The organism is Serratia sp. 121840015-1 (assembly GCF_053627655.1).
Map to the genome: position 1 here is coordinate 399225 of NZ_JBSEYF010000002.1, position 112885 is coordinate 512109.

Annotated in this window: 112 protein-coding genes, 1 pseudogene and 1 riboswitch (2 of these 114 only partly in view); of the genes and pseudogenes, 53 read left to right on the forward strand and 60 right to left on the reverse strand. The window is 59.8% G+C overall.

Annotated features, from left to right (window positions below; all coding sequences use genetic code 11):
* The 22 genes from ACUXAC_RS15290 to ACUXAC_RS15395 all read right to left on the reverse strand — a co-directional run.
* Positions 1-2473, reverse strand: partial view of a phage tail length tape measure family protein gene (locus tag ACUXAC_RS15290; RefSeq protein ID WP_439069124.1) — the 5' portion only. Its footprint begins 800 nt before the window's first position; the window shows 2473 of its 3273 coding nt (coding positions 1-2473); the start codon lies at positions 2471-2473; the stop codon falls past the left edge of the window.
* A 156-nt stretch (positions 2474-2629) separates the two neighbouring features.
* Positions 2630-3121 (reverse strand): DUF6631 family protein, encoded by a 492-nt coding sequence (locus ACUXAC_RS15295; RefSeq protein WP_454266762.1) that lies wholly within the window; start codon positions 3119-3121, stop codon positions 2630-2632.
* Positions 3118-3870, reverse strand: coding sequence for a phage tail tube protein (locus tag ACUXAC_RS15300; protein WP_454266763.1), 753 nt, complete (start codon positions 3868-3870; stop codon positions 3118-3120). Before ACUXAC_RS15300 ends, ACUXAC_RS15295 begins: the two co-directional genes overlap by 4 nt.
* Positions 3857-4057, reverse strand: a complete 201-nt coding sequence (locus ACUXAC_RS15305) for a DUF7210 family protein (protein ID WP_041033402.1) — start codon at positions 4055-4057, stop codon at positions 3857-3859. Before ACUXAC_RS15305 ends, ACUXAC_RS15300 begins: the two co-directional genes overlap by 14 nt.
* On the reverse strand, positions 4045-4491 hold the full coding sequence (locus tag ACUXAC_RS15310) for a phage tail terminator protein (RefSeq protein ID WP_041033404.1): 447 nt from the start codon (positions 4489-4491) through the stop codon (positions 4045-4047). Before ACUXAC_RS15310 ends, ACUXAC_RS15305 begins: the two co-directional genes overlap by 13 nt.
* Complete coding sequence (locus tag ACUXAC_RS15315) at positions 4488-5027, reverse strand: gp436 family protein (protein ID WP_454266764.1); 540 nt, start codon at positions 5025-5027, stop codon at positions 4488-4490. Before ACUXAC_RS15315 ends, ACUXAC_RS15310 begins: the two co-directional genes overlap by 4 nt.
* Positions 5024-5953, reverse strand: coding sequence for a major capsid protein (locus ACUXAC_RS15320; protein ID WP_060446688.1), 930 nt, complete (start codon positions 5951-5953; stop codon positions 5024-5026). Before ACUXAC_RS15320 ends, ACUXAC_RS15315 begins: the two co-directional genes overlap by 4 nt.
* A gap of 67 nt (positions 5954-6020) precedes the next feature.
* Positions 6021-6398 carry a capsid cement protein gene (locus ACUXAC_RS15325; RefSeq protein ID WP_041033410.1) on the reverse strand — a complete coding sequence of 126 codons (378 nt, stop codon included), beginning with the start codon at positions 6396-6398 and terminating at the stop codon, positions 6021-6023.
* Positions 6395-7540 (reverse strand): hypothetical protein, encoded by a 1146-nt coding sequence (locus tag ACUXAC_RS15330; protein ID WP_454266765.1) that lies wholly within the window; start codon positions 7538-7540, stop codon positions 6395-6397. The genes ACUXAC_RS15325 and ACUXAC_RS15330 overlap by 4 nt, the downstream gene beginning before the upstream one ends.
* A gap of 236 nt (positions 7541-7776) precedes the next feature.
* Complete coding sequence (locus tag ACUXAC_RS15335; protein ID WP_223915212.1) at positions 7777-8340, reverse strand: phage virion morphogenesis protein; 564 nt, start codon at positions 8338-8340, stop codon at positions 7777-7779.
* Entirely contained in the window at positions 8340-9557 is a 1218-nt protein-coding gene (locus tag ACUXAC_RS15340) for a PBECR2 nuclease fold domain-containing protein (RefSeq protein ID WP_454266766.1), read from the reverse strand. The genes ACUXAC_RS15335 and ACUXAC_RS15340 overlap by 1 nt, the downstream gene beginning before the upstream one ends.
* Positions 9547-11061: a DUF935 domain-containing protein gene (locus ACUXAC_RS15345; protein WP_454266767.1), complete on the reverse strand. Its 1515-nt coding sequence runs from the start codon at positions 11059-11061 to the stop codon at positions 9547-9549. Before ACUXAC_RS15345 ends, ACUXAC_RS15340 begins: the two co-directional genes overlap by 11 nt.
* A complete protein-coding gene (locus tag ACUXAC_RS15350; protein ID WP_454266768.1) occupies positions 11058-12737 on the reverse strand; it encodes a hypothetical protein in 1680 nt (559 codons plus the stop codon). Before ACUXAC_RS15350 ends, ACUXAC_RS15345 begins: the two co-directional genes overlap by 4 nt.
* Positions 12737-13288 (reverse strand): phage protein Gp27 family protein, encoded by a 552-nt coding sequence (locus ACUXAC_RS15355; RefSeq protein ID WP_454266769.1) that lies wholly within the window; start codon positions 13286-13288, stop codon positions 12737-12739. The genes ACUXAC_RS15350 and ACUXAC_RS15355 overlap by 1 nt, the downstream gene beginning before the upstream one ends.
* A 1-nt stretch (position 13289) precedes the next feature.
* Positions 13290-13586: a VpaChn25_0724 family phage protein gene (locus ACUXAC_RS15360; RefSeq protein ID WP_041033421.1), complete on the reverse strand. Its 297-nt coding sequence runs from the start codon at positions 13584-13586 to the stop codon at positions 13290-13292.
* Positions 13587-13597: 11 nt separating this feature from the next.
* On the reverse strand, positions 13598-13900 hold the full coding sequence (locus ACUXAC_RS15365) for a DUF2730 family protein (protein WP_041033422.1): 303 nt from the start codon (positions 13898-13900) through the stop codon (positions 13598-13600).
* Entirely contained in the window at positions 13890-14084 is a 195-nt protein-coding gene (locus tag ACUXAC_RS15370) for a hypothetical protein (RefSeq protein WP_439305396.1), read from the reverse strand. The genes ACUXAC_RS15365 and ACUXAC_RS15370 overlap by 11 nt, the downstream gene beginning before the upstream one ends.
* Complete coding sequence (locus tag ACUXAC_RS15375; protein WP_454266782.1) at positions 14005-14439, reverse strand: hypothetical protein; 435 nt, start codon at positions 14437-14439, stop codon at positions 14005-14007. Before ACUXAC_RS15375 ends, ACUXAC_RS15370 begins: the two co-directional genes overlap by 80 nt.
* Positions 14426-15046: a transglycosylase SLT domain-containing protein gene (locus ACUXAC_RS15380; RefSeq protein WP_454266770.1), complete on the reverse strand. Its 621-nt coding sequence runs from the start codon at positions 15044-15046 to the stop codon at positions 14426-14428. The genes ACUXAC_RS15375 and ACUXAC_RS15380 overlap by 14 nt, the downstream gene beginning before the upstream one ends.
* Before the next feature lie 2 nt (positions 15047-15048).
* Positions 15049-15417, reverse strand: coding sequence for a putative holin (locus ACUXAC_RS15385; RefSeq protein WP_041033426.1), 369 nt, complete (start codon positions 15415-15417; stop codon positions 15049-15051).
* A 118-nt stretch (positions 15418-15535) separates the two neighbouring features.
* Complete coding sequence (locus ACUXAC_RS15390; RefSeq protein WP_454266771.1) at positions 15536-16735, reverse strand: hypothetical protein; 1200 nt, start codon at positions 16733-16735, stop codon at positions 15536-15538.
* Between the two features lie 2 nt (positions 16736-16737).
* Entirely contained in the window at positions 16738-17745 is a 1008-nt protein-coding gene (locus ACUXAC_RS15395; RefSeq protein WP_041033430.1) for a nucleoid-associated protein, read from the reverse strand.
* Positions 17746-18035: 290 nt separating this feature from the next.
* Here ACUXAC_RS15395 and ACUXAC_RS15400 point away from each other — a divergent pair, with 290 nt between their 5' ends.
* Positions 18036-18803: a DNA adenine methylase gene (locus tag ACUXAC_RS15400; RefSeq protein ID WP_041033432.1), complete on the forward strand. Its 768-nt coding sequence runs from the start codon at positions 18036-18038 to the stop codon at positions 18801-18803.
* A gap of 36 nt (positions 18804-18839) precedes the next feature.
* Here the strand turns inward: ACUXAC_RS15400 and ACUXAC_RS15405 are convergent, their stop codons facing one another.
* Both ACUXAC_RS15405 and ACUXAC_RS15410 read right to left on the reverse strand, forming a co-directional pair.
* Positions 18840-19226 (reverse strand): hypothetical protein, encoded by a 387-nt coding sequence (locus ACUXAC_RS15405; RefSeq protein WP_454266772.1) that lies wholly within the window; start codon positions 19224-19226, stop codon positions 18840-18842.
* 43 nt (positions 19227-19269) lie between these two features.
* A complete protein-coding gene (locus ACUXAC_RS15410) occupies positions 19270-19686 on the reverse strand; it encodes a helix-turn-helix domain-containing protein (RefSeq protein WP_041033434.1) in 417 nt (138 codons plus the stop codon).
* Positions 19687-19776: 90 nt separating this feature from the next.
* Between ACUXAC_RS15410 and ACUXAC_RS15415 the strand changes: the two genes are divergently transcribed.
* From ACUXAC_RS15415 to ACUXAC_RS15470, 12 genes are all read left to right on the forward strand, one after another.
* On the forward strand, positions 19777-20001 hold the full coding sequence (locus ACUXAC_RS15415; RefSeq protein WP_041033437.1) for a hypothetical protein: 225 nt from the start codon (positions 19777-19779) through the stop codon (positions 19999-20001).
* A gap of 3 nt (positions 20002-20004) precedes the next feature.
* The gene (locus ACUXAC_RS15420; RefSeq protein WP_454266773.1) at positions 20005-20313 is read left to right on the forward strand and encodes a helix-turn-helix domain-containing protein; all 309 of its coding nucleotides are present in this window, start codon (positions 20005-20007) and stop codon (positions 20311-20313) included.
* A gap of 13 nt (positions 20314-20326) precedes the next feature.
* Entirely contained in the window at positions 20327-21238 is a 912-nt protein-coding gene (locus ACUXAC_RS15425; protein WP_041033441.1) for a DUF3102 domain-containing protein, read from the forward strand.
* A gap of 1 nt (position 21239) precedes the next feature.
* A complete protein-coding gene (locus tag ACUXAC_RS15430) occupies positions 21240-23012 on the forward strand; it encodes an integrase (protein WP_439069120.1) in 1773 nt (590 codons plus the stop codon).
* Between the two features lie 8 nt (positions 23013-23020).
* A complete protein-coding gene (locus ACUXAC_RS15435) occupies positions 23021-24184 on the forward strand; it encodes an AAA family ATPase (RefSeq protein ID WP_439069119.1) in 1164 nt (387 codons plus the stop codon).
* 27 nt (positions 24185-24211) lie between these two features.
* On the forward strand, positions 24212-24514 hold the full coding sequence (locus ACUXAC_RS15440; protein ID WP_154232791.1) for a hypothetical protein: 303 nt from the start codon (positions 24212-24214) through the stop codon (positions 24512-24514).
* Positions 24507-24731 carry a hypothetical protein gene (locus tag ACUXAC_RS15445; RefSeq protein ID WP_041033448.1) on the forward strand — a complete coding sequence of 75 codons (225 nt, stop codon included), beginning with the start codon at positions 24507-24509 and terminating at the stop codon, positions 24729-24731. The genes ACUXAC_RS15440 and ACUXAC_RS15445 overlap by 8 nt, the downstream gene beginning before the upstream one ends.
* 25 nt (positions 24732-24756) lie before the next feature.
* Positions 24757-25281, forward strand: coding sequence for a host-nuclease inhibitor Gam family protein (locus tag ACUXAC_RS15450; RefSeq protein ID WP_041033450.1), 525 nt, complete (start codon positions 24757-24759; stop codon positions 25279-25281).
* Positions 25282-25474: 193 nt separating this feature from the next.
* A complete protein-coding gene (locus ACUXAC_RS15455) occupies positions 25475-25768 on the forward strand; it encodes a hypothetical protein (protein ID WP_439069118.1) in 294 nt (97 codons plus the stop codon).
* Positions 25752-26474, forward strand: coding sequence for a DUF2786 domain-containing protein (locus ACUXAC_RS15460; protein ID WP_041033456.1), 723 nt, complete (start codon positions 25752-25754; stop codon positions 26472-26474). The genes ACUXAC_RS15455 and ACUXAC_RS15460 overlap by 17 nt, the downstream gene beginning before the upstream one ends.
* A gap of 132 nt (positions 26475-26606) precedes the next feature.
* The gene (locus ACUXAC_RS15465) at positions 26607-27032 is read left to right on the forward strand and encodes a gp16 family protein (RefSeq protein ID WP_439069117.1); all 426 of its coding nucleotides are present in this window, start codon (positions 26607-26609) and stop codon (positions 27030-27032) included.
* A gap of 13 nt (positions 27033-27045) precedes the next feature.
* On the forward strand, positions 27046-27408 hold the full coding sequence (locus ACUXAC_RS15470; RefSeq protein ID WP_041033460.1) for a Mor transcription activator family protein: 363 nt from the start codon (positions 27046-27048) through the stop codon (positions 27406-27408).
* A 154-nt stretch (positions 27409-27562) separates the two neighbouring features.
* Here ACUXAC_RS15470 and ACUXAC_RS15475 read toward each other — a convergent pair.
* Positions 27563-27979: pseudogene (locus tag ACUXAC_RS15475) on the reverse strand (LysE family transporter); the annotation flags it as partial.
* A 126-nt stretch (positions 27980-28105) separates the two neighbouring features.
* Between ACUXAC_RS15475 and ACUXAC_RS15480 the strand changes: the two are divergent.
* The 4 genes from ACUXAC_RS15480 (at position 28106) to ACUXAC_RS15495 (ending at position 32063) form a co-directional block, all read left to right on the forward strand.
* On the forward strand, positions 28106-28906 hold the full coding sequence (locus ACUXAC_RS15480; RefSeq protein ID WP_060426347.1) for a threonine/serine exporter family protein: 801 nt from the start codon (positions 28106-28108) through the stop codon (positions 28904-28906).
* Complete coding sequence (locus ACUXAC_RS15485; RefSeq protein WP_033637072.1) at positions 28903-29367, forward strand: threonine/serine exporter; 465 nt, start codon at positions 28903-28905, stop codon at positions 29365-29367. The genes ACUXAC_RS15480 and ACUXAC_RS15485 overlap by 4 nt, the downstream gene beginning before the upstream one ends.
* Before the next feature lie 143 nt (positions 29368-29510).
* Positions 29511-29993, forward strand: coding sequence for a type 3 dihydrofolate reductase (gene folA / locus ACUXAC_RS15490; RefSeq protein WP_308343197.1), 483 nt, complete (start codon positions 29511-29513; stop codon positions 29991-29993).
* 180 nt (positions 29994-30173) lie between these two features.
* Positions 30174-32063, forward strand: a complete 1890-nt coding sequence (locus ACUXAC_RS15495; protein WP_308343198.1) for a PhoX family protein — start codon at positions 30174-30176, stop codon at positions 32061-32063.
* Between the two features lie 44 nt (positions 32064-32107).
* Here the strand turns inward: ACUXAC_RS15495 and apaH are convergent, their stop codons facing one another.
* The 6 genes from apaH to lptD all read right to left on the reverse strand — a co-directional run bounded on the left by apaH (position 32108) and on the right by lptD (position 38869).
* Complete coding sequence (apaH, locus tag ACUXAC_RS15500; RefSeq protein ID WP_070915014.1) at positions 32108-32959, reverse strand: bis(5'-nucleosyl)-tetraphosphatase (symmetrical) ApaH; 852 nt, start codon at positions 32957-32959, stop codon at positions 32108-32110.
* A 2-nt stretch (positions 32960-32961) separates the two neighbouring features.
* Positions 32962-33339: a Co2+/Mg2+ efflux protein ApaG gene (apaG, locus tag ACUXAC_RS15505; RefSeq protein ID WP_016929119.1), complete on the reverse strand. Its 378-nt coding sequence runs from the start codon at positions 33337-33339 to the stop codon at positions 32962-32964.
* A gap of 12 nt (positions 33340-33351) precedes the next feature.
* Positions 33352-34170 (reverse strand): 16S rRNA (adenine(1518)-N(6)/adenine(1519)-N(6))-dimethyltransferase RsmA, encoded by an 819-nt coding sequence (rsmA, locus tag ACUXAC_RS15510; RefSeq protein ID WP_060422426.1) that lies wholly within the window; start codon positions 34168-34170, stop codon positions 33352-33354.
* The gene (pdxA, locus tag ACUXAC_RS15515) at positions 34163-35155 is read right to left on the reverse strand and encodes a 4-hydroxythreonine-4-phosphate dehydrogenase PdxA (RefSeq protein ID WP_454266781.1); all 993 of its coding nucleotides are present in this window, start codon (positions 35153-35155) and stop codon (positions 34163-34165) included. Before pdxA ends, rsmA begins: the two co-directional genes overlap by 8 nt.
* Positions 35142-36443 carry a peptidylprolyl isomerase SurA gene (gene surA, locus ACUXAC_RS15520; protein WP_048232625.1) on the reverse strand — a complete coding sequence of 434 codons (1302 nt, stop codon included), beginning with the start codon at positions 36441-36443 and terminating at the stop codon, positions 35142-35144. The genes pdxA and surA overlap by 14 nt, the downstream gene beginning before the upstream one ends.
* 65 nt (positions 36444-36508) lie before the next feature.
* Entirely contained in the window at positions 36509-38869 is a 2361-nt protein-coding gene (lptD, locus tag ACUXAC_RS15525) for an LPS assembly protein LptD (protein WP_060422429.1), read from the reverse strand.
* Between the two features lie 228 nt (positions 38870-39097).
* Between lptD and djlA the strand changes: the two genes are divergently transcribed.
* Positions 39098-39919, forward strand: coding sequence for a co-chaperone DjlA (gene djlA, locus ACUXAC_RS15530; protein WP_015376627.1), 822 nt, complete (start codon positions 39098-39100; stop codon positions 39917-39919).
* A 143-nt stretch (positions 39920-40062) separates the two neighbouring features.
* On the opposite strand, the gene rluA is transcribed toward djlA, so the two are convergent.
* The 3 genes from rluA to ACUXAC_RS15545 form a co-directional block, all read right to left on the reverse strand.
* Positions 40063-40713 carry a bifunctional tRNA pseudouridine(32) synthase/23S rRNA pseudouridine(746) synthase RluA gene (gene rluA / locus ACUXAC_RS15535; protein ID WP_004932866.1) on the reverse strand — a complete coding sequence of 217 codons (651 nt, stop codon included), beginning with the start codon at positions 40711-40713 and terminating at the stop codon, positions 40063-40065.
* A gap of 57 nt (positions 40714-40770) precedes the next feature.
* Positions 40771-43677: an RNA polymerase-associated protein RapA gene (gene rapA, locus ACUXAC_RS15540; RefSeq protein ID WP_070915012.1), complete on the reverse strand. Its 2907-nt coding sequence runs from the start codon at positions 43675-43677 to the stop codon at positions 40771-40773.
* 247 nt (positions 43678-43924) lie between these two features.
* A complete protein-coding gene (locus tag ACUXAC_RS15545; RefSeq protein WP_454266774.1) occupies positions 43925-46291 on the reverse strand; it encodes a DNA polymerase II in 2367 nt (788 codons plus the stop codon).
* 214 nt (positions 46292-46505) lie between these two features.
* Here ACUXAC_RS15545 and ACUXAC_RS15550 point away from each other — a divergent pair, with 214 nt between their 5' ends.
* The gene (locus tag ACUXAC_RS15550; protein ID WP_038873425.1) at positions 46506-47282 is read left to right on the forward strand and encodes a DedA family protein; all 777 of its coding nucleotides are present in this window, start codon (positions 46506-46508) and stop codon (positions 47280-47282) included.
* Between the two features lie 29 nt (positions 47283-47311).
* On the opposite strand, the gene ilvN (ACUXAC_RS15555) is transcribed toward ACUXAC_RS15550, so the two are convergent.
* The 7 genes from ilvN (ACUXAC_RS15555) to sgrR all read right to left on the reverse strand — a co-directional run bounded on the left by ilvN (ACUXAC_RS15555) (position 47312) and on the right by sgrR (position 54752).
* Positions 47312-47605 carry an acetolactate synthase small subunit gene (gene ilvN, locus ACUXAC_RS15555; protein WP_016929110.1) on the reverse strand — a complete coding sequence of 98 codons (294 nt, stop codon included), beginning with the start codon at positions 47603-47605 and terminating at the stop codon, positions 47312-47314.
* A 3-nt stretch (positions 47606-47608) separates the two neighbouring features.
* Entirely contained in the window at positions 47609-49303 is a 1695-nt protein-coding gene (ilvB, locus tag ACUXAC_RS15560) for an acetolactate synthase large subunit (RefSeq protein WP_454266775.1), read from the reverse strand.
* Between the two features lie 111 nt (positions 49304-49414).
* Positions 49415-49528: an ilvB operon leader peptide IvbL gene (gene ivbL, locus ACUXAC_RS15565; RefSeq protein WP_154747116.1), complete on the reverse strand. Its 114-nt coding sequence runs from the start codon at positions 49526-49528 to the stop codon at positions 49415-49417.
* Positions 49529-49616: 88 nt separating this feature from the next.
* Positions 49617-50321: a thiamine ABC transporter ATP-binding protein ThiQ gene (gene thiQ / locus ACUXAC_RS15570; protein ID WP_038873430.1), complete on the reverse strand. Its 705-nt coding sequence runs from the start codon at positions 50319-50321 to the stop codon at positions 49617-49619.
* On the reverse strand, positions 50308-51915 hold the full coding sequence (gene thiP, locus ACUXAC_RS15575; protein ID WP_060422444.1) for a thiamine/thiamine pyrophosphate ABC transporter permease ThiP: 1608 nt from the start codon (positions 51913-51915) through the stop codon (positions 50308-50310). Before thiP ends, thiQ begins: the two co-directional genes overlap by 14 nt.
* A complete protein-coding gene (thiB, locus tag ACUXAC_RS15580; RefSeq protein WP_060440784.1) occupies positions 51891-52877 on the reverse strand; it encodes a thiamine ABC transporter substrate binding subunit in 987 nt (328 codons plus the stop codon). The genes thiP and thiB overlap by 25 nt, the downstream gene beginning before the upstream one ends.
* 57 nt (positions 52878-52934) lie before the next feature.
* A riboswitch (TPP riboswitch) is annotated at positions 52935-53053 on the reverse strand.
* A gap of 37 nt (positions 53054-53090) precedes the next feature.
* Positions 53091-54752: an HTH-type transcriptional regulator SgrR gene (gene sgrR, locus ACUXAC_RS15585; RefSeq protein WP_084826858.1), complete on the reverse strand. Its 1662-nt coding sequence runs from the start codon at positions 54750-54752 to the stop codon at positions 53091-53093.
* A 90-nt stretch (positions 54753-54842) separates the two neighbouring features.
* Between sgrR and sgrT the strand changes: the two genes are divergently transcribed.
* The 3 genes from sgrT (at position 54843) to ACUXAC_RS15600 (ending at position 57985) form a co-directional block, all read left to right on the forward strand.
* Positions 54843-55016, forward strand: a complete 174-nt coding sequence (gene sgrT, locus ACUXAC_RS15590) for a glucose uptake inhibitor SgrT (RefSeq protein ID WP_004932838.1) — start codon at positions 54843-54845, stop codon at positions 55014-55016.
* Positions 55017-55170: 154 nt separating this feature from the next.
* Positions 55171-56367, forward strand: coding sequence for an MFS transporter (locus ACUXAC_RS15595; protein WP_060422450.1), 1197 nt, complete (start codon positions 55171-55173; stop codon positions 56365-56367).
* Positions 56368-56512: 145 nt separating this feature from the next.
* Positions 56513-57985 (forward strand): DASS family sodium-coupled anion symporter, encoded by a 1473-nt coding sequence (locus tag ACUXAC_RS15600; protein WP_102985462.1) that lies wholly within the window; start codon positions 56513-56515, stop codon positions 57983-57985.
* A gap of 37 nt (positions 57986-58022) precedes the next feature.
* On the opposite strand, the gene leuD is transcribed toward ACUXAC_RS15600, so the two are convergent.
* From leuD to leuA, 4 genes are read right to left on the reverse strand one after another with little or no spacing between them, the layout of a single operon-like run.
* Entirely contained in the window at positions 58023-58625 is a 603-nt protein-coding gene (gene leuD / locus ACUXAC_RS15605) for a 3-isopropylmalate dehydratase small subunit (protein ID WP_060422456.1), read from the reverse strand.
* Positions 58626-58634: 9 nt separating this feature from the next.
* Positions 58635-60035 (reverse strand): 3-isopropylmalate dehydratase large subunit, encoded by a 1401-nt coding sequence (leuC, locus tag ACUXAC_RS15610; protein WP_197795408.1) that lies wholly within the window; start codon positions 60033-60035, stop codon positions 58635-58637.
* Position 60036: 1 nt separating this feature from the next.
* Positions 60037-61128 (reverse strand): 3-isopropylmalate dehydrogenase, encoded by a 1092-nt coding sequence (leuB, locus tag ACUXAC_RS15615; protein WP_033649192.1) that lies wholly within the window; start codon positions 61126-61128, stop codon positions 60037-60039.
* Between the two features lie 2 nt (positions 61129-61130).
* Positions 61131-62705: a 2-isopropylmalate synthase gene (leuA, locus tag ACUXAC_RS15620; protein WP_004932820.1), complete on the reverse strand. Its 1575-nt coding sequence runs from the start codon at positions 62703-62705 to the stop codon at positions 61131-61133.
* 873 nt (positions 62706-63578) lie between these two features.
* Between leuA and leuO the strand changes: the two genes are divergently transcribed.
* From leuO to cra, 5 genes are all read left to right on the forward strand, one after another.
* Positions 63579-64526 (forward strand): transcriptional regulator LeuO, encoded by a 948-nt coding sequence (gene leuO, locus ACUXAC_RS15625; RefSeq protein ID WP_060422459.1) that lies wholly within the window; start codon positions 63579-63581, stop codon positions 64524-64526.
* A gap of 466 nt (positions 64527-64992) precedes the next feature.
* Positions 64993-66801, forward strand: coding sequence for an AMP-dependent synthetase/ligase (locus ACUXAC_RS15630; protein WP_454266776.1), 1809 nt, complete (start codon positions 64993-64995; stop codon positions 66799-66801).
* A 316-nt stretch (positions 66802-67117) separates the two neighbouring features.
* Positions 67118-68836 carry an acetolactate synthase 3 large subunit gene (gene ilvI, locus ACUXAC_RS15635; RefSeq protein ID WP_041033253.1) on the forward strand — a complete coding sequence of 573 codons (1719 nt, stop codon included), beginning with the start codon at positions 67118-67120 and terminating at the stop codon, positions 68834-68836.
* Between the two features lie 2 nt (positions 68837-68838).
* The gene (gene ilvN / locus ACUXAC_RS15640) at positions 68839-69330 is read left to right on the forward strand and encodes an acetolactate synthase small subunit (protein WP_004932806.1); all 492 of its coding nucleotides are present in this window, start codon (positions 68839-68841) and stop codon (positions 69328-69330) included.
* Positions 69331-69548: 218 nt separating this feature from the next.
* A complete protein-coding gene (cra, locus tag ACUXAC_RS15645; RefSeq protein WP_004932801.1) occupies positions 69549-70553 on the forward strand; it encodes a catabolite repressor/activator in 1005 nt (334 codons plus the stop codon).
* A gap of 37 nt (positions 70554-70590) precedes the next feature.
* Here the strand turns inward: cra and ACUXAC_RS15650 are convergent, their stop codons facing one another.
* On the reverse strand, positions 70591-71031 hold the full coding sequence (locus ACUXAC_RS15650) for an L-alanine exporter AlaE (RefSeq protein ID WP_060422463.1): 441 nt from the start codon (positions 71029-71031) through the stop codon (positions 70591-70593).
* Positions 71032-71893: 862 nt separating this feature from the next.
* On the opposite strand from ACUXAC_RS15650, the gene mraZ reads away from it, so the two are divergent.
* From mraZ to lpxC, 16 genes are all read left to right on the forward strand, one after another.
* The gene (mraZ, locus tag ACUXAC_RS15655; protein ID WP_025159638.1) at positions 71894-72352 is read left to right on the forward strand and encodes a division/cell wall cluster transcriptional repressor MraZ; all 459 of its coding nucleotides are present in this window, start codon (positions 71894-71896) and stop codon (positions 72350-72352) included.
* Between the two features lie 2 nt (positions 72353-72354).
* Positions 72355-73296, forward strand: a complete 942-nt coding sequence (rsmH, locus tag ACUXAC_RS15660; RefSeq protein WP_421115332.1) for a 16S rRNA (cytosine(1402)-N(4))-methyltransferase RsmH — start codon at positions 72355-72357, stop codon at positions 73294-73296.
* Positions 73293-73613 (forward strand): cell division protein FtsL, encoded by a 321-nt coding sequence (gene ftsL / locus ACUXAC_RS15665; RefSeq protein WP_033651674.1) that lies wholly within the window; start codon positions 73293-73295, stop codon positions 73611-73613. The genes rsmH and ftsL overlap by 4 nt, the downstream gene beginning before the upstream one ends.
* A gap of 42 nt (positions 73614-73655) precedes the next feature.
* The gene (locus tag ACUXAC_RS15670) at positions 73656-75419 is read left to right on the forward strand and encodes a peptidoglycan glycosyltransferase FtsI (protein ID WP_004932790.1); all 1764 of its coding nucleotides are present in this window, start codon (positions 73656-73658) and stop codon (positions 75417-75419) included.
* Entirely contained in the window at positions 75406-76893 is a 1488-nt protein-coding gene (murE, locus tag ACUXAC_RS15675) for a UDP-N-acetylmuramoyl-L-alanyl-D-glutamate--2,6-diaminopimelate ligase (protein WP_060440775.1), read from the forward strand. Before ACUXAC_RS15670 ends, murE begins: the two co-directional genes overlap by 14 nt.
* Complete coding sequence (gene murF / locus ACUXAC_RS15680) at positions 76890-78251, forward strand: UDP-N-acetylmuramoyl-tripeptide--D-alanyl-D-alanine ligase (RefSeq protein WP_387443161.1); 1362 nt, start codon at positions 76890-76892, stop codon at positions 78249-78251. Before murE ends, murF begins: the two co-directional genes overlap by 4 nt.
* Positions 78245-79327: a phospho-N-acetylmuramoyl-pentapeptide-transferase gene (gene mraY / locus ACUXAC_RS15685; protein ID WP_004932782.1), complete on the forward strand. Its 1083-nt coding sequence runs from the start codon at positions 78245-78247 to the stop codon at positions 79325-79327. Before murF ends, mraY begins: the two co-directional genes overlap by 7 nt.
* Before the next feature lie 2 nt (positions 79328-79329).
* Positions 79330-80649 carry a UDP-N-acetylmuramoyl-L-alanine--D-glutamate ligase gene (gene murD / locus ACUXAC_RS15690; RefSeq protein WP_159317645.1) on the forward strand — a complete coding sequence of 440 codons (1320 nt, stop codon included), beginning with the start codon at positions 79330-79332 and terminating at the stop codon, positions 80647-80649.
* The gene (gene ftsW / locus ACUXAC_RS15695; RefSeq protein ID WP_038873480.1) at positions 80646-81848 is read left to right on the forward strand and encodes a cell division protein FtsW; all 1203 of its coding nucleotides are present in this window, start codon (positions 80646-80648) and stop codon (positions 81846-81848) included. The genes murD and ftsW overlap by 4 nt, the downstream gene beginning before the upstream one ends.
* A gap of 3 nt (positions 81849-81851) precedes the next feature.
* Entirely contained in the window at positions 81852-82916 is a 1065-nt protein-coding gene (gene murG / locus ACUXAC_RS15700; RefSeq protein WP_454266777.1) for an undecaprenyldiphospho-muramoylpentapeptide beta-N-acetylglucosaminyltransferase, read from the forward strand.
* Between the two features lie 84 nt (positions 82917-83000).
* Positions 83001-84476, forward strand: coding sequence for a UDP-N-acetylmuramate--L-alanine ligase (gene murC, locus ACUXAC_RS15705; RefSeq protein WP_025301571.1), 1476 nt, complete (start codon positions 83001-83003; stop codon positions 84474-84476).
* On the forward strand, positions 84469-85389 hold the full coding sequence (locus ACUXAC_RS15710; protein ID WP_100396051.1) for a D-alanine--D-alanine ligase: 921 nt from the start codon (positions 84469-84471) through the stop codon (positions 85387-85389). Before murC ends, ACUXAC_RS15710 begins: the two co-directional genes overlap by 8 nt.
* Before the next feature lies 1 nt (position 85390).
* Positions 85391-86242, forward strand: a complete 852-nt coding sequence (gene ftsQ, locus ACUXAC_RS15715) for a cell division protein FtsQ (RefSeq protein ID WP_004932761.1) — start codon at positions 85391-85393, stop codon at positions 86240-86242.
* On the forward strand, positions 86239-87495 hold the full coding sequence (ftsA, locus tag ACUXAC_RS15720; RefSeq protein ID WP_004932758.1) for a cell division protein FtsA: 1257 nt from the start codon (positions 86239-86241) through the stop codon (positions 87493-87495). Before ftsQ ends, ftsA begins: the two co-directional genes overlap by 4 nt.
* Positions 87496-87569: 74 nt before the next feature.
* Positions 87570-88724: a cell division protein FtsZ gene (ftsZ, locus tag ACUXAC_RS15725; RefSeq protein ID WP_004932757.1), complete on the forward strand. Its 1155-nt coding sequence runs from the start codon at positions 87570-87572 to the stop codon at positions 88722-88724.
* A gap of 103 nt (positions 88725-88827) precedes the next feature.
* On the forward strand, positions 88828-89745 hold the full coding sequence (gene lpxC, locus ACUXAC_RS15730) for a UDP-3-O-acyl-N-acetylglucosamine deacetylase (protein WP_025159644.1): 918 nt from the start codon (positions 88828-88830) through the stop codon (positions 89743-89745).
* A 104-nt stretch (positions 89746-89849) separates the two neighbouring features.
* Here lpxC and ACUXAC_RS15735 read toward each other — a convergent pair whose 3' ends face one another.
* Positions 89850-90365, reverse strand: a complete 516-nt coding sequence (locus ACUXAC_RS15735; protein WP_033637110.1) for a DUF721 domain-containing protein — start codon at positions 90363-90365, stop codon at positions 89850-89852.
* 26 nt (positions 90366-90391) lie between these two features.
* On the opposite strand from ACUXAC_RS15735, the gene secM reads away from it, so the two are divergent.
* The 3 genes from secM (at position 90392) to mutT (ending at position 94198) form a co-directional block, all read left to right on the forward strand.
* Positions 90392-90922: a secA translation cis-regulator SecM gene (gene secM / locus ACUXAC_RS15740; protein ID WP_387443173.1), complete on the forward strand. Its 531-nt coding sequence runs from the start codon at positions 90392-90394 to the stop codon at positions 90920-90922.
* 82 nt (positions 90923-91004) lie between these two features.
* The gene (gene secA / locus ACUXAC_RS15745; protein WP_038873493.1) at positions 91005-93713 is read left to right on the forward strand and encodes a preprotein translocase subunit SecA; all 2709 of its coding nucleotides are present in this window, start codon (positions 91005-91007) and stop codon (positions 93711-93713) included.
* An 80-nt stretch (positions 93714-93793) separates the two neighbouring features.
* Positions 93794-94198, forward strand: coding sequence for an 8-oxo-dGTP diphosphatase MutT (gene mutT, locus ACUXAC_RS15750; RefSeq protein WP_102985455.1), 405 nt, complete (start codon positions 93794-93796; stop codon positions 94196-94198).
* A 39-nt stretch (positions 94199-94237) separates the two neighbouring features.
* Here mutT and yacG read toward each other — a convergent pair whose 3' ends face one another.
* From yacG to coaE, 3 genes are read right to left on the reverse strand one after another with little or no spacing between them, the layout of a single operon-like run.
* A complete protein-coding gene (yacG, locus tag ACUXAC_RS15755) occupies positions 94238-94429 on the reverse strand; it encodes a DNA gyrase inhibitor YacG (protein ID WP_004932737.1) in 192 nt (63 codons plus the stop codon).
* Between the two features lie 51 nt (positions 94430-94480).
* Positions 94481-95233 (reverse strand): cell division protein ZapD, encoded by a 753-nt coding sequence (gene zapD / locus ACUXAC_RS15760; RefSeq protein WP_038873498.1) that lies wholly within the window; start codon positions 95231-95233, stop codon positions 94481-94483.
* Between the two features lie 5 nt (positions 95234-95238).
* A complete protein-coding gene (gene coaE, locus ACUXAC_RS15765; RefSeq protein WP_187322023.1) occupies positions 95239-95853 on the reverse strand; it encodes a dephospho-CoA kinase in 615 nt (204 codons plus the stop codon).
* A gap of 362 nt (positions 95854-96215) precedes the next feature.
* Here coaE and ACUXAC_RS15770 point away from each other — a divergent pair, with 362 nt between their 5' ends.
* Positions 96216-97259, forward strand: a complete 1044-nt coding sequence (locus ACUXAC_RS15770; protein WP_015376656.1) for a GMP reductase — start codon at positions 96216-96218, stop codon at positions 97257-97259.
* 52 nt (positions 97260-97311) lie between these two features.
* Here the strand turns inward: ACUXAC_RS15770 and hofC are convergent, their stop codons facing one another.
* The 4 genes from hofC to nadC form a co-directional block, all read right to left on the reverse strand.
* Entirely contained in the window at positions 97312-98511 is a 1200-nt protein-coding gene (gene hofC / locus ACUXAC_RS15775) for a protein transport protein HofC (RefSeq protein ID WP_197652729.1), read from the reverse strand.
* Positions 98508-99950: a type II secretion system protein GspE gene (gspE, locus tag ACUXAC_RS15780; protein ID WP_387443180.1), complete on the reverse strand. Its 1443-nt coding sequence runs from the start codon at positions 99948-99950 to the stop codon at positions 98508-98510. Before gspE ends, hofC begins: the two co-directional genes overlap by 4 nt.
* A gap of 5 nt (positions 99951-99955) precedes the next feature.
* On the reverse strand, positions 99956-100393 hold the full coding sequence (ppdD, locus tag ACUXAC_RS15785; RefSeq protein WP_060422496.1) for a prepilin peptidase-dependent pilin: 438 nt from the start codon (positions 100391-100393) through the stop codon (positions 99956-99958).
* A gap of 190 nt (positions 100394-100583) precedes the next feature.
* Positions 100584-101474 carry a carboxylating nicotinate-nucleotide diphosphorylase gene (gene nadC, locus ACUXAC_RS15790; RefSeq protein ID WP_330113277.1) on the reverse strand — a complete coding sequence of 297 codons (891 nt, stop codon included), beginning with the start codon at positions 101472-101474 and terminating at the stop codon, positions 100584-100586.
* An 84-nt stretch (positions 101475-101558) separates the two neighbouring features.
* Between nadC and ampD the strand changes: the two genes are divergently transcribed.
* The gene (ampD, locus tag ACUXAC_RS15795; RefSeq protein WP_387443182.1) at positions 101559-102155 is read left to right on the forward strand and encodes a 1,6-anhydro-N-acetylmuramyl-L-alanine amidase AmpD; all 597 of its coding nucleotides are present in this window, start codon (positions 101559-101561) and stop codon (positions 102153-102155) included.
* Positions 102155-103009 carry a beta-lactamase regulator AmpE gene (gene ampE, locus ACUXAC_RS15800; protein ID WP_033631795.1) on the forward strand — a complete coding sequence of 285 codons (855 nt, stop codon included), beginning with the start codon at positions 102155-102157 and terminating at the stop codon, positions 103007-103009. Before ampD ends, ampE begins: the two co-directional genes overlap by 1 nt.
* 60 nt (positions 103010-103069) lie before the next feature.
* Here ampE and hemL read toward each other — a convergent pair whose 3' ends face one another.
* Positions 103070-104359 carry a glutamate-1-semialdehyde 2,1-aminomutase gene (gene hemL / locus ACUXAC_RS15805; protein ID WP_049272773.1) on the reverse strand — a complete coding sequence of 430 codons (1290 nt, stop codon included), beginning with the start codon at positions 104357-104359 and terminating at the stop codon, positions 103070-103072.
* A gap of 174 nt (positions 104360-104533) precedes the next feature.
* Here hemL and clcA point away from each other — a divergent pair, with 174 nt between their 5' ends.
* Positions 104534-105973 carry a H(+)/Cl(-) exchange transporter ClcA gene (clcA, locus tag ACUXAC_RS15810; protein ID WP_421115331.1) on the forward strand — a complete coding sequence of 480 codons (1440 nt, stop codon included), beginning with the start codon at positions 104534-104536 and terminating at the stop codon, positions 105971-105973.
* Positions 105974-106062: 89 nt separating this feature from the next.
* A complete protein-coding gene (erpA, locus tag ACUXAC_RS15815; RefSeq protein ID WP_033649222.1) occupies positions 106063-106407 on the forward strand; it encodes an iron-sulfur cluster insertion protein ErpA in 345 nt (114 codons plus the stop codon).
* A gap of 56 nt (positions 106408-106463) precedes the next feature.
* Here erpA and ACUXAC_RS15820 read toward each other — a convergent pair whose 3' ends face one another.
* The 4 genes from ACUXAC_RS15820 to mtnN all read right to left on the reverse strand — a co-directional run bounded on the left by ACUXAC_RS15820 (position 106464) and on the right by mtnN (position 109036).
* Positions 106464-106712: a hypothetical protein gene (locus ACUXAC_RS15820; RefSeq protein ID WP_139159353.1), complete on the reverse strand. Its 249-nt coding sequence runs from the start codon at positions 106710-106712 to the stop codon at positions 106464-106466.
* Between the two features lie 200 nt (positions 106713-106912).
* Positions 106913-107527 (reverse strand): TRIC cation channel family protein, encoded by a 615-nt coding sequence (locus tag ACUXAC_RS15825; RefSeq protein WP_038873529.1) that lies wholly within the window; start codon positions 107525-107527, stop codon positions 106913-106915.
* The gene (btuF, locus tag ACUXAC_RS15830) at positions 107527-108312 is read right to left on the reverse strand and encodes a vitamin B12 ABC transporter substrate-binding protein BtuF (protein WP_064290783.1); all 786 of its coding nucleotides are present in this window, start codon (positions 108310-108312) and stop codon (positions 107527-107529) included. Before btuF ends, ACUXAC_RS15825 begins: the two co-directional genes overlap by 1 nt.
* Before the next feature lie 22 nt (positions 108313-108334).
* Positions 108335-109036, reverse strand: a complete 702-nt coding sequence (gene mtnN / locus ACUXAC_RS15835; RefSeq protein WP_049200308.1) for a 5'-methylthioadenosine/S-adenosylhomocysteine nucleosidase — start codon at positions 109034-109036, stop codon at positions 108335-108337.
* Positions 109037-109165: 129 nt separating this feature from the next.
* Between mtnN and dgt the strand changes: the two genes are divergently transcribed.
* Entirely contained in the window at positions 109166-110683 is a 1518-nt protein-coding gene (gene dgt / locus ACUXAC_RS15840; protein WP_025301593.1) for a dGTPase, read from the forward strand.
* 179 nt (positions 110684-110862) lie between these two features.
* A complete protein-coding gene (gene degP / locus ACUXAC_RS15845; protein ID WP_454266778.1) occupies positions 110863-112302 on the forward strand; it encodes a serine endoprotease DegP in 1440 nt (479 codons plus the stop codon).
* Positions 112303-112369: 67 nt separating this feature from the next.
* On the opposite strand, the gene barA is transcribed toward degP, so the two are convergent.
* On the reverse strand, positions 112370-112885 hold the end of the coding sequence (barA, locus tag ACUXAC_RS15850) for a two-component sensor histidine kinase BarA (RefSeq protein WP_038873538.1). Its footprint extends 2211 nt past the window's final position; only the last 516 of its 2727 coding nucleotides appear in the window; its start codon lies beyond the right edge, outside the window; its stop codon occupies positions 112370-112372.

Consider the following 112885-nt stretch of genomic DNA (forward strand, 5'->3'; position numbering starts at 1 on the left):
GTTCGACCAACCGCTGGCGCCCCTGGATTTCATTCAGCAGGCCACCCTGGACTTGCGTCTGGATACTGGTTTCCTGCTGGGCCTGGTAGGCGAACAGATCATCCAGTTGCTTCTTCAGATCATCGACGCGGATTTTGGTCTCGGCCACCGGCAGCAGCTGGTCCAGCAGGCTGAGCCCCTTCGTGTTGCCGCTGGCCTCAAACTCGCGGCGCATATCGGCGAACCGGGATTGGGTCTCCAGTAAGCTGGCTCCGGCCGTATCGCCGGTGTCGCGCATGTACTGCAGCTGGAGCTGCAGGTTCTGGTTTTTGAATTCCTGGGCGGTGATGGCCGCGTTCGCCGCCTCCGCCTGCTTACGCTGTTCGGCGGTCAGATTGCGGGTCGCGATTTCTTGGGCGCGCGTAGCGGCAGCTCCCTCGACACGCTTGGAAGCCTGTTTCTCCAGCTGTTCGACAAAGCGCTGGTTCTCGTTAAAGGATTTTTTCGTCTCGGCGGCGTCTGACTTGGCTGACTTATTGGCAGCCGTCTGAGCGTCAATTTGTTTGGCGAGGGCACGTGCCTTATCTTGCTCGGCCTTGCTGGCATCTTTCAGCGAACCATTGCTGATGTCGGCCTCAACGCGCGCCAATTGAGTGAGCGCCTTTTTCTGGTTCAGCGTCTGCTGCAGTTGCTTGTTGTATTGCTCAGCTTTCTTACCGGACTGATCAAGGGCTTTAACATCGGTATCCCACTGGCCACCGGAAAAATTTTGGCCATCTGAGGAGGATACGCCCAGGTCGCGCAATTTTTCTCGACCACCTGCAGCCGCCCACATATCCGTATAGCGTTTTTTCAGCAAATCCAGTGCATCAGCTTCTTTCTCTACCGCTGTGCGGTTGTTCGCCCAGGTCTTTTCAAGCTCTTTAGAGGCCGCATTGCTCTTGTCTTCTATTTGTTGGCGTTTAGTCGCTTCTGCCGCAATTTTTTGTTGTGCTGCTGCTTCTGACTCCAATGCAGCTAAACGTTTTTTATCGTTACTAACTTGGCGAGCGTAACCCTCACCTCGGGTGGCTATTTCAATTTCACTACCCGCGCTATTTAGGCGTTGTTTAATGTCCTGGATTTCTTTCGCTCGCGCTTCTTCTGGAGAATCAAGATTCAACGCTGAACTGGTGCCGCTTTTCAGGCCCGCATAGGCCTCGGCGGCAGCATCTTTGACGTTCTTCCAGCCGCGGGCGACCCAGTTCAGTTTGGTCTCGATTTCACCCAGGCGCTCAATCGCCGCTTTTTTGTATGCCTGGGACGCCAACTCAATGGCATCCTCTTTGCGCCCCTGGTCTTCCAGGGCGCGGATACGCTGGTAGGTTTCGGAGTCCAGCCAGTGATACTGCTCGCTGCTATTGACCGCCCAGTCTGAGACGCTGTCGGTCATCTTGACGAACTGTGCAACCACCTGATCGGCAGAGTCGCCGGTCAACTGCGCCATCGCCGAGGCTGCCTGCGAAACGGTGTCCAGCGTCTCGCCGGTAAATTTGCCGCTGCTGACCAGGCCATTCAGGATGTCACGCACCTGGCTGTAGTTGCTGCCGAGCTGGCCACCGGCCTGCGTCATCATCTCCAACTGACCTGCGGTCACCCCTGCGTAGTTACCGGTCAGCTGAATGCTGTGATTGAATTCGTCCTGGTCGCGCAGCACGTTGGCTACCACCACACCGGCCCCGGCCACAGCGCCAATTGTGCCGCCGATCGCCAACGTGGTCGCACTGAACAGCGGCGGCAACATGCCGGTGCGGTTCCCCAGGGACAGGATATTATTACTGGCATCGCGCCAGTTCCCATTCACCAACTGATGAGCGAGAACACGCAGTTCTCGGCCAGCAGCCCTGGAATTTAACGAGAGTTTTTCAGTGCCGTCGGAGATGAGATCAATCGCTTCACGCTGTGTACCCAGCTTGCCCAGGTAATCGTTGAACGTACCGTCGTCAATGAGCCCGGCCTTGCGGGACTTGCGCAGCTGCGCCTCCTGAGCATCGAGCTTCCCCAATGCTTTTGCCGTCGGATCAATGCTACCAAGAAGGCTGTCGAGGTCTTTCTTCAACTTCTCGACTTCTTTGCCATGCGCTTCCGCCGCCTTGGCTGCTGCTTCCTGAGCCTGAGCGGCTTTCTGCTCCTGCTGATACAATGCATGGCCGCGCGCGCTTTGCGCGTTCTGCGCAGCGGTCACTTCCTCGGCGCTGCGGGCAGCACGTTGGGCCATGAGGACCGAGTTCTGCAGCTCAGTATTGAGTGATTGTTGGGCCGTAGCATTGTTGCGGGTGGCGTCCGCCGCTGCTCCTTGGGCATCGGTAGTGGCCTGCCATTGTTGATTGCTCGCTTGCGCGGTCGTACCGGCCGTTTTGATATCGTCGGTCAGTGACTCCACTGCCTGTTTGGCTTCGTTGAGGTCAGCGGTGATACGCAGGGCGAGGTTGAGAGATGAGTTTCCGGCAGCCATAACAGCACCCTATATAAAGAAGGAATTGCCCCGATCACTTCAGGGCATTGATACGTGATGTCGCGCTCTGCCCGCCGACGAAACCGGCATTGGCGTCCAATATCCGGGCGATGCTGTCCTGCGCCTGCAGGGCCAGCGCCTCCCTGTAGTAGAGCGTCAGCTGGCGGGCGGTGTAGTATCCGAGCCGGTCTGGGTTATGGCCTGCCCGGATGAGCGTGGCGAAGATGCGGCCGAAAGTGACGGTTTCTCCCTGGCTGCGCGCAGCGTGATTTGACGGACGGCAGCGCTCATAAAAAAACGTCGGTTCACCGTCCACCACCAGTCCATCAGCGCAGTGCCGTCACTGCCCGGCAACGTAGCGACCCATTCGACCGGCTTGTTGATACAACAGGCGATCAACTTCGGCAACGCGTCGGAATGCTCGGCCAGCACGTCTTGCACGGCTTCGAACGAGGGCCATTCGCTTTGCATGACGTCTGCCAGGCTGGCCACCACCGGCTTCAACTCCTCATTCATCGTCAGCGAATCCACCAGGGTGAACTCGCGAACGGTGAGGTGTTGACCTGCGATGGTGATATCGCGGGTGGACAGCAACACGGACAGGTCATCCTCCTGTGGGGTTGCGGCCTGTTGCGGTTCGCGGCTCATTCCACCGGCTCCGCAACATCAATAACACGACCGAATTTACCGATGGTCGGGTCATTCGGTTGTACATTGTCGAACAACACGTTGGCAGTGGTTTCCAGCCCGGCCAGGGAGGTATCGCCCTGGATCAGCGCCAGCGTTGAGACTGGGTCGAACGACAGCTTGTACAGCTCCAGAATTTTTGCCGCACCGCCTTCTGCCAGGTTGATGCCCTCGAATCGCAACGCATAGTTTTCGGGGTGCGAGGTGAACAACGTGGTGTTCACGCCCCCGGCATACTTGTAGTTAATGGACGGTGCAGCAGTCTGGTCCTTCAGGAACGTCACTGCGCCGTAGGTGTAGTCCAACTCGTAATCAGTCCCTTCGACGAGTTCGCCGATCACCGCATCACTGATGCGCTGATGCGCCAGCGCAAAACGTTCACCGGCTTTGATGCCTGCTGGCAACGACTCCGCCGTGACGCTGCCGCCAGGGATAACCACGCGGTCGCCGTACAGCACCAATGCGAGGTTTTCCGCCGACAACTCATGCCAGGTGCTTGTCACTGTGCCATCTTTGCTGGTCGGGAAACTGCGGGCCGTGGTGCGTTGACCGGAGTAAGACTCCTTGTGCGACAACTTCTCCACGGTCAGCGCGAGCGCCAGTGCGGAGACGTCGCCAATCCAGCGATACGCGCCTGGGCGACCGTTCGGTAAACGGCGAGCGAGGAATACCTTGCCCTGACCGTAGTAATAGGTTTCAAGCTGCCCCATTATCTGCCTCCACTTTGCTATTGCGACGGCCGTTCTGGTTGTCGCTGTTCACGACGGGCAAAACAGCCTCGATGATTTTCTGTGCCTTCAGCCATCTGGCTTCGGACTCGGTCACGGTGATGGTTTCACCGGCTGCAACAGCCTTACCCGCGTGGGTATGCTGCTGCAGGAGTTTTACTTCTGGCATCGTCTGCCCCCGATCACATGTTGAACCTGGAACGTGTCCATCCAGAGCAGCGTTCCGCCATCAAAATCCAGGACATCGCCGCGTAACCACTGCAGTCCCGTGGTGCTGGCGAGCGTAGGACGCCAGCCGATCAACTGGTCACGCACCTGCCCGATAAGGGGATTGACCTCATGGGTCAATCCCTCGGCTCCCAACCCGTAGTTGCGTACTGCGATCGCAATCCCGATCACCGCTTCGGCCACCTGGGCGCGGCTACCGTTGCCGGGAACGCCGCGCTCTGGCCCCATCAGCACATAGGCACCGGGCATCGCAAACCCCGACAGGTCGGTGACCTTGCTGTACTCGACAATGGTGCCGATTTGACTGAAGGGCTGTGGGTCGAGCTCCTGCAATCGCGCGACAACCAGATTGATGTCAAACGGTGCGCTGCTCATTTGCCGTAGTCCCGCAGCGAGTCTATGCTGAAGGTGCGGCCCGGCCCGGTAATTTGCGGGGGGCCACCGGCAGCGGGCAGTGAATCACCCAGTCCCAAGCTGAACTTACCGGCCGCAACTTGCTCCAGCAGCTTCAGCGCATCGCGGTAGTCGCGCACAATCGGATCGGTCTTCTCGTCGGAAACGCGATGTGAATGTAGCTTGTACCGGGTGATAGCGCGCGCCCAGCCAGTCAGGATCGACGGCACGTTGGCCAGCGGCAGTTTGTAACCGCGCTTGCGCAGGTAGCCGTCGATAAGCCCCTGAGTTTCCTCCACGGCATCACCGATTTTTTCTACCGCTGCCAGAGCAACCTCGACCTCGGCCGGTGGCCAGGATGAGGTCTCTTCGCCGCGCAACAGCGCATCCAGAATTTCCGGACGCGCCAGCGGCTTACCCATTGCAGCAGTTGACTGAGACAGTTCAACAGCACCGGGGCGCTCAGCCAGCTCGGACAGTGGGACATACCAGGTCACGGCCATAACTCGTTTCCTCACCCCGCGACAGCGTTCTGGAAGAAGTAACCGCAGTCCGGGGCCACAATCAGCTCGCGCACCGACTCACCGACGCGCACCCGCTGACCGCCACGCAGCCCCATGTCCGGATCGGGAATGGATCCCGACACGCGGCTGCCGAACTGCGCAGTCATCCCGAAGGTGACGCCGCCCTGAGTGTCGGCAAGCTTGTTGCGGTAGATAAATGACGCGTGGTTTGCCCAGGCTCGCACCAGAACAGGCTTCTGACCTGGGCGAGAGATATTGACGAACGCGCTGCCGACCAGGATGTCTTCCAGCTCAAGCAGGTCGCGCAGGAACTGCAGCGGCACCAGACCGTCTTCCCCCATCGTGCCGTTATAGGCTTTCACCACCGATGGGTTCTGACGTAAGGCGGTTGCCGTTGTACGTCCCAAAACGGCCACGTTCGGGCGCATGATCATCTTGTCGAGTGCGGTGGTAATTTTCTTGATCGGCTTGCTCTTGTCGTTGTTCCACTGGTCGTCACCGCTCAGGGTTTCTTTGTTGCCGGTGGCATAGTTCGCTGCGCTGAATACTTCACGGCTGGTGCGAACTTCACGATCGAGCAGAATCAGGTCCGAGGTACGCTCTGCAGCTCGTCCCAACGGATCATAGTTCGCCGGCGCATTATCGATATCGGACTGTGGTACCGGTGCATCCAGGCCATAGTCGTTAGTCGATGAGGTTTTTTCTTCCGCGTTAAACTCAACCTGATTGGGTTGAGAGGTACGGCCCACATTGGTGTTCGGCACGGTGAAACCCTGGCCGAGGTCATACTCCCACCATTTAAATTCAGCCTTGCCAACCGGCACACGAGGTAAAACCTCATCGGCGATCATGCTGGTGTTGCGATACGCGATGGCGATGGCCGTCAGGTGCGCGTCAATCGGAAACGGTGCTTTTGACATACTGTCACTCTCCAAAAAAGGGATAGAGCCGGTGTTACCCGGCGAAAAATATTCGGGCTAAGCCGGGTTAACCGCCCGCAGCGGCCGCCGCCAGTTGACCTGGTGCAATCCACACTGAACCGAGGTCGTCTTCCGCACCGGCGTATTCGGCAAAACCGATATAGAAGTTTCCGGCTGCTGCAGGAACGGCACGGCCTTCGGCATCTGCCGTCAGCGGTTGTCCGGCAGTGATGTCAGCGCCATATTTGACCGGAGCCAGACCGTAGCGGATCACGTCTGCGGCTTCACCGATGGCGCTGCCGATGATGGTGGTGACCCCGATGATGAGTTTGCTGCCGTCTGCAGCAGGCACGATTTCATCGGTAACGGTGCCGTGCGTGACGAGCTGGCGAGGCAATACAACCGCTTCAACTTTGTGCGCCGTCGTCAGGACTGGGATATTCATTGCTTCGCTCCTTTCTTAACGTGATTGACTGCATCGGTGATGGAAACGGTGCGCCCCAGCTTGGCCTGCTCGGCGACGTAGACGTTGGCGGCGTCAGCCACGGCACTGACGTCGGCAAAGTCCAGAACGTCGCCTTCTTCGCCGGACTTCTCATTGAAGTCGACCACCCTGGGCTTTTCGTTCAGCACATCACGCAGCAACTCTTCCGGGGTTTTGTTCACCGTAGTGTCACCATCTGCAAACGACAGCGGCGTGCTGTCCAGGCTAAGCAGAACCTCAACCACCCCCGTTTTTTGGCGCGGCAGAATGGAACCGGCTTTCACCAGACCATCGGCATAGCTGACGATCGCTTCTCGACGTGCCTTCGCCTCGCGCTCTTTCGCAGCGGCTTCTTCTTTCCGTAATTTGGCTTCACGCTCTGCCAGTTCTGTCTCGCGCTTGGCGAGCGCCTCCGCCGTAACGGTGTTTTTCTTGTTCGGGTCCACATCGAGCTCCTCGGCATATGCCAGTGGTGAAATGGTTGAGTTGTTTTCAGCATCGGCAGCATTGGCTGCCAGTTCTTCCAAAGAACGAATACGCCACTGCGGCATCAGCAGGTCGGCACGTTCGGCACCGTCTTTTTCAACGATGTAGTCACGCACACCGCGCAGCAGATCAACCAGCAGTTCGGTTTCCCAGGGAATGGCGAATTCCAGTGGCGCATCGTCGGCTCCTTCAGCGAACTCAGTGAACTCGGCATCCGGCAAACCTTTTACGCCTGGTGGAACGGCACCCAGGAAGCCCACGTGGCGTGGATAGAAATGGCCAGGTTTCGGGTTGCCGGGTGAGTTGGGTTGGTAGAACGACAAGGAGCGCTTTTTATAGCTGCCCGCATTGAAGGCCTCGGCAAAGGCCGGGTTGACCTGATGAGGTTCGGCATACAAAAAGCCGTCACGAAACTCAAACCGTTTGGCCCACCCGTAGGAGGGGGCAGTCAGTTTCGGATGGCCGATCACAAAGGGGGATTCCGACAGACTTGGATCATAGCTATTGGCCATATCGATACAGTCTTCGGTAGTGAACGTCATCGTGCGCCCATCCATCGCGGTATGGGTGCCCGGTGCAAAAACGGCAATGGTGGCGGTCGAGGTTTTGGTGGTCATCGTTATCATCCGTAGACGGGAAAGAACGTTACGGAGTGATTTTGGGCGAATGACGCGCGGGGGTAATCTGCCCTCGGACAGATAATTATGAGTTGGAAATGACTATTGGGGGTTAGCGCGGGGGAGGAACTGCGCCGATAGCCGTATTAGAACGTATTATAATACGGCTCGGCAACCGAATTGGGACCATCATGCCGGATAACAGCGCAGAGGCCGTTACAGCGCGTTTGCGGCGGTCACGGTTTTAGCGACCGCTGCAGGTAATTCCGGGCCAGTTCGACCAGGCGTTCGCCTTGTTCGGCAGACACCCCCAGCCAAGGGCGCGCCGGTATCGTCACCTGGTGGGCCGGAATGGTATGCCACTGCGCGAAGTTGGATTTCGACTTGCGGACAAAGCGGTTGTCGATCTCGCCGTTTTTCTTCTGTCGGTAATAGGCCTGTTGGCTTCGGGCTGCTATCTCAATCGTCGCACCGAACTGGTGAACAGCACCATAGATGCGGTCGGTACCGAACAGCAATTCATTGGCGTTGATCTGCCAACGCAGCGTGTTACGCAAATGCCCATCCAGCGTCAGCACCTTGTCTTGATTGCGGCGCTTGCGCTTTTGATAGCGGGCAGACAGGGACTGCCACGGAGTGCCGTCTGGCGACTCCTGCGCGCGAAAGCGTTGCTGGTGAAACTCCAGCAGTTTCTCGCCCATGTCCGCCAGCAAAGGCGCAGGGTCTGCCAGCGCCGCTTGGGTGCGCAGTAGCGTATTGAGCGCATCCTGATAGTCGAATGTCAGCGTGGCTCCGGCCATCACTCATCTCCTCGCGAGTACAGGCGCACGCCCTGGCGAAATGCCTGCAGTGCCTCTCCCGTCAATTCGGTGCTGGCGGCCCAGCCATCGGTACCGGTTTCGAATACCACCGCCACCGGTTCAGCCTGGCCAGTTCGGGTAAAGCGTGCCAGATAACGGCGGCGTACAACCGCGCGCTGCAGTGCCTGTAACCAAACCACCTGCGCCCATATCTCATCAGGTGCCAGGATAGCCTGCGCGAGCAGTTGCATACGTTCTGCAGCTTCAGCCATCTGACCCTCGCCATCGCGAGTGGCGAACATCTCAGGCCCGATCGCAATGCGTTGACCCGCTGCATCACGAAACGCCGCTGGCGTATTGGATCTCGCGCCAAACGCCTGCAGGAAACTCTCAATGGCATTCCCACGCCAGGGCTCTGCTGGCGCGGGTTGAGGCGCTGGCAACGGTATCTCAGCGCTGGCCGTTGCAGCATCCTGCGGCTCCGGTGCCGCTGGTTCACCGCCTCGCGGGGATGGCACCTGGCTGAAAAATTTACTGCGGCCGGGGGTATGCTCAAAACCGGGGTCAATACCCTCGGGCACAAAGACCGTGCGGGGACCGCCAGGGCTGCGCTGCCCGATAGTCCGCTCGATAAACCGCACCGGCGGCGCAGTGTCCGGCCCGTCTTTGCCCATTCGCGTCAGATCATCTTCCGTGCGGGCAATCACGCCGCACTGACACCCCCAGGCGTTGATCGGGAAATGGGTCACCCACCACGGGTCATCCCAGCGCAGCACCATCCCGTTCCAGGCCAGGTGCTCTTCGCGTGGTTCCTCGACGGCGTCGCTGTGGACGTACTCCCAGTAGGGGTGAGAATCTCGCATGGCCATCAGCTGCTGATAGCGACCTGCCATATACGATGACCGGAGATTGGTTTCGTAAATGACGCGGGAGCGCCATTCAAAACCACCGTTATAGCTCCAGCCGTAACGCGCGACGATGCTGGCAAAGTCCTTACGGAAGTCGGCCAGCGTGCGCCCCTCGGCGATGGCGCGTTCAATCGCCTGGCGAAAGTCCGCCAGCAGATCGTCGCGGTTGGCACCGGCCACCATAAACTCGTTGTCATGCTCGGCACCGTAAACATCCGTCCAGGCATCAGTCTTGGTGTTGAGCTTATGTCGGAAAAAGGCAAGCTGCTCGCGGAACGGCAGCGAGCCGTAGGCAACATTACCGGCCATTCATTTCCTCCAGCAGTTCATAGCGTCCCGCCAGCGCGGCAGCAGACATCGCTTGTGCCATCACCTCGGCGTACTGTTCCAGGTCCATGTCCGGCAGCAGTTTATCCAGGCCATCGCGCAGTGCCTCGAGTGACTCGGCATCATCAACCAGTTGCTGCAGCTGTGCCATCCAGGTGTCGGTCACCGGGGTTAACTCACGATTAAGCCGTTCGGCCATTGCGGCCGGAGCGTCCGGGCCATGCGTATGTTCGGCAAACTCGGCACTGGATGGCCTGGCCGCCGGTACCGCCGGGGCAACGGCCGGTTTCGGCTCCCACTCGCCGCCATAGGTTTCCTGGGTGCTCGCCAGCGTTGGACGGAATCCGGTGGTTTCGCTGACGGCTTTGTCACGCTCTGCTCGCGCGGCCAGGTCTTCCGGATCATCAAACACGCGGGAGACCACCGGTACGGCAGCACCGGGGAAATTGAACTCGGTCAGCCATCTGCCCGGACCACGGTTCCACGATTCGCAGATCACATCCGCATCGGATTTGGCGATCGACGTGAGGATTTTGTCCTGCAGAGACTCGTCGCCGCCGATGCCTTTTGACGCGCCGCCGGAGCTGGAAATCTGCCCGACCACTACCCGCCGGATGGCCTCATTCATGGCGTTATACATTGCCTGGTAATCGGCAGCGCCCGAGCGCGACGCGCCCAGCATTTCTATCGCCATGCCCTCCGGCATGATGACGCCACTGTCTGTGGAGATAGCGCGCGTCAGCGCCAACAGGTTACGTTTCTGCTCCGGTGTTGCGCCCTCCGGGTGCTTGCCCGCAACGGTCGGCATACCGAACTTGTCCAGGAAGATCAGCCAGAACTTGATGTCGTTACGTTTGAAGAACGTTGGCCAGTAGAGCCAGTGCGCCAGGCCCATACCGTAGGGTTCGTCGTCGTGGTCAGCGCCGGTCGCGAACGACCAGAAGTACGGTGCCGGGCACGCCTCACCGACTGTCATATTCTGCGGTGTCAGCAACCGCAGCTCGCCTGTCGGGCTGAAGCGGAAGCGCCGACGATCGCGGACCTTGATCTCGTCGAACCACAACAGATTGTCGCGGACCCCGTAAATCAGTTCGGCAACCGCATAGCCGTAAAACACGCCGTAGTGCATCAGACGGGTGATGCGGTCAAAGCCCAGACTATCAATTTGCTGGCGCATTGCTTTGGCGGCTTCGATATCAATCGGCCGTTCACCACCGGCTTCGACCTTAATCTCGCGGGAGATCAACGCATCCTGGCGCTGGGTGAACGCGGACTTTACCTCCTCGTCGCTCAGTACCTCACGGTAAATTTTGAGGTCTGGCGCTCCGCGACTCTGCAGAACGCTGTCCTCTGCGAGCGCCAGCGCACCGACCCACGGGCGGGTAATGTCGCGGCCGTCGCCGGTGGACGCAAACTCCTGACCCAGTTGCGGACGCGGCATGGCAGGCGTTGCCTGGCCTGGACGGCGTCGGTTTTTACGGCTCATATAAATCCTCCAAAATCATTCATGCCACGCACCGTGCCGAAGCCAGTTTCTGTCAGTTCACCGCCGCCACTGGAGCCATAGCCCGACAGCACCTGATAAACCGGTCGTGCGCCGGTAGATTCAAAAGCGATCTCCGCCGCCAGATTGAGCGCAGCATAGTTACCCAGGCAACCGGCAATCGCCGAGTCGCCGTGGCGCACCAGTTCCGGGTCTTTGAGGTCTTTGCGTTCCAGCGAAGTCACCATCTGAATGCCGTCGACGGTCTCAACCGTCCGCAAATCCTGGGCGATGTTCTCGTCGCGCGGCAGCTCGATCATGTTGTCCTCGAACAGCTCGGTGAACTTGGGCATCCATACCCCGTACCATTTGCGGTTCAGCGTGATTTCGGCGATACGCGGGCGGCCGAAATGGTCTGCCGTGTACTCGGCCAGCACCATGCCGGGACCGGTAGCATCCATTGCACCGCCAGACTGGCGCGGCAGGTTTTTGATGAACCAGAACAGGATTTGCTGCTGCAGGCCGGACGGGACATTGTTCAGTTCGATGGCGAACGGTACGACGCGGCGCAGCTGCTCGGTGATTTCAATCGGCCAGATCACCGAGAAGTGGCGGTGGCGGGCAAAGTCCATACCGAACACATGCCGCAGTTGCGGGTTCAGGCACTTGGCCATGACCGGCTGCAGGTACGTTTCAATCCAGGCATTGCCCCACGATTCGCGCTCAACCTCAGTCTTGTTGATGAAATCGTCATCCAGCGCCAGGCGCAGCACTGGCCGCTCGTCGGGCATTGCTCGTTCGATCCAGACGCCGGGAATACATACGCCGTTTCCGTCGCGCGGGATGGCATCGAGCTCCTCGCGCATCGCCGCTTTGCGCGGACCATAGGCGTTGCGTATACGGCTGTACCACGCCTTCTTCCCCTCAATCGTGGCGGTCTCACCTTTCATCGCACAGACACGCTCGTAGAGGCCGTTGGCCACGGCATCATCGAACGTGACGGTAAACACCGCCGCATCATTGCCATAGCGCCCGGCCTCAATGTCGGTACAGAACTGGTTAAACGGGTTATTCTTGCCGTTATGCGAACTGATGATGACGATACGTCCCCCCCAGATCAGCAACGCAGTTGCAGCATCCAGCACGCCCTGAACGTCCTGGTGGAATGCCGCCTCATCGATGACGACCACACCCTGCAGGCCACGGATGTTGGCCGGGCGTGAGGACAGCGCGGCCACCTGAAAACCGCTGGCGAACCGCACGCGGTAGGCCGTTATCATGCGGGTGTTGCCCTTGTCGTCCTGGTCCTCGAACAAGAACTCCTCGATCGCCGATACCTCTTGTGCTTGCTGTGCGGCAATCACGCGGGCGAATTTGGCCACGTAGCCGATAAACTCCAGGCCTTTCTCTTTGGTGTCGCCGATGTAGTAGACGTTATCGCCGCCAGCCGCTTTCTGCGCACCGGCGATCAACGTGGAGTTGAGCCCCCAGGCGAACGTGATGCCGGTTCGACGGCCTTTCGGGATAGCCAGAATGGACACGTCATAACTCAGGCATTCAGCCTGGTGCGCCATCAAAACACCGTCCTCGAACGGGTTGAAGGCAAACGGGATGTCACGGGCGCGGGCGGGTAACTCGTCCCATTCAACGGTACGGACCGTGGAGGCTAACGGTTTCATCACTTGATCCCCAATACGCGCTCACGCCAGAACTGCACCTGGTCTTCGCTCAAGCCCTGGGCGCGGGCGGTTTCCTGCAGGTTCTCTTCCTGCTCTTTCAACAGACGCTCGCGGGCGGCGCGCTCAATTTCTCGACGCTCGTCGAGGCTGGCCTTACGGGACTGCAGAACATCTTTAGCCGCGCGTGCCAGGTGACGCACGGTATCGATATCCGGATCGGCTTCTTGCTGCGCTGTGAATGCGGCATGGGTGGTCAAGGTGGTGACGGCCTGAACCATCAGCGCCCCCGCGCGGTCGTCCGGGTTCTCGCCCAGCTCGCTCACCAGCAGGCGTGCCATCTGGTCCTGCTCGCGCATGCGGCTGACCATCTCGCCGAATGATTGTTTATAGCGGCCCAGCGCGCTGCGACTCGGGGTTTCACCCGTATCAGGGAAATGCTGGCGAATATCCTCCAGCAGCTCATCCAGCGTCAGCTGGTCTTCACGCAAGCGGCGTTCGATATGCGCCCGAACGTCGGTCGGCAACTTGTGAATGGTCGATTTACGGCCCATCTCAGCCTCCCGCGCCAGGGCGTTTGACACCGTGGACAATGGCGCGACCGGCAGCGACATCGGCACCGCGCTCGGTGAGGCGTGCGACCAGCACGGTCTCGATATCGTCGATACGCACCAACCCTTGCTCCTCGAGCCAACGTAACTCGGTCTTGACCTGGTCACGGCTCGGAGCATGGCCATAGCGCGTCAACGCCTGGTAAATCACCGAACTGTTGGAGCTGTAGCTCGGCATCTCGGCCAGAAAGCGCAACATGACCAGGCGCTGGTCTTCGCGCAGAAAGTCGGCAAAACTCATGATGTCCTCCGTTATTTCTTCTGCAACAGATAGGCTTCGATGTTCTCGGTACGACGATAGGTCGCGGCCATCTGCTCCTGCATCCCATGCATCTGCGCCTCAGCGCGGCTCAGCTTGCTGATGAGTTCGGTGATCTGCGACTGGGTCGGTACCTGTTTCACCTGCGCTTCCAGCGTGGTGATGCGGGTGCGCAACTCCAGCAGCTCTTTCTGGCTGGCCGATTGACGGCCAATCAGCCAGGTATATACGCCGACGACGGCCATCACTGCCCATTGCAGAAATGCCCAGTCAAAACGCAGTTCATCAATTGCCACAACTACCCCCTTGAATACATTGAATTATGTTTGCCAGACGCCCTGCGCACAGGCCGTACTGGTCGTAAACCGTTTTCAGCGCGACGACGGCGGCGTCGGCACTGTTATCGTTCGGCAGCACCGGTGGCGGGCACCGTACCGCCAATTCTGCTGGCAATACCGCTGGTTGTGGCGGTAGCAGCACGCTGCTGGGCGGCGGTGAGTTGCTGCATGACGTCAGCGTCAAACTCGCAATTAACGCGACGGTCAGCGGTTTTTTTGAGGGCATCGCGGATCTCCCGAGTAGATTGGTCATCGGCGGCCGCGCGGTCGGCGATCTGCTGCGCCAACTGCTGGCTGGCGGCATTGGCCTGGGCTGTCAGCGCTTTAGTACCGGCAATGAACTGGTTGAGGGCGTTGGCGGCTTGCTGAGTCTGGCCTCGGGAGCACTCCAGACGACCGGCGGCCAGACCGTCGTTGTATGAGTCGTTGCGGATGTACCAGATGGATGCGGCCAACCCGATAAGCAATCCCAGCAGCGACCATTTATTCATCGTCATGGCAGACCCCCGAGCCCCAGCCAGCCCGCTCATAGAGCGGTTGCCACGCGTAAATGATACGAGTCGGGTAGCCCCGATTCTCGCGGAAATTGGCGGCGGAGCGCCCGGCGTTCACGTTCTCGACTACGTTCCAGTAGCGCCCGGCGTCAAGGCCGCGCGAGGCAGCCAGCTTGCGGTCACGCTGCACCCAACCCAGCCCGCCGTTATAGGCGGATAGGACGTAGGCCCAACGGTCGCATTCGGTCGCTGCAGCGATACGGTCATAGTGCCAACGGTCATAGGTCACCAGCGCCCGCATCGCCCAGGACGGGTTCAAGGGCTGATTGTCGCCGAGGCTTTGGGGGTAGATGCCCGCAATCCAGCCCGCTGTCGCAGGCATAAACTGCGCCAAACCGAGTGCCCCAACGGGCGATTTTGCCGTGGCACGCCAGGTCGACTCCTGATGGATTTGACCGGCGAATGTCGCCACCGGCGCATCCAGCCCCCAGACTACGCGGGCGTTGCGGGTCAGTTCGCGCTGATATTGCCGGGCATCCTCAGGGATAGCCGCGGCCACCGGATGACAGGCGCTAAGCAGCAGAAACAGGCAAGAGAGCAGGCATCTCATGCTTATAACCCCATCGTGACGCCGATACAGATGGCGGAGACAATCAGCGCCCGGCGCAGCAATACAGCGGCGAACACCAGCTCGTAGCCGGTCGCGACAGGGAACTCCGGCTCGTTGCGGCCAGAGGGGACCGGCGGTTTACCCTGGGTCTCTTTCCAGTCGTCGATCAGGTAGCTGCCGGGGCTGGCATACGGGAATAGCGCGCGGTCGAGGTGATAACCGAGGATGGCGGCGATAGAGACCAGCGACAGTTTGTACAGCGTGACGCCGAGCTGCATCGGCGAAACGATAGCGATGGCGAGCAGCAGAACAACGGCGAGGATGATCCAGTTGCGCAGGCGCTGGTGACGGACTTTGTGAAGTAGTGACATGTTGTTCTCCTGATATAGGCCAAAAGACCGGATAAATCAGGAGTCAGTGTGAGGTATTCAGATAGGTGGTGTAATTTGCCCCCGGGCAGAATATTTACAAGGGAATGAAGATACGATGTCAACTACCACCGGAAGGGAAAATCTTATCCATAAGAAGCTGTATCCAATCAAGAACGGGTTTTGTGTACCAGCAATAAACCACAAGCGCTGTGATGATACCGATGACCAGTACCCCTCGAATAATCCAGAAGGTGCGCTTCTGTGTTTTAAGCCGCGTTTTAATACTACTAAACACGCCTTCCACATCATCTTTGATGAAAGAGTACTCCTTATTTACCTGCTTTTTTTTGTATTCGATTTCCTCACTCAGGGCCCTCATAGACTGCATCTGGTTAGATAGAGCCAGCCAGATTAGTGTTGCAGCAAAAATACATCCCAGCAGAATTATCGTATTTGTGATTCCCTGGCCTGACCATGTTGAGGCCTCTTTGAATTGGGTGGCGACAACGACTGAAGCCACTGGGATGCCAAGAATATGGTTCTGAATATCCGAAAACGCTTTGTGGATCTTCCCCATCTCCTCAACTTTTGCTGTGCGAAGCTGGTCCATCACCTTGTCGTAAGAGAATCCGGAAGAATAGATTCGATATCCTTTCAGGAACTTTTCATGCAGGCGCTGAATGTTGTCCAGTAAAAATGCAAACATTCTCTGCGAATCAACTCCTTCACAGACTGCCTGAATGCTTTCGATCAGAATGTCTAGCTTCTGGTCCTTGTGGGTATCGTCGTTGAAACAAGCAATAAGGTTGCCGAGACAATCACATTTCAGCTGTTGCACGGTTTCCGCTGAAAAGAGTGGCGATAACTTAATAACTTCTTTTCTCAGAAAGACTAACTGACAGGTGGATACGTCGAAATAAGCTGCAGTTTCTTTAAGCAGGTCAACGAACTTCAGAATAGCTCGGTAGTTACTAATGAAAGTAGGTACCTCAGCATCATCATTGCGAAACTTCGCCTCAAGGATGAAATACTTCGCAGGTTCCTGGCACTGATGCTTTGGTGCGTTTAACAGGATTTTATACGTGGCAAAAACAAGCCCAAGGCCACTTCTTGGTGGGGTTATGCGAAGTGTTATCGTATTACCTGGGGCAACCGTTCCTGTCTCAACAGAAAGTCCGAACTCACGTGGATCGTCAAGCAATGTGTTAATAAGATCACATTCAGGCTGGTCAGAGAGCGACATCGTCCCGACACGGCATTCATCACGGAATTCCATGCGACGGTACAGATCTGTCAGTGCCTCAAACGAAATCGTCACGATTAAACCTCATTCAGCCACATTTCTCTAAACTCTTCAGGCACGTTGCGCAGAGTGATGATATTTGTCTCAGGGTCATAGTCAATATCCCCCGATGTTGTCCCTTCCCGGTCAAATTTGAGTTCCCAGTGTTTTGACTTACCTTTAAAAGATACCAGCGCACGGATGACTCGACCGTCAGGCACAAAACCATCCGACAACTCCAACTCTTCAGAAGCAAGTTTACCAGACAATTCCTCTGGTGCCTGGGGCCAGACAGCATTAACAAAAGTTTCAAGATTGAGTGGTTCACTAGCCTTGCTTAAAGCATTCAAATGCTCGAAAGCTGTCTTAAGAAATGCGTCTTTTTCTGCACCTTCAAGTTTTTTTTCAACTGCAAATGCAGTCAAAGTATCTCGCAGTTTCTCTGATTCACGCTTGGCGATCAGTACATCATTACAACCGAGGAATTGTTTAAAATAGTTTGATACGTTTCCCTGACCTTTAAGAAAACTGATATAGCGTTCCGCGTCACTTTTCCATGCTGTTAAGTCAATACGACCGGCCATACGCAACTTTGCTATATCCAGATAGGTACTGTCTTTAATGATGAGATCGTCATCAACGGTTGACCCAACGGTAGCATTAACGATTGCAATGAGAAGATGCTCGTTTCGTCCTATCATGATGTGAGCGAACAGAACGAACCCACCGGTAGCCATATTCTCTCGCTGTGAGCGTTCTGTCAGGTGATGCATCATCCTGCAGGAACTATGGTAAAAATCATCAGCGCCGTCCAGATAATCACCAGCCATCCGTTCCATCGGGTAGTTATCTGTATCACCTTCAAAATAGCCGTAACCTTTACCTGTGCGACCTGCATATTTTGCACAGATATCGTTAATCAGGCGCTGGGAGGCTTTAGTAACCTGACGCTCTTCAGGGCTCAATTGCTCTGAAGCATCCCCATTCTGTTTTTTTACCAAAACGTGAACTACAACGTGTTTGACTTCAATGGCTTGTTCAGTCATTGGCTATTCATCCTTTTTATTTATTGATAACAAACGGTTATCTCTTCCTGTTTGCTGTGCAAAATTATTCAAATCTACTCATCCCCAGACTTTGTTAGTCCAAGGACAGATTAATTTTCGTTTTCTTAGTGTTAGCGTTTCTGGAGAAAGAGCGGCCTGCAGGGTGGTGGAACACCCAACAGGCCATCAACAACACAGCTGGTACCTGTGAGTCGACCCAAGGCTCAGTCCGTCTCGCGAGACAGATTAAGCCTACTGCATTTTCATCATATGAAAAAGGCTTACAGTTTATGAAATCGACCCCGATCATACCTTGGGTGGGTGGCAAGCGCCGCCTGGCTAAAAAAATCCTGCCTCAGTTCCCCGAGCATACCTGTTACGTTGAGCCGTTCTGCGGTGCAGCGGCACTGTATTTCATGAAATCGCCCAGCAAGGTCGAGGTGATCAACGACATCAATGGCGAACTGGTAAATCTGTATCGGGTGATCCAGCATCATCTGGAAGCGTTCATTCAGCAGTTCAAGTGGGCGTTGGTGAGCAGGCAGATGTTCGAATGGTTGCAGATCACGCCAGAGGTAACGCTTACTGATATTCAGCGTGCTGCACGGTTCTACTACCTGCAGAAGCAGGCGTTCGGCGGCAAAATCGAGGGGCAAACCTTCGGCACGGCAACAACGTCACCGCCGCGTTTCAACCTGTTGCGGATTGAGGAGGATTTATCACAGGCCCATATGCGGCTGGCACGCACCTGTATTGAGCACATGGACTGGGCCAAATGTATCCAACGCTATGACCGGCCGCATACGCTGTTCTACTGCGACCCACCTTACTGGCAGACCGAAGGGTATGGCGTGGACTTTAGGTTTGAGAACTACGTGGTGATGGCTGAATTGTCCAGGTCGATAGCGGGCAATATGTTGATCTCAGTGAACGATATACCTGAAATGCGGGAAGTTTTTGCGGGGCTTCACATGGAGAGCGTTGGTATACATTACACTCTCCAAGGGGCAGGCAGAACGGCCACACAACATAAAGAACTCGTTATCAGAAACTGGTGAAAATCTCGGTGCAGTGAGTACTGCACCGCTTTAAAATTACTCATGTTTATCTTGGCAGTAGGCGTTCCAATACATTTTTTCAAAAATAGTTCCATTGCCATCAGTATCTGGAGATGAGGGCGAACTATCTACTTTTGATGAATAAATAGCATATTCATTATTTTGTTCATTTTTGTACCCTGCTACAACAAAGCGAGCATCACCACTATAAGCCCCAAATGAGTTCTTCGCGTTAACCAGACCGCATACGTTGAAGACGCTACCATCTTCAGAAATTTTCAGCCTTACATCAGAAAACCTTGCTGAATCAGGGTCTTTGAGCTGTTTTTTCACGGATGAAATAGCTAAGTCTTTAATATTGCGTTCTGAAAAATCACATCCAGACAGAATGAGCATCAAGGCGATGAATAAAACTCTATGCATTTTAAAACCTCAATCCTTAAATGATGTTCTTAATGGGAACAGTTCAGCCTGTTTTTTTATTTTCGGCTATTTTTGAAGATAGTTCCTCAATTTTCTTTTCCATCTCTATCATTCGCTGTTTATCCTCAGCGCCTCGCATTAGGTCCCTTCGGACATCAGGATCAAGCTGATTCAAGAGTTCTAATAATGTTAAGTCGCTATGACTAAACGAAGAGTTACTTGCCTGCTGCACATCTATCTTTTTCTCATCCAGGAACATCGAGCCGTTACCGGTAAGAAGCCAATCTATAGATATACCCAAATGGGTTCTCAATGTAACCAGTGCATCAGCATTAGGCTCCCGCTCTCCTCGTAGATAATTTTGCAGAGATCTGTACGGGATAGCACAAAGCTCAGAAAGCTCTTTGATTGTTAATCCTTTCACATCAATGACTTGTCTAAGTCTCTCTTTTATGCTCATTCGGGTGCATTTCTCTCGTTGACATGTTCATTTGGGTGCGTACAATAGACCCAATAGAGTACATGATAACCCAACAGGAACAACCAGACTATGAACAAACGACAGATTCAGGCTCGTCTGATTGAGCGTGGTAGTAACTTTCGCCAGTTCGCGCTGGGTGCAGGTTACGAGCCACGCACTGTCACTCAGGCGGTGAGCCGTTGGGCCGGTAAAAAAGAGCTACCGCGAGGCAGGTTGACGTACAAGATTTTGCGAGACCTGTCTGTCGCAATTGGCGGGGAAGTAACCCCTGGCATCCTTGGAAATGTGGAGTAAAGCATGAGCAAGAAACCCGGCACCTCATCATCAGCAACACGCACGCTGCGAGTACTGATTGCCCTCAAGGGCTACACGATGACAGGCCTGTCAAACGGCGAGCTGGCCAAAGCGTTGAACGTCTCTCCAGCCAACATCAGCCGCGACTTAGCCACTCTGGTTGACGTCGGCCTTGTGATTCAACTCGACAACGGCCGCTACGCGCACAGCATCCAAATGCTGCAGATCGCCACGGCTCACGCCGATCACATGTCCCGCATGCAGGCCCGCATGAATGAAACCACCCAGCGCATCATGGCTGGAACACGTTAGGAGATAGAGACAAATGGCCAGACCTAAAAACGAACCGGCACCAATGGTAGGCGACACCTTTTTACCCGCTGACCTGAGCGAAAATCAGAACCAAATGGCTCTGCACCAGCAGCAGATCATGGAGCAATTTGGCGAAGGCCTGCCGTATGAGCGCTCTCGTATCGTTCATGAGACCAAGTTCTACATGGCGCAAAGCGCTGAAGCCATGCTTGAAGCGGGTAAGCGCTTGGTCATTCTCAAGGAGAACGAACCGCACGGTGATTTCACCGACATTATTGAATCCCAGCTGGCGCTCTCGAAGCGTACAGCGCAGGTCATGATGCAGGCATCCCTCAAATATTTATCGCCAAAACTGGAGTCAAAAGCGCAGGCGCTTGCGCATTTGGGCAAGACCAAACTGTTCGAGTTGATGACCGAAGACGACGACGAGCTGGTAGCGCTCGCCGAAGGCGGCACCATTGCTGGCCTGGATATTGACGATATCGACCGTATGACTAGCCGCGAGCTGAAAGCCGCACTGCGTGAAGCGCGCGAAGATGCCGACGCCCAGCGCCGCGTGTTGTCCGACAAAAACACCAAGATTGACGACCTGACCACCAAGCTGCAGAAACAGTCGAAGATCAAGCCGCCAGCCCCGGACGTTGAGGCTGAAAAGCTGCGTAAAGAAGTCAGCGCCATCGCCTATGAGGCTGAGGCTGTCTTGAGCGGCAAGCTCCGTGAGGCTTTCTCTGTTCTCACTACCCATTGTTCAGACCATGAGGTTGACCCGCCATACGATTTTATGGCCGGACTGCTATGCCAGGTCGAACGCGCGGTCAACCAGTTGCGCGATACCTATGACCTGGAGTCAGCCCCCACCGGCAATGACCGTCCGGACTGGGTTGACCTGCCGGATAACGACACCAACAACGCTACGGTGATGTGATATGAGCGCAGCCCTGACCGAACGACTGGTTGCGATAGCGCAGGCTGCCCGCAATGCCGGGCACGGTGAGCGCGGCGCTATCTATGAAAAGGCCTGCGTTGAGCTGGGTATATCCCGCGCAACGCTGTTACGAAAAATCAAGGAGGTCGCGATGACAGACACACGCAAACGCCGCACGGATGCGGGCACCAGTGCGCTGACGCGCGAGGATGCCATGATGATCTCCGCACTGCTGACTGAATCTACCCGCAAGAACGGCAAGCGCCTGTATGCAGTCGCCGACGCGGTGGCAGAGCTGCGGGCCAACGGCATGATTTCAGCCGAAGCCATCGATGAAAGCACGGGCGAAGTTCGTCCATTATCGGAAAGCGCCATTATTCGCGCCATGCGGGCCTACGGTGTGCATCCCGACCAGTTGATGGCTCCAGAGCCCAGCACCCGGTTGGCCAGCTTGCATCCCAACCACGTTTGGCTGGTCGATGCCTCACTCTGCACCCTCTACTACCTGCAGAACGGCAAGAAAACCACCGGCCTGCAGGTGATGGACAGCGCTGAGTTCTACAAGAACAAGCCAAAAAATTTGGCGCGTATCGCCCACGACCGCGTCTGGAGCTACGAAATCACCGACCACACCAGCGGCTGGATCTACGTCGAATACGTCCTCGGTGCCGAATCCGGCGAGAACTTGTGCTCGGTGCTGATTAACGCCATGCAGGAGCGCGGCGGCGCGGATGTGTTGCACGGTGTGCCGAAAATTCTATTCATGGACCCCGGCTCTGCCAACACCGCCGCCATGACAAAAAACCTGTGCCGGGCACTGAGCATCGAGATGATCGCCCACAAGGCCGGGAACGCCCGTGCAACCGGCCAGGTCGAGAAAGCCCGTGACATCATCGAACGCAAGTTCGAACCGGGCCTGAAATTCGTCACAGTCAACAGCCTGGACGAGCTGAACGCGATGGCGAAGAAGTGGCGCAGCCACTTTAACGCGACGGCTATCCATAGCCGCCACGGCTTCTGCCGCAACGATATCTGGTTGCGTATCACCGCCGAACAGCTGATTAAAGCGCCCTCGGTGGAGATTTGTCGTGAATTGGCGGTCACTACGCCTGTGTCGCGCAAGGTCCAGCCGACGCTGGAAATATCGTTCCAGAGCCGCCAGTACGACGTCTCAAGTGTACCTGGCGTGATGATTGGCGAGTCGCTGATGGTGACACGTAATCCGTGGCGTACCGACGCCGCGCAAATTGTGTTGGTTGGTGAAGATGGACACGAGTTTTACCACCTGGTGGATGAAGTGCCGGAGAACGAGTTTGGGTTTGCAACCAACGCCGCGATCATCGGCGAGAGCTACCGCAAACCGGCAGATACCGTCACCCAGCAGGTCAATCAGGAGATTGAGCAAATTGTCACCGGCACCGACTCTGCCGACGCCGCAGCGGCGGCGCGTAAAGCCAAAGCACTGCCGTTTGGTGGGCGGTTTGACCCGTATCGCACGATTGACGACACCGAGCTGCCGTCCTACCTGCCGAAACGCGGCCAGGAGTCGGATGTGCGCGGCCCACGTATAGAACAGCGTCCGCTGACGCACGTTGAGGCAGCGAAAGCGCTGCGGGAGATATTCACGGCGCAGGGCCGGGAGTGGCAGGCACAGCACTATAACCAGTTGGTTCAGCGTTTCCCGGACGGCGTTCCGGCGGACGATATCGACACGATTGCCGGTGACCTGGCTGGCAAGCACACCGTGACGCTGAGCGTCGTTAACGGCCAATAGGAGGCAGCATGTTGGTACTGAAGGCGCTGATGCAGGAACACGGTATTGATCAGCAGATGGTCGCTGACGCTGCCCAGGTCTCTCAACCGACCATTTCGCAGATAGTGAACCACGGCATCTGGCCAAAACGCCGCACTGCAGAGGTGCGGGAAAGCATCAGCCAATTTTTAGCAGCGCGCGGGCTGGATACAGCTGGCGCATTTGAAGAGGTGCAGGCGGCGGACACCGCCTGCACCAATGTCTCGCAACAGGCAAATAAGGAAGGAGACGACAATATGTTACTCGCAAAACAGGTATTACATCCAGCAACGAAAAAGCATTTCGGTTTGTTCCGCGACCCGTTCGCCGACGACTCCCTGCAGGGCTCTGAGGATGTGTTCACGACCCCGGACATTCGTTACGTCCGTGAGGCATTGTTCCAGACGGCGCGCCACGGCGGTTTCCTGGCGGTGGTAGGTGAGTCCGGTGCGGGCAAGTCCACGCTGCGCCGCGACCTGATTGAACGCATCAACCGCGAAAATGCGCCGGTGATTGTGATTGAGCCGTACATCATCGCGATGGAAGACAACGACAACAAGGGCAAGACCCTGAAAGCGGCGTCGATCGCCGAGGCGATCATCAATACTCTCGCGCCGCTGGAGGGCGTCAAACGCAGCCAAGAGGCCCGGTTCCGCCAACTCCACCGCGTGCTGAAAGACAGCAGCAACGCCGGTTACAGCCATGTTCTGGTGATTGAGGAGGCCCACTCGCTGCCGCTGCCGACGCTGAAGCACCTCAAACGCTTCTTTGAGCTAGAGAATGGGTTTAAAAAACTGCTCTCCATTGTGCTGGTCGGCCAGCCGGAGCTGGCGATGAAGCTGTCAGAACGCAATCAGGAGGTCCGCGAGGTGGTACAGCGCTGTGAAGTTGTCGAGCTGCTGCCGCTGGATACCCAGTTGGAGGCGTTTTTGACGTTTAAGTTTGACCGCGCCGGTAAATCGGTAAAAGAGGTTCTGGACGCCAGCGCCACCGACGCTATTCGCGCCAGGCTCAGCAGTAACATCGGTGGCCGCAAAGGTGTTGTTAGCCTGTTATACCCGCTGGCCGTCAGCAATTTAACCATCGCGGCAATGAACCTCGCCGCCCAAATCGGCGTGCCGGTGGTTAATGCCGACGTAATTAAAGGCATTTAACTATTAATTAATGAGGTCGGAGGGATTATGCGTACTACTCATAAATTATCGTTGGTGGTGGAAAGCGAGGGAATTCAAATAGCCATTATCACCACAAGCAAAGCGGTTACCACATTATCTGCCCAGGGAATTACGGTTAAACGTATTGACATCGAAGAAGGCCGCCGACCGACAGTGGTCATTCACCCGAACGCCACCACGCGCAGAATGGTGGCCCAGGGTAAAGCGGTTCGATATTCAACGGGCACCGATGAACAGGGACGCTATCAAAAATTCCAGTACCAGCTGGATAGATGCCGGGTTGTTTGGGAGGAACGTGGTAATGGGTGAGAAAATCAAAGTCAGCATTACCGCCGATATGCATATTCACCTGGATAAAACGGTAGAAATGGATAAGGCCGATTTTGACGAATATCAGCATATCTGTTCTGAAGGTATCGACCTGGATTCACGCATAGGAGAAATAGCCAGCAAATACGACTTAAATATCAACGACAGCAGTTTCGAGAATGACCCGGAAAACATTACATTCGAAATAGTTAAATAACCAACCACACGAAAGGTATTTAAAAATGGCAAAAGGTAAAAAGCGGCTTAAAGCTGCGGCGGTTCCGTACGCCGCGCAAACGAAAACTGAGGTAATTGACGGTATTAAATCCCTCGGCGATTTACAGCGTCAATTAACCCGTATCGAAACGGAAATGAATGACCAGATTGCAGCGGTAACGCAATACCACTCGCCGGAGATTGAACGACTGAAGGTCGAGATAAGCGGTCTGCAACAAGGCATCCAGACCTGGTGCGAGGCCAATCGCACCGAACTGACCCAGGACGGAAAAACAAAGACCGTCAATTTGACTACCGGCGAGGTGATTTGGCGTAACCGACCGCCGAGCTGCACGATACGCGGTGCCGAGGCAGTTATTGCTGCCCTGAAAAGACTCAAGCTGACTCGATTTATTCGTTCCAAGGAGGAAATTAATAAGGACGCGATATTGAACGAACAGGCGGCAGTAAAAGATATTCCGGGCATCACTATTAATCGCAACCTGGAAGATTTCGCCATAGTACCATTTGAACAGGAGATCGCCCAATGAGCCTGCAATGCAAAACCTGTAGCGAAGATGTAGATGAGCTCGATTCCGAGCAGGCAACCATTACGCAGGGGCAGGACGGCACCTGGTGTGTGGACCTTATCCTGGCCTGCCCGCATTGCGGGCAGACCTACAACGCGTTTGTGCCCACCAGCGAGCTCCAGCCATTACCTCACGATGATTATTCGGAGGGGATATGTCTATAGCGACTAACCGTTCGACTTTGTACCGCTTGGTCATGAAACGCTTTGGCCCAGACTCTCAACTCCTGAAGCTGGCCGAGGAGGCCAGCGAACTGAGTACTGAGGTGTCGCGCAACCTGAACGGCCTTAGCGACGAAATGAAGCTGGCCAGCGAAATGGCCGACGTGGAGATCATGATCGAGCAATTTCGCCTGAACGGCCTCGATACGGCCATCGATTTTCACAAGCGGCAAAAACTCATGCGGCTGGCAGAACGCCTGGGAGTTAACTATGACCCACAACAATGAAAAGTATCTGGCGAAGATCAAGAAGCTGCTTAACCTGGCCAGACGTAGTACCAACAGCAATGAAGCTGCTAATGCACTGAGCCAGGCTCAGGCATTAATGCGCAAGCATAGTCTCACTGAGACGGATATTGACCTGATGGAAATTGGTCGTGCCAGCAGTAAAGGCGCACCATCACAGGCGCAGAAAATCCCGGCATATATGAATAGCCTGGCCAACATGATTTGCCGCGCATTTGGTGTTGATTGCTATTACCAATATAAGCGTGACTTTCTTTCGAGCGGCCAACGGACTGTCGTATTCTTCGGCCCTAATGAAAGGCCGGAAATCGCGGCATATGCATTTGATGTTTTGTCACGCCAATTAGTAAAGGCGCGTCGTGAGTTTACGGCAAAAATGCGGCGTAATATAAAGCCCAGCACAAAAGTCGCCCGAGCGGATCAGTTCTGTGAAGGCTGGGTTGACGGTGCATATGCCGTTATCGATATTTACAAGGTGGCTGCATCTGAGAAAACACTTATGGCTGCGTATTACAGCCGCCTTAAAGAAGAAATGGAATTTAAAGAGTCCACCTTTCGGGCTGCGAAAAAATGTCGCGGTGGTGAGGACGCTGCCGATGCCGGTTACAGGGCTGGCAAACAGGCGCAACTACACCAAGCTGTACATGGCCAGGGAGGTTCTTTGACAGGTATAGGAGTAAAACCATGACCATTTCACGAGGAGGAACGTGGCTATTAATGGCGTTATTCTGCGCTGTATTCTGGTCAGTGAGTATTTGGGGCAGTTATTTAATAATTGAATGGGTGGTGTCGCTAATAAAACACACGCGGGGGTAATGTGATGAACCGTATTAACCTGGTAAAATTAATTCATGTCGCCAAACGTGAACGTCGCCTGGATGACGATACCTACCGCCAACTGCTCGATAGCTATACGGGTTTAAGCTCAACGAAAGAAATGACCATCAAGCAATTAGAATCTGTGATGGACGCGTTTTATGGTCTGGGGTTCAGGCCGGTATTTAAAAGACCTGGAAAGATTACGGCGACAGACGAGCAATCGAAAAAAATCCGGTCATTGTGGCTGGAGATGTTTGAAGCGGGGTTTGTCCGTGATAGTTCGGAGCGTGCGATAAATGCGTATGCTCACCGTATAACAGGTGTAGGTCGGCTGGAGTGGCTGGGAACGGACCAGGCCAGTCGCGTTATCGAGACGTTGAAGAAGTGGCAGAAACGCGAGCTGAAGGCTCAAGCCGCATTGCAATAACGGGGGGCAGATCATGATTACGCCAATGGAAGAAAAGCGCCATAAGCTGTTATCTGAGGTTGCTGATCATGTCGCCGAGACAGCATCTGACTATGGGTGTTCAACTGAGCAGGCCGAGCATCTGGGGCTGGCGGTGGCAAATTTCCTGGCAGAGCATTTCGGTGGGCAGAATTTCACGTTTCCTCGTGATTACGTTTATAAGCTGGCCGTTCGTGATCTGCAGATTTACAACGAGTTCAAAGGCAATAACTGGGCCGACCTGAGTTCCCGATATGGCATTACCGAGCGAGGGCTGCGCAAGCTGATTCACCGAGTACATAAACGAGTGATGAAGCACAAGCAGCCGATGCTGGATTTGTTCGGTGGCGGGGAATAAAATTTGGGGCAGAGGACTGAAGTTTTCTGCCCTGTTTTATCTTTCACATACTGGAAATGATTTACAGACCTTGTCCCACTATATCCTCTAAAGAATCACTATATCCCCTAATTATCTCGCAGACTCAGTTCCATTTATCTCACTTCTAATCATGCAGCACCTGGGTGAATACCGCCAGGAAGAACAGGGTGGCTTTCGGGTTCAGCAGGTTGCACAGGTAGCCTTGCGCAAAGGCGCTCTTCAGGCTGACCTGCTGCTGCGGCAGATTGCTGACGTTCATCTTACCGCCGCCGCGCGACAGCAGCGCCTGGATGCCGATCCACACCAGATACACCGCCCCGGCGTATTTCAGCAGGTTAAACAGCCACGGCGTGGTGGTGATCACCACCGCAAGCCCGGCGACGCAGTAGGACATGTGGGTGGCGACACCGCAGATCACGCCGAAGGCGGTCATCATGGCGGCCAGCCGCGGATAGCGGGCGGCGTTTTTGATCACCAGGAAAAAATCCGGGCCGGGGGAGAGCATGCCGAGGGCGGCAATGCCGGCGACGAACAGCGAAGTTTCAAGCATGGGGCGTCTCGCGCAAAAGACAGAGTTCTGGCGATAATAACGCCGCTTCCTCTGATGCGCATCAACCCAATGAGGTATTGTTAGGCTCTATGATAATTATTCATCTACCGCCAGCGACGGAGCCCTATGCAGCAGACTAACGCCACAGACATGCCGGAACCGCACCGGCAACAGCGTGAAATAACCCGCCTGTGCATTCAATGCGCGCTGCTGCTGTTGCAGCACGGCGCTGAGAGCACGGTGGTGGAACAGCTGTCGACCCGCCTGGGGCTGGCGCTGGGGATGGACAGCGTGGAAAGCTCGATCTCCGCCAATGCGGTGGTGTTGACCACCCTCAGCCACGGCGCCTGTCTGACCACCACCCGCAAGAACGTCGATCGCGGCATCAATATGCAGGTAGTGACCGAAGTGCAGCATATCGTGATCCTCGCCGAGCACCACCTGGCGGATGCGCACGACGTGGCGCGCCGTTTTGACAGGATCCGGCCGTTGCGCTACCCGCGCTGGCTGGTGGTGCTGATGGTGGGGTTGTCCTGCGGGTGCTTCAGCATGCTCAACGGTGGCGGCGCTGACGCCTTCCTGGTGACCTTTATCGCCAGCGGCACGGCGATGCTGGTGCGCCAAATTCTCACCGCCCGCCATATGAATCCGCTGATCAATTTTTGCCTGACGGCGTTTGTCGCGACGTCGATCTCCGGGCTGCTGCTGCGCCTGCCGGCGTTTAAGGACACCTCGAGCGTGGCGATGGCCGCCAGCGTGCTGTTGCTGGTGCCGGGCTTCCCGCTGATCAACGCGGTGGCCGATATGTTCAAGGGGCACGTCAATACCGGGCTGGCGCGCTGGGCGATGGCCAGCCTGCTGACGCTGGCGACCTGCATCGGGGTGGTGATGGCGATGTCGCTGTGGGATCTGCGGGGGTGGTCATGAGTCTGCTGTGGGCCTTGTTGCAGGAGATGTTGTTGGCGGCGGTGCCGGCGCTGGGCTTCGCCATGGTGTTCAACGTGCCGCTGCGCGCGCTGCGTTATTGTGCGTTGCTTGGGGCCATCGGGCGCGGTTCGCGCATGCTGATGATGCACGGCGGCATGAACATCGAGTGGGCCTCGCTGCTGGCGGCGATCCTGATCGGTATCATCGGTATCTACTGGTCGCGCTGGCTGCTGGCGCACCCGAAGGTGTTCACCGTGGCGGCGGTGATCCCGATGTTCCCCGGCATTTCCGCCTATACCGCGATGATAACTGTGGTAGAGATCTCACATTTGGGCTACAGCGAAGCCTTGATGGAGACCATGATCACCAACTTCCTCAAGGCCAGTTTCATCGTCGGCGCGTTGTCGATCGGCCTGTCGCTGCCGGGCCTGTGGCTGTACCGCAAACGCCCCGGCGTGTGAAATTTCCCGGCGGGAGATCGTTGGTTATTAGATATGCTGATAAGAGCTATCTTATATATTCATCTTGCTTGATTAGCCTATCGACGGCACTCAGGCCTTTACGTATAGTGTCACCAATTTTGCTGCCTACACAGGGTTAAACAATGATTATCAGCCTGATCGCTGCCTTGGCGGCGGATCGCGTTATTGGCATGGAAAACGCCATGCCGTGGCACCTGCCGGCGGACCTTGCGTGGTTTAAACGCAACACGTTGAATAAGCCGGTTATTATGGGCCGCAAGACCTTCGAGTCCATCGGCCGCCCGCTGCCGGGCCGCCACAATATCGTTTTGAGCAGCCGTCCGGGTAGCGAAGCCGGGGTGGCCTGGGTGACCTCGATGGATGAAGCGCTGGCCGCCGCCGGCGACGTGGAAGAAGTGATGGTGATCGGCGGTGGGCGCATCTATACCCAGCTGCTGCCGCGTGCCGATCGCCTGTACCTGACGCACATCGACGCCGAGGTCGGCGGCGATACCCACTTCCCGGATTACGAGCCGGACGAGTGGGAAACCACGTTCAGCGAGTTCCACGACGCCGACGATCTGAACTCGCACAGCTACTGCTTCGAGATCCTGCAGCGCCGCTGATTTCAGCGCGTTAGCCAACTCTGCCCGGGGGCGCAAGCAATTGCGCCCCCGGCCTTTTTGCGCCCGTCGTCCGTAACCTTTCCGTCACATTACCTGATTAGTATGAAGCCCAACTCCGAGCGCCCCGGCAACTCTGGTGAATCTTGACCGCGGCGCCATAACTAAAAAGGTAACCACGCTATGACCAAGCAAATTGAGCAATTAGACGCCGACCGCCTGATCGATCCCACTCGCCGCAAACTGCTGCTCGGCAGCGCCGGCGCCGTCGGCCTGGCCGGCTTTCTCGGCGGCGGCATCTGGTCGGTCTCCGCCGAGGCGTTGGCCGAGGATCTGCCGCCAAACAAACTGCTGGGCTTTCAGGGCATCGCCGCCTCTACCGCCGACGAGGTGACCATTGCGCCGGGCTACCGTGCGGAGGTGCTGATCTCTTGGGGGGAGCCGCTGGTGGACGGCGCGCCGGCCTTCGATCCGCAGGGCAACAACAGCGCCGCCGATCAGGAAAAACAGTTCGGCGACAATAACGACGGCATGAGTTTCTTCCCGATCGACGATCGCCACGGCGTGATGGCCATCAATAACGAATACGTCAACGAGCAGTACCTGTTCGCTCACGGCGGCGCCAAGGCCACCAGTCTGGAAGAGGTGCGTAAATCCCAGGCGGCGCACGGCGTTTCCATCGTGGCGGTAAAGCGCGTCGGCGACGGCCAGCGGTGGGAAGTGGAGCGCCCGTCGCGCTATAACCGCCGCATCACCGCCAACACCGACATGCAGTTCAGCGGCCCGGCCGCCGGGCATCCGCTGTTGCAGACCGCCGCCGATCCGAGCGGGCGCAAGGTGCTGGGCACCTTCGGCAACTGCGCCAATGGCAAGACGCCGTGGGGCACTTACCTGACCTGCGAAGAAAACTTCGATACCTACTTCGGCACCCGTCAGGCCGATTACCCAACCACGCCGGAACAGAAGCGCTATACGCTGAAGGTCAGCGAGCCGGAGCGTAACTGGCCGGACTATGACGAGCGCTTCGACGTGGCGAAGAACCCCAACGAATTCAACCGCCACGGCTGGATCGTGGAGATCGATCCGCTGAATCCGACTTCGACGCCCATCAAGCACACCGCGCTGGGCCGCTTCAAGCATGAAAATGCGGCGGTGACCGTGGCCAAAGATGGCCGCCTGGTGGTGTACATGGGGGACGACGAGCGCGGCGAACATATCTATAAGTACGTTTCCAAAGGCGTGGTTGACGCCGCCAATCCGGCCAACAATCGCACGCTGCTGGATGAGGGAACGCTGTACGTGGCGCAGTTCGACGGTGACGACGCCGGCACGCCGCTGAAGGGCAAAGGGCACTGGATTGCGCTCGAGTTCGGCAAGAATGGCCTGACGCCGGAGAACGGCTTCCGCGATGAGGCCGAAGTGCTGATCTTCGCCCGCAAGGCGGCACAGCAGGTCGGCGCCACTAAGATGGATCGCCCGGAGTGGATCGCGGTGAACCCGCATGACGGCCGCGCTTATTGCACGCTGACCAACAACAGTAAGCGCGGTGAGGAAGGGATGCCGCTGAACGCCGCCAACCCGCGGCCGAACAATATCTATGGCCAGATCATTCGCTGGGACGAAGGCGGTGACGCCACCGCCGGCACCTTTGCCTGGGACATGTATGCGCTGTGTGGCAACCCGATTGCCCACCCGGAAGGCGTCAACCGCGGCACGCCGAACATCACGGCGGACAACACGTTCAACAGCCCGGACGGGCTGGGCTTCGATCGCGCCGGCCGCCTGTGGATCCTCACCGACGGCAAGTACAGCAACAAGGGGGATTACGTCGGGCAGGGCAACAACCAGATGCTGGTGGGTGATCCGGTCAGCGGCGAAATTCGCCGTTTCATGGTGGGGCCGAAGTCCTGCGAACTGACCGGCATCACCTTCACTCCGGACTACAAGACGATGTTCGTCAACGTGCAGCATCCGGGAGAAGAGGGCGATTCGCACTTCCCGAACAACAGCCCGCGCCCGCGTTCATCGGTATTGATGATCACGCGTGAAGATGGCGGGGTGATTGGGGCGTAAGGCAGTAAAGAGAACCAAGGCGGCCTGGGGCCGCCTTTATGTTTTCAGGACGCGGCCAGTCTGCCGGCGTGGTCAGGCGCCTCGCCACGGTTGGCGGGCTGCGTGAAGTAACGGCGGTCTTCCCAGCGCAGCATCGTCAGATCGCCGCCCCAGCAGCAGCCGGTGTCCAGCCCGATCACGCCTTCCGGCGTGCCCTTGCCTTCCAGCGAGGCCCAGTGACCGAAGACGATGGTGTATTCCGGATCCACCAGGCGCGGCAGCTCGAACCACGGCTTCAGCGGCGCCGGCGCGGTGCCCGGCGCATCTTTGCAGATCATGTCGAGCTGGCCGTTGGGGAAGCAGTAGCGCATGCGCGTGAGCGCATTGGTGCTGAAACGCAGGCGCGCCAGGCCGCTCAGTTCCGGCGCCCAGTTGTTCGGCATGTCGCCGTACATGGCGTCGAGAAACAGCGGGTAGCTGTCGCTGCTCAAGACCGCTTCCACTTCGCGCGCGCACATTTTCGCGGTGTCGATATCCCACTGCGGGGTGATGCCGGCGTGCGCCATCACCAGCTTTTGCTCATCGTCCACCTGCAGCACCGGTTGGCGGCGCAGCCAGTTGATCAGCTCGTCGGCGTCCGGCGCTTCCAGCAGCGGGGTGATGCGATCTTTGGGTTTGTTGCGGCTGATGCCAGCGTAGACCGCCAGCAGGTGCAGATCGTGGTTGCCCAGCACCATGCGCACCGCCGGGCCGAGCGAGCGCACGAAGCGCAGCACGTCCAGCGAGGCGGGGCCGCGCGCCACCAGATCGCCGGTCAGCCACAGCCGATCGCGCTCGGGATCGAAAGCAGCCTGAGCCAGCAGCGACTTCAGTTCATCGTAACAGCCGTGAACGTCGCCGATAAGGTATGTCGACATAATTAATGGATCAGCGTTGGAATGGCTAAGCGAAACACGGGAATAGCGGTGCGGAACGGTTGACCCTGATGGTCCACCATTTCGTAATGGCCTTCCATGGTGCCCAGCGGCGTTTCCAGAATCGCGCCGCTGGTATACTGAAACTCTCCGCCGGGCGGAATGACAGGCTGTTCGCCGATCACGCCTTCGCCCTGAACTTCGGTTTGGCGGCCGTTGCTGTTGGTGATCAGCCAGTAACGGCCCAGCAGTTGCACGTCGGTCCGCCCCAGATTGCGGATAGTGATGGTATAGGCGAAGACGTAACGCTCTTCTTCAGGGATCGACTGTGATTCCACATAGATGCTCTGAACCTGAATACACACGCGGGGCGAATCAATCATGACAACAACTCCTTATTGCTGCGGCGTCGGATTGGCTGACAGCCAGTTCGCCAGCTTGCAGTACTGCGCCACAGAAATATTTTCTGCTCTGAGCGAAGGATCGACGCCCAGCTCCGTCAGCTGCTCCGGCGTGAACAGGTCGCCCAGGCTATTGCGGATGGTTTTCCGCCGCTGGTTGAACGCCTGCGTGGTGATGCGGCTCAGCATGCGCACGTCGCCCACCGGGTTCGGCAGCACGCTGTGCGGCACCAGGCGCACCACGGCGGAATCGACCTTCGGCGGCGGCGCGAACGCGGTCGGCGGCACTTCCAGCACCGGAATGACGTTGCAGTAGTACTGCGCCATCACGGTCAAACGCCCGTAGGCCTTGCTGTTCGGGCCGGCCACCAGACGGTTGACCACCTCTTTTTGCAACATAAAGTGCATGTCGCGGATTGCCTGAGTATAGCTGAAAAGGTGGAACATCAGCGGCGTCGAAATATTGTACGGCAGGTTACCAAATACGCGCAGCGGTTGGCCAGCTTCCTCGGCCAGTTCGGCGAAATTCACCGTCATGGCGTCCTGCTGGTGGATGGTCAGCTTGTCTTTCAGCCGCGGGTGGTTCTCCAGCCGGGTGGCCAGATCGCGGTCCAGTTCGATCACCGTCATGCGATCCATGCGTGCGCCGACCGGCTCGGTCAGGGCGCCGAGGCCTGGGCCGATCTCGACCACCGCTTCGCCCGGCTGCGGGTGAATGGCGGAGACAATGCTATCGATGACAAACTGATCGGTTAAAAAGTTTTGTCCAAAGCGTTTGCGGGCAAAGTGCCCTTGGTGGACTCTGTTATTCATTACAATTAATTATCATTTTAATGGCGAGATTCAGGGCCGTTTGGAAACTGCCGACATCGGCGGTGCCGGTGCCGGCCAGTTCCAGAGCGGTACCGTGGTCGACCGAGGTGCGTATGAAAGGCAAACCGAGGGTGATATTCACCGCGCGGCCGAACCCTTGGTATTTTAGCACCGGCAGCCCCTGATCGTGATACATCGCCAGCACCGCATCGGCATCTTGCAGATATTTGGGCTGGAACAGGGTGTCCGCCGGCAGCGGGCCGACAAGATGGATGCCCTCAGCGCGCAGCACGTCGAGCGCCGGGATGATGGTGTCTATCTCTTCGTGCCCCATATGGCCGCCTTCCCCGGCGTGGGGATTCAGACCGCAAACGTAAATGTGCGGCCGGGCGATGCCAAATTTGGTTTTCAGATCGTGGTCGAGGATGCGGATGACTTCGAACAGGCTCTGTTGCGTGATGGCGCCCGGCACCGCCAGCAGCGGCAGGTGGGTGGTCGCCAGCGCCACGCGCAGCTCTTCGGTCGCGAGCATCATCACCACGCGATCGCAGCGGCTGCGATCGGCAAAGAATTCGGTATGACCGATAAACGGCACGCCGGCGTCGTTGATCACGCCCTTGTTCACCGGGCCGGTGATCAGCGCAGCGAATTCGCCGTTCAGGCAGCCGTCGCAGGCGCGCGCCAGGGTTTCCACCACGTAGGCGCTGTTGCCGACGTTCAACTCCCCGGCGGTGATCGGGTGAGCGAGCGAGACCGGCAGCACGGTCAGCGTGCCGGCGCGTTGCGCTTCGGCCGGCTGCTGCGGCTGGTAGTCGCGCAGCGTCAGCGGCAGGCCCAAACGCTTGGCGCGTTCAAGCAGCAGGGCCGGATCGGCGCACACCACCAGCTCAACAGGCCAATCCTGTTGCGCCAGCGCTGCCACCAAATCCGGCCCAACCCCGGCGGGTTCGCCGGGGGTAATGACGACGCGTTTATTGCTGTGCATCGCTGCCATCGAGGATCTTCACGTAAGCCTGGGCGCGCTGTTCCTGCATCCAGGTCTGCGCTTCTTCGGCGAACTTACGGTTGAACAGCATGCGGTAAGCGCGATCTTTTTGCGCGGCGTCGGTCTTATCCACCTGGCGGGTATCCAGCAGCTGGATCAGGTGCCAACCGAAGGAAGAGTGGACCGGCGCGCTGATTTCACCCTTGCTCAGCTTCAGCAATGCATCGCGGAAGGCCGGATCGTAGATGTCCGGGGAAGCCCAGCCCAGATCGCCGCCCTGCATGGCGGAACCCGGATCCTGCGACAGCTGTTTGGCTTCGTCGGCAAACTTGGCGCGGCCGCTCTTGATCGCTTCCGCAACGGATTGCAGCTTGGCGCGCGCCTGATCGTCGGTCAGCACCACCGAAGGTTTCAGCAAGATGTGACGGGCGTGCACTTCGGTAACCGACACCGACTGGCTCGCGCCGCGGATGTCGTTCACTTTCAGGATGTGGAAGCCGACGCCGGAGCGGATTGGGCCGACGACGTCGCCTTTCTTGGCGCTCACCAGACGTTCCGCGAACAGGGTCGGGATCTCTTGTAGCTTGCCCCAGCCCATGTTGCCGCCTTTCAGCGCCTGAGAGTCGGCGGAGTAAGTGATCGCCAGCTTGCCGAAGTCGGCGCCGCTGTTGATCTCACCCACCAGGCGTTTGGCCAGCTCTTCGGCTTTGTCGACCTGCTGCTGAGACGGGTTCTCCGGCAGCGGGATCAGGATGTGGCTGATGTTCATTTCGGTGTCGCTGCCGTTCTGCGCGCCCACCTGTTTGGCCAGCGAGTCCACTTCCTGCGGCAGGATGGTGACGCGGCGGCGCACTTCGTTGTTACGCACTTCGGAGATCAGCATCTCTTTGCGGATCTGCGAACGGTAGGTGTTGTAGTTCAACCCTTCGTACGACAGGCGGCTGCGCAGCTGATCGACGCTCATCTTGTTTTGTGCGGCGATATTGGCGATCGCTTTATCCAGATCGGCGTCGGACACGGTGATGCCCATTTTCTTGGCCATCTGCAGCTGGATGTTATCCATGATCAGGCGTTCGATGATCTGATGGCGCAGCGTCTTGTCGTCCGGCAGCTGTTGGCCGGCCTGCTGGGCGTTGAGCTTCACTGACTGCAACAGACCGTTGACGTCGCTTTCGAGTACCACGCCGTTATCCACGACGGCGGCGACTTTATCCACTTCTTGGGGTGCTGCGAACGCGGCATTGGCGCAAACCACCAATCCGAGAATAAGCGTTCTCCAGTTCTTCATACATTTCCCATTATGTAATCCGCAAATGCGGGTGAAAGTTCTCGTTTTCAAAGTGTTGCAAAGCGTCAGAATGCGCGCTGATACGGCAGAATGCCGGAGCGCAGCATTTCTGCGGAGCCGAGACTATGATCGCTGCTCAGGCCGCGCAGTTCGACGTTGAACGAAACTCTGTTGTCGTAAACGCTGGTATTGTTGCTGTTGTTCCAGTCGGTGATCTTGCGCTCATAGCCCAGGGTCACTGCCCAGCAGCAGGTGTTGTACTTCAGCCCCACCAGCTGATCGGCGGATTGTTTGGCGCGGGTGTCGTAATAATACGCCCCGACCACCGCCCAACGATCGGCGATCGGCCAGCTGCCGGTGATGCCCACCTGCGAGATGCCGTCCTGGAAGGCCGGAACCGTTTTGGTGTTCAACGCCGTCTGGATATATTCCGGCGTGGCGTAACGGTAGTTCAACTGCACCACGCGCTCGGCATCCTGGCGGTATTCCACCACGCCGTTGCCCAGCGAGACGCTGTTCAGGCGGGTGTCGTACTGCAGGCCGCCGCGCAGGCCCCAACGATCGTCGATTTTCCAATAGGTATCGCCGGCCCAGGCCACGCTGCCGGTATCGTCGTTGTTGTCGTACCCGGTTACCTGGTCGCCGGTGCGCGAACGGCTGAAGTAGTAGATTTGACCCACGGAAGCGTTAAAACGTTCAACCAGCGCGTCATCATAAATGCGGGTGGTCAAACCGGTGGAGACGCGGTTCTGCGAAGCGATGCGATCCAGGCCGCTGTAGGTGCGGTCGCGGAACAGGCCGGAGTAGTCGGTCTGCAGCAGCGTGGTGTCGTAGGTGTAGATGTTGCTCTGGTCGCGGTACGGCACGTACAGGTACTGCACGCGCGGCTCCAGCGTCTGGGTGGCGCCTTCGGCCCAGATCATCGGTCGTTCGAATACCAGCTTGCCGTCAACCTTGAACTGCGGCAGTACGCGGTTGACCGAGTCATCAAGTTCCGGTGCAGCGACGCCTTTACGGCTCTGGTAGTTGGCGGCGAAACCGTCAGGAATATCCTGCTGGTAATGGGTCGCCATCACCTTGGCTTCGGTGTTCAGGCTGGCCCAGCCGTTGGTCAACGGCAGGTTGAGCGTCGGCTCCATATGCAGACGGGTGGCGTCCGGGCTGTATGGGTTGACGCTGGTGAACTTGGCCGCCTGACCGTAGATATGGAAGTCGAACGGGCCGAGGTCGTTCTTGTAGTAGTTCAGATCCAGCTGTGGCTGGACTTTATACGAGTCCGACTGTGAACGATCGGTGTCGTCGTAAATCTGGAACTGTTTGGAGCTCAGCGTGGCGTTCCAGTTCTCGTTGGCATAGCCGAGGCTGAATTTCTGCGTGGCGTAGCCGTCAGTGGTGGAACCGTACTTGGAATCCAGGTCGGTGAAGTATTTAGAGTCGCTGACCTTGGTGTAGTCGACGTTGAAGCGCCACACCTGATCCATGACGCCGTTGTGGTTCCAGTAGAACAGCCAGCGTTTGTTGTCGTCATGATCTTTGCCGTATTCCTTGTCGTCCGGCAGCCAGTCGAACTCCATCAGGCCGAGGCCCGGCTGCACCAGATAACGGAACTCGGTCTGCCACTGCAGGCCGCGCTTGGACATATAGTGCGGCGTGATGGTGGCGTCGTAGTTCGGCGCGATGTTCCAGTAGTACGGCAACATGAACTCGAAGCCGTTGTTGCTGCCGTACTTGGCGTTCGGGATCAGGAAGCCGGAACGGCGCTTGTCGCCGACCGGCAGCTGCAGGTACGGGCTGTAGAACACCGGCACGCCGCCGATGCGGAAGCGGGCGTTCCACACTTCCGCCACCTGTTCTTCGCGATCGTGGATCACTTCGGAGCCGACCACGCTCCAGCTGTCGTCGCCCGGCAGGCAGGAGGTAAAGGTGCCGTTTTCCAGAATGGTGTAACGGTTGGCGCCGCGCATCTTCATCTTGTCGGCGTCGCCGCGCCCCTGGCGGCCTACCATCTGGTAGTCGCCTTCATAGACGTCGGTATCTTTGGTGTTCAGGTTCGACCAGGCCTTCGGGCCTTTCAGTTTGATCTGATTGTCGCTGTAGTGCACGTCGCCGGTGGCGGTGACGGTACGCACCGGCTCCGTCTGGCCGGGTTTTTCCGTCTGGTTCAGCTCAACCTCTTTGGCGGTCAGGGTGCTGTTGCCCTGTTCGACGCGCACGTTGCCGCTGAACAGGGCGCTTTTCGGGTAGTCGGCGCGCGAGTCATCGGCATTGATCGTCACCGGTTGGCTGTTCGGATCGCCGCTGACCAAAGGCTTGTCGTAAACGGGAACGCCAAGCATGCATTGCTCGGCCAGATCAGCCAGCGCATGCTGACTGTAGAGTGCCGTCCAAATCATCGTGGCCAGCAGTGTTGGGAAACTTTTTTTCATACGCGGTTTTGGTGTTCCGTCATCAGAGGCGTCATGTCCGGCAAACGGTCAGAGACTATATTACTCATCTGCGTTGCGCTAGTGCTAAATCCAGCCGTTTACTTGCGTCGTCGTTAGGCGCAAAGATAAATGACAGGTATGATAATCCAAATTCTAGGAAAAATCGCCTGCACCCTTTCCTGAAGCGAAGGGGAGTGGGCGGCTTTCGGCATGATAATTGAGGAGTATATGCAGTATTGGGGAAAACTGCTCGGCGTCATCGTCGCCATCTGGTCTGGCGCGGGATTCTGGGGTGTAGTTCTGGGGCTGATTATCGGTCATATGATCGATACGGCGCGCAGCAACAAGCGCAGCCGGGGGTTCTTCACCGACCAGCAAACGCGGCAAACGCTGTTTTTCCGCACCACTTTTCAGGTGATGGGCCACCTGACCAAATCCAAAGGACGCGTTACCGAGGCGGATATCCAGATCGCCAGCCTGTTCATGGATCGCCTGCAGCTGCATGGCGAAGCGCGCACCGCGGCGCAGCAGGCGTTCCGCGAGGGCAAACAGAGTCAGTTCCCGCTGCGTGAGACGCTGCAGCAGTTCCGCAGCATCTGTTTTGGCCGCTTCGATTTGATTCGGATGTTTCTGGAAATTCAGATTCAGGCGGCGTTCGCCGACGGCTCGCTGCACCCGAACGAACGCCAGGTGCTGTACGTCATCGCCGAGGAGCTGGGTATTTCGCGCGCGCAGTTCGACCAGTTCCTCAGCATGATGGAAGGTGGGCGCCAGTTCGGCGGCGGTCAGCAGGGCGGATATTCGCAGGGCGGCTATCAGCAGGCTCAGCGCGGCCCGACGCTCGACGACGCGTGCAAGGTGCTCGGCGTGCGCAGCAGCGACGATGCCGCCACCATCAAACGCGCCTACCGCAAACTGATGAGCGAACACCATCCGGATAAGCTGGTGGCGAAAGGCTTGCCGCCGCAGATGATGGAAATGGCCAAGCAGAAAGCGCAGGAGATTCAGGCGGCGTACGACCTGATCAAACGCGAGAAAGGCTTCAAATAACGATACCCGTCATACTTCGAGCTGCAGGTGTGTTGGCTGCCCGCGCTTACCCCGGTCACGTACTTTTTGTACGCTCCCGGGGCTGCGCTTAGTTGCCGCCTTCCTGCAACTCGAATTATTTAGGGTATCCCTGGGTGATGCGCTTAGAAATCCGGCTCGGCGCGAAAGTGCATCGGCGTCTGGAAGGCGGGGTGGGTGATGCGCAGCTCTTGCGCATGCAGCTGCAGCCGCGGCGCCATCGCCTTGGCCTCCGGCGGGGCATAGAAACCGTCGCCGAGGATCGGATGCCCCAGCGCCAGCATGTGCACCCGCAGCTGGTGCGAGCGGCCGGTGATCGGCGTTAGCTTCACGCGGGTGCTGCCGTCGGCGTCGCGCGACAGCACCAGATATTCCGTTTGCGCCGCTTTGCCGGTGTCAAAACACACCTTTTGCAGCGGCCGGTTCGGCCAATCGCAGATCAGCGGCAAGTCCACTAACCCTTCGTCATGCTCCATATGCCCCCAAACGCGGGCGATATAGGATTTCTTCGGTTCGCGTTCGCGAAACTGACGCTTCAGCTCACGCTCGGCGGCCTTGTTGAGCGCCACCACGATCACCCCGCTGGTGGCCATGTCCAGCCGGTGCACCGATTCGGCGGCCGGATGATCGGCCTGAATACGGGTCATCAGGCTGTCTTTGTTTTCCGGCGCGCGGCCGGGCACCGACAGCAAGCCGCTGGGCTTGTTGACCACCATGATGTGTTCATCCTGATACAGGATGTGCAGCGGGTCCTGCGGGGGATTGTAGGGTTCCATCTTGGCTCCGCGATAAGGGCCGAACGGGGAGGCGGTTGCCTCCCCGCGTCGCGCCGGTTACTGGTGGGTGACCACCACCAGACGAATGGCGTCCAGGCGCCAGCCGGCTTCATTGAGGTTGGCCAGCACCTGACGGCGGTTGAACTCCAGCGCTTCGACTTCGTCGTCGCGGATGTTCGGGTTGACCGCCTTCAGCGCTTCCAGACGCGCCAGCTCGGCGCTCAGCTTGTCGTCCGCCTCTTGCTTCGCCTGTTCGATAAGCGTGCGCGCCTGCGCTTCCACCAGGCTTTCCGCCTGCTGCAGCATGGCGTGCACGTCTTGCTGCACGGCGTTGACCAGCTTGCTGGAGGTGTGGCGATTGACCGCGTTCAGCTGGCGGTTGAAGCTTTCGAACTCGACCTGCGCCGCCAGGTTGGTGCCCTTGCGGTCCATCAGCATGCGGATCGGCGTCGGCGGCAGGAAGCGGGTTAGCTGCAGGTGCTTCGGCGCCTGGGCTTCTACCACGTAAACCAGCTCAACCAGCAGGGTGCCGACCGGCAACGCTTTGTTTTTCAACAGGGACACTGCGCAGCTGCCGGTGTCGCCGGACAGGATCAGATCCAGGCCGTTGCGGATGATCGGGTGCTCCCAGCTGACGAACTGCGCGTCTTCGCGCGACAGCGCCCGATCGCGGTCGAAGGTGACGGTGCAGCCGTCCTGCGGCAGGCCCGGGAAGTCCGGCACCAGCATATGATCGGACGGCGTCAGCACGATCAGGTTGTCGCTGCGGTCTTCCTGATTGATGCCGACGATGTCGAACAGGTTGAGCGCGAAGCCCACCAGATTGACGTCGTTATCCTGCTCGGCGATGGCGGCGGCCAGCGCCTGGGCTTTGTCGCCGCCGTTGGAGTGCATCTCCAGCAGGCGGTCGCGGCCCTGTTCCAGCTGCGCTTTCAACTGATCGTGCTGCTGGCGGCAGGCGTGGATGAATTCGTCGAAGCCTTCCTGTTCGGTCGGCGCGGCCAGATAGCCGATCAACTGCTCGTAGCAGCTGTCGTAGATGGTGCGGCCGGTCGGGCAGGTGTGTTCGAAGGCATCCAGCCCCTCGTGGAACCAACGCCCCAGCACCGCCTGCGCGGTGTGCTCCAGGTAAGGCACCATGATTTGGATATCGTGCATCTGGCCGATACGGTCCAGACGGCCGATACGCTGCTCCAGCAGATCCGGGTTGAACGGCAGATCGAACATCACCAGCTGGCTGGCGAACTGGAAGTTGCGGCCTTCGGAGCCGATCTCGGAACACAGCAGCACCTGCGCGCCTTCCTCTTCGGAGGCGAAGTAGGCGGCGGCGCGGTCGCGCTCGATGATCGACAGCCCTTCGTGGAACACCGCGGCGCGGATCGCTTCACGCTCGCGCAGCACCTGCTCCAGCTGCAGCGCGGTGTCGGCCTTGGCGCAGATCACCAGCACTTTTTCGTTGCGGTTGGCCAGCAGGTAGTCCAGCAGCCACTCGACGCGCGGGTCGAAGTTCCACCAGGTGGCGTTCTCGCCCTCGAACTCCTGATAGATCTGCTCCGGGTACAGCATGTCGCGCGCGCGCGCTTCGACGGACTTCTTGGCGCCCATGATGCCGGAGACTTTGATCGCGGTCTGGTACTGGGTCGGCAACGGCAGCTTGATCTGGTGCAGGTTGCGGTGCGGGAAGCCCTTCACGCCATTACGGGTGTTGCGGAACAGCACGCGGCTGGTGCCGTGGCGATCCATCAGCATGGAAACCAGCTCCTGACGCGCCTGCTCGGCGTTGTCGCCTTCGCTGTTGGCGGCTTTGAGCAGCGGTTCGATGTCCTGCTCGTCGATCAGTTCGCCCAACAGGTTCAGCTTGTCATCGGCCAGGCGCTCACCGCTCAGCAGCAGGGTGACGGCGTCGGCCACCGGGCGGTATTTCTGCTGCTCGGCAACGAACTCGCCGTAGTCGTGGAAACGGTTCGGATCGAGCAGGCGTAGGCGCGCAAAGTGGCTCTGTTGGCCCAGCTGCTCCGGGGTGGCGGTCAGCAGCAGCACGCCGGGAATATGCTCGGCCAGCTGTTCGATCACCTGATATTCGCGGCTCGGCGCTTCTTCGCTCCAGGCCAGGTGGTGCGCTTCGTCGACCACCAGCAGATCCCACTGGGCGTCCGCCAGCTCTTCCAGGCGCTGCTTGTTGCGGCGCACGAAGTCCAGCGAGCAGATCACCAGCTGTTCGGTTTCGAACGGGTTGCTGCTGTCGAGCTTGGCTTCGGCGTAGCGGCTGTCGTCGAACAGCGAGAAGTAGAGGTTGAAGCGGCGCATCATCTCCACCAGCCACTGGTGCTGCAGCGTTTCCGGCACCACGATCAGCACGCGCTCGGCGCGGCCCGCCAGCAGCTGCTGGTGGATGATCATGCCGGCTTCGATGGTTTTGCCGAGGCCGACTTCGTCCGCCAGCAGGACGCGCGGCGCATGGCGCTGGCCGACTTCATGGGCGATGTGCAACTGGTGCGGGATCAGGCTGGCGCGCATGCCGCGCAGGCCGGCGAACGGCAGGCGATACTGCTCGCTCTGGTATTTGCGTGCGCGGAAACGCAGCGCGAAACGGTCCATGCGGTCGATCTGGCCGGCGAACAGACGATCCTGCGGTTTGCTGAAGGTCAGCTTGCTGTCCAGCAGGACTTCGCGCATCGCCACGCCGCTTTCCTGGGTGTCCTGGCGGGTGCCGATATAGGTCAACAGACCGTTTTCCTCTTTCACCTCTTCCACCTGCAGCTGCCATCCCTCGTGGCTGCTGACGGTATCGCCCGGGTTGAACATCACGCGGGTGATCGGCGAATCGTTTCTGGCATAGAGGCGGTTTTCACCGGTGGCGGGGAAAAGCAGGGTAATCATGCGCGCGTCCAGCGCCACGACGGTGCCCAGTCCTAATTCGCTTTCCGTGTCGCTGATCCAGCGTTGACCAAGAGTAAAAGGCATATATTGTCGGCTCGATTCTTTGTAAGTAAGTCTTGTTACCGGGCGGGAAGGGCCGCGGCACCTGTACTGAACGTCTGCTAATCCCGGTTTGTTTTAAATTTGACGGGCAATAGCCGTTCACGCCATGCAGACGTCGCGAGACGGCAGGGCTAAGCGTGGTTCAGTTTTGGGAAGGGCGCTATGGTAATGGAAGGCGGCGCGTTCGTCACCTGCAAAACCGGATGATTTTTCTTAACCTGGCGCAATCTCAAAACAGCCCCATCTGCCCGGTGACCAGCGTGGTGAAATCGTCGTGCAAGAAAGGGAGTATAGCGTCTGCCACCGGTTGCAGTTGGCGTTCGAGGTAATGCTGATAGTCGATGGGCGAATGACGGGTTTCCAGCGGTTCCGGCCCGGCGACGGTCATCACGTAGCTGATCCAGCCGCCGTTCTGATACTGCAGCGGCCGCCCCTGGCTGCGGTTGTAGTCATCGGCGATGCGCGCGGCGCGGGCGTGCGGCGGCACGTTGCGCTGATAGTCGTCGAGCTTTCTGCGCAGGCGCTTGCGGTACACCAGCTGATCGTCGAAGTCGCCGTTCAGGGTTTTGCCGACGTAGTCGCGCACATAGTCCTGGTAGGGTTGCCGTTTGAAGATGCGCTGATAGAGCTGCTGCTGGAACTGCTGCGCCAGCGGCGTCCAGTCGGTGCGCACCGTTTCCAGACCTTTGTACACCATCTCTTCCTCGCCGCCGGCGCGTGCGATCAGGCCGGCGTAGCGCTTCTTGCTGCCCTGTTCGGCGCCGCGAATGGTCGGCATCAGGAAGCGGGAATAGTGGGTTTCGAACTCCAGCTCCAGCGCGTTCTCCAGCCCGAACTGCTGCTGCAGATGCTGCTGCCACCAGGCGTTGACCCGCTGCACCAGCGCCCGGCCGATCTGCGCCGCCTGCTGCTCATCATGCGGCTGTTTCAGCCACACGAAGGTGGAGTCGGTATCGCCGTAAATCACCTGATAGCCTTCGGCTTCGATCAGCTCGCGGGTTTGGCGCATGATCTCGTGGCCGCGCAGGGTGATCGACGACGCCAGCCGCGGATCGAAGAAGCGGCAGCCGCTCGATCCCAGCACGCCGTACAGCGCGTTCATGATGATCTTCAACGCCTGCGACAGGGGCTTATTGTGTTGGCGCTTGGCGGCTTCGCGCCCCTGCCAGATCTGTTCGACGATCGCCGGCAGGCAGTGTTTGCTGCGCGAGAAGCGGGCGTTGCGAAAGCCGGGCACCGAATCGGCGTCGCTTGGGTGGCGCATGCCTTCCACCAACCCGACCGGATCGATCAGGAAGGTGCGGATGATCGACGGATACAGGCTTTTATAGTCCAGCACCAGCACCGAATCGTACAGACCGGGCTGGGAGTCCATCACGAATCCGCCGGGGCTGTGTTCCTCCGGCTGTTCGCCGAGGTTGGGGGCGACAAAGCCCAGTCGGTGCATGCGCGGCATATAGAGGTGGCTGAAGGCCGCGACCGATCCGCCGCTGCGATCGGCCGCCAGCCCGGTGACGGTGGCGCGTTCCAGCAGGAAGTTGAGCAGATCGGCCTTGGCGAAGATGCGCGTCACCAGCTCGCAGTCCTTCAGGTTGTAGCGGGCCAGCGCCGGCTTGTCTTCGGCGAAGCGTCGGTCGATCTCCGCCATGCGCTGATAAGGGTTGTCGATCGCCTTGCCTTCACCCAACAGCGCCTGCGAAACGTATTCCAGGCTGAAGGAGGGGAAGTTCCAGGTGGCGGATTTCAGCGCTTCGATGCCGTCGATGATCAGGCGGCCGGCGGCGGTGGCGAAAAAGTGGTTCTGTTTGAAGCCGTGCTCGCGCCACTCCAGCAGGTTGCCGCCGCGCCCCAGCCGCAGCGGGATCTGGTAGCGTTCGGCGTGCTTTTGCAGCACCCGCAGATCGAACTGCACCAGGTTCCAGCCGATGATGGCGTCAGGATCGTGGCGCTCCAGCCACGCGTTCAACCGTTCCAGCAGCTGGGGGCGGCTGGCGCAGTATTCCAGATCGAAATCCAGCGGCGCATCGCCGCCGTTGGCCGGCCCCAGCATGTAGACCTGGCGCTGGCCGCAGCCTTCCAGCGCTATGGAGTAAAGTTCGCCGTGGGCGGTGGTTTCGATATCCAGCGACACCAGTCTGAGCGTCGGGCGGTAGTCCGGCGCCGGCTTCATCTGGCCATTGAGCAACGGCCCATCGCCGTTGCCCTGGCCGTTGAACCATACCGGCGCGGTGATGAAGCGTTCCATCAGGTAGCGCTCGGGCGGGCGAATGTCGGCCTCGTAGACCGTAACGCCGCCTTCCCGCAGCAGCTTTTCCAGCTTGATGAGCTGACGGTGCTGGCGGCAGTACAGCCCCAGCATCGGGCGGTGATGAAAATCCGTCAGCGCCAGCGGTTTCAGTTCGACTTGCCGTTCTTCGCGCAGCAGCTGTTCCGCGCGCGGCTTTTGTTCGGCGGGGATAAACGCCACCGAGGTTTGCGGCGGTAGACGCAACTGACGCGGGCCCGCGTCGGTCGCCAGCCAAAATTCGACCTCGGTGCCGGCGGGCGTATCGCGCCAGTGGCGAGTGAGCAGGAAACCCTGTTGCAGTGCTGTCATAACCCCTTCGTCTTCCGCCGGGCGGCGTGCGCGACATTCAGCGAGATGCCGGTTTTGGCGCTAATATAGATAAATTATAGTATGGGTTTTTATACAGTGATTGTCCATTGCCGCGCGGCGTTGCCAAATACGCATACAATTCATCGATTGACTCGTCTGCGGCGGCACTGGAAAATCCTTCGCCCCGTTTGGCCGAATAATCCGCAGAGGTGTAATGGAAGCCTATTTACAAGATTTGATCACCCAGTCACTGGCTTTCACCCTGATGGTCGTCCTGCTGGTCGCTTTTCTCGAGTCGCTGGCGCTGGTGGGGCTGCTGTTGCCCGGCACGGTGATGATGGCCAGCATCGGCGCCCTGATCGGCAGCGGCAAGGTGGACTTCTACTACGCCTGGGCGGCGGGGATTGTCGGCTGCCTGCTCGGCGACTGGATCTCCTATTTCGTCGGCCGCGCCTTCAAAGGGCCCTTGCACCGCTGGTCATTCCTGAAGAAGAACAAAGCGCTGCTCGACAAAACCGAACACGCCTTGCACCAGCACAGCATGGCGACCGTTCTGATCGGCCGCTTCGTTGGCCCGACGCGCCCGCTGGTGCCGATGGTGGCCGGCATGCTCGATCTGCCGCCGTACAAGTTTGCCTTGCCGAACATCATCGGCTGCCTGACCTGGCCGCCGGTCTATTTTTTCCCCGGCATCCTGGCGGGCGTGGCGATCGACATTCCCGCCGGCGCCAACAGCGCGATGTTCAAGTGGCTGCTGCTCGCCGCGGCGCTCACCCTCTGGCTGGCGGTGTGGCTGAGCTGGCGCTGGTGGCGTGAGGGCAAGCGCAACGCCGATCGGCTGAGCCGTTGGCTGACGCCGCTGCGGCTGCGCGTGGTGTGCGCCGTGAGTTGGCTGGCGGCGCTGGCGGTCGGTTATCTGCTGAGCCAGCAGCCGCTGATGCCGGTGTATCGGCACCTGTTGTGGCAGGTGCTGTCCGGGCAATCATCATAATGGATAGGGGGCGTCAGCCCCCGTTCGCCTTACTGGAAGAACGCTTCCAGCTGTTCAAATACCCGCACGTCTTCGCTGTGGCGCTTCACCTGCAGCACGTCCTCCAGCTTTTCCACCTGGCTTATCATCTGCTCCAGCCGTTGGTCGTCGGCCACCAGTAGCCAAATGCGGCTCTGCTGGCCGTCCTTCAGCGGCAGGCACAGAATGCCTTCGACGTTGAACGCGCGGCGAGCGAACAGCCCGCAAACGTGCGACATGACACCGGGATGGTTGCGCACGGCCAGCTCCAGGATCACCTGGGGTTTATCTTGTGGTTGCAGCATGGCTTATTCTCCAATCATGTCGATGTTGGCGGCGCCCGGCGGCACCATCGGGAACACTTTTTCGTTGATGTCGATCAGCGCGTGGATCAGGCAGGGGCCCGGGCGTTGGATCGCTTCGGCCAGCGCGGCCTGCGGATCTTTCGCGGCGTTCAAATCGCAGGTGTCCAGCCCGAATCCGGCGGCGATCTTCAGGAAGTCGGTGCGCTTCGGATAGGCGGCGGCGAAGATGCGCTGCTGGTAGAACAGGGTTTGCTGCTGGTGCACCAGCCCCAGCGCCTGGTTGTTCATCAAAATGATTTTCACATCCAGATCGTGTTCGACCGCGGTGGCCATTTCCTGAATGTTCATCATCAGGCTGCCGTCGCCGGAGAAGCACAGCACTTTACGCTCAGGCTCCGCCAGCGCCGCGCCGATCGCCGCCGGCAGACCGAAGCCCATGGTGCCCAGGCCGCCCGACGTCAGCCACTGGTGCGGCCGGCTCAGCGGATAGGCCTGCGCCACCCACATCTGATGCTGGCCCACGTCGGTGGTGATAATGGCGCTGTCGTCCACGCAGCGCGCGGCGGCCAGCACCAGGCCGTAATGGCTCAGCGGATCGTCGGCGTTCGGCATGTTGAACGGGAACTCGCGTTTCAGGTCGTTGACGGTGCTCAGCCACGCGCTGCGCGGCTGCGTGTCGATCTGCGGCAGCAGCTGTTGCAGTACCTGGCCGACGTCGGCATGGATCGCCACGTTGGCCTGTTTGACCTTGCCCAGCTCGGCGCGGTCGATATCCACGTGAATGATGGCGGCGTTAGGGCAGAACTGCTCGGTTTTGCCGATTGCCCGATCGTCGAAGCGCGCGCCCAGCACGATCAGCAGATCCGCCTCCTGCAGAATGAAGTTGGTGCTGCGCGCCGCGTGCATGCCCAGCATGCCCAGCGACAGCGGGTGTTCCACCGGCATCGCCCCCAGCGCCATCAGCGTCATGGTGGTAGGCAGACCGGCGCGTTCGGCCAGTTCCAGCGCCTGCCGGTGAGCGTCGGCGCAGATGATGCCGCCGCCCAGGTAGAGAATCGGGCGTTTCGCCTGGTTGATCATCGCGGCGGCCTGCGAAACCAGCGCCGGATCGAAGCTCGGTGCGGCGTCCGGCACGGCGATCGGCGGCAGCTCTTCCAGGGTGATGGTGGCGGTCTGCACGTCTTTCGGCACATCGATCCAGACCGGGCCGGGGCGGCCGGACTCGGCGATGCGGAACGCGTCGCCGATCACCTGTGGCAGTTCGCGGATATCGCGTACCAGATGGTTGTGCTTGGTGATCGGAATGGAAATGCCGTAGGTGTCCACCTCCTGGAAGGCGTCGGTGCCGATCATCGAGGAGGGCACCTGACCGGTGATGCACACCAGCGGAATGGAGTCGAGCTTGGCGTCGGCGATGGCGGTGACCAGGTTGGTGGCGCCCGGCCCGCTGGAGGCGATGCACACCGCCGCTTTGCCGTTGGCGCGCGCCATGCCCTGCGCCATAAAGCCCGCGCCCTGTTCGTGGCGCGCCAGCACGTGGTGAATGCGGGTGCTTTGGCTCAGCGCGTCATACAGCGGCAGCGCGGCGCCGCCGGGGATGCCGGCGACGGTGGTGATGCCCTGCCGCTCCAGCAGATGAACGATCAATTGTGCGCCGGTGAAGCTGGTGCCCGGTTGAGGCGTGCCCGAAGTTGCCATGTTCCTGTCCTTTCTCAAGGCCGGTGAGCTTTTCTGGGCAGGGTGCTAAAACAAGAAACCCCGCCCGGTTTGCGCCGGCGGGGTTTGGGAATCGATGCGTTGATTCGGACCCTACGGCGCATTGCCGACGACCACCACCACACGCACGACGACCACCGCGGCTGGTAGCGCGGTAACTAGTAGGGTCGAAGTCAGCGAGGATGCGATCACAGGGAACCTTATCATCAGTAAAAAAAGTCAGGTTTTTATAAAAGCACAGGCGCAAAATTCGCACAACAGGTTTATTGGCGCAGCATAAAAAACGCGCGTCAGATCACGCTTTGCCCGAAATGCCCAGCACGCGCGCTTCGGGCGCGCTGCCGTCCAGCAGGGCCTGCGTCGGGCCGTCGTAGTAAATGCGCCCGTCGACTACCAGCAGCGTGCGCGGCGCGATGCGCGCGGCGTCGTCGAGGTTGTGCGACACCATCAGCAGCGTCAGGTTGCGCTGTTCGCACACCGTCTGCAGCAGTTGCAGCATCTCGTTGCGCAGCGCCGGATCGAGCGCCGAGAAGGGCTCGTCGAGCAACAGGATCGGCCGTTGGCGAATCAAACAGCGCGCCAGCGCGGCGCGCTGACGCTGACCGCCGGAAAGCTGCGACGGCAGGCGCTCCAGGTGCTCCTCCAGACCGACCTGACGGGCGATATGCGCCCGCTGTTGGCGCTGCTGTTCAGTCAGGCGCAGACCGGGATCCAACCCCAGCCCGATGTTCTGCGCCACCGTCAGGTGCGCGAACAGGTTGTTCTCCTGAAACAGCATCGACACCGGCCGTTTGGCCGGCGGCGTGGCGGTGTGGTCTTCGTCGTTCAGCAGCAGCCGGCCGCTGGCCGCCGGCAGAAAACCGGCGATTAAACTCAGCAGGGTGCTTTTACCGGCGCCGCTGGGGCCGAGCACCGCGACGCGCTCGCCCGGCTGGATGCGCAGATCAAAGCGCATCGGCAGGTGTTCGTACAGATAGGTCAGTTTTTCAAGCGTCAGCATGGCGCCCCGGTAAGCGTTCGATCAGGGTAAACAGCAGGAAACACAACAGCAGCAACAGCAGCGCGGTCACCGCCCCGTCGTTGCTGCGATAGGCGCCAATCTGCTGATACAGGTAAAAAGGCAGGGTACGGAAATGCTCGTTGCCAAACAAGGCGACCACGCCGAAATCGCCGATCGACAGCACGCAGGCGAAGGCCAGCGCCTGCGCCAGCGGGCGACGCAGCGCGCGCAGTTCGATCAGCCGCAGCCGTTGCCAGCCGTGGATATCCAGCGACAGGCACAGCGGGTTGTAACGTTCGGCGAGGTCGCGCATCGGGTTCTCCAACACCTTCAGCGCATAGGGCACAGCCATCAGCGCATTGGTGAGGATCACCAGCGCATAGGGCGACTGCGGCAGCCCGATCGTATCGCTCAGCAGCAGGAAGAAGCCGGTGGCCAGCACGATGCCCGGCATCGCCAGGATCACCATGCCGCTCAGCTCCAGCGCCTGGCCGCCGCGCAGGTGCTGCCGCAGCTTCAGCTCGCGGCTGCTCCACAGCAGCATCATCGTGAGCGCCACGCACAACAGCCCGGCGCCGAGGGCGATGCGCAGCGACGTGAACAGCGCCTGCCACAGCACCGGCTGGCGCAGCACGCTGACGACGGCCTGATTGGCGCCGTCGGCGATCACCGCCAGCAGAGGCGGCAGCAGCAGCAGCAGCGCGGCGGCGATCAGCAGAAAATCGCTGACGCGCCGCCACAGGTTGTCTTCCGGGTTGCGCCAGCGCTGGGCGTGGGTATGGCCCACCGGCAGCGCCTGGCTCAGCCGCTGGCTGATCAACACCAGCCCCAGACAACAGCTTAACTGGATCAGCGCCAGCATGGCGGCGCGGCCCAGATCGTAGTCGTAACTCAGCGCCTGATAGATCGCCAGTTCGATGGTGGTGGCCTGCGGCCCGCCGCCCAGCGACAGCACGGTGGCGAAGCTGGCGAAGCACAGCATGAAGATCAACGCGCCGCTCGGCAGGATCTGGCGGCGCAGCGCCGGCCATTCGACGAAGCGGAACTGCTGCCAACCATTCATGCCCAGCTGGGCGGCCAGCTGGCGCTGCTCTACCGGGATATTCTCCAGCGCCTGCAGCAACAGGCGGGTGGCCAGCGGCAGGTTAAAGAACAGGTGCGCCAGCAGAATGCCCTGCAGGCCGTAGGGCGAGAAGCCATACTCGACGCCCAGCCAGCCGCACAGCGTCGCCAGCCAGCCCTGGCGCCCATAGACGCTGAGCAGGCCGAATACCGCCACCAGCACCGGCAGCACCAGCGTCATGGCGCACAGCCGCAGCAGCAGTTGCCGGCCGGGGAAACGGCGGCGATAGAGCGCGCGCGCCAGCAGAACGGCGGGCAGCACCGAAATCAGCGCCGACAGCAGCGCCTGCCAAAAGGTGAAGCGCACCACGTGCCACAGGTAGCTGTCCTGCCACAGGCCGCGCCAGTCGCTGTCCGGCGCGTGACGCCACAGCGAGCCCATCGCCAGCGCGGCGACCAGCAGGATCACGCCGGCGGCCAGCAGCCCCGGCCAGAGCCAGCGGGGGATCAGCGGCTGACGGCGGTTTGCCATGCCCGGATCCAACCGCCGCGTTGTTTGGCCACCTCTTCGGCGCTGTATTGCAACGCGGTATGCGGCACGTTCATCTGCTCAAAGCCGACGGGCAGTGGGGTGTTGATCACCGGGTACATCCAGTTGCCGGTCGGGATGGTGTTCTGGAAGGCCGGCGTCACCATGAACTGCATGAAGCGCTCCGCCAGCTCTGGCTGTTTGGCGGCCTTCAGCTTGCCCGCCACTTCCACCTGCAGGTAGTGGCCTTCGCTGAACGTGGCGGCGGCGTAGAGATCTTTTTTCTCTTCGATCAGGTGATAGGCGGGAGAGGTGGTGTAGCTGAGCACCAGATCGCCTTCGCCTTTCAGGAACAGGCCGTAGGCTTCGCTCCAGCCTTTGGTGACGGTGACGGTCTTCTTCGCCAGCTGCTGCCAGGCGGCCGGCGCCTTGTCGCCATACACTTTTTGCATCCACAGCAGCAGGCCGAGGCCCGGCGTGCTGGTGCGCGGATCTTCGTAGATCACTTTCCAGTTGCGATCGCTGCTGACCAGCTCCTGCAGGCTTTTTGGCGGGTTCTTCAGTTTTTCTTTGTTGTAGACGAAAGCGAAGTACCCGTAGTCATATGGCACGAAGGTCGCGTCCTGCCAGCCGCCCGGCACCGTCAGTTTGGCGGTGTCGACGCCGCTCGGCGCGAACAGGCCGGTTTGCTGCGCCGCCTGTAACAGGTTGTTGTCCAACCCCAGCACCACGTCGGCGGCGCTGTTCTTGCCTTCCATGCGCAGGCGGTTCAGCAGCGAGACGCCGTCTTCCAGCGCGACGAACTTCAGTTCACAGTCGCACTCGGCTTCAAAGGCTTTTTTCACCGCCGGGCCTGGGCCCCAGTCGGCGGCGAAGGAATCGTAGGTGTAAACCGTCAGCGTCGGCTTGGCGAAAACCGGCGCGGCACACAGCAGCAATAAGCAGGGCAGATATGTTTTGACCACGTTGCACTCCTGAAAAATAAGGGGGCAAGGGCATCTGAGGGGGCGAGGCGGCGTCGCCGGTTCGCTGGGCTCAAATCCCTCCGCCGGTATTGACCGGATCAGGTTCGACGGGTGTGCTCTCAGCGGAAAATCGGGCTTATCACGCGGCCCGACTTACCGCACCCCGTTGAGACGGCGCTATTGTAAAGATTAACCGACCCGGGCGAAAGGCGCTTATGCCTCCGGCGGGGCAAACCAGGCGGACTTGAAGTCGAACCAGCCGAGGGTGTTCATCCGCACGCCGCGCATGCTGCGCTGGCCGTGCAGCTGCAGCCAGTGGTGGAACAGCGGGTGCAGCTGGTGGTTGCTGACCAGACGCTGGCAGAACTCGGCCAGCGGCAAGCGGTTGGCGCGCCACAGCGCTGCGTCCTGCGCCAGATCTTCGTTCATGCAATGCTGCATCAGCGGCAGTTCGTACAGCGTGGCGAACAGCGAAAACTCCAGCGGCAGATAGAAGTTGGCGCTGCCGAGCCACAGATCGCTGCGCGCGTCGCCCTGGTGCCAGGTGGCGTAATCCACGCTTTGCACGATCAGGCGGATGCCGTGCTGTGCCAGCAGCGGTTCGATCGCCTGGCGAATGGCGTGAAACTCCGAATGTTCATTGAAGTGGGTCATCGTCAGTTCGGTCAGGCCCGCGGGCTTGGGCTGCTGCGCCAGCGTGCGGTTGTGGTGCCAGCGCGGCAGCAGGCCGTACGCCGGCGACCAATAGCGCTGGTAGAGCGGCCCGGCGTGGCTCAGCAGCGAAATGGGGTTGATCAATTCGCACAGCCAACTGCGAATGGCGGGGTCGGCGGCCAGCGGAGAACGCTGATCGAACAGCAGGAAATAGCACCCCTCTTCCAGCCGGCTTTCCAGCTCGCTGTTGCCGGTTTCATCGCCCTGCAGCTGCACGCCGGAGTGCACCAGCTCTTCGGAAAACTCCGGCAGCACCCAGATGTTCACCTCGTCGATCAGCGCCCGGTAGCCAAAATAGTCGTCGAAGGCGTGGATCTTCATCTGGCTGGGAAGGTTGCGCACCACGCGGTAGGGGCCGGTGCCGACCGGATGGCGGGCGAAATCCGGCAGTTCACGCCATTCGCGCGGCAGGATCATGGCCTGCACGCTGCCCAGCAGCCAGGGCAGCCAGTGGTCGGGGCTGCGCAGCTGCACGTCGATAACGAACGGCGTCGGCGAGGTGACGCTCTCGATATGCGAGAACAGCGGTTGCGAGGTCAGTCGCGAAAGGGAAGTGATGACGTCTGCCATCTCCAGCTCGCGGCCGTGATGAAAATGGATCGCCGGGCGCAGGTAAAACCGCCAGTGCAGCGGCGTCAGCGCCTGCCAATGGTGAGACAGATCGGACTCGAGTTCCCCGTTTTCCTCATTTATGCGCGTCAGGCCGTTGAAGATCTGGCGCGCCAAATGGGTCTCCGAACGCCGCAGCGCCGAGCCGGGCAGCAGGTTGTACAGCTGCCGGTAGTAGAGCACCCGCAGGATGTGTTTACCCTGGCGGAAGCTGCGCCCCAGCTGCGACAGCAGCATCTGGCGCACCACGTTTTTGTCGCCCACCAGCTGCACCAACTGATCGATGCGGTCCTGCTCCAGCAGCTCCTCGGCCCGCTGTTGCTGCAGCGCCAGGCCGGTGTAGTGGAACGTGAGCCGTGAACGCTTGCCGCGCCCCGACTCCGCCTGCCAGGTGAGCCAGCCTTCCCGCTGCATGGCGCTCAGCAGGGAGCGCACGTGGCGCCGCGAGCAGCTGAGCACCTCCGCCAGATCCTGCAGCGTGGTGTCAGTGGTTTCACCGTGACAGCGCTGCCACAGGCGGATGAACTGTTGCTGCAATCTGGACGTGGACATAAAAGAGGAACGCTCCCGCCTCAACTCGTCAATTTATCTTTCCCTATATTACGCCGATAATTTTCATCAATGAAAGGGGAGGGCGTAATCATGAAAGCTTTCTTATCCAGACAGTTCTATCAACGCTATTTCAGCGCGGTGCGCCGCCAGCGCGCCGACTGGCTGAGCGTGGTGCCCGAACAGGCGCGGCTGGCGATGCTGGCGCACCTGACCCAGTGGGATATCAAAGAGATGACCGATAAGCAGTATCGCGAGCACCTGTAAGGGCGGCGGCAACAAGTTTCTGAGTAATGGTGCTGTTTCACCAGCCAGTGGGGCGACCCACTGGTTTTTTTATGCGTGGTCATGGCGATATGCTTGCATTTTTCTCGCCGTGACCTAAGGTTCATTCTTCTGCTTTAAGGTCAGGGAAGACGATATGCAACGCCTGAGCCGGTTGTCACTGCGCATCAACCCCATCTTTGCCGCATTCCTGCTGATCGCTTTTCTCTCCGGCATCGCCGGCGCGTTGCTGACGCCGACGCTCAGCCTGTTTCTGACCACCGAGGTCAAAGTGCGGCCGCTGTGGGTCGGTCTGTTTTACACCGCTAACGCCGTGGCCGGCATCGTGGTCAGCTTCCTGCTGGCCAAACGTTCTGACACCCGCGGCGACCGGCGCAGGCTGATCCTGCTGTGCTGCCTGATGGCGGTCGGCAACTGCCTGCTGTTCGCCTTTAACCGCGATTACCTGACGCTGATCACCGCCGGGGTGTTGATGGCGGCGATCGCCAACACCGCCATGCCGCAGATCTTCGCCCTGGCGCGGGAATACGCCGACAGCGAGGCGCGTGAAGTGGTGATGTTCAGCTCGGTGATGCGCGCCCAGCTTTCGCTGGCCTGGGTGATCGGCCCGCCGCTGTCGTTTGCGTTGGCGCTGAACTACGGCTTTACCGTGATGTTCCTGATCGCCGCCGCCACCTTCGCGGTTTGCGTGCTGCTGGTCGGATTCATGCTGCCTTCGGTGCCGCGCGCGGCGGATGGCGAAGGGTTGCGGGAAGGCGCTTCCGCGCCGATTGCGCCCGCCAGTGCCTGGCGCAATCGCGACGTGCGCTGGCTATTCATTGCCTCAATGCTGATGTGGACCTGCAACACCCTGTACATTATCGACATGCCGCTGTATATCACCGCCGATCTCGGCCTGCCGGAAGGGCTGGCCGGGGTGCTGATGGGCACCGCCGCCGGGCTGGAGATACCGGCAATGCTGCTGGCCGGTTATTACGTCAAACGCTTCGGCAAGCGCAACATGATGCTGCTGGCGGTGGCGGCGGGCGTGCTGTTTTATCTCGGGCTGATAGTGCTGGCGGCCAAGCCGGCCCTGATCGCGCTGCAGCTGCTCAACGCGGTGTTTATCGGCATCGTCGCCGGTATCGGCATGCTCTATTTTCAAGATTTGATGCCGGGCCGACCGGGCGCCGCCACCACGCTGTTCACCAACAGTATTTCGACCGGGGTGATCCTGGCCGGGGTGCTGCAGGGGGCGCTGGTGGAGAACTTCGGTCATGGTTCGGTGTATTGGATGGCGGCGCTGTTGGCGCTGGCGGCGCTCTGGATGAGCGCCAAAGTGCGTGAAGTGTGAGGTCAAACGGCGGCATTCTTGATACAAGTCATTGAGAAGGCTGAAACGGACGCCCAAGCTGAAGGCATATGGAGCGCGATCGTTGCGCCCACGCCCGTCTCGCTATTGAGACGCCGCCTTTGTTGTTTAGAACAGTGGGAACGTTATGGATAAACTCACACCGCTCAAACCGCTTCCTTCCCTGTGCGCCCTCGCCGCCACGCTGATTATCTGGTTCCTCATTCCCGTGCCGGAGGGCGTTGCACCCAACGCCTGGCAGCTGCTGGCGCTGTTTATCGGCACCATCATCGCCATCATCGGCAAGGCGATGCCGATCGGCGCGGTCTCGGTGATTGCCATCGCCCTGGTGGCGGTGACCGGCGTCACCAACCCCGGCAAGCCGGGCGCCGCGCTGGACGACGCGCTCAGCGGCTTTTCCAACCAGCTGATCTGGCTGATCGGTTTTTCGATCATGATCTCCCTCAGCCTGAACAAAACCGGGCTGGGCGCGCGCATTGGCTACTACTTCATTTCGCTGTTTGGCAAAAAAACGCTGGGTATCGCCTATGCGCTGACGCTGGCGGAAACCACGCTGGCGCCGGTGACGCCGAGCAACACCGCACGCGGCGGGGGTATCATTCACCCGATCATGAAGTCGATCGCTGACAGCTTCGGTTCCAAACCCGAGCTCAATACCTCCGGTAAAATCGGTCGCTATCTGTCGCTGGTGAACTACAACATCAACCCGGTCACTTCGGCGATGTTTATCACCGCCACCGCGCCTAACCCGCTGATCGTCAGCCTGATTGCCAAAGGCACCCACGGCAGCTTCGAACTGTCCTGGTCGATGTGGGCAGTCGCCGCGCTGGTGCCGGGGCTGTGCTCGCTGATCGTGATGCCGTTGGTCATCTATCTGCTGTATCCGCCGGAGGTGAAGAGGACCCCGGACGCGCCGCGCTTCGCGCGCGAAAAACTGCAGGCGCTGGGGCCAGTGACGCTGCCGGAGAAAATCACCCTCGGGGTGTTCGCGCTGTTGCTGGTGCTGTGGGCCGGCATTCCGGCGATGATCTTCGGCCCGGCGCTGGCGGTCAATCCCACCACCGCGGCGCTGATCGGCCTGGCGGTGCTGTTGGCCACCGGCGTGCTGAGCTGGGAGGATGTGCTCAAGCATAAAGGTGCCTGGGACACCGTGGTATGGTTCTCGGCGCTGGTGATGATGGCCAGCTTCCTCGGCAAGCTGGGGCTGATCGGCTGGCTGTCGCAAACCGTGGGCAACGGCATCGACCATATGGGCATGAGCTGGGTGGGCGGCACGATCTTGCTGACCCTCATCTATTTGTATTCGCACTATTTCTTCGCCAGCACCACCGCGCACGTGACGGCGATGTTCGCCGCCTTCTTCGCCGCCGGCATCGCGCTCGGCGCGCCGCCGGCGCTGCTGGGCCTGATCCTGGCGTTCTCTTCCTCGCTGATGATGTCGCTGACGCATTACGGCACCGGGACCGCGCCGATCATCTTCGGCTCCGGCTACGTGACGCTGGGGGAATGGTGGAAAGCGGGGCTGGTGATGAGCGTGGTTAACCTGCTGATTTGGATGCTGATCGGCGGGGCGTGGTGGAAGCTGCTGGGCTACTGGTGAGGAAAAAATTCACCCGCCGGGCGGCGGGTGAAGGGGATTAATTCAGAAACGCCGGCTGCTGCGCTTCGTAGCGGGAGATGTCCGCTTCGTGCTGCAGCGTCAGGCCGATGCTGTCCAGCCCGTTGATCATGCAGTGGCGGCGGAAGCTGTCGATTTCGAACGGATAGCTTTTTCCGCCGGCGTTGACCGTCTGGTTCTCCAGATCCACCACGAACTCCGTTCCTTCATTGGCGCCGACCAGGTTGAACAGCTCATCCACCTGCTGCTCGCTCAGCGTCACCGGCAACAGCTGGTTATTGAACGAGTTGCCGTAGAAGATATCGGCGAAGCTCGGCGCGATCACCACTTTGAACCCGTAATCGGTCAGCGCCCAAGGCGCGTGTTCGCGCGAGGAACCGCAGCCGAAGTTCTCGCGCGCCAGCAGGATGCTCGCGCCTTTATAGCGCGGTTTATTCAGCACGAACTCCGGGTTCGGCTGTTGGCCGGCGTCGTCGAGGAAGCGCCAATCGTTGAACAGGTGCTGGCCGAAGCCGGTACGGGTCACCTTCTGCAAAAACTGCTTGGGAATAATGGCGTCGGTGTCGACGTTGGCCGCATCCAAAGGCACCACTAAGCCGGTATGTTGAGTAAATTTAGCCACGTTAGCCCCTTAGTGAATATCACGGATGTCGGCGAAGTGACCGGCGACGGCGGCCGCGGCGGCCATCGCCGGGCTGACCAGGTGGGTACGCCCACCGCGGCCCTGACGCCCTTCGAAGTTACGGTTGCTGGTGGATGCGCAGCGCTCGCCCGGATTCAGGCGGTCGTTGTTCATCGCCAGGCACATCGAACAACCCGGTAAACGCCATTCGAAACCGGCTTCGATAAAGATTTTGTCCAACCCTTCGGCTTCCGCCTGGGCCTTCACCGGGCCGGATCCCGGCACCACGATGGCCTGCACGCCGCTGGCGACCTTGCGCCCCTTGGCAATCGCCGCCGCCGCGCGCAGATCTTCGATGCGTGAGTTGGTGCAGGAGCCGATGAACACTTTATCGATCGGCACGTCGGTCAATTTGATGCCCGGTTTCAAATCCATGTAAGCCAAGGCTTTTTCCGCAGAGGCGCGCTCGACCGGATCGCTGAACGATTCCGGCGCCGGGATCGCCTGATTGACGGCGATCACCTGGCCGGGGTTGGTGCCCCAGGTGACCTGCGGCGCGATCTCTTCGGCGTGCAGCGTCACCACGGTATCGAATTGGGCGTCGGCATCGGACTTCAGCGTGCGCCAATAGGCGACCGCCTGCTCCCAGTTTTCGCCGGTTGGTGCGAACTGGCGCCCTTTCAGGTAGGCGAAGGTGGTGTCGTCCGGTGCGACCAACCCGGCCTTGGCGCCCATTTCGATCGCCATGTTGCACAGGGTCATGCGGCCTTCCATGCTCAACGCTTCGATTGCCTTGCCGCAGAACTCCACCACGTGGCCGGTGCCCCCGGCGCTGCCGGTTTTGCCGATCACCGCCAGCACGATGTCTTTGGCGGTGATGCCCACGGCGGCGTCGCCGGTGACTTCAATCTTCATGGTCTTGGCGCGGCCCTGCTTCAGGGTCTGGGTCGCCAGCACGTGTTCCACCTCGGAGGTGCCGATGCCGAACGCCAGCGAGCCGAAAGCGCCGTGGGTGGCGGTGTGCGAGTCGCCGCATACGATGGTCATGCCCGGCAGCGTCATGCCTTGCTCAGGCCCGATCACGTGTACGATGCCCTGGAACGGGTGATTCAGGTCATACAGCGAAACGCCGAATTCCGCGCAGTTCTTGATCAGCTCCTGCATCTGGATGCGCGCCATTTCGCCGCTGGCGTTGATGTCTTTAGTCTGGGTCGACACGTTGTGATCCATGGTGGCGAAGGTTTTGCCGGGCTGGCGCACCTTGCGGCCCATGGCGCGCAGGCCGTCGAACGCCTGCGGCGAAGTGACTTCGTGCACCAGGTGACGGTCGATATACAGCAACGGCGTTTCGTTCGGCGCTTCGTGCACCAAGTGGGCGTCGTACAGCTTCTGGTATAAGGTCTTGGCCATGTTATGCCCCCTGAGCTACAAAGCGAGCGATGATGTCGCCCATTTCATCGGTGCTGACGGCTTTGCCGTCACCGGCCAGATCGGCGGTGCGGTAGCCCTGTTCCAACGCCTGGTTGATGGCGCGCTCCACGGCGTCGGCCGCTTCATCGGCGCCCAGGCTGTAACGCAGCAGCAGGGTGGCGGACAGGATCTGCGCAATCGGGTTGGCGATGCCTTTGCCTGCAATATCCGGCGCGGAACCGCCCGCCGGTTCGTACAGGCCGAAGCCTTGCTCGTTCAGGCTGGCGGACGGCAACATGCCCATCGAGCCGGTGATCATCGCGCATTCGTCGGACAGGATGTCGCCGAACAGGTTGGAGCACAGCAGCACGTCGAACTGGGACGGATCCTTGATCAGCTGCATGGTGGCGTTGTCGATATACATGTGCGACAGCGACACGTCCGGGTAATCCTTGGCGACCTGATTGACCACCTCACGCCACAGGATGGAACTCTGCAGCACGTTGGCCTTGTCGATCGACGTCACCTTGTGGCGGCGCTTGCGGGCGGATTCGAAGGCGATGCGTGCTATGCGTTCAATCTCGAAACGGTGATACACCTCGGTATCGAAAGCGCGCTCCTGCATGCCCTGGCCTTCGCGGCCCTTCGGCTGGCCGAAGTAGATGCCGCCGGTCAGTTCGCGCACGCACAGAATGTCGAAGCCGCGGGCGGCGATGTCGGCGCGCAGCGGGCAGAATGCCTCCAGCCCTTGATACAGGCGTGCCGGGCGCAGGTTGCTGAACAGCTTGAAGTGCTTGCGCAGCGGCAACAGCGCGCCGCGTTCCGGCTGCTCGGCCGGCGGCAGGTGTTCCCATTTCGGGCCGCCTACCGATCCGAACAGGATGGCGTCGGCCTGCTCGCAGCCGGCGACGGTCGCCGGCGGCAGCGGGCTGCCGTGGCGATCGATGGCGATGCCGCCGACGTCGTATTCGGCAGTGGTGATGCGAATGTCAAAGCGTTGACGCACCGCGTCCAACACTTTGCGCGCCTGAGCCATTACTTCCGGGCCGATGCCGTCTCCGGGCAAGACGGCAATGTGATAAGTCTTCGTCATGTTCACACCGTTTCCTGATTATTTTGATGTTTGTTTTGCTGCAGGCGCTGCTTTTCTTTTTCTACCTGCTGTGAGCGCCAAATATTGTTCAACACGTGCACCATCGCCTTGGCGGAGGATTCGACGATGTCGGTCGCCAGACCTACGCCGTGGAAGCGGCGGCCGTTGTATGAGACCACGATATCCACCTGGCCCAGCGCGTCGCGGCCATGGCCCTTGGCGGTCAGCTGGTATTTCACCAGCTCGATCGGGTAGTCGGTGATGCGGTTGATTGCCTGATAAACCGCATCGACCGGGCCATTGCCGGTGGCGGCCTCGGCTTTCTCTTCGCCGCCGCAGATCAGTTTCACCGAGGCGGTAGCCATGATGCTGCTGCCGGACTGCACGCTGAAGTAGCCCAGGCTGAAGTGCTCCGGCTCTTCCTGCTGTTTATTGATGAAGGCCAGCGCCTCCAGGTCATAGTCGAACACCTGGCCCTTTTTGTCGGCCAGCTTCAGGAAGGCGGCGTACAGGGTATCCAGGTTGTAGTCCTGCTCCTGGTAGCCCATCTCTTCCATGCGGTGTTTCACCGCCGCGCGGCCGGAGCGGGAGGTCAGGTTCAACTGCACATCCTTCAGGCCGATCGACTGCGGGGTCATGATTTCGTAGTTTTCGCGGTTCTTCAGCACGCCGTCCTGGTGAATGCCGGAGGAGTGGGCGAAGGCGTTGGAGCCGACGATCGCCTTGTTGGCCGGGATCGGCATGTTGCACAGCTGGCTGACGATCTGGCTGGTGCGGAAAATTTCCTGATGATTGATGTTGGTGTGCACGTTCATGATGTCTTGGCGCACTTTAATCGCCATGATCACCTCTTCCAGCGAACAGTTGCCGGCGCGCTCACCGATGCCGTTCAGGGTGCCTTCCACCTGCCGGGCGCCGGCCTGTACCGCGGCGATGGAGTTGCCGACCGCCATGCCCAAATCGTCGTGGCAGTGCACGGAGATGATGGCTTTGTCGATGTTCGGCACGCGGTCATACAAGGTGGTGATGATGCCGCCGAACTGGTTCGGCGTGGTGTAGCCGACGGTGTCCGGGATATTGATGGTGGTGGCGCCAGCGTTGATGGCGGCTTCGACCACGCGGCACAGATTGTCGATCGGCGTGCGGCCGGCGTCTTCACAGGAGAACTCTACGTCGTCGGTGTAGTTGCGGGCACGTTTGACCGAGCGCACCGCCATCTCCAACACTTCGTCGAACGAGCGTTTCAGCTTCGATTCAATGTGCAGGGTCGAGGTGGCCAGGAACACGTGGATGCGGAACGCTTCGGCGACGCGCAACGCTTCTGCGGCCACGTCGATGTCTTTGTCTACGCAGCGGGCCAGGCCGCAGACGCGGCTGTTCTTGATCTGGCGCGCGATGGTTTGCACCGATTCGAAGTCGCCCGGCGAGGAGACCGGGAAGCCGACCTCCATCACGTCGACGCCCATTCTCTCCAGCGCCAGCGCAATCTGAATCTTCTCTTTTACGCTCAGGCTGGCCTGCAATGCCTGTTCGCCATCACGCAGCGTGGTATCGAAAATAATGACTTGTTGGCTCATCGGTGCATTCCTTATCGTGTTGATTTCACGCTAAGCGGGCAAAAAAAAAACCCGCGCAGTAGCGCGGGTTTCTTATGGGTGATCGGCTGAGTCAGCTCCGAACTTCGTCCACAGGCATACCGCGCAAACAAGATGCGTTAAGTAGTAGGCCTAGTAGACGGTGAGTACGGATCATAAGGGTTCAGCTTCTCTTAAATGGGGTGTCTGCCTAATTTGATACGTGATTGCCCTGGCGATGTCAACACCTGATTGAATGCGGGGACAATGCATCGGCGAATCGGCCGAACAGAGGATCATGCGGCAAAAAAGCGACGCCCTAGAGAAAAAACGGGGCCAGTTTGCGTGCTGCTTAGCATAAACGAATCGAATATATACTGCGCTAATTGCTTCTGGATTTCGTTGCGTTAAGATTTGTGATGAAAAAATAAGAGGAATTAATCACGGGGGGCAATAAAATAACATTTTTAATACAAATGATTTAAATTGAATTCATATGATTAATCGATTGTTTTAGTCATAATATAACAAAATAATGCGTTTTTACACAAAGTGAGCGGTGTTTTTAGATGGTTTGATTGCTTATGATGTGTTTCTATAGTTTGTCTCATACTGTGCGGTTAGGTTGTTTAATTGTCTTAATCATTGTTGATACCTAATTATTAGTACCACCCAGGTGGCATTCTTCCCGCTGACGGGAGATGCTGCTGACATGTATTCCACATACGACTTATATCGTGACGATAACACGAGGTTTTTTATCGGCTGATGGCGGTAATGGCAGGATTTGTCGTGCAAAGATAAGACAATGCGGCGTTTCATTGTTTGTCGAGCATAAGGATTAGATTATCTACACAGGATTTAGTGGAGTGAAATATGGCTGAATATGATTCAGAAATCGCCATGGTCAAAGAGCCGGCGGACATTCATTTGCGCAGCGTCGATCTTAATTTGCTGACGGTGTTTGACGCCGTGATGCAAATGCAAAATATTACGCGAGCCGCTAATTCGTTAGGGATGTCGCAGCCGGCGGTGAGCAACGCGGTGGCGCGCCTGAAGGTGATGTTCAACGATGAGCTTTTCGTGCGCTGTGGGCGCGGGATCCAGCCCACCATGCGGGCCAGGCAGCTTTTTGGGCCGGTGCGGCAAGCGCTGCAGCTGGTGCAAAATGAGTTGCCGGGCGCCGAGTTCGAACCGCTGACCAGCACGCGAGCGTTCTCCCTGTCGCTGTGCAGCCCGCTCGATTTGCGTCTGGGCGCCGGGATAATCAATCACGTCAAACAGATCGCGCCGCAGCTTAACCTGCAAATAAAGTCGTACATCAACAATAATATTGAGCATCAATTGCGTTATCAGGACGTCGAGTTTGTCATCGGCTACAGCCGTTTCGAATCGGCGGAGTTTCGCAGCCTGGCGATGTTCGACGACGAATTAGTGCTGGCGGTTGCGCAGGCGCATCCGAGAATAGGCGAGGAGGTGACGCCGGAGCACATGCTGGCCGAGCAGCACGCTGCGGTTTCCCTGGAGAGTTTTGGATCGTTCAGTAAACCTTTTTATTTAGAGGAGCCGATGCTGCGCGCCGTGACGCAACAGTGCACGGATCTCTACAGCGTGTTGAATATGGTGTCGCAAACGGAAATGGTGGCGATTGCGCCCGCTTGGTTGGTGCGACAGCAGACGGAAGCGTTGAAAATAAAGGCGGTTCCTTTATGTGGCAACGAGAATAAAGCCACCTGCTATCTCTCCTGGCATGAATCCTCCGAGCGGGATAAAGGCCACCAGTGGATGAAATCCGTCCTGATTGAGGCAGGTAACCCAAAGTAAAGCGATAAAGAATGGGAGCCACATAAAGATAATATTCAACTGAGCGTTTTTTTCTCATGATAAAAACTAAGAACTATCTGTGTTTTTATTAAGATGTTTCTTGGTTTTACGGCGATAAAATAACTTATTTTCAGAGTGAGTTTGTTCGTTCAGCAAAAATAATTAATATAAATTAATATTCTGATTTTTACTTTCCGGCTGGTATTTTAAACTAACTCGATGCGGCGGCCCGGATGGGCCGCGTTTTATTGCCATCAGCAAACCTTTTCCTCCCCGTTTTGTCCAACCAATGAAAGTGCGGAAGCCGGACTGAGTTTTGGCTCACACTTCTACGCTGAAATCGCTTTTCCCCCTGCCTGAGACTAGGTAGACTGCGCAGAAAAAAGTAAACACGTGTAAGCTGAGATGAGGGCCGTAAGGCGTCGTTCCGGCTTAACTGTTTGATTCATTTCAGGCTTAGAGCACTATGATCACTAATCTGCTGCAATACCATTTGATCCATCGTATACAGCATCAAATCATCCACCGCGCCGATCGCACAGTTTTTCGCCAATGGTCGCCCAACGGCGAGTTGCAGCTGACCTGGGGAGAGGCCGCCACTCGTATTGATTGCATTGCCGCCGGGTTGCTGGGGCTGGGCGTCGAAGTGCAAGAACGCATCGGTATTTTCGCCAATAACACGATGGCCTGGGCGTTGACCGATCTCGCTATCCTTCACCTGCGCGGCATCAGCGTTCCGCTCTATTCCACCAATACGCCGGCACAGGCGGCGTTCATCACCAACGATGCCGACATCCGTATACTGTTCGTCGGCGAGCAGGCGCAGCTTGACGCCGCCATCGCGCTGCGCGGCGTCTGCCCGCAGCTGCGTCATATTGTCGTCTTCGACGAGGGGGCCGATCTGCGCGGCTGCGAGATCGCACAGCATCTGAGCACCTTCGAGCGCGCTGCCGATCCGGCGACTTTTGCCGCTCAACGCCAGCAGCGTATTGAAGAGTGCGACCTGCAGGATCTCTTCACCCTGATCTATACCTCGGGCACTACCGGCGAGCCGAAAGGAGTGATGCTGGACTACCGCAACCTGGCGGCGCAGCTCTACCTTCATGATGAAAGGCTGACGGTCGGCGAAGAAGATGTGTCGCTCAGCTTCCTGCCGCTGTCGCACGTTTTTGAGCGGGCCTGGAGCTTCTTTGTGATGCATTCCGGCGCGCAGAACGTTTTCCTGCCGAACACCGACTGGGTGCGGGAAGCGATGGGGCAGGTCCGCCCGACGCTGATGTGTGCGGTGCCGCGTTTCTACGAGAAGATTTTCAGCGCGGTGCACGAAAAAGTGGCGCGCGCCCCTTGGCTGCGCCGTGCGTTGTTCCACTGGGCGATCGTCTGCGGCGAGCGCAAATTCCTGCAGGAGCGCGCCGGCAAACCGTTGGGCAAAGTGTTCGACTTCACCCACCGCTGGGCCGATAAGCTGGTGTTGAGCAAGCTGCGCGGTATCCTCGGCGGCCGGGTGCGCTTTTTTCCGGCGGCGGGCGCCAAGCTGGACGACAATGTGATCCTGTTTTTCCAGGCGATGGGCGTCAACATCAAGTACGGTTACGGCATGACCGAAACCTGTGCGACCGTCTCCTGCTGGGAAGAGGGGCATTTCCGCTTCGGCTCCATCGGCAAACCGCTGCCGGAGGTCGAGGTGCGCATTGGCGAGGAAAATGAAATCCAGGTGCGCGGGCCGATCGTGATGCGCGGCTATTTCAACAAACCGTTGGAAACCGCCGCGACCTTTACCGAGGACGGCTGGCTGAAAACCGGCGACGCCGGGGCGATCGATGAAGAGGGCAACCTGTTCATCACCGAACGCCTGAAGGATTTGATGAAAACCTCCGGCGGCAAATATATCGCGCCGCAGATGCTGGAAGGCACGCTGGCGCAGGATCGCTTTATCGAGCAGGTGGCGATCATCGCCGATGCGCGTAAATTCGTTTCCGCGCTGATCGTGCCGTGCTTTGAGTCGCTGGAAGAGTACGCGAAGTCAGTGAACCTGAAATACCAGGATCGCCTGGAACTGCTGCGCAACGGCGAAATCCTCGAGATGTTCGAAAAGCGCCTGCGCGAGATGCAAAAGGAGCTGGCGCGCTTCGAACAGGTGAAGAAGTTCACGCTGCTGCCGGCGGCCTTTTCGATGGAGCTGGGGGAGTTGACGCCAACGCTGAAGCTGCGCCGTAAAGTGATCCTGCAGCGCTATCAGCGTGAAATCGACTCGATGTACCAGGAACAGGCCTAACGCTGCCGCCGGGCCATGTGCCCGGCCAAAAAAGCGGCATATCCTTCACCTGATTTAGTTCTGTAATTTCCCCCCTGTTCGAAACAATGCCTAGCCTGACAACCCCGAGGCTAGCGCATTGTTTTTATAAAGCCGCGATCTCCAGCCGCTTGGCAATAACCCCGCTACCGTTAAGCCATTTTGCCGTTTGCCTGCCCCATATTCTGACGTTATGTTAATTCGATAGCGACAACCCATAAAAACTTTGGGGCATTGCCCCGCAGCAGGCGCTACGTTCCGGCGCCAGAGAAGAATAAGCAAGCCTGGAGGCAAACCCATGGAGATGTTGTCAGGAGCCGAGATGGTCGTCCGATCGTTGATCGATCAGGGCGTTAAGCATGTATTCGGCTACCCCGGCGGGGCGGTGCTCGATATCTACGACGCCCTGCATACGGTAGGAGGGATCGATCATATTCTGGTGCGCCACGAGCAGGGGGCGGTGCACATGGCCGACGGCTACGCGCGCGCCACCGGTGAAGTGGGCGTGGTGCTGGTGACCTCCGGCCCCGGCGCCACCAACGCCATTACCGGCATCGCCACCGCCTACATGGACTCGATCCCGATGGTGGTGCTGTCGGGGCAGGTGCCCAGCTCGCTGATCGGCTACGACGCCTTCCAGGAGTGCGATATGGTGGGGATTTCTCGCCCGGTGGTGAAGCACAGCTTCCTGGTAAAACGCACCGAAGACATCCCGGCGGTGTTGAAGAAGGCGTTCTACCTGGCTTCCAGCGGCCGCCCCGGCCCGGTGGTGATCGATCTGCCGAAAGATATCGTCGGCCCGGCGGTGCGGATGCCTTATGCCTACCCGCAGGACGTGAGCATGCGTTCTTATAACCCGACGGTGCAGGGCCACCGCGGGCAGATCAAACGCGCGTTGCAAACCATTCTGGCGGCCAAAAAGCCGGTGATGTACGTCGGCGGCGGCGCGATCAACGCCGGCTGTGAAGCCGAACTGTTGGCGTTGGCGGAGCAGCTGAACCTGCCGGTGACCAGCAGCCTGATGGGATTGGGGGCTTTCCCCGGCACCCATCGCCAGAGCGTCGGCATGCTCGGCATGCACGGCACCTATGAAGCCAACAAAACCATGCACCATGCCGATGTGATCTTCGCCGTCGGTGTGCGTTTCGACGATCGCACCACCAATAACCTCGCTAAATACTGCCCGGATGCCACCGTGCTGCACATCGATATCGATCCGACCTCGATTTCCAAAACGGTGGATGCCGATATACCGATCGTCGGCGATGCCAAACAAGTGCTGGTGCAGATGCTGGAGCTGCTGGCGCAGGACGAGAAAGCGCAGGATCACGATGCGCTGCGCGATTGGTGGCAGTCTATCGAGCAGTGGCGTGCCCGCGACTGTCTGGGTTACGACAAGCACAGCGGCACCATCAAGCCGCAGGCGGTGATCGAAACCCTGCACCGCCTGACCAAAGGCGACGCCTATGTCACCTCGGACGTGGGCCAGCACCAGATGTTCGCCGCGCTCTATTATCCGTTCGACAAACCGCGCCGCTGGATCAACTCCGGTGGCCTCGGCACCATGGGCTTCGGTTTGCCGGCGGCATTGGGCGTCAAGCTGGCGCTGCCGGAGGAAACCGTGGTGTGCGTGACCGGCGATGGCAGCATTCAGATGAACATTCAGGAGCTGTCCACCGCGCTGCAATATAACCTGCCGGTGGTGGTGGTGAACCTCAACAACCGCTATCTGGGCATGGTGAAGCAGTGGCAGGACATGATTTATTCCGGCCGTCACTCGCAGTCCTACATGGATTCTCTGCCGGACTTCGTCAAGCTGGCCGAGGCTTACGGCCATGTCGGTATCGCCATCCGCACGCCGGATGAGCTGGAAAGCAAGCTGGCGCAGGCGCTGGCGGAAAAAGAGCGGCTGGTGTTCGTCGACGTGACCGTCGATGAAACCGAACATGTTTACCCGATGCAGATCCGCGGTGGAAGCATGGACGAAATGTGGCTTAGCAAAACGGAGAGGACCTGATCATGCGCCGTATTTTATCTGTCTTGCTGGAAAACGAATCCGGCGCTTTGTCGCGCGTGGTCGGGCTGTTTTCCCAGCGCGGTTATAACATCGAGAGCCTGACGGTGGCACCGACCGACGATCCGACGCTGTCGCGCATGACTATCCAGACCGTCGGCGACGAGAAAGTGCTGGAGCAGATTGAGAAACAGCTGCACAAGCTGGTGGATGTGCTGCGCGTCAGCGAGCTGGTGCAGGGCGCCCACGTCGAGCGCGAGATCATGCTGGTGAAGCTGCAGGCCAGCGGCTACGGCCGTGAAGAGGTGAAGCGCTGCGCCGACATTTTCCGCGGCCAGATCGTCGATGTGACGGCGACGCTGTACACGGTACAGCTGGCCGGCACCAGCGACAAGCTCGACGCCTTCCTGAGCGCGGTGCGTGAAGTGGCGGAGATCGTGGAAGTGGCCCGTTCCGGCGTGGTTGGCGTGTCGCGCGGCGACAAAATCATGCGCTGAGCGCGGTCTGGCGGCGAATAATCGGGGGCGCGGCGTGGCTGCGCCCTTTGTTTTTCGGTATTTTTTGCCCGATTGCTGGCACCTTTCGGCAAAAGCGGTTGCTAGGCAGTGTTTTCTGCTGTTAGATCGCAGAGGCTGGATTGAATAACCGTACGGGATGTCATGGTTAATCCGAGCACAGCCTTCACTTCTATTTTCAGCGTCATTAAGGGGTTAATGTGAAACTGGATGAAATCGCGCGTCTCGCGGGCGTTTCGCGCACGACGGCCAGTTACGTCATCAACGGCAAGGCGAAGCAGTATCGTGTCAGCGATAAAACCGTCGAGAAAGTGATGGCCGTGGTCAGGGAGCATAACTATCACCCGAATGCCGTCGCGGCGGGGCTGCGCGCCGGGCGTACCCGTTCTATCGGTCTGGTGATCCCGGATCTGGAAAATACCAGCTATACCCGCATCGCCAACTACCTGGAACGCCAGGCGCGCCAGCGTGGTTACCAATTGCTGATCGCCTGTTCCGAAGATCAGCCGGACAACGAAATGCGCTGTATCGAGCACCTGCTGCAGCGCCAGGTGGACGCCATCATCGTCTCCACCGCCTTGCCGCCGGAGCATCCTTTCTATCAACGCTGGGCCAACGATCCGCTGCCGATCATCGCGCTGGACCGCGCGCTGGATCGCGAGCATTTCATCAGCGTCGTCGGGGCCGATCAGGAAGACGCCTTTGCGCTGGCGCAGGAGCTGCGCACCTTCCCGGCTGAATCGGTGCTGTATCTGGGCGCCTTGCCGGAGCTTTCGGTGAGCTTCCTGCGTGAGCAGGGCTTCCGTCAGGCCTGGCAAGAAGATCCCCGCCACGTCGATTATCTGTACGCCAACAGCTATGAACGTGAAGCCGCCGGCGCGCTGTTTGCCGAATGGCTGAAAACGCACCCGATGCCGCAGGCGCTGTTCACCACCTCGTTCTCGTTGTTGCAGGGCGTGATGGACGTGACGCTGAAGCAACGTGGCCGTTTGCCGACCGATCTGGCGATTGCCACCTTCGGCGACCATGAACTGTTGGATTTCCTCGAGTGCCCGGTGCTCGCGGTGGCGCAGCGCCATCGTGACGTAGCCGAACGCGTGCTGGAGCTGGTGTTGGCCAGCCTGGATGAACCGCGTAAACCCAAGCCGGGTTTGACGCGTATCCGCCGCAATCTGTTCCGTCGCGGCAGCCTGAGCCGCAAATAGTCCGCTCTACAGGAGCCCGCTTTGCCGGGCTCCTGGTTTAGACGTAGCCCGCCACCCGGAACAGCCGCCGGCAATATTCCAGGAAATAGCCATACACCACGCCCATCGCCATGGAGACCAGCGCATTGCTGGTGACCGCCGCCAGCATTTGTTGGCCGTCGGCGCCTACGCTCCACAAAATGGCGGCATAAACCGGCGACTGGAAGCTGACGTAGGCCAGCAGGTCGGCGAGGTTGCGCAGCACGAATTGGCCGCGCGGACAGCGGCGCGCCGTGCGGATAAACAGATCGCGATAGCGGCCGTAAGGCCAGGCGATCAGGATGTTGACCGGGATCGACAGCAGGCGCGAAGAGAGGGATTGCTGGAAGCTCATGCCGGAGATCAACACTTCTATCGCCATGCCGGCGATAAAGCAGTACACCACCAGTGCGAACGTATCGGCAGCGGCGCTACGCCAGTGAGCTACGGGCGAAAGCATGTGTTACCTCCCTTTGGTTAAAATTCTGTTAAATTATAAATTGTTGGTTGTTAAAACTGCTTTTTTGCTTTTTATATAGTGTACTAATCTGCATTGATTTTTTTAACTAGATTTATATTTTTATTTTTAACATTTGCTCGGTTTTTGTCCCGCAGAACCGGGAGAGAGGAGAGGGTAGAGAGATTAAAATCGGTAGTTTAAAATAAATTCATTAAAAACATATGGTTGCGATTTTTGGCGTCGAATGGGGATTTTTTCCGGCAAAAATTGTGGAAATAAGGTGTAAGAAAATGAAACCATAATTGTAAACAGGTATTTTGGGAATAATCTTACCAAATTGATTTAAATCGAAATTACTTCTGCTCGTAATATCCGAACCATTTATTTTTATCGCGGCCGCATCACGGCCGTGCAAATTGAAGTAAAATAGCGCCCGGTTTTACGGTGAATAACGATTGAGCGTTATTAACTCAAGGAGTTATGGCCTTATTCCGCGATCGGCTCGCCCAACGCCGAGCCTTGGCGGGCGCGGCTCGCCAGCGGTTACCGCACTGAGATTGCCGAGCTGAAAAATGAGACATGGCTTGCAGAAGGAAGTAATGAGTTAATTAATCGCCAGTTCGTCAGGTTTTTAATCAGATTCTTTCCGCTTAGAAAATTCTCTCCGTTTATCATGGTGTTAATTTTTAATCGTCGAATAATCAGAGTTTCTTTCGCGAGTCAGCTCCCAAAATGACCAGAGAAATATTGCCAAAGCGCTGGCGCTCTGGCTTGACAAGGTTTTCATACCCTCCGTAAACTCCATTGTGTGGGAATTTGTGGGGTAAAGTGGTGAAAACGGTCACTAAGGAGTAGCTCAGGAATGTTCCGTGGAGCGACGATGGTCAACCTCGACAGCAAAGGGCGGCTTGCCGTACCTACCCGATATCGGGAATTGCTCAACGAGGAATCGCAAGGCCAAATGGTCTGTACCATTGACCTCCATCAGCCCTGCCTGCTGCTTTATCCTTTGCCCGAATGGGAAATTATTGAACAAAAATTATCACGTCTGTCGAGCATGAATCCCGCCGAGCGCCGCGTTCAGCGCCTGCTGCTGGGGCATGCCAGTGAGTGTCAGATGGATAGTGCCGGTCGTTTGCTGTTAGCCAATACGCTGCGGCAACACGCCGGGCTCACGAAAGAAGTGATGCTGGTCGGTCAGTTCAACAAGTTTGAACTGTGGGATGAACAGACCTGGTATCAACAAGTCAAGGATGATATTGACGCTGAACAGTCGACTCAGGAACCGTTGTCTGAGCGGCTACAGGACTTGTCGCTATAAGCATGTTGGAAAACTATAAACACACCACCGTCCTGCTGGACGAAGCCGTCAAAGGCCTCAACATCCGCAGCAACGGCATATATATCGACGGTACTTTTGGTCGCGGTGGCCATTCTCGTCTGATTCTGTCCCAGCTGGGGCCGGAAGGGCGCTTGCTGGCGATTGACCGTGACCCTCAGGCGATTGCAGCCGCCAAATCTATTGAAGATCCTCGTTTTACCATCGTACACGGCCCATTCTCCGAGTTGTCGCACTACGTGCGGGAACGTGAATTGGTGGGCAAGATCGACGGCGTTCTGCTCGATCTGGGCGTTTCTTCGCCGCAGCTTGACGACGCAGAGCGCGGATTCTCCTTTATGCGCGACGGTCCGCTGGACATGCGCATGGATCCGTCCACCGGCCTGTCCGCCGCAGAGTGGCTGATGAAGGCCGAAGCGGACGACATCGCTTGGGTGCTGAAAACCTTTGGCGAAGAGCGTTTCGCCAAGCGCATCGCACGCGCCATCGTGGAAAGAAACCGCGTGGAGCCGATGACGCGCACCAAAGAGTTGGCGGATCTGATTGCCGATGCCAGTCCGTTCCGTGAAAAGCACAAGCATCCGGCGACGCGCAGCTTCCAGGCGATTCGTATCTATATCAACAGCGAGCTGGAAGAGATCGAGCGTGCGCTCGACGGCGCGCTGGAAGTGCTGGCCCCACAGGGCCGTTTGTCGATCATCAGCTTCCACTCGCTGGAAGACCGCATCGTCAAACGCTTTATGCGTCACCATAGCCGCGGCGCCCAGGTGCCGGCGGGCATTCCGTTGACCGAAGAGCAACTGCGCAGCATGGGCGGGCGAACGCTGAAAGCGCTGGGCAAAATGATGCCTTCGGAAGCGGAAGTGGCGGACAACCCGCGTGCGCGCAGCTCGGTGCTGCGTATTGCTGAGAGGATGCCCGCGTGATCGGCAACGAACGCCACGGTTTGGTCGGGGTTATTGGCGGCGACCTGCTGCGCAACGCCAAGATCCCCATGATTTTACTGATTGCGTCACTGGTCTCCGCGATTTTCGTGGTGACCACCGCGCACCGCACCCGCCTGCTGACCGCCGAGCGCGAACAGCTGGTTCTGGAGCGCGATGCGCTGGATATCGAGTGGCGCAACCTGATTTTAGAAGAGAACGCCCTCGGCGATCACAGCCGGGTTGAACGTATCGCGACAGAAAAACTGCAGATGCAACACGTTGATCCATCGCAGGAAAATATCATCGTTAAACAATGAATGGTTTAACCGGAATAATGACACGGAGTAGAAAGGAAACGCATGAAAGCAGCGCGCCCCGGTAAGTTGAGACGCCAGGAAGATCAGGCCAGCTTTGTCAGCTGGCGTTTTGCGTTGCTGTGCGGCTGCATTTTGCTGGCGATGGTTGGCCTGATGCTGCGCGTCGCGTACCTGCAGGTCATCAACCCCGATCGTCTGGTGAAAGAAGGCGACATGCGTTCGCTGCGCGTGCAGGAAGTGCCGACCGCGCGCGGCATGATCAGCGATCGCGCCGGCCGTCCGTTGGCGGTCAGCGTGCCGGTCAATGCGGTGTGGGCGGATCCGAAAGAGCTGAACGAGCGCGGCGGTATCACGCTGGACAGCCGTTGGAAAGCGCTTTCCGATGCGCTGAACATCCCGCTGGACCAACTCTCCAACCGCATCAACGCCAACCCGAAAGGGCGCTTCGTTTATCTGGCGCGCCAGGTGAACCCGGCGATCGGCGACTACATCCACAAGCTCAAGCTGCCGGGGATCTACCTGCGGCAGGAGTCGCGCCGGTACTACCCGGCGGGGCAGGTGACGTCGCACATCATCGGCGTGACCAACATCGACGGACAAGGCATTGAAGGCGTCGAGAAGAGCTTCGACCGCTGGCTGACCGGGCAACCGGGCGAGAGAACGGTGCGTAAGGACCGCTTCGGCCGGGTCATCGAAGATATTTCCTCCGTAGACAGCCAGGCGGCGCACAACCTGGTGCTGAGCGTCGATGAACGCCTGCAGGCGCTGGTGTATCGCGAGCTGAACAACGCGGTGGCGTTCAACAAGGCCGAGTCGGGCACTGCGGTGCTGATCGACGTGAACACCGGCGAAGTGCTGGCGATGGCCAACAGCCCGTCTTACAACCCGAATAACATGGCCGGTACGCCGAAAGAGACCATGCGTAACCGTGCTATCACCGATATTTTTGAACCCGGTTCAACCGTGAAGCCGATGGTGGTGATGACCGCGCTGCAAAACGGCGTGGTCAGAGAAAACAGTGTGTTGAACACCATCCCGTACCGCATTCAGGGCCACGAGATCAAAGATGTGGCGCGGTACTCGGAGCTGTCATTGACCGGGATCTTGCAGAAGTCGAGTAACGTCGGTGTTTCAAAGCTGGCGTTAGCGATGCCGTCCTCAGCGTTAGTAGATACTTACTCTCGTTTTGGGCTGGGAAAAGCGACCAATTTGGGGCTGGTCGGAGAAAGCAGTGGCATATACCCAAAAAAACAACGGTGGTCTGACATAGAGAGGGCCACCTTCTCTTTCGGCTACGGGCTGATGGTAACTCCGTTACAGTTGGCGCGAGTCTATGCAACGATCGGCAGCCTGGGCGTATATCGCCCATTGTCGATCACCAAGGTTGACCCTCCGGTCGCCGGCGAACGCGTTTTCCCTGAACCTCTGGTGCGCACCGTGGTGCACATGATGGAAAGCGTGGCCTTGCCGGGCGGCGGCGGCGTGAAAGCCGCCATCAAGGGATACCGTATCGCCATCAAAACCGGTACCGCGAAAAAAGTGGGCCCGGACGGCAAATACGTCAACCGATACATCGCTTATACCGCCGGCGTCGCGCCGGCAAGTAACCCCCGTTTTGCCCTGGTGGTCGTCATCAACGACCCGCAGGGTGGGAAATACTATGGTGGCGCAATCTCCGCGCCGGTGTTCGGTGCCATCATGGGCGGCGTATTGCGCACCATGAACGTCGAGCCTGACGCGTTGCCTACCGGTGACAAAAGCGAATTAGTGATTAACAAGAAAGAGGGTTCAGGTGGCAGATCGTAATTTGCGCGACTTACTCGCCCCGTGGGTGCCGACGGCACCCGGGCGCGCGCTGCGGGAAATGACATTAGACAGCCGTGTGGCGGCTGCCGGGGATCTGTTTGTCGCCGTTGTCGGCCATCAAACGGATGGACGCCGCTATATTCCGCAGGCCATCGCGCAGGGCGTCGCCGCCGTGATCGCCGAAGCTGACGGCCAGGCCGAAGACGGCGCCATCGTTGAAATGCACGGTGTGCCGGTGATCTACCTGAGCCAACTGAACCAGCGCCTTTCCGCGCTGGCCGGGCGTTTTTACCACCAGCCGGGCGAGCGTCTGCGCCTGGTCGGCGTGACCGGCACCAACGGCAAAACCACCACCACCCAACTGCTGGCGCAGTGGAGCCAACTGCTGGGCGAAACCAGCGCGGTGATGGGCACCGTCGGCAACGGCCTGCTGGGTCAGGTGTGTCCGACCGAGAATACCACCGGTTCTGCGGTGGATGTTCAACACGTATTAAACGATTTGGCGGAACAGGGCGCGACCTTCGCCGCCATGGAAGTCTCTTCCCACGGTCTGGTGCAACACCGGGTGGCGGCGCTGCCGTTCGCCGCGGCGGTCTTCACCAACCTGAGCCGCGATCACCTGGATTACCACGGTGACATGGCCAATTACGAGGCGGCCAAATGGTCGCTGTTCGCCGCCCACAGCGTGGGGCAGGCGATCATCAACGCCGACGATGAAGTCGGTCTGCGCTGGCTGAGCAAGCTGCCGGATGCGGTGGCGGTGACGATGCAGGGCAACCTGCAGCCGGGCGGCCACGGCCGCTGGCTGAAAACCACGGCGGTCGATTATCACGACAACGGCGCCACCGTTCGTTTCAGCTCCAGCTGGGGCGATGGCGAGATCGAAAGCCGCCTGATGGGCGCTTTCAACGTCAGCAACCTGCTGCTGGCCTTGGCGACGCTGCTGTCGCTGGGCTATCCGCTGGAGGCGCTGGTGGAAACCGGCAGCCGCCTGCAGCCGGTCTGTGGCCGCATGGAAGTGTTTAACGCGCCGGGCAAACCGACGGTAGTGGTGGATTACGCCCACACGCCGGATGCGCTGGAGAAAGCGTTGGAAGCCGCGCGCCTGCACTGCCAGGGGCAGCTGTGGTGCGTGTTCGGCTGCGGCGGCGATCGCGACAAGGGCAAGCGTCCGCTGATGGGCGGCATCGCCGAGCAGTTCGCCGATCGCGTGGTGATCACCGATGACAACCCGCGTACCGAAGAGCCGCGCGCGATTATCAACGACATCCTGACCGGATTGCTGGACGCCGGGCAGGCGTTGGTGATCCACGGCCGCGCCGAAGCGGTGACCAGCGCCATCATGCAGGCGCAAGAACAGGATGTGGTGTTGGTGGCAGGCAAAGGCCACGAAGATTATCAGCTGGTGGGCAACCGCCGCCTGGATTACTCCGACCGCACGACGGTCGCCCGACTGCTGGGGGTGCTGGCATGATCCCTGTCTCTCTTCAGACACTGGCTGAGGTATTGAGCGCTGAACTGATCGGCGCCGATTGCCAAATTGTCGAGGTGACGACAGACACCCGCAAGGTGACCGCCGGTTGCCTGTTTGTGGCGCTGAAAGGCGAGCGTTTCGACGCTCACGACTTTGCGGCGGATGCCGTAGCCGCAGGTGCCGGGGCGCTGCTGGTCAGTAAGCGCTTATTGGTGGACGCGCCGCAGCTGGTGGTGCAAGACACCCGTCTGGCGCTGGGGCAGCTTGGCGCCTGGGTGCGTCAGCAGGTGCCGGCGCGCGTGGTGGCGCTGACCGGTTCCTCGGGCAAGACCTCGGTGAAAGAAATGACCGCCGCCATTCTGCGCGAATGCGGCGAAGTGCTGTATACCGCCGGCAACTTCAATAACGACATCGGCGTGCCGCTGACGCTGTTACGTCTGGAGCCGCAGCATGATTTTGCCGTGGTAGAGCTGGGCGCTAACCATATTGGCGAAATCGCTTACACCACCGCATTGACGCGTCCGCAGACCGCTTTGGTGAACAACCTGGCGGCTGCGCACCTGGAAGGCTTCGGCTCGCTGGCCGGCGTCGCCCAGGCGAAAGGTGAAATCTTTACCGGCCTGCCGGCCGACGGCGTGGCGATCATCAACGCCGATAACAACGACTGGCCGCACTGGCAGAGCATGCTGGGCGGCAAAACCGTCTGGCGCTTCTCGCCACAGGCTGCCGCAGGCGTGGACTTCTTCGCGGATAACGTGCGGGTGAACGGTGCAGGCACGCAGTTCACGCTGCACAGCCCGTTCGGCACCGCCGAGATCGCGCTGCCGCTGCCGGGGCGCCACAACGTGGCCAATGCGCTGGCGGCGACCGCGCTGGCGACGTCGGTAGGCGCCACCCTCGAAGCGGTGCGTCAGGGGCTGAAACAGCTGCAGGCGGTGCCGGGGCGTCTGTTCCCGGTGGCGCTGGCCGAAGGCAAGCTGCTGCTGGACGACAGCTATAACGCCAACGTCGGGTCGATGATCGCGGCGGCGCAGGTGCTGGCAGAGATGCCGGGCTACCGCGTGATGGTGGTCGGCGATATGGCCGAGCTGGGCGCGGAAGCGGAAGAGTGCCACCGTCAGGTGGGCGAAGCCGCCCGTCTGGCCGGCGTCGACAAGGTGATCAGCGTCGGCGGTTTGAGCCGCGTGCTGAGCGAAGCGTCCGGCAACGGCGAACATTATCAAGACAAGACAGCAGTGATCGCGCGCGTGGCGGAATTACTGTCGGAACATGCGGTCATTACCGTGTTAATCAAAGGTTCACGTAGTGCCGCAATGGAGCAGGTAGTACGCGCGTTACAGGAGAAAGCACCATGTTAGTTTGGCTGGCCGAGCATTTGGTCAAGTATTACTCAGGCTTCAACGTCTTTTCTTATCTGACGTTCCGAGCCATTGTCAGCCTGCTGACCGCACTGTTCCTGTCGCTGTGGATGGGCCCTCGGGTGATCAAGCGCCTGCAAGAAATGTCCTTCGGCCAGGTGGTGCGTAACGACGGCCCCGAGTCGCACTTCAGCAAGCGCGGCACGCCGACCATGGGCGGCATCATGATCCTGACCTCCATCACCATTTCGGTGCTGATGTGGGCTTACCCGTCCAACCCGTATGTCTGGTGCGTGCTGTTCGTGCTGGTGGGTTACGGCATCGTCGGCTTCGTCGACGACTACCGCAAGGTGGTGCGTAAGGACACCAAAGGGCTGATCGCCCGCTGGAAGTATTTCTGGCAGTCGGTGATTGCGCTGATTGTCGCATTCGCCATGTACGCCGTAGGAAAAGACACGCCAGCCACCGAGCTGGTTGTGCCGTTCTTTAAGGACGTGATGCCGCAGCTGGGCCTGCTGTACATCCTGCTGGCCTATTTCGTGATCGTCGGCACCAGCAACGCGGTCAACCTGACCGACGGCCTGGACGGCCTGGCTATCATGCCGACGGTATTCGTGGCGGCCGGCTTCGCGCTGGTGGCCTGGGCGACCGGTAACATGAACTTCGCCAACTACCTGCATATTCCGTATCTGCGTCATGCCGGTGAGTTGGTGATCGTGTGTACCGCCATCGTCGGCGCCGGCCTCGGGTTCCTGTGGTTCAACACTTACCCGGCCCAGGTGTTTATGGGCGACGTCGGTTCGTTGGCGCTGGGCGGCGCGCTGGGCACCATCGCGGTGCTGCTGCGTCAGGAGTTCTTGTTGGTGATCATGGGCGGCGTATTCGTGGTAGAGACGCTGTCGGTGATCCTGCAGGTGGGATCGTTCAAGCTGCGCGGACAACGCATTTTCCGCATGGCGCCGATTCACCACCACTATGAATTGAAAGGCTGGCCTGAGCCGCGCGTTATCGTGCGCTTCTGGATCATTTCGCTGATGCTGGTGCTGATTGGCCTGGCAACGCTGAAGGTGCGTTAATCATGGCAGACTATCAGGGTAGAAAAGTCGTCATCATCGGGTTGGGCCTCACCGGCCTGTCCTGCGTCGATTTCTTCATGGCGCGCGGCGTGACGCCGCGCGTGATGGATACCCGTATCGCGCCGCCAGGCTTGGACAAACTGCCTGAGAGCGTGGAGCGTCATCTGGGCGATCTGAATCAGGACTGGCTGCTGGCGGCGGATCTGATCGTTGCCAGCCCGGGCGTCGCGCTGGCGACCCCGGCATTGAGCGCCGCGGCGGATGCCGGCGTGGAAATCGTCGGCGACGTCGAACTGTTCTGCCGTGAAGCGCAGGCGCCGATCGTGGCGATCACCGGCTCCAACGGCAAAAGCACCGTCACCACCCTGGTGGGCGAGATGGCGAAAGCCGCCGGTTGGGCGGTGGGCGTGGGCGGCAATATCGGCCTGCCGGCGCTGAGCCTGCTGCGTCAGGAATGCCAGCTTTACGTGCTGGAGCTGTCCAGCTTCCAGCTGGAAACGACGTATAGCCTGCGGGCGGCGGCGGCGACCATCCTGAACGTGACCGAAGATCATATGGATCGCTATCCGTTCGGCCTGCAGCAGTATCGCGGCGCCAAGCTGCGCGTGTATGAAAACGCCGCCGTGTGCGTGGTGAACGCAGACGATGCGCTGACCATGCCGGTGCGCGGCGCCGACGAGCGCTGCGTCAGCTTCGGCGCCGACGTGGGCGACTATCACCTGAACCGTCAGCAGGGGGAAACCTGGCTGCGGGTGCGCGGTGAGAAAGTGCTGAATACGCGCGAGATGAAACTGACCGGCCGCCACAACTACACCAACGCCCTGGCAGCGTTGGCGTTGGCGGATGCGGTCAATATCCCGCGCGCGTCCAGCCTGAAGGCGCTGACCACCTTCACCGGCCTGGCGCACCGCTTCCAGCTGGCCTGGGAGAACAACGGCGTGCGTTGGATCAACGACTCCAAAGCCACCAACGTCGGCAGCACCGAAGCGGCGCTGAACGGCCTGCAGGTAGACGGCACGTTGCATTTGCTGCTGGGCGGCGACGGCAAGTCCGCCGATTTCTCGCCGCTGGCGCGCTATCTGCAGGGCGACAACGTGCGTCTGTACTGCTTTGGCCGCGACGGCGCCCAGCTGGCACAGCTACGGCCGGAGGTGGCGACGCTGACCGAGACCATGGAGCAGGCGATGCACACCATCGCCGGCCGCGTACAGCCTGGCGACATGGTATTGCTGTCGCCGGCCTGCGCCAGCCTCGATCAGTTCCGTAATTTTGAAGTGCGCGGCGATGAGTTCGCCCGCCTGGCGCAGGAGCTTGGCGGATGAAACTACGCTTGCCGAACTTCGGGCTGACAGAACGGCTGAAAGACTGGGTGACCGGCGCGCGCGACAACGACGCGGTCAACATGGTGCTGTACGATCGCACCCTGCTGTGGCTGACCTTCGGGTTGGCGATCATCGGCTTCGTGATGGTGACCTCGGCGTCGATGCCGATCGGCCAACGCCTGGCGGACGATCCGTTCCTGTTCGCCAAACGCGACGCGCTGTACCTCGGCCTGGCGTTCGGCCTGTCGCTGGTGACGCTGCGCGTCCCGATGGAGATTTGGCAGCGCTACAGCAACGTGATGCTGCTGATGTCGATCGTGATGCTGCTGATCGTGCTGGTGGTGGGGAGTTCGGTGAACGGGGCCTCGCGCTGGATCGCGCTTGGCCCGCTGCGTATTCAGCCGGCGGAGCTGTCCAAGCTGTCGCTGTTCTGCTACCTGGCGAGCTATCTGGTGCGCAAGGTGGAAGAGGTACGCAGCAACTTCTGGGGCTTCTGCAAGCCGATGGGCGTGATGGTGGTGCTGGCAGTGCTGCTGCTGGCGCAGCCGGACCTCGGTACCGTGGTGGTACTGTTCATCACCACGCTGGCGATGCTGTTCCTGGCCGGCGCGAAAATGTGGCAGTTCCTGGCGATCATCGGCTCTGGCGTGTTCGCCGTGGTGCTGCTGATCATCGCGGAACCGTACCGTATGCGCCGCGTGACGTCGTTCTGGAACCCGTGGGCCGATCCGTTCGGCAGCGGCTACCAGCTGACCCAGTCGCTGATGGCGTTCGGCCGCGGCGAGTTCTGGGGACAGGGGCTCGGCAACTCGGTGCAGAAACTGGAGTATTTGCCGGAAGCACACACCGACTTCATCTTCTCCATTTTGGGTGAAGAACTGGGCTATATCGGTGTGGTTTTAGCCCTGTTAATGGTATTCTTCGTCGCTTTTCGCGCGATGTCCATCGGGCGCCGCGCGCTGGAGATCGACCAACGCTTCTCCGGCTTCCTGGCCTGCGCGATCGGCGTATGGTTCAGCTTCCAGGCGCTGGTTAACGTCGGCGCCGCCGCGGGCATGCTGCCGACCAAAGGTCTGACGCTGCCGCTGATCAGTTACGGCGGCTCGAGCTTGCTGATTATGTCGACGGCCATCGTGCTGTTGCTGCGAATTGATTATGAAACGCGCCTGACCAAGGCTCAGGCGTTTGTGAAGAGGTAAGGGATGAGCGGGAAACCTAAGCGTTTAATGGTGATGGCAGGCGGTACCGGCGGGCACGTGTTCCCGGGGCTGGCGGTCGCGCATCATCTGATGGCGCAGGGCTGGCAGGTGCGCTGGCTCGGAACCGCAGACCGAATGGAAGCCGATCTGGTGCCGAAGCACGGGATCGAGATTGATTTTATCCGCATCTCCGGCCTGCGCGGCAAAGGCCTGAAGGTCCAGCTGACTGCGCCGCTGCGGATCTGGCAGGCGGTGCGCCAGGCGAAAGCCATCATGCGCAGCTATCAGCCGGACGTGGTGCTGGGGATGGGCGGTTACGTGTCCGGCCCCGGCGGCCTGGCAGCCTGGCAGTGCGGCATCCCGGTGGTGCTGCACGAGCAGAACGGCATTGCCGGCTTGACCAACCGCTGGCTGGCGCGCATCGCCGCCAAAGTGATGCAGGCCTTCCCCGGCGCATTCCCGAACGCCGAGGTGGTGGGCAACCCGGTACGTACCGACGTGTTGGCGCTGCCGTTGCCGGCGGAGCGGTTGCAGGGGCGCGAAGGCCCGATCCGCGTGCTGGTGATTGGCGGAAGTCAGGGCGCGCGCGTGCTGAATCAGACAGTTCCTGAAGTCGCGGCGCGTTTGGGCGATAGAATTACGCTCTGGCATCAGGTTGGCAAGGGCGCGCTGGAAACGGTGCTGCGCGACTACGAAAGGGTAGGGCAGACGCAGCACAAGGTGACCGAGTTCATCGACGACATGGCCGCCGCCTACGCCTGGGCCGACGTGGTGGTCTGCCGCTCCGGCGCGTTGACCGTCAGCGAAATCGCGGCGGCGGGGCTGCCGGCGATCTTCGTGCCGTTCATGCACAAGGACCGTCAGCAGTACTGGAACGCGCGTCCGCTGGAAGAAGCCGGCGCGGCGAAGATTATCGAACAGCCGCAGTTCAACGCCGATGTGGTGGCTGAACTGCTGGCGAGCTGGGATCGCAAGACGCTGCTGGCCATGGCCGAGAAAGCGCGCGCGGTCGCCATTCCGGACGCCACCGAGCGCGTGGCGGCGGAGCTGGTGCGGCTCGCCAAGTAACGAGTGCAGGGGTTCGGTGCGCCGAACCTGAATAAAAGCAATGTGATGTAGGGCCGGGGTACCGGATCCGGATTAGAGAGAGTGATGAATACACAACAACTGGCGAAACTACGTACTATCGTGCCCGAGATGCGTCGCGTCCGGCACATTCACTTTGTCGGCATCGGCGGTGCCGGCATGGGTGGTATCGCCGAAGTGTTGGCAAACGAAGGGTATCAGATCAGCGGCTCCGACCTGGCGCCGAATCCGGTCACCCAACAGTTGAGCGCGCTCGGGGCGACGATTTATTTCAATCACCGTCCGGAAAACGTGCTGGATGCGAGCGTGGTGGTGGTGTCTACCGCCATCTCCGCCGACAACCCGGAGATCGTCGCCGCCCGTGAAGCGCGCATCCCGGTGATCCGCCGCGCAGAAATGCTGGCGGAGCTGATGCGTTTTCGCCACGGCATCGCTATCGCCGGCACGCACGGCAAAACCACCACCACGGCGATGGTTTCGAGCATTTACGCCGAAGCCCGCCTGGATCCGACCTTCGTCAACGGCGGGCTGGTGAAGGCGGCGGGCACCCACGCGCGACTGGGGTCCAGCCGTTATCTGATCGCGGAAGCGGATGAGAGCGATGCGTCGTTCCTGCATCTGCAGCCGATGGTGGCCGTGGTCACCAACATCGAAGCCGACCATATGGACACTTACCAGGGTGACTTCGAGAACCTGAAGCAGACGTTTATCAATTTCTTGCACAACCTGCCGTTCTACGGCCGCGCGGTGATGTGCATCGACGATCCGGTGGTGCGCGAGCTGTTGCCGCGCGTGGGTCGCCATATCACCACCTATGGCTTCAGTGAAGATGCCGATGTGCGCATTGAAGACTACCGGCAGATTGGGCCGCAGGGGCACTTTACCCTGAGCCGTCAGGACAAGCCGTTGCTGACGGTGACGCTGAACGCGCCGGGCCGCCACAATGCGTTGAACGCGGCGGCGGCGGTAGCGGTGGCGACGGAAGAAGGCATCGACGACGAGGATATCCTGCGCGCGCTGGCGGGCTTCCAGGGCACCGGGCGTCGCTTCGATTTCCTCGGCGAGTTCCCGCTGGAGCCGGTCAACGGCAAGGCGGGCAGCGCGATGCTGGTGGACGACTACGGCCACCATCCGACCGAGGTGGACGCCACGCTGAAAGCGGCGCGCGCCGGCTGGCCAGACAAGCGTTTGGTGATGATCTTCCAGCCGCACCGTTATACGCGCACCCGCGATCTGTACGACGATTTCGCCAACGTGCTGTCGCAGGTGGATGTGCTGCTGATGCTCGACGTGTACGCCGCCGGCGAAGCGCCGATCCCGGGCGCGGACAGCCGTTCGCTGTGCCGCACCATCCGCAGCCGCGGCAAGCTGGATCCGATCCTGGTTTCCGATGCCGATACCGTGCCGGAAACCCTGGCGCAGCTGCTGCAGGATGAAGACTTGGTGCTGGTGCAAGGCGCCGGCAACGTGGGCAAAATCGCCCGTAAACTGGCCGAGCTGAAGCTGCAGCCGCCGAAGAAAGAGGAGGAGCACCATGGCTGATAAAGTTGCAGTTCTGCTGGGCGGCACCTCCGCTGAACGTGAAGTCTCTCTGCAATCCGGTGCCGCGGTGCTGGCCGGGTTGCGTGAAGCCGGTATCGATGCGCACGGCGTCGATACCCGCGATTTCCCGGTGACCCAGCTGAAAGAGCAGGGGTTCACCAAAGTGTTTATCGCGCTGCATGGCCGCGGCGGCGAGGACGGCACCCTGCAGGGGCTGCTGGAGTTCCTCGAACTGCCTTATACCGGCAGCGGCGTGATGGCCTCGGCGCTGACCATGGACAAATGGCGCACCAAAATGGTGTGGCAGTCGATGGGCTTGCCGGTGGCGCCTTACGTGGCGCTGAATCGCCAGCTGTACCTCGGCGGCGAAAAAGCGGCGCTGCTGGCGCGCGTGGCGGATCTCGGCCTGCCGCTGATCGTCAAGCCGAGCCGTGAAGGCTCCAGCGTCGGCATGAGCAAGGTCACCGAAAGCGCCACGTTGGAAGCCGCGTTGGAAGAGGCCTTCCGCCATGATGACGACGTATTGGTGGAGAAGTGGCTGAGCGGCCCGGAATATACCGTGGCGATGCTGGGCGACCAGGTTCTGCCGTCGATCCGCATCCAGCCGGCCGGCGTGTTTTACGACTACCAGGCCAAGTACATTTCGGACGACACGCAGTACTTCTGCCCGAGTGGTTTGAGCGCCGAGCAGGAAGCCGAGATGGCGGCGTTGGCGCTGCGCGCCTATCGCGGCCTGGACTGCAGCGGCTGGGGCCGCGTCGACGTGATGCAAGACAGCGATGGCAGCTTCTATCTGCTTGAGGTGAACACCTCTCCGGGCATGACCAGTCATAGCCTGGTGCCGATGGCGGCGCGCCAGTTTGGATTAAGCTTCTCGCAGTTGGTGGCGAGAATTTTGGAGTTGGCCGACTGATATGTCGCAAGCTGCCCTGAATGCGCGCGATCGCGAGGTGGATAACGGCCCGCGCCGCAGCAATGGAACCCAGTTGGCGGGAATGATTTTCCTGCTGATGGTGTTGGGAACGGTCGTGTGGAGCGGTTGGGCGGTGCTTGGCTGGATGAAAGACGCCAGTCGCCTGCCGCTCTCAAGGCTGGTGGTGACCGGCGAACGCCACTACACCACCAACGATGATATTCGTCAGGCGATCCTGGCGCTGGGCGCGCCCGGCACCTTTATGACGCAGGATGTGGACGTCATCCAGCAGCAGATCGAACGTCTGCCGTGGATCAAGCAGGCCAGCGTGCGCAAACAATGGCCGGATGAGCTGAAGATCCATCTGGTGGAGTACGTCCCGGTGGCGCGCTGGAACGATTTGCACATGGTGGACGCCGAAGGCAAAGCGTTCAGCGTGCCGGCGGAGCGGGCGGGCAAACAGAAGTTGCCGCTGCTCTACGGTCCGGAAGGGAGCGAGCAGGATGTGCTGGAAGGCTATCGGGCGATGAGCGCCACGTTGGCGGCCAGCAAATATACGCTGAAAATGGCGGCGATGACCGCGCGCCATTCCTGGCAGCTGGCGCTGGACAACGATGTCCGGCTTGAGCTGGGGCGCGATGACCGCAACGGGCGTTTGCAGCGGTTTATCGAGCTTTACCCGGTATTGCAGCAGCAGGGCCAGGCGGAGAGCAAGCGTGTTAGCTATGTCGATCTGCGCTACGAGTCCGGCGCTTCGGTAGGGTGGGCTCCGGTGTTGGTCGATCCGCAGGCGCTTGGCGGTCAGCAAAACAGTAATCAGCAACAGAATCAGGCACAGGCAAAACAACAATGATCAAGTCGACGGACAGAAAACTGGTAGTTGGACTGGAGATCGGTACTGCAAAAGTCTCCGCGTTGGTAGGGGAAGTTCTGCCCGATGGCATGGTCAACATTATCGGGGTGGGCAGCTGCCCGTCTCGCGGCATGGATAAGGGTGGCGTAAACGACCTGGAGTCGGTGGTGAAGTGCGTACAGCGCGCCATCGATCAGGCCGAGCTGATGGCGGACTGCCAGATCTCCTCGGTGTACCTGGCGCTGTCGGGCAAACACATCAGCTGCCAGAACGAAATCGGCATGGTGCCGATCTCGGAAGAGGAAGTGACGCAGGACGACGTGGAGAACGTGGTGCACACCGCCAAATCGGTGCGCGTGCGCGACGAACACCGCATTCTGCACGTGATTCCTCAGGAATACGCCATCGATTATCAGGAAGGCATCAAAAACCCGGTTGGGCTGTCCGGCGTGCGCATGCAGGCCAAGGTGCATCTGATTACCTGCCATAACGATATGGCGAAGAACATCGTCAAGGCCGTGGAACGTTGCGGCCTGAAAGTTGACCAACTTATTTTCGCCGGTCTGGCCGCGAGCTACGCGGTGCTGACTGAAGATGAACGCGAACTCGGCGTTTGCGTGGTGGATATCGGCGGCGGCACCATGGATATGGCGGTGTACACCGGCGGTGCGCTGCGCCACACCAAAGTGATCCCTTATGCCGGGAACGTGGTCACCAGCGATATCGCCTACGCCTTCGGCACGCCGCCGACCGACGCGGAAGCGATTAAAGTTCGACACGGCTGTGCGCTTGGGTCGATTGTTAGCAAGGATGAGAATGTAGAGGTGCCTAGCGTCGGGGGACGTCCTCCGCGCAGTCTGCAAAGACAGACGCTGGCTGAAGTCATTGAGCCACGCTACACCGAACTGTTGAATCTGGTTAACGATGAAATTTTGCAATTGCAGGAGCAACTGCGTCAGCAAGGGGTGAAGCATCATCTGGCAGCCGGTATCGTGCTGACCGGTGGCGCCGCCCAGATTGATGGCCTGGCAGCCTGTGCGCAACGGGTGTTCCACACCCAGGTACGCATCGGCCAACCCTTGAACATCACGGGTCTGACGGATTATGCGCAGGAGCCTTACTACTCTACAGCGGTAGGTCTGCTGCACTATGGAAAAGAGTCTCACCTGAGCGGTGAGACGGAAGTAGAAAAACGCGCCTCGGTGGGCAATTGGTTTAAACGTATCAATAGCTGGCTGAGAAAAGAGTTTTAATGTTTCAACAAAGAGATCATGCTGAGTAATCTTTTTATGATCTCGCAGCGACAGGCACAAAACGGAGAGAAACTATGTTTGAACCAATGGAACTAACCAATGACGCGGTGATTAAAGTCATCGGCGTCGGCGGCGGCGGTGGCAATGCCGTTGAACACATGGTGCGCGAGCGCATCGAAGGTGTTGAATTCTTCGCTGTGAACACGGACGCCCAGGCGCTCCGCAAAACGGCGGTTGGCCAAACCATCCAGATCGGTAGCGGTATTACCAAAGGTCTGGGTGCGGGCGCGAACCCGGAAGTGGGTCGCAATTCAGCGGAAGAAGACCGCGAAGCCCTGCGCGCAGCGCTGGACGGCGCAGACATGGTCTTCATCGCGGCCGGCATGGGCGGCGGTACCGGTACCGGTGCGGCACCAGTGGTGGCTGAAGTGGCTAAAGATTTGGGTATTCTGACCGTGGCCGTGGTGACCAAGCCTTTCAACTTCGAAGGCAAGAAGCGCATGGCATTCGCGGAGCAGGGTATCGCTGAGCTGTCCAAACACGTGGACTCGCTGATCACCATCCCGAACGATAAATTGCTGAAAGTTCTGGGTCGCGGCATCTCTCTGCTGGACGCGTTCGGCGCGGCCAACGACGTGCTGAAAGGCGCGGTGCAGGGTATCGCCGAGCTGATCACCCGTCCGGGCCTGATGAACGTCGACTTCGCCGACGTGCGCACCGTGATGTCCGAAATGGGCTACGCGATGATGGGTTCCGGCGTGGCTTGCGGTGAAGACCGTGCCGAAGAAGCGGCCGAAATGGCGATCTCCAGCCCACTGCTGGAAGACATCGACCTGTCCGGCGCGCGCGGCGTGCTGGTCAACATCACCGCCGGCTTCGACCTGCGTCTGGATGAGTTCGAAACCGTGGGTAACACCATCCGTGCGTTCGCGTCCGACAACGCTACCGTGGTTATCGGTACCTCGCTGGATCCGGAAATGAACGACGAACTGCGCGTAACCGTGGTTGCAACCGGTATCGGTATGGACAAACGTCCTGAAATCACCCTGGTGACCAATAAGCAGGCCAGCCAGCCGGTGATGGATCACCGTTATCAGCAGCACGGCATGTCGCCTCTGCCGCAGGAAGTGAAACCTGCCGCCAAGGTGGTCAACGACCAAGCTGCGCAGCCGAATAAAGAGCCCGACTATCTTGATATTCCAGCCTTCCTGCGTAAACAGGCAGACTAAGAATATCCTGAGAATTTGGAATCTCCGCTCTTTGTGCTAAACTGTCCCGCCGGCCATGCTGTATGCTTGGCTGGTAGGATGGATAACATTGCGAGATAAAACGATGATCAAACAAAGGACATTAAAACGTATTGTTCAGGCGACTGGCGTCGGTTTGCATACCGGCAAGAAAGTCACGCTGACAATGCGCCCAGCGCCGGCTAATACCGGGGTCATCTATCGTCGCACTGACTTGAATCCACCGGTTGATTTTCCGGCTGATGCAAAATCCGTGCGTGATACCATGCTCTGTACTTGCCTGGTGAATGAGCATGACGTGCGTATTTCGACCGTTGAGCACCTCAACGCCGCGCTGGCTGGGTTGGGCATCGACAACATCGTTATCGAAGTCGACGCCGCTGAAATCCCAATCATGGACGGCAGCGCCAGTCCGTTCGTGTTCTTGCTGCTGGATGCCGGCATCGAAGAACTGAACTCGGCGAAGAAATTCCTGCGTCTGAAAGAGACCGTGCGTGTTGAAGATGGCGACAAATGGGCCGAGCTGTCCCCGCATAACGGGTTCCGCCTGGACTTCACCATCGACTTCAACCACCCGGCTATCGACGCCAGCTCTCAGCGCTATCGTCTCGATTTCTCGGCTGAGTCGTTCGTGCGTCAAATCAGCCGCGCGCGCACCTTCGGGTTTATGCGCGACATCGAATACCTGCAGTCCCGCGGCCTGGCCCTGGGCGGCAGCTTCGACTGCGCCATCGTGGTGGATGACTACCGCGTGCTGAACGAAGACGGCCTGCGTTTCGAAGACGAGTTCGTACGTCACAAAATGCTGGACGCCATCGGCGACCTGTTCATGTGCGGCCACAACATCATTGGCGCGTTCACCGCGTACAAGTCTGGCCACGCGCTGAACAACAAACTGCTGCAGGCCGTGCTGGCCAAGCAGGAAGCGTGGGAATACGTGACCTTCCAGGACGAAGCCGAAATGCCGCTGGCATTCAAGGCACCGTCCACCGTATTGGCGTAAGGTCTGAATTCCTCGCCTGCTGCGAATAACGGCAGGCGCATCCTCTGAGAGCCTGAGAACTCAGGCTCGTGATGCGATCTGATGTTTTGCAGCTGTGTCGCTGATTACTTATCACGACTGGTTGTGTTGGTACCCTCTCCGGCCAATGCAGCCAGCCGTTCCAATATCTTGCGCAGTTTCTCCGGGCTACGGCTCGCCAATCCTCTCAGTTCTTCCGCACTTTCCAGACTCAAATGCCGCATCGGCACGGGTTTTTCCGGCGCTTTCTCTGCGTTTTGCACCTGGTGGCTGCCTTTCGCCATCAAGGCCGGATTAATCCTGATGTCGATCGACGACAATGATGGTAGAATTTGCGCTCGTAGTGCAGACAGCAAAGCGGGTTGTTCGTAGCGCAAGCGCATCATCCAACTGGCATTTGCCGTTTCGAGCACTAAAATACCCTGTCGGAAATTCGCGACGCGGCACCAGGGATGCAGGGGAGCAGGCAACAGGCCCTTCACTGCACGGTTAAGCTTGAGCAGCGCCACCGCGCGTTGCTGGACGTTATGCAGCGGCCCTTTGCTGCCGGCAGACGCGTCGTCGAACAGGACATCTAATAATTGTGGACGGCTATCGCGCATAATGGGCTCCGGCGGATTATAAACTCGTGATCGGTATTCTAAATCGTTGGCGACAATTTGGCAGACGTTATTTCTGGCCCCATCTCCTGTTAGGGATGGTTGCGGCCACGCTTGGCGCGTCTTCCAATTTGCCCGGCGCCCCCGATCAGGCCGCACTGCCGAATACGTCGTCCAGCCTTAACCGGCAAAATTCAGCCAACGGCACCTTCAACAGCCTGGCCCTGCTGCAGGACGCGCACCGTCGCCCTACCTTCAGCGTAGATTACTGGCAGCAACATGCGCTGCGCACCGTCATTCGTCACCTCTCTTTCGCGCTGGCGCCGCAGGCGGTTTATGCGCGGGTGCAGGAGAGCGAAGCCGAAGCCGAACCGCCTTTGCAGGTAGCGCAACTGGCGCTGCTTTCTACCCTCAACGCGCTGCTGACGCACGAGCCGAAGCCGCCGACCATCATTCGCCATACCCACCTTGAGGTGCTGCCAACGCTGGCACTGCACCAGACCGGCCTGTGGGTGGCGCAGGTACAGGGCATTCGCGCCGGGCCTGCCGCGCTCGTCTGACTCCGCCCTCAGGGCACAAAAACCATAAATAATAGCAAGTTGACTGCCGTATTCGGCCGTCATGACAGAGATATCAAACATCATGTTAGTGAAATTATTAACCAAAGTTTTTGGCAGCCGTAACGATCGTACCCTGCGCCGCATGCGCAAAGTGGTTGAGCAGATCAACCGCATGGAACCGGACATGGAAAAACTGTCCGATGACGAGCTGAAAGCGAAAACCAACGAGTTCCGTGCGCGCCTGGAGAAAGGTGAGTCGCTGGAAAGCCTGATCCCGGAAGCCTTCGCCGTAGTGCGTGAGGCGAGCAAGCGCGTGTTCGGCATGCGTCACTTCGACGTGCAGCTGCTGGGCGGCATGGTGCTGAACGACCGCTGCATCGCCGAGATGCGCACCGGTGAAGGTAAAACCCTGACCGCGACGCTGCCGGCCTACCTGAACGCCCTGAGCGGCCGCGGCGTGCACGTCGTGACCGTCAACGACTATCTGGCGCAGCGTGACGCCGAAAACAACCGTCCGCTGTTCGAGTTCCTCGGCCTGAGCATCGGCATTAACCTGCCGGGCATGCCGGCACCGGCCAAGCGTGAAGCTTACGCCGCTGACATCACCTACGGCACCAACAACGAATACGGTTTCGACTACCTGCGCGACAACATGGCGTTCAGCCCGGAAGAGCGCGTGCAGCGCAAACTGCACTATGCGTTGGTGGATGAGGTGGACTCCATCCTGATCGATGAAGCGCGTACGCCGCTGATCATCTCCGGCCCGGCTGAAGATAGCTCCGAGATGTACATCAAGGTCAACAAGCTGATCCCTAAACTGATTCGCCAGGAAAAAGAAGACTCCGACACCTTCAAGGGTGAAGGGCACTTCTCGGTGGATGAGAAGGCGCGTCAGGTCCACCTGACCGAACGCGGCCTGATCCTGATCGAAGAGATGCTGGTGGAAGCCGGCATCATGGATGAGGGCGAATCGCTGTACTCGCCGACCAACATCATGCTGATGCACCACGTTACCGCCGCGCTGCGCGCCCACGTGCTGTTCACCCGCGACGTTGACTACATCGTGAAAGACGGCGAAGTGATCATCGTCGACGAACACACCGGCCGTACCATGCAGGGCCGCCGTTGGTCCGACGGCCTGCACCAGGCGGTGGAAGCCAAAGAAGGCGTGGAGATCCAGAACGAGAACCAGACGCTGGCTTCGATCACCTTCCAGAACTACTTCCGTCTGTACGAGAAGCTGGCCGGGATGACCGGTACCGCCGATACCGAAGCCTTCGAATTCAGCTCGATCTACAAGCTGGACACCATCGTGGTGCCAACCAACCGTCCGATGATCCGTAAGGATATGCCGGATCTGGTGTACATGACCGAGAAAGAGAAGATCGGTGCCATCATCGAAGACATCCGCGAGCGTACCGCCAAAGGCCAGCCGGTGCTGGTGGGTACCATCTCAATCGAGAAATCCGAAGTGGTTTCCCATGAGCTGACCAAAGCGGGCATCGAGCACAAGGTGCTGAACGCCAAATTCCACGCCATGGAGGCGGACATCGTCGCCCAGGCCGGCCAGAGCGGTGCGGTAACCATCGCCACCAACATGGCGGGCCGTGGTACCGATATCGTGCTGGGTGGCAGCTGGCAGGCCGAAGTGGCGCTGTTGGAAGAGCCGACCGAAGAGCAGATCGAAGCCATCAAAGCGGCCTGGAAAGTGCGCCATGACGCAGTGCTGGCGGCGGGCGGCCTGCATATCATCGGCACCGAGCGCCATGAATCGCGCCGTATCGATAACCAGCTGCGCGGCCGTTCCGGTCGTCAGGGCGATGCCGGTTCATCCCGCTTCTACCTGTCGATGGAAGATGCCCTGATGCGTATCTTCGCGTCGGATCGCGTGTCCGGCATGATGCGCAAACTGGGTATGAAAGAAGGCGAAGCGATTGAGCACCCGTGGGTGACCAAGGCGATCGCCAACGCCCAGCGCAAGGTAGAGAGCCGCAACTTCGACATCCGTAAGCAGCTGCTGGAATACGACGACGTCGCTAACGATCAGCGCCGCGCCATCTACAGCCAGCGTAACGAATTGCTGGACGTGTCCGACGTGAGCGAAACCATCGCCAGCATCCGCGAAGACGTGTTCAAGAGCACCATCGACAACTACATCACGCCGCAGTCGCTGGAAGAAGAGTGGGACATTCAGGGGTTGGAAGAGCGCCTGAAGAACGACTTCGATCTGGAGATGCCGATCGCACAATGGCTGGACAAAGAGCCGGAGCTGCACGAAGAGACGCTGCGCGAACGCATTCTGGAGAACGCCAAAGAGCAGTACCAGCGTAAGGAAGAAGTGGTCGGCAGCGAAATGATGCGCAACTTCGAGAAGGGCGTGATGCTGCAGACGCTGGATTCCCTGTGGAAAGAGCACCTGGCGGCGATGGACTACCTGCGTCAGGGTATCCACCTGCGCGGCTATGCGCAGAAGGATCCGAAGCAGGAGTACAAGCGTGAATCCTTCAACATGTTCGCCACCATGCTGGAATCGCTGAAATATGAAGTGATCAGCGTGCTGAGCAAGGTTCAGGTGCGGATGCCGGAAGAGGTGGAAGCGCTGGAACAGCAGCGCCGTGAAGAGGCCGAGCGCCTGGCGCAGCACCAACAGCTGAGCCACCACGACGAGAACGCGCTGGTGACCGAAGATCCGAACGCGCCGGCGACCGCCGAGCGTAAAGTGGGCCGCAACGATCCGTGCCCATGCGGCTCCGGCAAGAAATACAAGCAGTGCCATGGCCGCCTGCAGTAATGCCGGCTGCGATTAATCGATAATACCCAGGGGTTCAGCTTGCTGAGCCCCTGTTTTTTGACACCCATCAGGAGGGTGAGATGAAACATCTGAATATCGCCGTGGGCATCATCCGTAATGCGCAACGGGAGATCTTTATTACCCGCCGCGCCGCCGACGCGCACATGGCCGGATTCTGGGAGTTCCCCGGCGGCAAGATCGAACAGGGTGAAACGCCGGAACAGGCGCTAAGTCGCGAGCTGCGGGAAGAGACCGGTATCGAAGCCGAACGTGCCGAACTGTTGGAGGTGGTGGAGCACCGCTTCAGCGATCGCATCGTGACGCTGAATTTTTATCTGGTGGAAGCCTGGGCGGGCGAGCCGTTCGGCCGTGAGGGGCAACCGATGCGCTGGGTTAAACAGGCGGAGCTGCGTGAAGACGAGTTCCCGGAAGCCAACGCCGGCATTATTCAGCTGCTGGTGGCGCAGGCGAACGCCGCGCAATAACAAGGTTGGCCTGGCGGGCGCCAGGCCAATTGCGGACGATCAACGATCGTCCATTTCACTCCAGTCTTCGCTTTCCGACAGATCGCTGTTGCTCGGAATACGCTTCTCTTCATCGGCCCATTCGCCGAGATCGATCAGCTGGCAGCGCTTGCTGCAAAACGGCCGGAACGGGCTGACTTCACCCCAAACCACGCCGGTGCCACAGGTTGGGCATTTTACTACGGTCGTCATAACGGTTCCTTACGCCTTCTGTCAGTGCTGGGAAGGCTTTCTTTCACAAGTTCAACAACAGGCCAGTTCGAACGTCAGGCGTTCAGGCACCACGCCATTTTCGCTATCCAGCGGCAGGAAACGAATGGCATAGCGGGTCTTGTGGCCGGAAATCTGCGGATAAAGCTGCGGCGCCAGATGGAGGCGCAGGCGCAGCAGATCCGCCCCTTCGGCGTTGTCCTGGAAAAAGCCGTTCAGGCTGATCTGATTGCGGAACGGCCCCGACTGACGGATCAGATCCAACACCATGATCAACGCCTGGTTCAGCGGATCCAGCGACTGCAGCCAGGTGGCGACGTCGGCATCGCGATCCTGCTGCGGCGCGTGCATCCACATGTGCAGGGTCGGCAGATCGAAGCTGCAGCAGCCGCCGGGAATGTTCAGCCGCTGGCGCACCAGACCGATCAGCCGGTCTTCGCGCAGAGCCTGGCCGAGGCGCGGCGCCGCCATCAGCGCCGATGAGCGCGACTTCAACTGGCCGCGCAGCTGGTCGATCAGCGCCATATCCACGCCCGGCACATCGGCCCAGGCCAACAGTTTCTGCTGCTGGCGCTCCAGCTCTTTGAGCAATTCGGTGCGTACTTCGCCGCGCTCCAGCACGTCCAGCAAGTCGGAGACGGTGCGAAAGAAGGTGAGGGCGATGGCGGTTTCACTCAGGGCGCGTTGGCCGTGCAGCTGTTGCAGCAGAAATTCGATGCGTAGCCAGGTACGCATTTTTTCGTTCAGCGGGTGTTCAAAGAGAACGGTTGGGGAAACATCACTCATGCAGTTTAATCCTGTTGGGGCGCTGTTGCCGCCAGTTCAAGGTAGCGACGATGCAGTGCGGCGACCTGTGGCTCTATCCCCTGAGCGGCGCCGCTGTTGTCAATAATGTCATCCGCCACGGCGAGGCGCTGCCGGCGCGTGGCCTGGGCGGCGAGAATGCTCTGCGCTTGCTCACGGCTGACGCCGTCGCGCGCGATGGTGCGAGCCAGCTGGGTTTCGGCGTCGACGTCGATCACCAGCACCCGATCGGCGCGCTCCTGCAGACCGTTTTCCACCAGCAGCGGCACTACCCACAGCGCGTACGGGCTGGTGGCCTGCGCCAGTTGGCGCTGGGTTTCACGGTGTATCAGCGGATGCAGCAGCTGGTTCAGCCAGGTTTTGTCATCGGGATGGCTAAAAATGCGCTGACGCAGCGCAGCGCGGTTCAATGCGCCGTCCGGCAGCAACATTTCATTACCAAATCGCTCGGCGATCGCGGCCAAAGCAGGGGTGCCCGGCTCGACGACCTGACGGGCGATCACGTCGGCATCGACGAGGGTTGCGCCGTGGCGCGCAAAGGCGTTCGCGACGGTCGTCTTGCCGCTGCCTATGCCCCCGGTCAACGCAACAATGTAGGCCATGGTATTAGGTGCATCCGATGTTCATAAAAAAATAATAGTCGAATCATAAAGCGATCGCGCAGAAGTGCAAGTCGGCAGGCGGCGCTTGCGCGTCGGCACCGATCGGACGGCGAGAAAAAGCGCAGCGGCACGGCAAAAATGAGCGGGCAATCACACTGCGGTTATGCAGGTAAATTTGTCGGATTGTAGCGTAAATAAAGGCGAATTCGCAGTCTTGTTCGGCGATTATTAGCGCGTATTATAACGTCACTGGAACTGGCATTAATCTCGCCGCCGTCTTTTTGCGCCACTGGAAAGCCGTCGGGCAGAGGTTCGAACATCCTCCTTGCGATCCGTCGCCATTAACCAGGAAATCATAAGTCATGCGTATTGAAGAAGATTTGAAGTTGGGCTTTAAAGACGTGTTGATCCGCCCTAAGCGCTCCACGCTGAAAAGCCGCTCCGAGGTTGAACTGGAACGTCAGTTTACCTTCAAGCATTCAGGTTGCAGCTGGTCCGGCGTGCCGATTATCGCCGCCAACATGGACACGGTGGGCACCTTCCGCATGGCCGAGGCCCTGGCTTCTTTCGACGTTCTCACCGCCGTACACAAACATTACAGCGTCGAGCAATGGGCTGACTTCGTGCAGCGCATGCCGGAATCGGTGCTGCGCCACGTCATGGTGTCCACCGGCACCTCCGAAGCCGACTTCGCCAAAATGCAGCAGATCCTGGCCCTGTCTCCGGCGCTGAAATTCATCTGCATCGATGTGGCCAACGGCTACTCTGAACATTTCGTCGCCTTCCTGCAGAAAGCGCGCGAAGCCTGCCCGAATCACGTGATCTGCGCCGGCAACGTAGTGACCGGCGAGATGGTGGAGGAGCTTATCCTCTCCGGCGCCGACATCGTTAAGGTCGGCATCGGCCCGGGTTCAGTCTGTACCACCCGCGTGAAGACCGGCGTGGGCTACCCGCAGCTGTCGGCGGTGATCGAATGCGCCGATGCGGCCCACGGGCTGGGCGGCCAAATCGTCAGCGACGGCGGCTGCTCGGTGCCGGGCGACGTCGCCAAAGCCTTCGGTGGCGGTGCTGACTTCGTGATGCTGGGCGGTATGCTGGCCGGCCACGACGAGTGCGAAGGCACCGTGGTGGAAGAGAACGGCGAGAAGTTCATGCTGTTCTACGGCATGAGCTCCGAGTCGGCGATGAAGCGCCACGTCGGCGGCGTGGCGGAGTATCGCGCGGCCGAAGGCAAAACCGTCAAGCTGCCGCTGCGTGGCGAGGTGGAGTTCACCGTGCGCGATATCCTCGGCGGCCTGCGCTCCGCTTGCACCTATGTCGGCGCCGAGCGCCTGAAAGAGCTGACCAAACGCACCACCTTTATCCGCGTGGCGGAGCAGGAAAACCGCGTCTTCGGCAGCAAATAAGCCGCACCTTGCATCCGGGCGCAGCGCACAGCGGCGCCCGCTATCATCTTCTTTATCCCAGCACGCTGCCCAGTTGAAAAATAGGCAGGTACATGGCGATCACCAAAGCACCGACAATCCCGCCCACCACCAGCATCAGCAGCGGCTCCAGCGTTTGCGCCAGCGTATCGGCCAGCTCGTGCGTCTGCCGTTCGTACCACTGCGCCAATTTATCCAGCAAGGCGTCCAGCGAACCGGATTCTTCGCCCACCCGCACCAGCTGCCGGCACAGCGGCGGAAACAGCGGTTGCAGGCCCAGGGCATGATGAAACGCCTCGCCTTCGGCGATCTGCCGCTGCACCTGCTCCAGCGCCTGTCGGTACAGCAGATGATCCGCCGCCAGTGCCGCCGCGTTCAACCCTTCCACCAGCGTCAGCCCCGCGCGTTGGGTCATGGTCAGAATACGAAAGGTTTGGCTCAGCGCGCCGCCGCTCACCAGCCGGGCGATCAGCGGCAGGCGCAGCAAGGCGGCCTGTTCACGTCGGCGCCATGGCGGGCGTGGATGCAGCCAGCGGCAATAGCCGAGCAGCAATGCGCCGAGCAGCAGCGCCAAATAGGGGCCAACGGCGATCAGCAGCGCGGACACCCCCAATAACCCTTGGGTAAACCAGGGCAGCGGCGCATCGAATGACTGATAAACCTTGGCGAATTCCGGCAGCACCATCACCAGCATCAGCACGCTGACCAGCAGCGCCACCGCACAGATGAAGAGGGGATACCGCAGCGCTTTGGTCACTTTGCGGCGCAGCATCAGCTGGGCTTCCTGTTGTTGTGCCAGCTGCAGGCAGCAGCGATCGAGGTTGCCGGTCAGTTCGCCGATGGCGATCAGTTGGCGATAGATAAGTGGAAAAACGCCTGGCTGCGCGGCAAGGGTTTCGGAGAGCGGCTGCCCTTCGCGCACCTGTTCTGCCAACTGGCGCAACAGGCAACGCCAGGCTGCCGAAGGGTGCTCTGCCGCCAGCAGCTGCAACGTATTGACCAGCGGCAACCCGGCCTGCAACAGGGTGGCGAGTTGGCGGGTGAAGTGGATTAAGGGTTCTCCGCGCCACTGGCCGGGCGTGATGCGTTTGCCGTGCCCAATCCGCCAAGGTTGCAGGCCTTGTTCGATCAGCAACCGGCTCACCTGCCGCTTTTCATCGCTCATCAGTTCGCCGCGGCGCAAGGCGCCCTGGGCGTCGAATGCCTGCCAAAGAAACAGCCGGTGCGCTTTCATGGCGCGGTTACGCCGAGCTGGACGACGTCGATCACGCGGTACAGTTCTTCCAGCGAGGTCGTGCCTTCGCTGGCCAGCGCCAGCCCGGCCTGCAGCAGCGAAAGCTGCCCCTGCTCGCGGGCGACATCCGCCAGCAGGCTGGGCGCGGCGTTCGCCAGCAACGCCGCCTGTATTTCCGGCGTAATGGCCAACAGCTCATACACGCCGATGCGCCCATAGTAGCCGCCGAAGCAATGCTCGCAGCCGTCGGCGCGCCAGGCGGTCAGCGGCTCCGGCCAGACCGAGGTAGGAAAATGCGTCGGCTGGCTGTGCGGGTAGCGGCAGTGGCGACACAGCCTGCGCACCAGCCGCTGTGCGATGACCAGCTTCAGGCAGCCGGCGAGCAGGTAGCCGGGGATACCCATGTGCATTAGCCGCGTCAGGGTTTCGCCGGTGGAGTTGGTATGCAGCGTCGACAGCACCAGGTGGCCGGTTTGCGCGGCCTTGACTGCGATCTCGGCGGTTTCCGCATCGCGGATCTCGCCGATCATGATGACATCCGGATCCTGGCGCAGCAGGGCGCGCAGCACCCGGGCGAAACTCAGCTCGGTTTTGGCGTTGATCTGGGTTTGATTGACGCCGAACAGCGGTATCTCGATCGGATCCTCGACGCTGCACAGGTTGCTTTGCGCATCGTTCAACTGGCGCAGACCGCTGTACAGCGTGACCGTCTTGCCGCTGCCGGTTGGGCCGGTCACCAGGATCAAACCTTGCGGGCAGGCCAGCGCCGTCGCGTAGCGCGCCAGATCCGCCCGGCCCATGCCCAGTTGATCCAGCGGCAGCTCCTGCTGCTCACCTTGCTGAACGCGCAGCACCACCTTTTCGCCGTGCAGCGTCGGCAGGGTGGCGATACGCATGGCATAGCGCGCGCTGTCCAGCGTCAGGCTGAGTTGCCCGTCCTGAGGCTGACGGCGCTCGGTGATATCCAACTGACCGAGGATCTTCAGCCGGGCGATGAGGCGCGCGGTCAGCTGCGGCGGCGGTGAGGCGAGGGTTTGCAGCACGCCGTCGATGCGCAGGCGAATGCGAAAATGCTGCCGAAAGGGCTCGAAGTGGATATCCGAGGCGCGGCGCTGGATGGCCAGACGCAGCGTCTGGTTGATGAACTGCACCACCGGCGCATCGCCGTCGTCGGGGTAGGCGATGTCGGCGGTGTCTTCTTCGGCTGCCAGCGGCGCCGGCAGCGATTCGTGGCGTTGGTTCAGCGCCTGCTCCAGCCTGGCCGCCGGCCAGTGTTCCAGATGGATGCGCTTGCCGGTGGCGAAACGCAGCGCCGCCAGCAGCCCCTGCGGCGCTTCTTCGTTGAGCGCGATCGTGAGAGTGGTCGGGTCTTCGTTCAGCGCCAACGCCTGATAGCGCCGGCACAGGGCGTGAACCTCTTCGCTGATTTGCGCGTTCATCGCCGTTACTCCGCCGCGTTGTCGAAGCGGAAGACTTCCTGGCACACCTCAACCAGCGTTGCGTTTTCGCTGCTGCACAGCCGGCTCCAGCGGGTCAGCCCATCGGCGTTCGCTTTGGGGGTTAATGCCACCGCCAGCCCCTGCAGCGTTTGGGTGCCGGTCAGCGTGATCACGCCTTTGGCGACTTTCACCCCACTGACGTAACGCGACGTGCCGCCGGTGGGAATGCCTTTGCTGCCGGCCTCACAGCCGGTGGGGGCGCCTTCGTCCAGCACGCACAGCTCGACCGCCAGTTTATACGGCGCCATGGTTTGCAGCATGTCGGTCATTGCCGCTTTCTGGATGTAGCGTTGGTAGGCAGGGATGCCGATGGCGCTGAGGATGGCGATGATGGCGATCACCACCATCAGTTCTATCAGGGTAAAGCCGCGTTGCGTTTCCATACGTTGTTTTCTCCATTGGGGTGTGGAAGACAACGGTAGCGGCTTGCTCGGGGGCTCGGCGAGGGGCTTTTGCGCGTTTCTCGGCGCGCTTCCATCAGTAATGATGTCGTTTGCAGCGGTGAAAAAAACGGTGAGAGGAGGTTCGCAATTTTACGGTAACGCCCCCGACAGCGGCCGGGGGCGAGGGGGATCATTTGAAGCGCATCGACAGATCGAGTGCAGTGATGTGCTTGGTCAGCGCACCGACCGAAATGTAATCCACGCCGGTCTCGGCAAAGGTGCGCAGCGTCTCGCTGGTGACGTTGCCGGACACCTCCAGCTGGGCGCGGCCCTGGGTTTGAGCGACCGCCTGACGCATCATCTCGACGCTGAAGTTGTCCAGCATGATGATATCGGCACCGGCATCCAGCGCCTGCTGCAGCTCATCGAGCGATTCGACTTCCACTTCCACCGGCACGTCGGCGTGCAGCCAGAAGGCTTTTTCCACCGCGTTCTTGATAGAGCCGGAGGCGATGATGTGGTTTTCCTTGATCAGGAAGGCGTCGGACAGCCCCAGCCGGTGGTTGCTGCCGCCCCCGCACAGTACGGCGTATTTCAGCGCGGTGCGCAGGCCGGGCAGGGTCTTGCGGGTATCGAGCAGGCGAGTCCGGGTGCCTTCCAGCAGGGCCACGTAGCGGCTGACTTCGGTCGCCACGCCGGAGAGCGTCTGCACGAAGTTCAGCGCGGTGCGCTCGCCGGTCAGCATCACCCGCGCGGGGCCGCGCAGCCGGCAAAGCGGTTGGTTCGGCGCCAGACGGTCGCCGTCCGCCACCAGCCACTCCACCTGCACCTGGTTGCCCAATTGAATAAAGACCTCATTCAGCCAGCGGCGGCCACAGAATACGCCGGCTTCGCGGGTGATGACGGTGGCTTCGGCCTGCTTGTCCGCCGGTAACAATTGCGCGGTAATATCGCGCCCGGCGTCGACTTCACCCCCCAGGTCTTCGCGCAGCGCCTGGGCGACGGCATAGGGAATATCACTTTCAATTCGTTCAAGAAGCTCGGTGCGGCGACTGTCGGCACTGTAGCGGCGTGTCGGCATGGAAAACTCCGAAATGGACGGTTAGATCGTAGGGGAACATGCTACTCTGTTGCAGGAATAAGTACCACCGCAGAGAGGTGTCTGATGCAGTTGGAAAATGGCTGGATTGTCGGGGTGACGCGAGTGCTCTCGCCGCACTGCGATCGGCGCCCGGATGACGAGCCCCCCTCGCTGCTGGTCATCCACAACATCAGCCTGCCGCCCGGCGAGTTCGGCGGCCCCTATATCGACCAGTTGTTTACCTGCACGCTCGATCCCGCGCAGCACCCCTATTTCGCCGAGATCCATCAGCTGCGGGTGTCGGCGCACTGTCTGATCCGCCGCGACGGGGAGATCGTGCAGTATGTGCCCTTCGACCAACGCGCCTGGCACGCGGGCGTTTCCCTGTATCAGGGGCGCGATCGGTGCAACGATTTCTCCATCGGCATCGAGCTGGAAGGCACCGATCTGTTGCCTTACACCGAGGCGCAATACCGCACGCTGCAGGCGGTCACCGCGCTGCTGGCCGAACATTATCCGCCGCTGGTGGCCAATATCGCCGGGCATTGCGATATCGCCCCCGGCCGCAAGACCGATCCCGGGCCGGCGTTCGATTGGGATCGCTATCTGGCATCTCTGGAACAACGCGACGCGCCCGCCGACGCTATGCTTGAGACAAGAAAAAGGGAGAGGAATCGCTAATGACGCTGTTTACGCTGTTGCTGGTTTTGGCCTGGGAGCGCCTGTTTAAGCTGGGAGAACATTGGCAGCTGGACCACCGTCTCGAAGTGGTGTTTCAGCGGCTGCATCGGGTTTCGCTGGCGCAGACGCTGGCGATGACCGCCGCCTGGATGGTGATCGTCTGGGGCGTTCTGTGGCTGTCTCACGGGTTGTTCTTCGGCGTGGTGACGCTGCTGCTGTGGATTGTCATCGATCTGCTGTGCGTCGGCGCCGGCATCAAGCGCAAACACTACCGCGCCTACCTGAAAGCGGCGCGGCAGGGCGATACCCACGCCAGCGATCAGATGGCGGAAGAGCTGGCGTTGATCCACGGTTTGCCGGTGGACTGCAGCGAAGAGCTGCGCCTGCGCGAGCTGCAAAACGCGCTGCTGTGGATCAATTTCCGCTATTACCTGGCGCCGCTGTTCTGGTTCGTGGTCTTTGGACCTTACGGGCCGATCGCGTTGGCGGGATATGCCTTCCTGCGCGCCTATCAAACCTGGCTGGCGCGTCACAATACGCCGCTGGAGCGTTCGCAGTCGGGTATCGATCATCTGCTGAACTGGCTGGACTGGATCCCGGTGCGTTTGGCCGGGGTGGCCTACGCGCTGTTCGGCCACGGCGAGCGTGCGCTGCCGGCCTGGTTCGCCTCGCTGGGGGATCGGCATTCGTCGTCGTATCAGGTGTTGACGCGGCTGGCGCAGTTCTCGCTGGCGCGCGATCCGCATATGGACCCGGTGCAAACGCCGCGGGCGGCGGTGACGCTGGCTCGCAAGGTGACGATGATCATCGTGGTGGTAGTGGCGCTGTTGACCATTTACGGCACGCTGCTTTAAGCGGCAGCGAAAAACAAAACGGGCGCCGAGGCGCCCGTTTTTTTGGCCATTCGGCCGGGATTACAGCTTGGCGAAGCAGCGACGCGCGGCGTCGATGGTGCGCTGAATGTCTTCCTTGCTGTGCGCCACGGACATGAAGCCCGCTTCGAAGGCGGACGGCGCCAGATACACCCCTTCCTCCAGCATCAGGTGGAAGAAGCGTTTGAAGCGTTCCACATCGCACTGCATCACGTCCTGATAGCAGGTCACTGTCGGCGCGTCGGTGAAGAACAGGCCGAACATGCCGCCGACGTTGTTGACTACCAGCGGGATATTCTCTTCCTGCGCCGCATGCAGCAGGCCTGCGGCTAGCATTTCAGTCAGTTCGGTCAGCGTCTGGTGCACGCCTACCTGTGATACTTCGGTCAGGCAGGCATAGCCCGCCGCCATGGCGATTGGGTTGCCGGACAGGGTGCCCGCCTGGTAGACCGGGCCGGTCGGCGCCAGCGCGTCCATCACGTCGCGGCGGCCGCCGAAGGCGCCCACCGGCATGCCGCCGCCGATGATTTTGCCGAGGCAGGTCAGATCCGGCTCGACGCCGTAATAGGACTGTGCGCCGGCCAGCGCCACGCGGAAACCGGTCATCACTTCATCGATGATCAAGAGCGCGCCGTACTTGTCGCACAGGGCGCGCAGGCCCGGCAGGAATTCCGGCAGCGGCGGCACGCAGTTCATGTTGCCGGCAACCGGCTCGACGATGATACAGGCGATCTCGGACGGGTACTGCTCGAAGGCGGCCCGCACCGAATCCAGGTCGTTATAGGTGCAGGTCAGGGTGTGCTTGGCGAAGTCGGCCGGCACGCCCGGTGAGTTCGGCTGGCCGAGGGTCAGCGCACCGGAACCGGCTTTCACCAGCAGGCAGTCGGCGTGGCCGTGGTAGCAGCCTTCGAACTTGATGATTTTGTCGCGGTTGGTGTAGCCGCGCGCCAGGCGGATGGCGCTCATGGTGGCTTCGGTGCCCGAGTTCACCATACGCACCATATCCATGGTAGGCACCAGTTCGGTGACCAGCTGCGCCATTTTGACTTCCATCTCGGTCGGCGCGCCGAAGCTCAGGCCGCGCTGCGCCGCTTCGATCACCGCGTCGCGGATCGCCGGGTGGTTGTGCCCCAGCACCATCGGCCCCCAGGAACCGACATAGTCGATATAGGCCTTGCCGTCGGCATCGAACAGGTAAGCCCCGTCAGCCCGCTCGATAAACAGCGGCACACCGCCTACGCCGGTGAATGCACGCACCGGAGAGTTCACCCCACCGGGGATCAACTGTTGCGCCTGGGCGTACAGACTTTCGGACTTGCTGTGTAGGCTCATAAATCGGCTCCTGGATTCTCTTTTGAATGATTTGACCGCGCTATTCTAGAGGAGAGCGCCGCGTTATGAAACGATCACAGTCAGATACCATTAACGGCAGCGCCCGCCACCGGGTTGGGGTAGAATAACCGCCTTGCCTATTTGTATTACAAATTACCTGACGAATTACTCGCGATGACGGAATCACAATCACAGCCAGTCGGGACGTTGAGCCCGCGTCTTAGCCGCAGCGATGCGGTGCGTCAGTTTATTCGCCGCGATAAGACCCCGGTGGCGATCCTGGTGATGGCCGCGCTGGTGGGGACGCTGGCCGGTTTGCTCGGCGTGGCCTTCGATAAGGCGGTGGAGTGGGTGCAGCAGCAGCGGCTGGCTTCGCTGGCGCAGGTCGCCGACTCGTGGCTTCTGGTGTGGCCGCTGGCGTTTATCCTGTCCGCCGCGCTGGCGGCGCTGGGCTATTACCTGGTGCGGCGCTTTGCGCCTGAGGCGGGCGGCTCGGGCATTCCGGAGATCGAAGGCGCGCTGGAGGAGCTGCGGCCGGTGCGCTGGTGGCGCGTGATCCCGGTGAAATTCATCGGCGGCATGGGCACGCTGGGGGCCGGCATGGTGCTGGGGCGCGAAGGCCCCACGGTGCAAATGGGCGGCAACGTCGGGCGCATGGTATTGGACGTGCTGCGCATTCGCGGCGCCGAGGCGCGTCATACGCTGCTGGCGACCGGGGCCGCCGCCGGGTTGTCCGCCGCGTTCAACGCGCCGCTAGCCGGCATCTTGTTCATCATCGAAGAGATGCGGCCGCAGTTCCGCTACAACCTGATCTCGATTAAAGCGGTGTTTATCGGCGTGATCATGTCGAGCGTGGTATTCCAGCTGTTTAACGGCCAGGGTTCGGTGATCGCGGTCGACAAACTTTCTTCGGCGCCCATCAATACCCTGTGGCTCTATTTGGTGCTGGGGGCGATATTCGGTGCGGTGGGCGTGGGGTTCAACGCGCTGATTTTCCGCACTCAAGACATGTTTGCGCGCCTGCACGGCGGCAGAATGCGCAATATCTTGCTGATGGGCGGGCTGCTCGGCGGCGTGTGCGGCATTCTGGGGCTGATCCAGCCGGAGGCGGCGGGCGGCGGCTTTGGGTTGATCCCGATCGCCGCGGCGGGCAATTACAGCGTCGGCATGTTGATGTTTATCTTTATCACCCGCATCTTCACTACGCTGCTGTGCTTCGGCTCCGGCGCGCCGGGCGGCATCTTTGCGCCGATGCTGGCGTTGGGCACGCTGTTCGGCACCGCCTTTGGGCTGGCGGGGGCGCATCTGTTCCCGCAGTACGGCATCGAGGCGGGCACCTTCGCCATCGCCGGCATGGGGGCGCTGTTCGCCGCTACGGTGCGCGCCCCGCTGACCGGCATCGTGCTGGTACTGGAAATGACCGACAACTACCAACTCATTTTACCGATGATCATCACCTGCCTCGGCGCCACGGTGGTGGCGCAGCTGCTCGGCGGCAAGCCGCTGTATTCGTCGATCCTGGCCCGCACGCTGCAAAGGCAGGAGGCGCAGCTGGCGCGGGAAGCGGTGGAGAAAACAGGTAAGGAAAATGCAACAAATGCGGTGAATACTTGAACGCAACACTCAGGTATCGGATAATCGTTAATATTAATCAGGCAGCCATAGTCGCGATCTGATGCTGAACAATGTTGGGAGTAAAGAGTATGAGTGATCAAACGGCACTGCCCCTGCAATTTACCGAGGCAGCAGCAAGCAAGGTTAAGTTCCTGATTGCTGACGAAGAAAATCCGAACCTGAAGTTGCGGGTTTACATTACCGGCGGCGGCTGCAGCGGATTCCAGTACGGCTTCACTTTTGACGACAAGGTCAACGATGGCGACATGACCATCGAGAAGCAGGGCGTGGCGCTGGTGGTCGATCCGATGAGCCTGCAGTATCTGGTCGGCGGCTCGGTGGACTACACCGAAGGGCTGGAAGGGTCGCGCTTCGTGGTGACCAACCCGAATGCCAAAACCACCTGCGGTTGCGGTTCGTCGTTTAGCATCTGAGTTTGCCTGTCAGAATATCAACCCGCTCGCCTTACGGCCGGCGGGTTTTTTTATGCCTACCATTCCACGAGGATCACTTCTGCACCGTTCTCCTGTGCCGGTGGGCTGTGGATGATGTTCGGCTGCGCCGTTGCGTGGCTGCATTCGGCCTGTGGGGCGGCGGCCTCGAGGCGCACGGCGCATTGCGGTTCAATGGTCAGAGTAACGCCGATCTGGCCGCTGACGGCATCGGCATACGCGGCGCCACTCAGCAGGGTGCCACAGCAGGCAAGCAGAATTTTTTTCATCATTGCGGGAATAGTCATCCGTAAGCCATCTTGTGATGACTTATCGGCAAAAAGTTAAAAAGTTTTAACAGCGCGGGAAAGGAATTAACCTGCGGATAACAGAATTTTACATCGTCACTACGCTATTTTTCGGTCGAAAATAATACCATCAACCCCGTTAATAGTCTAATAAATCACCAGGTGCGGCGTTGCAAAGCGTCGCCCCGCAGGGCGACGGCTCAGCGTTCGAGAATAAAGGCGGGCAGTTTGAGGTGCCAGCGGATGGCTGCGAGGCGAATGGCCAGGGTGATGATCATGCCCAGCATCATGGCCTGTTGCAGCGGCATGTGGAAGGTGTAAAACGCCGTGGCGTGCACGATGCCGCCGATGATGCAGGCGGTGGCGTAAATTTCGGTGCGCAGGATCATCGGGATCTCGCGCGCCAGCACGTCGCGGATAATGCCGCCGCCGACGCCGGTGATCACCCCCATGCAGATTGCCACCAGCGGGCCGGTGCCGGCTGCGAAGGCCTTGTTGACGCCGATGCCGACGAACACCGCCAGCCCGACGGCGTCCAGCACCGGCAGCACCCACTTCGGCAGCCGGCGCGGCTGGCGCACCAGCAGCAGCGTCAAGACGCAGGTGATCATCGCCACCACCAAATCGGTGGGATCCTTGACCCAGAACACCGGGCCGTTGGCCAGCGCCATGTCGCGGATGGTGCCGCCGCCGACCGCGGTGACCACGCCCAAGACCAGCACGCCGAACGGATCCATGCGCAGCTTGCCGGCCAACAGCACGCCGGAGACGGCGAACACCGCGGTGCCGAGAATATCCAACCAGAACACCAGCATCAGCGGATCTCCGCTAGCTGGCGGCACAGCTGCTGCGCCGCCAACGCAATGCGCGGCCCGCCGCGGTTGAACCAGTCTTCGTTCAGCGCGATCACCGGCACCTGCAGCTGCGGGGCCCAGAAGGCTTTCACACTGGCGGCTTCTTTCGCGCCCCCGGTGATGACGATGGCCTGCGGCTGGCGCGCCAACACCTGCTCGCGGCTGATCTGCGGCCAAGGGGTGCGGCTGTCGGCGAAGACGTTCTGCCCGCCGCACAGCGCCAGCACCTGGCTTTGCAATGTGGCGCCGGCGCTGGTGAACAGTGGCTGGGTGCCGAACTGCAGCAGCACGCGCCGCGATGGGTTAGCGGCATACTGTTGTTTGAGAGCGGCGAACTGGCGGCGAAGGCCCTCCGCCGCCTGATGCGCCTGCTCCGGGTGCGGGCTGTATTGCGCCAGCTGGTCCAGCAAACCGGCGATCCCTTCGAGGGTGTCGGCGTCCGCATAGAAAATCGGGATGCCGAACGCGGCGAGCTGATCCAGCACGCGCTGCGGATTGCCGCCGCGCCAGGCGAGGATCAGGTCCGGCTTGAGCGCCAGCACCCGCTCCAGATTGATGCCCTGCCAGGAGGCTACCTGCTCCAGCTTGGCGGCCTGCGGCGGATAATCGGAATAGGCGCTCGCCGCCACCAGCACATCGCCCATGCCGGCGGCATAGGCGAGTTCGGTCGCGTTGGGCGCCAGGCTGATCACCCGCTGAGCGGCGCCGGCCGGCATGGCCAGCCAGAGCGCCAACAGACAGAGCATCGAGGTGAAGCGCAGCCTCACATCAACCGCGCTTGGCCAGGGTTTGCAGCATGGCGTTGACCATCAGCGTAGACTGCTTGGCCGCTACCACCAGGAACTCGTCAAAGCTCATGTGCGATTCGCTGTCGGCGACGTCGGAAATGGCGCGCACCACCACGAACGGCGTGCCGAACAGATGGCAGACGTGGGCGATCGCTGCGGCTTCCATTTCCACGGCGGCGACGCGCGGGAAGGTGGCGCGAATGCGCGCCAGCGGCTCGGCGCCGTTGATGAAGGCGTCACCGCTGCAGATCAGGCCGCGCACCGCGTGCAGATCCAGCTGTTTGATGCAGCTTTCCGCCAGCGCGATCAGCGCGTCGTCGGCGACGAACGCCGCCGGGCAGCCGGCCATCTGGCCCGGCTCGTAGCCGAAGGCGGTGACGTCGGCGTCGTGGTAGCGCACTTCTTCCGACACCACGATATCGCCCACGCGCAGGGTGCTGGCCAGGCCGCCGGCGGAACCGGTGTTGATCACCAGATCCGGGCTGCAGTGTTCCAGCAGCAGGGTGGTGCCCATGGCCGCCGAGACTTTACCGATGCCGGATTTCAGCAGAGCCACGTCAACGCCGCCGATCTGGCCGGTGTAGATTTCGCAGCCCGCACGCTGGATGGTTTGACGGTTTTCGATTTGATCGCGCAGCAGGGTGACTTCCTGCTCCATTGCGCCGATGATGCCTACTTTCATAAATAACACTCGCTGATTGGCCGTGAGAATTGCGGCATAGTCTATCATGGCTGTGTATGAGAGATAATGCGTTGCATCCGCTGCCGGGAATTGTTATCACGGGGGCAGGGCGCAACGGCGGAGAAACAGATGTCCGGGATCGACTTCAAGCAAAAAATCAGCTTCCAACGGCCTTTCAGCAAACCGATCGAGGCCGAGGAAGAGTACGACATCGTGCGGCAATTCGAGAGCGATCGCGGGCGCATCGTCAACTCGGCCGCCATTCGCCGTCTGCAGCAAAAAACCCAGGTGTTTCCGCTGGAGCGCAACGCGGCGGTGCGCAGCCGCCTGACGCACTCGATGGAGGTGCAGCAGGTTGGGCGCCACATCGCCAAAGAGATCCTCAACCGCTTCAAACAGGCGGGGAGAATTGATGAGCTCGGCCTGACCCGGCTGCTCGATCCGTTTGAAAGCATCGTGGAAATGGCCTGCCTGATGCACGACATCGGCAATCCGCCGTTCGGTCACTTCGGCGAGTCGGCGATCAACGACTGGTTTGCCCAACGGCTCGATCCCGCCAGCTGCGGCAGCGAGCCGGGCAGCCACGATCGCTGCCAGGTGGCGACGCTGCGCCTGCATGAGGGGGAGAGCGATCTGAACCGGCTGCGCAGCCGGATCCGTCAGGATCTCAGCCACTTCGAGGGCAATGCCCAAGCGATCCGCATGGTGTACAGCCTGCTCAAGCTCAACCTGACCTACGCGCAGGTCGGCTGCATTTTGAAATACACCCGCCCGGCCTACTGGGCGAGCGACATCCCCGCCAGCCACAGTTACCTGATGAAAAAGCCCGGCTACTATCTGGCGGAAGAGGCCTTCGTCGATCGGCTGCGGCGCGAGCTGCACATGGGCGAGTTCGATCGTTTCCCGCTGACCTATATCATGGAGGCCGCCGACGATATCTCGTACTGCGTGGCCGATCTGGAAGACGCGGTGGAGAAGAGCATTTTCACCGTCGAGCAGCTGTATCAGCACCTGATTCAGGAGTGGGGCGAGGTGGTGCCGGGCGATCTGTTCGACAAGACCGTCGCCAGCGCGTTTCGCAAGATCGATCGCGGCGGCGCGCGGCGCAGCGCGGAAGATCAGTTCTTCATGTATCTGCGGGTGTTTACCGTGGCGCGGCTGGTGCCGCACGCGGCGCAGCGCTTTATCGACAATCTGGACGCGGTCTATCAGGGCAGTTTCAATCAGGCGCTGCTGGAGGACTCCAGCCCGGCGTACCGGCTGCTGAAAATATTTAAAAATGTGGCGTTCAAGCACGTGTTCAACCACCCGGAGGTCGAGCAACTCGAGCTGCAAGGCTACCGGGTGATCAGCGGCCTGCTGGACATTTACAGCCCGCTGTTGGCGATGTCGCTGGCGGATTTCAGCCAACTGGTGCGCGAGGACAGCCATCGCGCTTACCCGATCGAAACGCGCCTGTTCCACAAGCTGTCCACCAAGCATCGGCTGGCGTATGCGGAGGCGGTAGAGGGGCTGCAGCATTTATCGCCGGAGCAGCAAGCCATTCGGGAATATTATTTCCGCGCGCGTTTATTGCAGGACTATATCAGCGGAATGACCGACCTTTACGCCTATGACGAATATCGTCGATTGATGGCGGCGGAATAATTACGCTGAAGAATAATTTTAGCAATTCCAATCGGTTGGCTGTCTCGAGTTTTGTAAAGACGGACAATATTTGTTTACTATTGCCAATCATCTGTGCCGGAACTTCGGGCTATTAATTAACTCTGAATAAGCACGCAAGACAGCCATTCTTTTTGAACGACTTTATAAGAGACACACAGATGAAAAAAACCGCATTAGTTCTGAGCGCACTGGCATTCAGTATCGGTATGGCGATGGGCCCGGTCACGGCCAGCGCCGCTGAAACCGCCTCTTCCAGCACCCAACAGCTGCCGAGCCTGGCGCCGATGCTGGAAAAGGTAATGCCTTCCGTGGTGAGCATTAACGTTGAGGGCAGCACCACGGTCAATACGCCGCGCATGCCGCAGCAGTTCCAACAGTTCTTCGGCGAAGATTCACCGTTCTGCCAGGACGGCTCGCCGTTCCAGGGCTCGCCGATGTGTCAGGGCGGCGAACAGCCTGGGCCGGATGGCCAGCCGCAGGGCACGCAGCAGAAATTCCAGGCGCTGGGCGCCGGGGTGGTCATCGATGCCGCCAAGGGCTACGTGGTGACCAATAACCACGTGGTGGACAACGCCAACAAGATCCAGGTGCAGCTGAGCGACGGCCGCCGTTTCGACGCCAAGGTGATCGGCAAGGATCCGCGTTCCGATATTGCGCTGATCCAGCTGAAAGACTTCAAGAATCTGACGGCGATCAAGATGGCGGATTCCGATCAGCTGCGCGTCGGCGATTACACCGTGGCGATCGGCAACCCGTACGGGCTGGGTGAAACCGCCACCTCGGGCATCGTATCCGCCCTGGGGCGCAGCGGCCTGAACATCGAAAACTACGAAAACTTTATCCAGACCGATGCGGCGATCAACCGCGGTAACTCCGGGGGGGCGCTGGTTAATCTCAACGGTGAGCTGATCGGCATCAACACCGCGATCCTGGCGCCGGACGGCGGTAACATCGGTATCGGCTTCGCCATTCCGAGCAACATGGTGAAAAACCTGACGGCGCAAATGGTCGAATATGGCCAGGTGAAACGCGGCGAGCTGGGCATCATGGGTACCGAGCTGAACTCTGAGCTGGCCAAGGCGATGAAGGTCGACGCGCAGCGCGGGGCCTTCGTCAGCCAGGTGATGCCGAAGTCTTCCGCGGCGAAGGCGGGCATCAAGGCCGGCGACGTGATCGTCACCATGAACGGCAAGGCCATCTCCAGCTTCGCCTCGTTCCGGGCGGAGATCGGCACGCTGCCGGTCGGCAGCAAGATGTCGCTGGGCATTATTCGCGACGGCAAGCCGGTGACGATTGACGTCACGCTGGAGCAAAGCGCACAGACCCAGGTGGCCTCGGGCAATATCTACACCGGCATTGAAGGTGCCGAGCTGAGCAACACCCAGGTCGGCAATGTGAAGGGCGTCAAGGTTGATAGCGTGAAAGCCGGCAGCGCCGCGGCGCGCATCGGCCTGAAAAAGGGCGACGTGATCCTGGGCGTGAACCAGCAGCCGATCCAGAACCTGGGTGAGCTGCGTAAAATCCTCGACAGCAAGCCGTCGGTGCTGGCGTTGAATATTCAGCGCCGCGAGAGCCAGCTGTACCTGCTGGCGCAGTGATAGGCGTCAGGCGTTAAAAAAACAAAGGCACGCTGCGGCGTGCCTTTTTGCGTTATGGCCTGAGGATTCAGGCGGGTTGCGCCAGATGCGCGCGCGCCGCGTGGATCACCAGTTCAATCTCATCCAACAGCTCCAGCCACTCCGGCTCCAGTTCGTCGTTGGTGATGCCCTGACGCAGCTGCCGCTCGAGGTAGAAACACAGCTGCTTGAGGCGCGGCACGCCGCTGTAGCTGCAGCTGCCGTGCAGCTTATGGACCAGATCGAGGATCTCGTCGTCATGCTGGCCGTCGAGCAGCGCCTGTACCCGTTCGCGCACCTGCGGCAGGAAATCGAGCAGCATTTGCAGCAGATCGCGCGCCAGGTCCGGTTTGTTGGCCGCCTGACGCAGCGCCAGCGGCCAGTCGAGCGACAGCGGTGCGTCGTCGGCGATGGCGTTTTCCACGTCGCCGCTGTGGTAGCGCGACAGCACGCGGGTCAGCATTTTCTCGTCGATCGGTTTGGCCAGATAGTCGTCCATCCCGGCCTGCAGCAGGTGCTCGCGCTCGCCGCTGGCGGCATGGGCGGTAACGGCGACGATCGGCGT

Excerpts from the sequence above, each read along its gene's own strand:
- leuA (WP_004932820.1), bottom strand. The coding sequence starts at position 62,705 with ATGAGCCAACAAGTCATTATTTTCGATACCACGCTGCGTGATGGCGAA.
- ACUXAC_RS15320 (WP_060446688.1), bottom strand. The coding sequence starts at position 5,953 with ATGTCAAAAGCACCGTTTCCGATTGACGCGCACCTGACGGCCATCGCC.
- ACUXAC_RS15485 (WP_033637072.1), top strand. The coding sequence starts at position 28,903 with ATGAGTCTGCTGTGGGCCTTGTTGCAGGAGATGTTGTTGGCGGCGGTG.
- ACUXAC_RS15460 (WP_041033456.1), top strand. The coding sequence starts at position 25,752 with ATGACCCACAACAATGAAAAGTATCTGGCGAAGATCAAGAAGCTGCTT.
- degP (WP_454266778.1), top strand. The coding sequence starts at position 110,863 with ATGAAAAAAACCGCATTAGTTCTGAGCGCACTGGCATTCAGTATCGGT.
- ACUXAC_RS15305 (WP_041033402.1), bottom strand. The coding sequence starts at position 4,057 with ATGCCAGAAGTAAAACTCCTGCAGCAGCATACCCACGCGGGTAAGGCT.
- rsmH (WP_421115332.1), top strand. The coding sequence starts at position 72,355 with ATGTTGGAAAACTATAAACACACCACCGTCCTGCTGGACGAAGCCGTC.
- ACUXAC_RS15550 (WP_038873425.1), top strand. The coding sequence starts at position 46,506 with ATGGAAGCCTATTTACAAGATTTGATCACCCAGTCACTGGCTTTCACC.
- ACUXAC_RS15735 (WP_033637110.1), bottom strand. The coding sequence starts at position 90,365 with ATGCGCGATAGCCGTCCACAATTATTAGATGTCCTGTTCGACGACGCG.
- murG (WP_454266777.1), top strand. The coding sequence starts at position 81,852 with ATGAGCGGGAAACCTAAGCGTTTAATGGTGATGGCAGGCGGTACCGGC.
- ACUXAC_RS15330 (WP_454266765.1), bottom strand. The coding sequence starts at position 7,540 with ATGACCACCAAAACCTCGACCGCCACCATTGCCGTTTTTGCACCGGGC.
- ACUXAC_RS15310 (WP_041033404.1), bottom strand. The coding sequence starts at position 4,491 with ATGAGCAGCGCACCGTTTGACATCAATCTGGTTGTCGCGCGATTGCAG.
- ACUXAC_RS15710 (WP_100396051.1), top strand. The coding sequence starts at position 84,469 with ATGGCTGATAAAGTTGCAGTTCTGCTGGGCGGCACCTCCGCTGAACGT.
- ACUXAC_RS15445 (WP_041033448.1), top strand. The coding sequence starts at position 24,507 with ATGGGTGAGAAAATCAAAGTCAGCATTACCGCCGATATGCATATTCAC.
- rsmA (WP_060422426.1), bottom strand. The coding sequence starts at position 34,170 with ATGAATAACAGAGTCCACCAAGGGCACTTTGCCCGCAAACGCTTTGGA.
- btuF (WP_064290783.1), bottom strand. The coding sequence starts at position 108,312 with ATGCTCTGTCTGTTGGCGCTCTGGCTGGCCATGCCGGCCGGCGCCGCT.
- hemL (WP_049272773.1), bottom strand. The coding sequence starts at position 104,359 with ATGAGCCTACACAGCAAGTCCGAAAGTCTGTACGCCCAGGCGCAACAG.
- ACUXAC_RS15455 (WP_439069118.1), top strand. The coding sequence starts at position 25,475 with ATGTCTATAGCGACTAACCGTTCGACTTTGTACCGCTTGGTCATGAAA.
- ACUXAC_RS15335 (WP_223915212.1), bottom strand. The coding sequence starts at position 8,340 with ATGGCCGGAGCCACGCTGACATTCGACTATCAGGATGCGCTCAATACG.
- ACUXAC_RS15425 (WP_041033441.1), top strand. The coding sequence starts at position 20,327 with ATGGCCAGACCTAAAAACGAACCGGCACCAATGGTAGGCGACACCTTT.
- ACUXAC_RS15300 (WP_454266763.1), bottom strand. The coding sequence starts at position 3,870 with ATGGGGCAGCTTGAAACCTATTACTACGGTCAGGGCAAGGTATTCCTC.
- ACUXAC_RS15450 (WP_041033450.1), top strand. The coding sequence starts at position 24,757 with ATGGCAAAAGGTAAAAAGCGGCTTAAAGCTGCGGCGGTTCCGTACGCC.
- pdxA (WP_454266781.1), bottom strand. The coding sequence starts at position 35,155 with ATGCACAGCAATAAACGCGTCGTCATTACCCCCGGCGAACCCGCCGGG.
- ftsA (WP_004932758.1), top strand. The coding sequence starts at position 86,239 with ATGATCAAGTCGACGGACAGAAAACTGGTAGTTGGACTGGAGATCGGT.
- ACUXAC_RS15630 (WP_454266776.1), top strand. The coding sequence starts at position 64,993 with ATGATCACTAATCTGCTGCAATACCATTTGATCCATCGTATACAGCAT.
- ACUXAC_RS15420 (WP_454266773.1), top strand. The coding sequence starts at position 20,005 with ATGAGCAAGAAACCCGGCACCTCATCATCAGCAACACGCACGCTGCGA.
- ilvN (WP_016929110.1), bottom strand. The coding sequence starts at position 47,605 with ATGCTGCAACCACAAGATAAACCCCAGGTGATCCTGGAGCTGGCCGTG.
- ACUXAC_RS15375 (WP_454266782.1), bottom strand. The coding sequence starts at position 14,439 with ATGACGATGAATAAATGGTCGCTGCTGGGATTGCTTATCGGGTTGGCC.
- ftsQ (WP_004932761.1), top strand. The coding sequence starts at position 85,391 with ATGTCGCAAGCTGCCCTGAATGCGCGCGATCGCGAGGTGGATAACGGC.
- erpA (WP_033649222.1), top strand. The coding sequence starts at position 106,063 with ATGAGTGATCAAACGGCACTGCCCCTGCAATTTACCGAGGCAGCAGCA.
- ACUXAC_RS15495 (WP_308343198.1), top strand. The coding sequence starts at position 30,174 with ATGACCAAGCAAATTGAGCAATTAGACGCCGACCGCCTGATCGATCCC.
- ACUXAC_RS15415 (WP_041033437.1), top strand. The coding sequence starts at position 19,777 with ATGAACAAACGACAGATTCAGGCTCGTCTGATTGAGCGTGGTAGTAAC.
- sgrT (WP_004932838.1), top strand. The coding sequence starts at position 54,843 with ATGAAAGCTTTCTTATCCAGACAGTTCTATCAACGCTATTTCAGCGCG.
- ACUXAC_RS15670 (WP_004932790.1), top strand. The coding sequence starts at position 73,656 with ATGAAAGCAGCGCGCCCCGGTAAGTTGAGACGCCAGGAAGATCAGGCC.
- thiP (WP_060422444.1), bottom strand. The coding sequence starts at position 51,915 with ATGGCAAACCGCCGTCAGCCGCTGATCCCCCGCTGGCTCTGGCCGGGG.
- zapD (WP_038873498.1), bottom strand. The coding sequence starts at position 95,233 with ATGAGTGATGTTTCCCCAACCGTTCTCTTTGAACACCCGCTGAACGAA.
- folA (WP_308343197.1), top strand. The coding sequence starts at position 29,511 with ATGATTATCAGCCTGATCGCTGCCTTGGCGGCGGATCGCGTTATTGGC.
- secA (WP_038873493.1), top strand. The coding sequence starts at position 91,005 with ATGTTAGTGAAATTATTAACCAAAGTTTTTGGCAGCCGTAACGATCGT.
- ACUXAC_RS15395 (WP_041033430.1), bottom strand. The coding sequence starts at position 17,745 with ATGACTGAACAAGCCATTGAAGTCAAACACGTTGTAGTTCACGTTTTG.
- murD (WP_159317645.1), top strand. The coding sequence starts at position 79,330 with ATGGCAGACTATCAGGGTAGAAAAGTCGTCATCATCGGGTTGGGCCTC.
- gspE (WP_387443180.1), bottom strand. The coding sequence starts at position 99,950 with ATGAACGCGCAAATCAGCGAAGAGGTTCACGCCCTGTGCCGGCGCTAT.
- thiQ (WP_038873430.1), bottom strand. The coding sequence starts at position 50,321 with ATGCTGACGCTTGAAAAACTGACCTATCTGTACGAACACCTGCCGATG.
- ACUXAC_RS15410 (WP_041033434.1), bottom strand. The coding sequence starts at position 19,686 with ATGAGCATAAAAGAGAGACTTAGACAAGTCATTGATGTGAAAGGATTA.
- hofC (WP_197652729.1), bottom strand. The coding sequence starts at position 98,511 with ATGAAAGCGCACCGGCTGTTTCTTTGGCAGGCATTCGACGCCCAGGGC.
- ACUXAC_RS15595 (WP_060422450.1), top strand. The coding sequence starts at position 55,171 with ATGCAACGCCTGAGCCGGTTGTCACTGCGCATCAACCCCATCTTTGCC.
- mutT (WP_102985455.1), top strand. The coding sequence starts at position 93,794 with ATGAAACATCTGAATATCGCCGTGGGCATCATCCGTAATGCGCAACGG.
- ivbL (WP_154747116.1), bottom strand. The coding sequence starts at position 49,528 with ATGATAAGGTTCCCTGTGATCGCATCCTCGCTGACTTCGACCCTACTA.
- ilvN (WP_004932806.1), top strand. The coding sequence starts at position 68,839 with ATGCGCCGTATTTTATCTGTCTTGCTGGAAAACGAATCCGGCGCTTTG.
- apaG (WP_016929119.1), bottom strand. The coding sequence starts at position 33,339 with ATGATTGATTCGCCCCGCGTGTGTATTCAGGTTCAGAGCATCTATGTG.
- murF (WP_387443161.1), top strand. The coding sequence starts at position 76,890 with ATGATCCCTGTCTCTCTTCAGACACTGGCTGAGGTATTGAGCGCTGAA.
- nadC (WP_330113277.1), bottom strand. The coding sequence starts at position 101,474 with ATGCCGACACGCCGCTACAGTGCCGACAGTCGCCGCACCGAGCTTCTT.
- surA (WP_048232625.1), bottom strand. The coding sequence starts at position 36,443 with ATGAAGAACTGGAGAACGCTTATTCTCGGATTGGTGGTTTGCGCCAAT.
- ACUXAC_RS15380 (WP_454266770.1), bottom strand. The coding sequence starts at position 15,046 with ATGAGATGCCTGCTCTCTTGCCTGTTTCTGCTGCTTAGCGCCTGTCAT.
- ACUXAC_RS15360 (WP_041033421.1), bottom strand. The coding sequence starts at position 13,586 with ATGAGTTTTGCCGACTTTCTGCGCGAAGACCAGCGCCTGGTCATGTTG.
- ACUXAC_RS15355 (WP_454266769.1), bottom strand. The coding sequence starts at position 13,288 with ATGGGCCGTAAATCGACCATTCACAAGTTGCCGACCGACGTTCGGGCG.
- ACUXAC_RS15470 (WP_041033460.1), top strand. The coding sequence starts at position 27,046 with ATGATTACGCCAATGGAAGAAAAGCGCCATAAGCTGTTATCTGAGGTT.
- ilvB (WP_454266775.1), bottom strand. The coding sequence starts at position 49,303 with ATGGCAACTTCGGGCACGCCTCAACCGGGCACCAGCTTCACCGGCGCA.
- ACUXAC_RS15350 (WP_454266768.1), bottom strand. The coding sequence starts at position 12,737 with ATGAAACCGTTAGCCTCCACGGTCCGTACCGTTGAATGGGACGAGTTA.
- ACUXAC_RS15820 (WP_139159353.1), bottom strand. The coding sequence starts at position 106,712 with ATGACTATTCCCGCAATGATGAAAAAAATTCTGCTTGCCTGCTGTGGC.
- ACUXAC_RS15650 (WP_060422463.1), bottom strand. The coding sequence starts at position 71,031 with ATGCTTTCGCCCGTAGCTCACTGGCGTAGCGCCGCTGCCGATACGTTC.
- murC (WP_025301571.1), top strand. The coding sequence starts at position 83,001 with ATGAATACACAACAACTGGCGAAACTACGTACTATCGTGCCCGAGATG.
- ACUXAC_RS15430 (WP_439069120.1), top strand. The coding sequence starts at position 21,240 with ATGAGCGCAGCCCTGACCGAACGACTGGTTGCGATAGCGCAGGCTGCC.
- rapA (WP_070915012.1), bottom strand. The coding sequence starts at position 43,677 with ATGCCTTTTACTCTTGGTCAACGCTGGATCAGCGACACGGAAAGCGAA.
- ACUXAC_RS15770 (WP_015376656.1), top strand. The coding sequence starts at position 96,216 with ATGCGTATTGAAGAAGATTTGAAGTTGGGCTTTAAAGACGTGTTGATC.
- ACUXAC_RS15480 (WP_060426347.1), top strand. The coding sequence starts at position 28,106 with ATGCAGCAGACTAACGCCACAGACATGCCGGAACCGCACCGGCAACAG.
- leuC (WP_197795408.1), bottom strand. The coding sequence starts at position 60,035 with ATGGCCAAGACCTTATACCAGAAGCTGTACGACGCCCACTTGGTGCAC.
- lptD (WP_060422429.1), bottom strand. The coding sequence starts at position 38,869 with ATGAAAAAAAGTTTCCCAACACTGCTGGCCACGATGATTTGGACGGCA.
- ACUXAC_RS15825 (WP_038873529.1), bottom strand. The coding sequence starts at position 107,527 with ATGCTGGTGTTCTGGTTGGATATTCTCGGCACCGCGGTGTTCGCCGTC.
- sgrR (WP_084826858.1), bottom strand. The coding sequence starts at position 54,752 with ATGTCCACGTCCAGATTGCAGCAACAGTTCATCCGCCTGTGGCAGCGC.
- coaE (WP_187322023.1), bottom strand. The coding sequence starts at position 95,853 with ATGGCCTACATTGTTGCGTTGACCGGGGGCATAGGCAGCGGCAAGACG.
- ACUXAC_RS15325 (WP_041033410.1), bottom strand. The coding sequence starts at position 6,398 with ATGAATATCCCAGTCCTGACGACGGCGCACAAAGTTGAAGCGGTTGTA.
- ACUXAC_RS15435 (WP_439069119.1), top strand. The coding sequence starts at position 23,021 with ATGTTGGTACTGAAGGCGCTGATGCAGGAACACGGTATTGATCAGCAG.
- ACUXAC_RS15385 (WP_041033426.1), bottom strand. The coding sequence starts at position 15,417 with ATGTCACTACTTCACAAAGTCCGTCACCAGCGCCTGCGCAACTGGATC.
- rluA (WP_004932866.1), bottom strand. The coding sequence starts at position 40,713 with ATGGAACCCTACAATCCCCCGCAGGACCCGCTGCACATCCTGTATCAG.
- ACUXAC_RS15465 (WP_439069117.1), top strand. The coding sequence starts at position 26,607 with ATGAACCGTATTAACCTGGTAAAATTAATTCATGTCGCCAAACGTGAA.
- ACUXAC_RS15295 (WP_454266762.1), bottom strand. The coding sequence starts at position 3,121 with ATGAGCCGCGAACCGCAACAGGCCGCAACCCCACAGGAGGATGACCTG.
- ACUXAC_RS15340 (WP_454266766.1), bottom strand. The coding sequence starts at position 9,557 with ATGGCCGGTAATGTTGCCTACGGCTCGCTGCCGTTCCGCGAGCAGCTT.
- mraY (WP_004932782.1), top strand. The coding sequence starts at position 78,245 with ATGTTAGTTTGGCTGGCCGAGCATTTGGTCAAGTATTACTCAGGCTTC.
- ftsZ (WP_004932757.1), top strand. The coding sequence starts at position 87,570 with ATGTTTGAACCAATGGAACTAACCAATGACGCGGTGATTAAAGTCATC.
- ppdD (WP_060422496.1), bottom strand. The coding sequence starts at position 100,393 with ATGGAAACGCAACGCGGCTTTACCCTGATAGAACTGATGGTGGTGATC.
- ilvI (WP_041033253.1), top strand. The coding sequence starts at position 67,118 with ATGGAGATGTTGTCAGGAGCCGAGATGGTCGTCCGATCGTTGATCGAT.
- ampE (WP_033631795.1), top strand. The coding sequence starts at position 102,155 with ATGACGCTGTTTACGCTGTTGCTGGTTTTGGCCTGGGAGCGCCTGTTT.
- mraZ (WP_025159638.1), top strand. The coding sequence starts at position 71,894 with ATGTTCCGTGGAGCGACGATGGTCAACCTCGACAGCAAAGGGCGGCTT.
- ACUXAC_RS15345 (WP_454266767.1), bottom strand. The coding sequence starts at position 11,061 with ATGAGCCGTAAAAACCGACGCCGTCCAGGCCAGGCAACGCCTGCCATG.
- ACUXAC_RS15405 (WP_454266772.1), bottom strand. The coding sequence starts at position 19,226 with ATGCATAGAGTTTTATTCATCGCCTTGATGCTCATTCTGTCTGGATGT.
- leuO (WP_060422459.1), top strand. The coding sequence starts at position 63,579 with ATGGCTGAATATGATTCAGAAATCGCCATGGTCAAAGAGCCGGCGGAC.
- ampD (WP_387443182.1), top strand. The coding sequence starts at position 101,559 with ATGCAGTTGGAAAATGGCTGGATTGTCGGGGTGACGCGAGTGCTCTCG.
- ACUXAC_RS15400 (WP_041033432.1), top strand. The coding sequence starts at position 18,036 with ATGAAATCGACCCCGATCATACCTTGGGTGGGTGGCAAGCGCCGCCTG.
- ACUXAC_RS15600 (WP_102985462.1), top strand. The coding sequence starts at position 56,513 with ATGGATAAACTCACACCGCTCAAACCGCTTCCTTCCCTGTGCGCCCTC.
- ACUXAC_RS15545 (WP_454266774.1), bottom strand. The coding sequence starts at position 46,291 with ATGACAGCACTGCAACAGGGTTTCCTGCTCACTCGCCACTGGCGCGAT.
- mtnN (WP_049200308.1), bottom strand. The coding sequence starts at position 109,036 with ATGAAAGTAGGCATCATCGGCGCAATGGAGCAGGAAGTCACCCTGCTG.
- lpxC (WP_025159644.1), top strand. The coding sequence starts at position 88,828 with ATGATCAAACAAAGGACATTAAAACGTATTGTTCAGGCGACTGGCGTC.
- ACUXAC_RS15440 (WP_154232791.1), top strand. The coding sequence starts at position 24,212 with ATGCGTACTACTCATAAATTATCGTTGGTGGTGGAAAGCGAGGGAATT.
- leuB (WP_033649192.1), bottom strand. The coding sequence starts at position 61,128 with ATGACGAAGACTTATCACATTGCCGTCTTGCCCGGAGACGGCATCGGC.
- apaH (WP_070915014.1), bottom strand. The coding sequence starts at position 32,959 with ATGTCGACATACCTTATCGGCGACGTTCACGGCTGTTACGATGAACTG.
- clcA (WP_421115331.1), top strand. The coding sequence starts at position 104,534 with ATGACGGAATCACAATCACAGCCAGTCGGGACGTTGAGCCCGCGTCTT.
- dgt (WP_025301593.1), top strand. The coding sequence starts at position 109,166 with ATGTCCGGGATCGACTTCAAGCAAAAAATCAGCTTCCAACGGCCTTTC.
- ftsW (WP_038873480.1), top strand. The coding sequence starts at position 80,646 with ATGAAACTACGCTTGCCGAACTTCGGGCTGACAGAACGGCTGAAAGAC.
- yacG (WP_004932737.1), bottom strand. The coding sequence starts at position 94,429 with ATGACGACCGTAGTAAAATGCCCAACCTGTGGCACCGGCGTGGTTTGG.
- djlA (WP_015376627.1), top strand. The coding sequence starts at position 39,098 with ATGCAGTATTGGGGAAAACTGCTCGGCGTCATCGTCGCCATCTGGTCT.